Origin of the sequence: Caballeronia sp. GAWG1-1, from assembly GCF_023631465.1 — a bacterium.
Lineage (GTDB): Bacteria > Pseudomonadota > Gammaproteobacteria > Burkholderiales > Burkholderiaceae > Caballeronia.
Map to the genome: position 1 here is coordinate 1 of NZ_JALQDB010000013.1, position 93,608 is coordinate 93,608.

The window sequence follows — 93,608 nt, forward strand, 5'->3', positions numbered from 1 at the left end:
CGGTGTCTTGGGTTTGCGTGGCATAACGGCTCCATTTCCATAATGGTAGCCTCACACACAAAATTGCTGACAGTCCCGTTTGCGGTCGTTCGCTTCGTTCGCTTCGTTCGCTTCGTTCGCTTCGTTCGCTTCGTTCGCTTCGTTCGCTTCGTTCGCTTCGTTCGCGTCGCCTGCGCGAGTTCCGCCCGACCAACCGATCACGCCCCCGCTTTCCGCCTCACCCGCCCTTCATGACGACCCCCAAGCCGGTGATACACTCGCACCACACTTCCCACGTCCATTTCCATGAAATTCTGTTCCGTCTGCGGCCACGAGGTCGCCCTTTCGGTCCCGCCTGGCGACAACCGCGAGCGCTTCGTCTGCGGCAGTTGCGGCACCGTTCACTACCAGAATCCGCGCAACGTCGTCGGCACGGTGCCGGTGTGGGACGACAAGGTGCTCTTGTGCCGCCGGGCAATCGAGCCGCGCTACGGCTACTGGACCTTGCCGGCAGGCTTCATGGAAATGGACGAGACCACGAGCGAAGGCGCATCGCGCGAAACGCTCGAGGAAGCAGGCGCGCGCGTCGAGATTCAAAGTCTTTTCACGCTGCTCAACGTGCCGCACGTGCATCAGGTGCATCTGTTCTATCTCGCGCGTCTGCTCGATATCGAAATCGACGCCGGCGAGGAAAGTCTCGAAGTGCGTCTCTTCGAGGAAAGCGAGATTCCGTGGGACGAAATCGCCTTTCCGACCGTCGGCCAGACGCTGCGTTTCTTCTTCGCCGACCGCGCCGCGGGCAACTTCACGCTGCACACGGGCGACATCTTCCGCACGCTGCGCGAAGGCTGAGCGCCTCGCGCATCGACTGCTTCGACCATGGTTCCCTGGCTCGCCGACGACGATCCGTTCCCGCCCGTCGAGCGCGCGCTCGGCGCATCGAGCGGCGCGCCGGGTTTGCTCGCCGCGAGCGCGGAGCTCTTGCCCGCGCGTCTCGTCGATGCCTACCGGCGCGGCATCTTTCCGTGGTATTCGGACGGTCAGCCCGTGCTGTGGTGGAGTCCCGATCCACGCATGGTGCTGGTTCCGGACGAGTTCAAGGTCTCCGATTCGCTGCGCAAGACGCTCAAACGCGTGTCGCGCGAGCCGCTCTGGGAAGTGCGCGTGGACGACGACTTCGCCGCCGTGATGCACGCGTGCGCCGACACGCCGCGCGACGGTCAGCGCGGCACGTGGATCACTTCCGAAATCGTTGAGGCGTACTCGACGCTGCATCGCGCGGGCAAGGCGCACAGCGTCGAAACGTGGTTCGACGGGCGGCGCGTCGGCGGGCTTTATGGCGTGTCGTTCGGCAAGATGTTCTTCGGCGAATCGATGTTCGCGCACAAGACCGATGCCTCGAAAATCGCCCTCGCCGCGCTCGTCGCGCACTTGCGCCGCCATAAAATTGGGATGATAGACTGTCAGCAGAATACGGCGCATCTGGCGTCGCTGGGCGGCCGCGAGATCGGCCGCCGCGCGTTCGTCACGCATCTGCGTCACGCGGTCGAAGATGCGCCGATTCCCTGGCGTTTCGATAAATCGGTTCTCGCGGAACTGATCGAGCGCTAGACGACGACGCAAGGACACCGGAACGGAACCAGGCACCGGACAGGCATCAACCAGGCAACCAGAAACCAGCAACGACGAGACGCCCGCGAGACGAGAGCCGCCAACGTGACACATCCGAACGAGCTGCCGCTGTCACCGCTTTCCGCGCTGCAATTCTATGCAACAGCGCCCTATCCTTGCAGTTATCTGGAAGGACGCGTGGCACGCTCGCAAGTCGCGACGCCCAGCCATCTCATCAATTCCGACGTCTACACCGAACTCGTCAAAGCCGGCTTCCGGCGTTCGGGCGTGTTCACGTATCGCCCGTATTGCGACGGTTGCCGTGCCTGCGTGCCGGTGCGCGTGCCGGTGGCGCGCTTCGCCCCGAACCGCACGCAACGGCGCGTCTGGAAGCAGCACGGCAATCTCGTCGCGAGCGTCGCGCCGCTGCATTACGACGAAGAGCACTACGCGCTTTATATGCGCTATCAATCGGCGCGGCACGCGGGTGGCGGGATGGATCGCGACAGCCGCGACCAGTACGAACAGTTTTTGCTGCAAAGCAGGATCAACTCGAGGCTCGTCGAATTCCGCGAGCCGGGCCACGCGGACACGCCCGGCGCATTGCGCATGATCAGCATGATCGACATTCTCGGCGACGGGCTTTCGTCCGTGTACACGTTCTTCGAGCCGGGCCTGCCGCACACGAGCTTCGGCACGTTCAACATCCTCTGGCAGATCGAGCAGGCGAAGAGCCTCGACTTGCCGCACGTGTATCTCGGCTACTGGATTCGCGAAAGCGAAAAGATGGCATACAAGGCCAACTTTCGGCCGCTGGAAGGGCTGATCGATGGCCGCTGGTCACCGCTCGATCCCGCAACGACGCTTTCCGCCGGAACCTTGCCGATGCCGGGCCGCATCCACAACGTGAGTCAGCCGAAGTAGCAAGCGCCTCGCGCGCGGCAACCTTGCGCTTGACACTCGGAAAGCCCCATCGGCAGGAAACAACCGCTTCCCCGAATCGCCGCACCTCGCCGACAAAAACTCGCGCCGCAACCATCCACTCCGGCGCCCTCTGCAAAGCCGCTAAAATAGCGGGTCTCAAAAAACTCGCCGTCGCAGGCGTTCACTTCGTGTTCAGCTCCCTTTACCCGCTCGCGCGCTCGCATCTGTTCAAGATGGACGCGGAAGACGCTCATCATCTCACCCTGCGCATGCTGGGCGCGGCCGGCCGCACCGGACTCGCCGGCATGCTTGCCAAACGCGGCCCCGACTCGCCGCGCAACGTGATGGGCCTCGCGTTCCGCAATCCCGTCGGTCTCGCGGCGGGACTGGACAAGGACGGCGCGTGCATCGACGGACTGGCGGCGCTCGGCTTCGGCTTCATCGAAGTGGGCACGGTCACGCCGCGCGCGCAGCCGGGCAACCCGCGGCCGCGCATTTTCCGGCTGCCGGAAGCGGGCGCGCTGATCAACCGCATGGGCTTCAACAACGGCGGCGTCGAACAGTTCGTCGCCAACGTGCAGGCGGCGCGCTATCGCGGCATCCTGGGGCTCAATATCGGCAAGAACGCCGATACCCCGATCGAACGCGCCGCCGATGACTATCTGTACTGCCTCGAACGCGTCTATCCGTTCGCGAGCTACGTGACGATCAATATCTCGTCGCCGAACACGAAGAATCTGCGGCAGCTACAGGGCGCGGGCGAACTGGATTCGCTGCTCGGCGCGCTCAAGGACAAGCAGCAGCGTCTGTCCGATCTTCACGGCAAGCTCGTGCCGCTCGCGCTCAAGATCGCGCCCGATCTCGACGACGAGCAGATCAAGTCGATTGCCGGAACCGTCCTCACGCACGGTATCGACGGCGTGATCGCCACCAACACCACGCTCTCGCGCACCGCCGTCAGCGGCATGCGGCACGGCGAGGAAACCGGAGGCCTGTCGGGCCGCCCCGTCTTCGATGCGTCCAACGAGGTAATCCGCAAGCTGCGCGCCGAACTGGGCGCGGATGTGCCGATCATCGGCGTGGGCGGAATTTTCTCGGGCGAGGACGCGCGCGCAAAGCTCGCGGCGGGAGCATCGCTCGTGCAGATTTATACGGGGCTGATCTACAAGGGGCCGGCGCTCGTGCGCGAGTGCGTCGAAGCCCTTGCGTAGGAATATGGAAATAAGCAAACGATCTTACGCATCGCTTGCCTTTTATCTATGATGCCGCACCTGCAAAGCACGGCTCGCCGTCGCGATGCCATTCAAGAGGAATAAAACACGATGAAACTGTCCACGCTCAAGAAAGTGCTCGTCGCCGGTCTGATCGGCGCGTCCCTGTCGGCTGCGGCGCATGCCGAAGACCTGCTCGATTCCGTCAAGCAACGCGGCACGCTGCGCGTCGGTCTGGAGGGCACCTTCCCCCCGTTCAACTCGAAGTCGCCGCAAGGCGAGCTGGTCGGTTACGACGTGGATATCGCCAAGGCGGTTGCCGCCAAGCTCGGCGTGAAGCCCGAGTTCGTGACGACGGAGTGGAGCGGCATCATCGCGGGCCTGCAGGCTGGCAAGTTCGACGTGATCGTAAATCAAGTCGGTATCACCGATGCGCGCAAGGCCACGCTCGACTTCTCGCCCGCCTACACGTACTCGAACGCGCAGCTGATCCAGCGCGCGGATGACAAGCGCGAATTCAAGACGCTCGACGAACTGAAGGGCAAGAAGCTCGGCGTCGGTCTCGGCACGAACTACATGGACATGGCGAAGTCGGTGCCGGGTATCGATGTGAAGACGTATCCGGGCGCGCCCGAATATTTGCGCGATCTGGCAGCCGGCCGTCTGGACGCCGCGCTCAACGACCGTCTGATGCTCGCCTATCTGCTGAAGAACTCGCAACTGCCGCTGCGCACGGGCGCGAATCTCGACAAGGGCAGCCCGTCCGGCATTCCGTTCAAGAAGGGCAACCCGAAGTTCGCCAAGGCGATCGACGACGCCATGACCCAGCTCGAACAGGACGGCACGTTCACGAAGATCTCGCAGAAGTGGTTCGGGATCGACGTGACCAAGCCCGCGAAGTAAGCCTCGTTCCCGCGCGCCGAAAGGCGTTGCGGACGTTACGAGCGTAACGCGCGGCTCGAGGGCGGCATCGTCTGACGGTGTCGCCCTTGTCTTTTTCGCGCGCGGTTTATGATGTGCGCTTTGCGCGGCAACCTGCCCGCTCTCCTTCCTGCTTCCCCGTTCATGTCCACGACCTCCCTGCTCGTTCAATCGGCCCCGGTGCTGGCGCAAGGCGCGCTACTGACGATCAAGTTCGCGCTCTATTCGATGTTCTTCGGACTCATCGCGGGCGTCGTCCTGGCGTTGATGGGCATAAGCCGCAGCCGCGCGCTCGTCGCCATCGGCCGCTGCTATGTGAGCGTGATGCGCGGCACGCCGCTGCTCGTGCAGATCTTCGTGATTTACTACGGCCTCCCGAGCCTCGGCATCTCGCTCGACCCGACGCCCGCGGGCGTGATCGCGCTGTCGGCGAACGTGGCGGCGTATCTTTCGGAAAGCATGCGCGGCGCGATTCTCGGCATCCCCAACGGGCAATGGCTCGCCGCCTACAGTCTCGGTTTGTCGCGCGCCCAGACGCTGCGCTACGTGGTCGGGCCGCAAGCCTTGCGCATTGCGGTGCCGAGTCTGTCGAACAGTCTCATCAGCCTGATCAAGGATACGTCGCTCGTCTCGGTCATCACCGTGACGGAGTTGCTGCGCAGCGCGCAGGAAGTGATCGCGGCGACGTATCAGCCGTTGCCGCTTTATCTCGCGGCGGCGTTCGTCTATTGGGTGCTCTGCAGCGTGCTGGAATTCGTGCAGCGCAGGTTCGAAAGACGCCTCGCGTTGCCGGGCCGGCATTGAGCTGCACGGGCGGCGAACGCTAATCTGCCTCGAACGGGAAGCGCACGTTCAGATCGCGCCGCGCGGCATCGATGATGGCGATCATGCGCATCGACATGGCGTGCGGCATGATCGGGCTTTCGGTGGCGCCCGCGCGCAGCAACTCGCAGAAGTGCGCGGTCTCGTAGTTCAGGCCGCCGCCGCTGAAAGGCTCGTCGAGTTCGACGCGGCGTCCGTCCGTATAAACGATGCTCGCGCGCGCCGGGTTCCACCAGTTCTCGTGGATCGTCACCGTGCCTTGAGTGCCGCCGATGAGCGCATCGCCACGACCTTGCAGATCGAGCCCGCAGAATATCTGCGCGATGCCGCGCTCGTGGCGCACGTTGAGACTCGCGAAGACATCCACGCCCGTTTCGCCCACGCGGCCGATCGTCTGCACGTCGAGCGCCTCGCCGAGCCAGTCGACCGCCAGAAACGCTTCGTAGACGCCGATATCGAGCAACGCGCCGCCGCCCGCTTCGAGTGAGAACGACGGATGATCGAGCGGCACGCCGGCTATCGAACAGCCCGCGCGCACGAGTCCGATCTCGCCGATGGGATCGCGCGCAAGATGCTCGCGCAAGCGGCGATAAAGCGGATAAAACGGCGGCTTCATCGCTTCCATGAAAAGCAGCTTGGACGCACGCGCGGCGTCGATCATGGTCTGCAAGGTGCGCGCGTTCACGGCGGCCGGTTTCTCGCAGAGCACGGGCTTGCCCGCCGCGAAGGCACGCAGCGCGTATTCGGGATGACTGTCCTGCATGGTCGCGATATAGACCGCGTCGATCTCGCCGAACATGGCGTCGAGGTCGTCGAAGGCGCGCGCGCCATGCGGTTCCGCCAGCGCGCGAGCGGGTTCGGCGCGTCGTGACCAGACGCCCGCGAGTGCCGCGCCATCGACATGCCCCAGGCTTTCGGCAAAGCGCCGTGCAATGCGTCCCGCACCCACGATGCCCCAGCGGATCGCGTTCGTCTTTCCCGTGTTCGTCGTCGTGTTCGTTTCGGTATTGCTCAAAGCCGGTCTCCCGCGAGATGTTCATCGTGGGAGGCATTGTGCCTCAAGGAACCGCGCGGCCAAATGCAAAAAGCCGGGACAGGTCCCGGCTTTTCACGCGATACGGACGCCGTTACGCGCCTGCCGGAGCATTCACGCTCGGCGGCTGCGCCGGATACTGCGGGCTCGAGCGCTCGAGCGAGAACGCGCGGCCCACTTCTTCCGCCGCGAGGTCGACGAGTGCGCGCGTCGCGCGTTCGGCTGCATCGGTATCTTTCGATTCGATGGCTTCGACCACGAGCCGCTGCGCCGCAAGCGTCGCTTCACGCACCGACTCGATGCCGTCGACGATCGGATTCACCGTGACGAGCGCACCGCGCACGATCGCCGTCATCTGGCGAAAGAACTGATTGCCGCTCGCCGCCACGATACGCGTATGCAGCACTTCGTCGGCGGCCTGATATTCCGGCTCGCCAACCTGCAATTGCGAAAGCGCGTCGAAGGCATCGCGAATGCCGGCGATCTCATCGGGCGTCGCGCGGGCTGCTGCCAGCGCGGCGGCACGGGGCTCGATCAGCATGCGGAATTCGATTACATCGCGCAGAAACGTCTGATCGGGCTTCGCGCGAAAACGCCAGCTAACGACATCTTCGTCGATCAGGCGCCAGTCGCTCATCGGCCGGATGCGCGTGCCGGTTTTCGGCCGCACGTCCAGCATATGCCGCGCGAGCAGCATGGAGAGCGCTTCACGCATGACGGTCCGACTTACGTCGAACTCCTTCGAGAGGATGTCCTGCGGCGGCAATATCGCCCCATATTTCTGCTCGACGATCCCTGAGACGAGTCCGTCCATGACCTTCGCCACCAGCGATCGCTCTTTGTTTTCATCCATCTCGCTTCTCCCCTTTGTCGCCTGTCCGTAGCCATGTGTGTTCGTCGTGAACACGCTGTTTGCTCAGAGGCGCCGAGGCACGGCGACAACCGACTGGTCCGGTCGTCGTGCCTGATACGTTGCGTCTTCGTTGCACCGAAAACCAGTTGGGAATTTCCTGACAGGGTATTCCCTCTGACGGGGTGCAATCGCCACGTCGCCGCCCTTCTTGCTGCATGCCCTGAGTGCTGCACTCGCGCCGCGCGCGCGCCGGCATTCGTCAGGGAAACTGAAGAATGGCGACGTCGCAGCGCGGCGCGAGCGTTTTTTTGCGGTCCGTCCGAAATGCGAACCGGTCACGCAAGCATTTGAGCAAGCATCTCGTATGCGTTCTGTGCGACCGCGAACGCTCGCCCGATTCGATACCCCTTTTGTATGACACTCGCGCGCTTTATGCGGTACGTATGCGCGTTTTCGTCGTGCACCACTTAGTTCATTCGTCGGTCTATTCGCTCATACGGCGCCATCGGGCGCGCGCGTGCGACGCGGGCCGACCGGCATCGCGCGCGGCCGTTGCGAAGCGCGTTCCGCGAGCGTTTCCTGATAGATCGTCAGGTATTCGTTGCTTACGCGCTCGACTGAAAGCTGATGCAGATTCTGTCGCGCGCGCGCCGACAGTTGGCCGCGCGCCTGCGAGTCGAGCAGCAGCCAGCGCAGTTTCGCCGCCGCCTCGGCCGGATTGCCATCGGGCACAAGCACGCCCGCCGCGCCGCCATCGAGTAATTCGGGGATACCGCCGACACGCGTGGCAACGATCGCGCACCCTGCCTCGCGCGCCTCGGCGATCACGAGCGGACTCGGGTCCTGAAGCGACAGCAACGCGAAGACATCGGCTTCGGCGAGATACGGACGCGGGTCCGCGACGAAGCCGGTGAAATGCACCGTCGCGCCCAGATCTAGCTCGGCGGCGAGCGTTTCCATCGCGCTGCGATCGGGCCCGTCGCCTACTAGGTACAGATGCGGCTCCGGTATGAATTCCCGGTCGTGCATCGATTGCTCGCGCAACAGCGCGAATGCATGCAGCAAATCGGTAATACCCTTTCTTCGATACATCCCCGCCACGCAAACCACGTTCGGATGCTTCAAACGCAGGGGTTTCGGCGCGGGACGGCACACGAGCCGCGGCGCGCCTATCGCACCATTGCGCACGACCGAAAGCCGCTCGGCCCCGATACCGCGCGCGACGAGATCCTTCGCGACCGCATCGCTCACGGCGACCATGCGATCGCCCGAGCGCACCAGCGACGCGCTCTTCTGCAATTCATGGTGCACGGTCGTGACGAGCGCGAAGCGGCGGCGCATGCTACCAAACCGCGAGATCAATGCGCCCGTCATCATATGCGCGTGCACGATATCGGGATCGAATCGGTCGATAAGGCGATTGAAGCCCGCGATCATCGAAGGGACGCGCCAAGGCTGGCGCGACTGTTGCAACGGAATATGCGTGATGCCGTGACGTCGCAAGAGCGGCTCGAATCCGCCGCCGGATGACGCCACGATTACCTCCTGCCCCATGCGCGCCTGCATGCAGGCGAGATCCACCATCATGTTGACGGTGCCGTTGCCAATCGTCTGTGCGTGGTTGGCTAGATGGACTATTCGCATGTGGGTTCGGCACGCGCGACCTTGGTCGGCCCGCGTGTCCTGGATTGCCTTTCGTTTTTACAGCGTGGAATTCGTTGGAGCGCGCGCGCCGCCTTAAGGGCCAAGCAGCGCGCGCAAAGCTGCTTACAGCAACTCGTAGGTGTTGGCGTGCAGTTGCGCCTTGCTGGCGCTCGCCGTTTCGCGCGCCGTCTGACGGCTCTTTCGCGTCAGGCCGATGTACGGCATGCCGTGTTCGAGGAACGGACCTTCGGTCTTGCGAAAGCCGAACGCTTCGTAAAAGCCGCGCAGACTCACAGGCGCCGTGAGACGCACGCCGCGTCCGGGCCAACGTTCCGCGGTCACTTCGAGCACGCGTTCGATGAGCGCATGCGCGGTGCCATCGCCGCGACGCAGCGGGCTCGTCAAGATCTTGTCGACGACGACTTCCGGGTCTTCGGCATCGCCTTCGTGAATGCGCGCATAGGCGAGCACGGGCATCGAACGAGTCATGTCTTCGGCTGCGAAGACATGCACGCCGCTTTCATCGCGGCCATCGGGATCGAGGTGCACATGCGACTGTTCGACGACGAACACCGCACTGCGTGCGCGCAGAATCAGATAAAGCTCTCGCGCAGTGAGCTGTTCGAAATCAAGGGCTTTCCAGTTCATCGTTTTATTCTCCATGCTCGGGCCGGATAAAACCGGCGTGGCGACCATCACACGTTACGTCCCGGTGAGCCAACATTCCGTGCGGCGGCGCACCGACGATAGCCCTTGCAGCCCCGTCAAATAAGGCCAACCGCACGCAAGGCGTCTCGGGGAAAAAGACGCCTTCGAACCTAAAACCGCATACACGGGCCGCGATGCACCGTTCGCCGCCCATAAGTGCATGCAACCGTGCACCCGGCGCGATTTCGTGCATTCGCATGCACCGATAGCGCTCGCTTCATGCGGCACCTTCATGGGAAAATCGAGATGCTTACCGCCGTCGACCGCGACCCGGGCGCGCAAAAAAACGAAAGCAAAAATGACTGCATGCCCGGCCGCACGGGCGGTATCGGACGCCGTCCTTACTGCTCAGAGGTCAACGCATGAGCGCGTTCCACACCGGCGGTGTGACGGGTTCCGACGCAGGCCGTTCGCGCGTCGTGCAACTCGACCCCTTGCGCCTGCGCGCGCGGCGGCATCACGCGCATGCGTTGCATCGTGGCGAGCGCATCTGGCGCGACGGCGCGGGACCCGTCGATCTCTGGATCGAGCTTCTGCATGGCAATGGTCTCGAACCGCGCGCGGCACTCGCGTATAGCGTCGCGCAAGACTTCGAGGACGACCAGTTCACGCTCGGCCGCATTACACCGGAAGACATCGAAAAGCTTTACGGCCTGCAAGTGCAGGAGCTTTCGATCTTCCATTCGCTCGAAGAACGCGCGCTCGTGCAGACGCGCCGCGCAAACACCGTGCTGATCGAAACGGATGCGTTCTTCTTGCCCGACACGCGGTCGGCTTCCTACCATCGCGAGCATGCGAAGACGACTATCGGTATCGATGTGATCGATCCCAATGCGCGGCGTCTCGGCTACTTTCATCACACGGGCTACCATCTGCTCGATGGCGATGACTACAACGGCGTGCTGGGCTTGCCCGCCAGCGACGCAAGCACGTTGGCCGCGACACTTTTCCCGCATGTCGAGTTCGTCAAGCGTGTACGTGAACCGCTTACCGGAACGGCCCTGGCGGAAGCATCGGCCGATCTGTTGTGCGCGCATTTGCTGCGGCGTCCTTTGCACAATCCGATCACGCGCTGGCGTGCTGCCTTTCCCGAACATGTCGATGCCATGCTCGCGCGCGGTGACGCTTACACGCAGCTCTACTTCGCAAACGTAATGCGACAGCTCGGCGCGAACTTCGAACTGCTTGCGCACTACCTGCAATGGATGCGCGAGCAAGGCTTCGACATACCCGTGCAAACGCATACCAGCGCCCGCAAGATCGCAAGCGAGACCATGGTCATGCAATGCCGTCTCGCTCGCTCGCTTTCACGACAACATCGCGAGCTTTGCGAAGCCTCTTTCGATGTTCTCGAAGATGCGTATTCGCGCGTAGTGCCGCCTCTCGCCGCTATTGTCTGTTGAACATTTCATAGCATGATTCATGAGATGCGCCCTTTGCGGCGCCCTCATTTCGAGCCTTATTTCAAGGGGTTTTCTGCTTGCTCCAATCTCTCGGCGACATGGCACGCCAAGTGTGTTAGTCAAATCTCACGCTGCTTTGCGCTGTGTTCAACGCTTCACGCGACACGCAAGCGCTCGAAGTTGTCCTCGATGAAACATTTCTGAGTTCTTCCCTCCGCGTAATTCGGCGTTGTCGCAAAGCACCAAACCATCAATTGTCACGCAAACGTTTTACGCTGAATCAGCGTGATGATGTTCGTTGAAGCATGCTGTGCAAGCCTCGTATGGGCCGATGTAAGCCATCACGGCCGACATGAAGATCGTTCACCGTGATGCTTATCGCGTGAGGTTTCCACATCGCGCAAGAGCCGCAACGTTTTGCCCTTGAACGCGAATCACGACCATGCACGGCTTGCACGTCGCAAAGACATACGCAGCAAGGCTTTGCGGATAAGCAAGCGAATCATTCACGAATGCACGTTCGCTTGCCCACGAAGCCGATGGAACACGGATGAATCAATTTTCAAACTCCCTACGAAAGAAGGAAGGTTTGCAACCTGATGTCTCCCCAAGAGCCCTGTCGCGCGGTAATGCGATATGACCAATCCTTCATTCGGGGGGATCGCAACAATGCTACGTATTGGGTCGCATACGTATTCCTAAGACCAGCAATGTTCAAAACTGAAACAAAAATGCTTCGCTGCACTGCATCACAAACGGCGGATTTGCACTGAGGCCCCGCCCACATTGACGCTCGCCGCATTGGCACAGTCCTCGCTAAAAGAGTGTCGCCACCCGATCGACGCAATCAACCAAATCAACTCATGCGCGACACAGGAGCTACGGGGCTGATGTGAAGGACGGAATGTGTTGGATAACGTTCACATCAGTAAATAAAAGAGTGAAGCGCACTGCGCGAGCTACGAGAGAACAATCATGCTGACCCTCCAGTCCGACCTGCACGGCAACCATTTGCTTGGCGCGCTTCCGGCGCACGAATGGCAAGCACTGACTCCGCATCTCGAGCTCGTTCAACTGCGCACCGAACAATTGCTGTGCGATTCCGGCCAGCGCATTCATCACGTCTATTTCCCGACGACGGCCATCATCTCGTTGCTGCATACCATGGAAGATGGCGGTTCCGTCGAAATCGCGGCGGTCGGCCGCGAAGGCATGACGGGCGTGCCGGTGCTCACGGGCGGCGAAACCATGCCGACGCGCGTGCAAGTGCAGTGCCCCGGCTTCGCGTATCGCATGAGCGCGCAAGCCCTGCGCGACCAGTTCGCGCGTTCCGACTTCCTGCGCCGCCTGATGCTTCTCTATATGCAAGCGCTGCTCACGCAAGTCGCGCAGACGGCCGCATGTAACCGCCATCATTCGCTCAATAAGCAACTTTGCCGCTGGCTTCTGATCGAAATCGATCGTACGGCGTCCAACGAACTACAAGTGACGCAACAATTAATTGCCGATATGCTGGGCGTACGCCGTGAAGGCGTGACCGAAGCAGCCGGCAAGCTGCACGATGCGGGCCTCATCCATCACAGCCGCGGCTGTATCAAGGTGGTGGACCGCGAAGGGCTCGAAGCCCGCGCCTGCGAGTGCTACGGCCTCGTGAAGCGTGAATTCGACCGCCTGCTGCCGCGCATGCGCGTGCAGGAAAACGTCTCCGTTCCCAGCGCCTGATAATGCAGATGCAAACTAAAAATCGCGATATGTTCGCCCGCTCGGCACGTTGTCTCGACGTGTTCCTGATCATCGCAGGCGGGGTGATTGCGCACTTCATGCGCTTCTCCTCGCTCGATTTCAGCGATGTCGAAAAGTTGCTGATCGCGTTCAATTGCGTGCTCGCCCTCTTGCTGTTTCCGGCGTTCGGCGTGTACGAAGCCTGGCGCGGCAAGCCGTTGCCGGTGATGCTCGCACGCGTGACGCTCGCCTGGGTCGCGGTGGCGGCGGCGGCGCTTTTGCTGGCGTTCACGCTGCATCGGATGGATCTGGTCTCGCGTCTGTGGTTCGCTTATTCCACGCTGATTTCCGGCGCGCTGATCGTCGTCGCGAAGTGCGCGGTCTATCTGAGCCTTAGAGCCATGCGTGGCCGCGGCTTCAACCAGCGCACGGTGGCGATCGTCGGCGCGCAGGGTTTCGCGCGCACCCTGCTCGCGCACCTCAGCAGCACGCCCGAACAGGGTTTTACGCCGGTTTGCCTGCTCGATACGACCGGCGACGAGGAATTGCACGCGAGCGGCGTAGGCAGCACGCTGGGCGCTTCCATGCGCATGCCGGTGCTCAACGACTTCGACGAACTCGTCGAGAAAGTGCGCCGCGAAGAGATCAACGAAGTGTGGCTCGCGCTGCCGCTTTCGCAAGAGCACACCATCTACCGCTTCGTGCACGCGCTGCGCCATGACTTCGTTAATCTGCGTTTGATTCCAGACACCCGCAGCATCTCGCTCTTCAATCATTCGATGACGGATGTCGCCGGGCTCGCCACCATCAACCTGACGACCTCGCCGGTCAGCACGCTGCAAATGTGGCCGAAGATGCTGTTCGACCGCCTGTTCGCGGCCGCCGCACTCTTGGCGCTGTCGCCGCTCATGATCGGCATATCGATCGCGGTGAAGGCTACCTCGAAGGGACCGGTCTTCTTCACGCAGAACCGCAAGGGCGCTGACGGACGGCCGTTCCGCATCTACAAGTTCCGTTCGATGGCCGTGCACAAGGAAACGAGCGGCCACGTGACCCAGGCAACGCGCAACGACCCGCGTGTGACGAAGATCGGTGCATTCCTGCGCCGCACGAGTCTGGACGAGCTGCCGCAGTTCCTGAACGTACTGTTCGGACATATGTCGGTGGTGGGCCCGCGCCCGCACGCGCTCGAACACGACGACTTGTACAAGGATCTCGTCTACGGTTATATGTTCCGTTACCGCATCAAGCCGGGCATTACGGGTTGGGCGCAGGTGAACGGCTATCGTGGGGCGACCGAAAAAGTCGAGAAGATGCAGAGCCGCGTGAAGTTCGACCTGTTCTATATCCACAACTGGTCGTTCTGGTTCGACATCAAGATTGTCGCGATGACCATGTTCAAGGGCTTTATCGGACGTAACGCGTTCTGATTTTGCCTTTGGATAAAAAATGGCCCGGACATTCCGGGCCATTTTTGTTTGAGCGTGCCGCCTTCGAGCGGTTTTTTATGCCGCGTAGTCGATACGTTCGACGCCCTTCTCCGTGCCCAGCAAACACACATTCGCGCCGCGCGCCGCGAACAGTCCGACGGTCACGACGCCCGGCCACGCGTTGATCTGCGCTTCGAGCGCGCGCGGGTCGGTGATGGAAAGCCCTTTCACGTCGATGATCTCGTTGCCGTTGTCCGTGATGAAGGGTGAACCGTCCAGCGTCACGCGCACGATCGGCACGCCCCCGAGCGTCACGAGCTTGCGGCCGATAGCCGTGCGCGCCATCGGCACGACTTCGACGGGCAGCGCGAACTTGCCCATCACGTCGACGCGCTTGCTTGCATCGGCGATGCACACGAACACGTCCGACACCGACGCGACGATTTTCTCGCGCGTGAGCGCGCCGCCACCGCCCTTGATCATCGCGCCGCTGCCGTCGATTTCATCGGCGCCGTCCACGTACACGGGCAAGCTTTCGATTTCGTTGAGATCGAAGACCTTGAAGCCATGCGCTTCGAGGCGCGCCGTGGTCGCGAGCGAACTCGATACCGCGCCGCGATAACGCGCTTTTGACTTTGCGAGCGCATCGATGAAGCAATTGGCGGTCGACCCCGTGCCAACGCCGATGATGCAGCCTTCGGGCGCCTGCGCGTCGACATAATCGGCGGCGGCCTGGCCGACCAGTTGCTTGAGTTCGTCCTGAGTCATGATGGTGTTGCTGCTTTCGAGGTGAGAATTCGAGTCCAAGGGAGCATCTTGCTCCGCTAAGCGAACGCGTGCAGGAAACCGAGCGGATCGTGCGTGCGCGCCACCGAAGCGATGAACGCGAAGACGACGATGGCGAGCACGCCGAAGATTGCCCGCGAGGTTTTGGTGCGGCCGCGTTTGAGCGCGAACGTCCCGAGCACGATATAGACGACGAGGCCCGCGATCTTCGCTGCGAGCCACGCGGCATTCGCGTCGAAGCCGATGATGACGACGAGCGCGATGGCCGAGACGAGCAGCACGGTATCGACGATATGCGGGACGATTTTTACCGCGCGCTTTTGCAAGAGACGCGAATCCGCGAGCATCCAGATCCAGCGCAGCAAGAAACCGGCGATGCTCAGTCCCGCGCAGGTCATATGGAGCGCGCGAAGCGGCAGAAAGTAGTCGCTCATGTCAGGGCAGATATTTGTCGATGAGCGCGGACGCGATGGCGTCGCTTTCGGCATCCGCGTCGCCCGCGTAGTCCGACGGGCGAAAGTGCATCTGGAACGCGCCGAATACGCGGCGCGTTTTTTCGTCGAGGACACCGTCGGTGGCGACATCGTAGCCGTAACGTTTGAGCTTTTCCTGAAGCGCGCGGACATCTGTGGGCGCCTTCGGCGCACGGCCGGCGAGATGCGCGGCGACCGTGGCATCGTCGGGCCATGCGCCGATGCCCGCCTGGTAAAGCGTGTGCCACGGAAAAAGCGGACCGGGATCGATCTTGCGTTGCGGTGCGATATCGCTATGGCCGACGACGCGCGTCGGCGGAATGCGATAGCGCGTGACGATATCGCGCGACAGCTTAATGAGCGCGTCGATCTGCGCGGGCGGATAAGGTTGCCATCCGCGGCCGGACGGCGTGTCGATGGGCCCGAGATTCACGTTCTCGATCCCGATGGACGAAGCGTTGAGTTCCGTCGCGCCTTGCCAGTAACTCAGCCCGGCGTGCCACGCGCGCTGGTCTTCCGGCACGAGTTGAAAGACGACCGGCTCGCCTCGTTCGATACGCGGGGCATCGGGGACGACGTAATGCACGCTCACTTGATCGCCGGTCAGGACCGAGAGAGACTTCGCTTCGTCGATCTCGGTGTAGTGCATGACGAGAAAGCGCACGCGGGAGTCGGCGCCTTTTGCGCGGTGCTGAGTGTCGGCGAGGTAGGTGCCGCGGTCGATCATGGTGGTGGTGCAGGCGGTGAGCGCACAGGCGCAGATCAGGGCGGTCAGGCGGGACAACATTGGCACGTTACTTCTTCACACTTCTCTGCCGCACGGCCTCGAATAAACAAACCCCGCTCGCCACGGACACATTGAGACTTTCCACGGCGCCGGCCATCGGGATATTCATGATCTCGTCGCACGTCTCGCGCGTGAGACGGCGCATGCCTTCGCCTTCCGCGCCCACCACGATAGCCACCGGGCCGTCCAGCTTCGTTTCAAAGAGACTCGCTGACGCTTCGCCCGCCGTGCCGATCACCCACACGCCCGCATCCTTCAATTCGCGCAGCGCGCGCGCCAGATTCGTCACGGTGATGTAAGGCACGCTGTCCGCCGCGCCGCTCGCCACCTTCGCCGCCGTTGCGTTCAGCCCGGCGGAACGGTCGCGCGGCGCGATCACGGCATGCGCGCCCGCCGCATCGGCGACACGCAGACACGCGCCGAGATTATGCGGATCGGTGACGCCATCGAGCACCAGCAGAAGCGGCGTGCCGGTCACGCCATCGAGCAATTCGGCCAGATTCTGCGCGAGCGGCAAGTCTTGCCCGCGCGCCACCACGCCCTGATGCTGAATGGTGCCCGCGAGCCCGAACAAGCGCGATTCCTCGGCTGCGATCAGGCGAACGCCCGCTTCCTTCGCGGTCCGCAGAAAATCCTGCATGCGCCGGTCCTTGCGCGAAGGGTCGTACAAGACCTCTTCGATCGACGATGCGTCCGCACGCAAACGCGCGGTCACTGCGTGAAAACCGTATAGAACCTTGAGACGTGACATGACTGATCCAAACCTTCGTGAAATCCATAAAAGCATGACGCGGTCCGAAGCTCGTGGCGTCGGACCGCGCGATTGCCAGCTAGCGCCCTGAAGCGCGTCTTATCGTTTCTTGCGCGCCGGCCTGCCCTGCGCCGATGACTTCGACGCCACGCCACGCTTTCTGGCCGCGCCACCACGCGTGGCCGACGCCACCGCCGCGCCCTTCTTCGTGCCGCCACGCGTACGCGTGCCGGTGACGTCGTCGTCGAAAGCGCGGATGCGCGGACCGCCCGCATCGCCGCCCGATGCATGCTCGGCGCCCGCATTCGCGGACGGACGCGGCGCCGGCGGTTTCACCGGCGTGTCGCGCACGAGACGGAAGTCGATCTTGCGCGCATCGAGATCGACGCGGCCCACCTGCACGCGCACACGATCCGACATGCGATACCGGATACCCGTGCGTTCGCCGCGCAGTTCGTTCTTGATCTCGTCGTACTGGAAGTAATCCGAGCCCAGTTCGGTGATATGCACGAGCCCTTCGATAAACAGCGAATCGAGTTGCACGAAGATGCCGAACGACGTCACGCCGTTCACCATGCCGCCGTATTCCTCGCCGAGCTTGTCGCGCATGAAATAGCACTTGAGCCAGGCTTCGACATCGCGAGAGGCTTCATCGGCGCGACGTTCGTTCGACGAACAATGCAGCCCGAGTTCTTCCCAAATCGCGACGTTGTTGCGCGAACGGCCGCGCGACTGATCGTCGTTCTTCTGCATCTCGCGCGCGGCTTTCGTGAGGCCGGTGCTAAGCGATGTGTCGTGACCCACTTCGGGCAGATACTTCTTGCCCTGCAAAATGGCGTAAATGGCGCGATGCGTGAGCAAGTCGGGATAGCGGCGAATCGGGCTCGTGAAGTGCGCATACGCCTCGTAAGCCAACCCGAAGTGACCGATGTTGTCCGGGCTATACACCGCTTGCTGCATGGAGCGCAGCACCATCGACTGGAGCATCTGCGCGTCGGGCCGGTCGCGAATCTGAGCGATCAGCGCGGCGTAATCGCTCGCGTGCGGTTTCGCGCCGCCCGTCAGCGTGAGACCGACGCCACGCAGGAACGTGCGCAGGTTTTCGAGCTTCTCCTCGGTCGGTCCCGCATGCACGCGGTAGAGGCCCGGATGCTTGTTGCGCTTCAAAAAGTCCGCCGCGCAGACGTTGGCCGCCAGCATGCATTCCTCGATCAGCCGATGCGCGTCGTTACGATGACGCGGCACGATCTGCTCGATCTTGCCCTGCGAGTTGACGACGATATAAGTCTCGGTGGTGTCGAAATCGATTGCGCCGCGCTTCTGACGCGCGGCGTGCAGCGCCTTGTAGACGCCGTAGAGATCCTGCAATTGCGGCAGGATCTCGGCGCGGCGCGCGGCTTCCGGTCCCTTGGTGTTCGTGAGCACCGCGGCGACTTCGGTGTAGGTGAGACGCGCGGCCGAATGCATCACGCCAGGATAAAACTGATATGCCTTGATTTCGCCGCGCGCGGTGATGACCATGTCGCACACGAGCACGCAACGGTCGACGTCCGGGTTCAGCGAACACAAGCCGTTCGAGAGCTTCTCCGGCAGCATCGGGATTACGCGACGCGGAAAATACACCGACGTGCTGCGGTCGAGCGCGTCGACATCGAGTGCTTCGTTCGGGCGCACGTAATGCGACACGTCCGCAATCGCCACGAGCAGCCGGAAGCCCGAACCGCGGCCCACGGAGATGGGCTCGCAATACACGGCATCGTCGAAGTCGCGGGCGTCTTCGCCGTCGATCGTGACGAGCGGCACATCGCGCAAGTCCACGCGATGGCGAATGTCCACCGGTCGCACTTCGTCGGGCAGCTTCGCGGCGGCGGCAAGCGCGGCATCGCTGAATTCGTGCGGCACACCGTACTTGCGCACGGCGATCTCGATCTCCATGCCGGGATCGTCGATATCGCCGATCACCTCGGCCACGCGGCCGAGCGGCTGCGAATGACGGCTCGGGAAATCGGTGAGATCGACGGACACCACTTGCCCGACCTTCGCCTTCTTCGGGTTCTGCGTGATGAGAATGTCGTGACCGATGCGCTTGTCTTCCGGCACGAGAATCAACGCGCCATTCTCGTTGATGAGCCTACCGATGATGCGCTTGTTCGCGCGGTCCGTGACCTCGACGATATGCCCTTCCGGCCGGCCGCGCCGGTCGAAGCCGACGATGCGCGCAAGCACGCGGTCATTGTGCATGACCTTCTGCATTTCGCCGTTGGGAAGGAAGAGATCGTCCTGGCCGTCGTCGCGGATCAGGAAGCCGAAGCCATCGCGATGACCTTGCACGCGGCCTGCAACGAAGTTCGAAGGATGCGTGAGCTGGTAGTGACCGCGCTTGTCGAGGCGGATTTGCCCGTCGCGTTCCATGGCCGCCAGTCGCTTGAAAAATCCTTCGCGCTCCTGGCGCTTGATCGACAATGCCTCGGCGATGTCGTTCGCGGCATGCGGAGTCTCGCTCGTGCGCAGCACGCCGAGAATCTCTTCGCGGCTGGGAATCGGATACGGATATTTGCTCAAGGGCTTGATCGTCTTTCTTCTCGTTTAGATGGACTTTCGCGGAACTTTGCAGCCTTCAGTGGCGGGCATCGTTGCGGATCATTCTAACACCCGTATTCGGGCCCTCATGAGGCTCGCAGGCGCTTGAGCATGCCGCGGCGAGGATCACGCTCGCGCTGCGAATCGTCGAATGGAAATGCTTGACAGACGCAATCCGGTCGATATAATGGCGTTCTTTGCTGCTCATGACGCACAAAACGCAGTACACGCACCCTTGCCCAGGTGGCGGAATTGGTAGACGCACTAGGTTCAGGTCCTAGCGGTGGCAACACCGTGGAGGTTCGAGTCCTCTCTTGGGCACCAAGGTCTCTTTCAGCGTTTTGCAAACAACCCCACGAATCAACGCGTGGGGTTTTTTGTTTCCGCGCCTTTTCTTTTCAAATCCTATTCAATTTTCTTACGTCGTCTATTCGATCTTCTGTTGAATCGAATCGATTCGAATCATTCGCGCTTACGATCACGATTTAATCGCGCTTATTCGTGCCACGCACTTTCTTGACCTCCTGCAGCTAATTAAACACGGGCGTACACTCAGCGTGCCTGCGGCCCTGCCTGTCCGGCCTCGCCGCTCGCCAGGCAAGCCAATCAATTAATCGAACGGAGACCACGGCAATGAGTTGGACGCGCGAACAACGAAACGTAACGATTGCGGCTTACCTGGGCTGGACACTCGACGCATTCGACTTCTTTCTGATGGTCTTCATATTGAAGGACATCGCCGCCGAATTTAATACCGGCATTCCCAAGGTGGCCTTTGCCATTACGCTTACGCTGGCGGCGCGTCCGCTTGGCGCGTTGATCTTCGGGCGGCTTGCGGACAAATTCGGCCGCCGTCCGACATTGATGATCAACATCGCGATTTATTCGCTGCTCGAATTGCTCTCGGGTTTATCGCCGAATCTCACGACTTTGCTGATCTTGCGCTTTCTCTTCGGCGTCGCGATGGGTGGCGAATGGGGCGTCGGCTCCGCGCTGACGATGGAAACCGTGCCGCCTTCCTCGCGCGGCTTCGTCTCGGGCTTGCTGCAGGCGGGATATCCGAGCGGCTACTTGCTCGCGTCGATCGTATTCGGCGTGCTTTATCAGTTCGTCGGCTGGCGCGGGATGTTCTTTGTCGGCGTCGCGCCCGCGCTGCTCGTGCTCTATGTGCGCGCGCACGTGCCGGAATCGCCCGCGTGGCGCGCGCTCGAAAAGCGCAAGCGGCCGGGTCTGCTCGCCACGCTCAAGCAGAACTGGAAGCTCTCGCTTTACGCGATCGTCCTGATGACCGCGTTCAACTTTTTCTCGCATGGCACGCAGGATCTGTATCCGACCTTCCTGCGCGAACAGCATCATTTCGACCCGCACACGGTTTCGCTGATTACCATCGTGCTCAATATCGGCGCAATTGTCGGCGGACTCTTTTTCGGGTCGCTTTCCGAGAAGATCGGACGGCGCGTGGCGATTTTCATCGCCGCGCTGATCGCGTTGCCGGTTCTGTATTTATGGGCGTTCTCGACAGGCCCGGTGATGCTCGCCATCGGCGCGTTCCTCATGCAGATTTCCGTGCAGGGCGCGTGGGGCGTGATTCCAGTGCATCTGAACGAGATTTCGCCGGATGAGATTCGCGCGACGTTTCCGGGGCTCGTTTATCAACTCGGCAATCTGCTGGCCGCCGTCAATGCGACGATGCAGGCATCGATTGCCGAGGCCCACGGCAAGGACTACGGCACGGCAATGGCGATCGTTGCGGGAACCGTCGCTGTCGTGATCGCCGCGTTGATCTTCTTCAGCCGCGAGCGTAGGGGTATCGATATGACGCGCTCGGCGGAGGAAGTGGCGGCGCAAACTTAAGCGAGCCATCGGGCGCCACAAGCTATTTTAGAGGGCGATGCCGACGCATTCGGCACGCCCCGTGCTGCTCCTCCGAACCACCGCCGCTTCGGAGACCCGTGATGCTCGCCCTCTTCGTCATCGCTTTCCTCCTTGTCGCTGGCGCGTTGACCTTCGTGCAAGCGCCTGCCGTCGCCTGGCTCGCGGCGCTCACGATCTGGGTCGCGGCGGGCGCATTCACCGGCATCGTCGGGCCGATAGTCACCGCGCTGCTGGCCATCGTCTTCGTGCTTCCGGCGCTTCTCCTCTCCATCAAGCCGTTGCGCCGCGTGCTCATCAGCCGGCGGGTGCTGGGCGTATTTCAAAAGATCCTGCCGCAGATGTCGGCCACCGAACGCGACGCCATCGAAGCGGGCACGGTCTGGTGGGACGCCGAACTCTTTTCCGGCCGCCCGCACTGGGACTCGCTCCTCGCTCACGGCGCGCCAAGACTCACGCCGGAAGAACAAAGCTTCGTCGACAACGAATGCGCCCATCTCTGTGACATCGCCAACGACTGGGACACCACGACGATCTGGCAGGATCTGTCGCCGCAAGCCTGGGCCTTTATCAAGGAGAAGGGCTTTCTCGGCATGATCATTCCGAAGCAGTACGGCGGAAAGGCGTTCTCCGCTTACGCGCACTCGCAAGTCATCATGAAGCTGTCGACGCATTCGTCGGCGGCGGCGGTCTCGGTGATGGTGCCCAACTCGCTCGGACCCGCCGAATTGCTGCTGCATTACGGCACCGAAGAACAGAAGAACTACTACTTGCCACGCCTCGCGCGCGGCGATGAAATCCCCTGCTTCGCGCTGACGAGTCCTTATGCCGGCTCCGACGCCGCTGCGATTCCCGATGTCGGCGTCGTCTGCCGCGCGATGCACGAAGGCCGCGAGACGCTTGGCTTTCGCGTCACCTGGAACAAGCGCTACATCACGCTCGGACCAATTGCCACCGTGCTCGGACTTGCCTTTCGCGCGCTCGATCCCGACCGTCTGCTCAGCGGCAACGAAGCGCCCGGCATCACCTGCGCGCTCATTCCGACGACGCATCCCGGCGTGCATATCGGCAGACGTCACTGGCCGCTCAACGCCGTGTTCCAGAACGGCCCGAACTGGGGAACAGACGTTTTCATCCCGATGGAATGGGTTATCGGCGGACGCGAACAGGTCGGGCGCGGCTGGCGCATGCTGATGGAATGTCTCGCGGCGGGCCGCGCGATCTCGCTGCCGTCGTCGAATGTCGGCATGGCCAAACTCGCCGTGCGCGGCACCGGCGCCTATGCCGCCGCGCGCCGCCAGTTCCGGACGTCGATCGGACGCTTCGAGGGCATTCAGGAAGCGCTCGGCCGCATGGGCGGCAATCTGTACGTGATGGATGCGGCGCGCCGCCTGTCGGCACAGGCCGTCGATCTCGGCGAGAAGCCCTCGGTGATTTCGGCGATCGCGAAATATCACATCACCGAGCGCGCGCGCAAAGTGATCAACGACGGCATGGACGTGGTCGCGGGCAAGGGCATCTGCATGGGGCCGTCGAATTTTCTGGCGCGCGCATATCAGCAGATGCCGATCTCGATCACCGTCGAAGGCGCGAACATTTTGACGCGCTGCCTGATCATCTTCGGACAGGGCGCGATTCGCTGTCATCCGTATGTGCTCAAGGAGATGGCGGCCACGCGCGAGCCCGACGCAAAACGCGCACTCACCGACTTCGACGCGGCCTTCTTCGGTCATGCGAGCTTTCTCGCGTCCAACGCGATCCGCAGCCTCGTCTACGCGCTCGGCGGCGGCGTGTCGATCCGCAAACCCGCACAGGCCGATGCGCGCCTCGTCCCGTACTATCGCGCCGCGACACGACTGTCGAGCGCGTTCGCCCTCTTCGCCGATATCTCGATGCTCGCGCTCGGCGGCGAGCTCAAGCGTCGCGAGCGCCTGTCCGCGCGCCTGGGCGACATCCTCGCGCAGCTTTATCTGATCTCCGCGACGCTCAAGCGCTTCGAGGACGACGGCCGCCCGGAAAGCGACTTGCCGCTCGTGCGCTGGGGCGTGGAAGACGCGCTGTATCAGGCGCGGCTCGCCTTCGACGGCTTGCTCGCCAACTATCCGAACCGTGCCGCCGCGGCCTTCTTGCGCGTCTTCGCGTTCCCGTTCGGCCTGCCGCACACACCCAGCACGGACGCGCTCGGCAACGACGTCGCGCTCCTGATGCAGACGCCCGGCGATGCGCGCAGCCGCCTTGTCGAAGGCTCGCACGTGTCCGCGCTCGAGGACGATCCGATCGCGGTCGGCGAGAAATTGCTCGCGCTCACGCCCGCCGTCGTCGCACTCGAAGCGCGCCTGCGCGACGCCGTGAAATCCGGCAAGACCGCTCCTTTGCCGCAAAGCCCGGACGAGATCGAAGCGTGGGCGCGGCAAGCGACCGCGCTCGGATTGATCGATACGAGCGAGGCGGCTCTGCTCGAAGAATGGGCATCGCTCGCGCGCGAAGCCGTGAAAGTCGATGATTTTTCCGCAGACTTCGGTATCCTCGAAGCATTGCAAAAGCGCAGCGCCGAGATCGAGCAACAAATGCCCGAAACGGTCGCTTGATCTCGAAGCACACCACGCTGCCGACGACCGCTCGCCAATCGATGAAAGACCGCTACCTCGACTTCGTCAATTCGCCCTTCGGCACGAGCATCGCCCGCTCGCTCGGGCTGCCGCGCCCCGAAGCATTGCGCCGCCTGCGCGCAGGCGAAACCGAGTTCGGCGGTATGGCGGCCATCGGCGCGGGACCGTCCCCGGCACTGTTCGACGACCTCCTCGCGGTGTTGTCCGGCATCGGCATGACGGGCATCGCGCATGACAGCGCGTCCGGATGGCTCGCCGTGGCAAGCCGTCAAGGCGCGATGAGCGGGCGTTTCGAGGCGCGCGCCACCGATTCCAGCCCCGCCAACCGTGTCCAAGCGCTGATCTTCGATGCCACCGGCATTGTCGAAAGCAGCGAGCTGCATGCGCTCTACGCCTTCTTCCACGACGCGCTGCGCTCGCTTGCCAGAAGCGGCCGAATCGTCGTGCTCGGCCGCCCGCCCGGCGCTTTGAGCGATCCGCGTGCGGCGACCGCGCAGCGCGCGCTCGAAGGTCTCACGCGCTCGCTCGGCAAGGAAGCGCGCAACGGCAGCACGGCGAATCTGCTGCGCGTGAGTCCGCAGGCTTCCATCGAAGGCGCGCTGCGCTTCTTTTTGTCGCCGCGTTCGGCGTATGTGTCGGGGCAAGCCGTGCATCTCGAAGGCGCGGCGCCCTCGCCCGCGAAGTGGGCCGCGCAGCTCGCCGGAAAGCGCGCGCTCGTGACGGGCGCGGCGCGCGGCATCGGCGCATCGATTGCGGCGGTGCTCGCGGCGCACGGCGCCATCGTCACCGGGCTCGACGTGGCCGCCGCGCGCGACGCGCTCGATCAGACCATGCTCGGCATAGAAGACGCGTCGCCTTCTAACGGCGCGCATACCGCGCTCTATGCCGATATCGCATCGCCCGAAGCGCCCGCCGAACTCGCGGCAGCGCTTGCGGCGTCGGGCGGCATCGATATCGTCGTGCATAACGCGGGCATCACGCGCGACAAGACCATCGCGCGCATGAGCGCAGAGATGTGGGACAGCGTGATCGACATCAATCTGCTCGCGCAGGAACGCATGGACGAAGCCCTGCTCGCGCAGAACGTGATCGGCGCGGGCGGGCGCATCGTCGCGGTGTCGTCGATCAGCGGCATTGCGGGCAATCGCGGCCAGACCAATTACGCCACCTCGAAAGCCGGCGTGATCGGGCGCGTGCAGAGCATGGCGCCGATACTGCATGAACGCGGCATCACCATCAACGCGGTGGCGCCGGGCTTCATCGAAACGCAAATGACCGCGCGCATGCCATTCGGCGTGCGCGAGGCCGGACGAAGGCTCAACTCGATGGGCCAGGGCGGTTTGCCGGTCGATGTCGCCGAAACCGTGGCATGGCTCGCGAGTCCCGGCAGCGCGGGCGTGACCGGCCAGGTGGTGCGCGTCTGCGGCCAGAGCCTCGTCGGAGCCTGACGGATGCACGTCTCCACGATGCCCCGCCCGCGCACCGTCGTCGTCGATACGCTGCCGTCGCCCGCAAAGCTCTATGGCCGCTTGCTGCCGGGCCTGTTCCGGCGCGGCCACGCAACCGATCTGCCCGCGCTGCGCCTGATTCGCCCCGACGTGCGGCTCGACCCCGAACATATCGGCCGGTATGCGCGCGTATGCGGCTTCATCCCCGAGCACGGCGTGCCGCTCACGTTCCCGCATGTGCTCGCGTTTCCGCTGCATCTGATGATGCTTACCGATCCGTCGTTTCCCTGGTCGGCGCTCGGCGTCGTGCATCTGTCGAACAGCGTGCATCTGCGCCGGCCGCTGCTCGCGGGTCAGGGCTTGCGGATCGAAGTGGAATGCGGACCGCTCGTGCCGCATCCGAAAGGCCAGGCGTTCACGCTGCATACGCGCATCTACCGGCGCGGCGAGGCCGTGTGGGATGGCGACAGCGTCTATCTGAAACGCGGCGTGAAGACCGAAGCCACCGCGCCCGTCGCCAATGCCATCGAGACCAGTACGCCGCTCCTCGTACGCGAAGCGCGCTGGCAGCTTCCCGCGCAACTGGGCCGCGACTACGCGAAGGCTTCCGGCGACTTCAATCCCATTCACCTGCATGCGTTGAGCGCGAAGGCGTTCGGCTTCCAGCGCGCCATCGCGCACGGCATGTGGACGCTTGCGCGCACGCTCGCGGCGCTGCATCCGGTGAAGACGCTCGCATCCGGTCACGCGCACGGCGACTTCAAGCTGCCGCTCTTTCTTCCGGGCGACGCGACGCTGTGGAGCGCGGCGCCCTCGTCCACCGCGCGCGCCTTCGAAGTGCGCGATCTCGCCGGCGACCGGCCGCATTTACGCGGCGAGTTCGAATGGGAGCTGCCATGAGCACGTCTTCGAACCTCGGGCGCAGAGTCGCGATCATCGGCAGCAACCGGATTCCGTTCGCGCGTTCGAATACGGCTTACGCGACGGCATCGAATCAGGACATGCTGGCCTTCGCGCTGCAAGGTCTTGTCGATCGCTACGATCTGCACGGCCTGCGTCTCGGCGAGATCGCGGCGGGCGCGGTCGTCAAGCATTCGCGCGATTTCAATCTCACGCGCGAAGCCGCGCTCTCGACCACGCTGGCGAAGGAAACGCCCGCCTACGATGTTCAGCAGGCCTGCGCCACCGGCCTCGAAACGGTGATTCTGGTCGCCAACAAGATTGCGCTCGGACAGATCGACGTGGGTATTGCAGGCGGCGTGGATACGGCGTCGGACGCGCCCATCGGCGTGAACGAGCGCATGCGCAAGATTCTGCTCGAAGCCAATCGCAGCCGGACGGCGGGCCAGCGCGTGGGCGCGCTCGCGAAGCTGCGGCCCGGCATGTTCTTCAGGCCGACGCTGCCGCGTAACGCCGAGCCGCGCACCGGTCTTTCGATGGGCGAGCATTGCGAACTGATGGCCAAGCGCTGGAAGATTTCGCGCGAAGCGCAGGACGCGCTCGCGCGGGAAAGTCATCTAAAACTCGCGGCGGCGTACGAGCGCGGCTTCTTCAACGACCTGATGACGCCGTACAAAGGCCAGACGCGCGACAACACGCTGCGGCCCGAGCTTTCGCTCGATCAGCTCGCGCAACTGAAGCCTGTCTTCGATCGCGATGCGGGCACGCTCACCGCCGGCAACTCGACGCCGCTCACCGATGGCGCGTCGGCCGTGCTGCTCGCATCGGAACAATGGGCCGCCGAACGCGGCTTGCCGGTGCAGGCGTACTTGAGTTTGTCGGCATCGGCGGCAGTCGATTTCTTCGACAAGCGCGAAGGTCTCTTGATGGCGCCCGTCCACGCCGTCCCGCCGCTGCTTTTGCGCGCCGGCCTCGCCTTGCAGGACTTCGACTTTTACGAGATTCACGAAGCCTTCGCCGCGCAGGTGCTATGCACGCTCGCCGCATGGGAAGACCAAGAGTATTGCGAAACCGTGCTCGGACTCGGGCAGGCGCCAGGCGGCATCGACCGCGCGCGTCTGAACGTGAACGGCAGTTCGCTCGCGACCGGGCATCCGTTCGCGGCGACGGGCGGGCGCATCGTCGGCACGCTCGCGAAGATGTTGAGCCATGCGCCCGCTCGCGGCGATGGCCGTCCCACGCGCGGGCTGATCTCGATTTGCGCGGCGGGCGGACAAGGCATCGTCGCGATACTGGAACGCTGAAGCCGCGAGACGCTCGCGGCCCTCAACGCACGTAGCCGACGCAACGCGAGCACGAAGCACGAAGCACGAAGCACAGCAGAACACAAAGCAGCATGACAAACATAAGGCGCATACAACCCGCGCCAACGGAGACAAACCATGAGTCCGGCACCGGCATCGCCGCGCGGGGCTGTCGAGCCGCATTGCACGGATGGCATCTGGCATGCCTCGTATCCGGCGGGCGTGCCGCGCGATATCGATCCGTCGCGTTACCGTTCGCTCACGCACTTCTTCGATCAAGCCGTCGAGCGCTTTCGCGATCGCGTCGCTTATGTGAGCCTCGGCTCCGAACTCACGTTCGGCGCGCTGCGCGATAAGGCGCTGGCGTTCGCTTCGTATTTGCAAGAGCTCGGCGTCAAACCCGGCGATCGCGTCGCGCTCATGATGCCCAATTCGCTGCCCTATCCCGTGACGCTTTTCGGCGCGCTTGCGGCGGGCGCGATCGTCGTCAACGTGAATCCGCTCTATACGGCGCGCGAACTCGCGTATCAGTTGAAGGATTGCGGCGCGCAGACCATCGTCGTCGCGGAGCCTTTCGCGAAAACATTGCAGGACGCGCAGCACGGCACGCGCATCCGCCATGTGATCGTGAGCACGCTCGGCGACTTGCTCGGCGACGGCCTCAACCTCAAGGGTCAAGCAATCGATTTCTTTCTGCGTCACGTCAAGAAGAGCGTGCCCGCGTACTCGCTGCCCGAGGCGGTCGGCTTGCGGCAGGCACTTGCGCGCGGCGCCAGGCGCAAGTTCGAACCGGTGCGCATCGGGCACGGCGATATCGCCTTCATCCAATATACCGGCGGGACCACGGGCGTGGCGAAGGGCGCGATGCTCACGCACCGCAATGCCATCGCCAACGTGATGCAGGCGCTTGCGTGGGCGCGCGCGAGGCTCGTCGATGGCGCCGAAACGGTGGTCACGCCGCTGCCGCTCTATCACATCTATTCGCTGACGATGAATGCGCTCGTGTTCCTCGGCATCGGCGCGCGCAATGTGCTGATCGCCAATCCACGCGATCTCAGCACGTTCATGCGCGCGCTGCGCCGTGAGAACTTCACCGCGATCAGCGCGCTCAACACGCTCTACAACGCGCTGCTCGACAACGACGAATTCCGCGCGCGCGACTTCTCCGCGCTCAAGCTCGCGATGTCGGGCGGCATGGCCACGCAACGCGGCGTCGCCGAACGCTTCGCGAAGCTCACGGGCCTGTCGATCACCGAAGGTTACGGGCTCACCGAATGCTCGCCGCTCGTGTGCGCGAGTCCCATCGGTGTCGAAGACAACATGGCTTTCGATGGCAGCATCGGTCTGCCCGTGCCTTCCACGCTCGTGCGCATGCGCCGCGAAGATGGCGTATGGGCCGACATCGGCGAACGCGGCGAGCTTTGCGTGTGGGGCCCGCAAGTGATGAAAGGCTACTGGAATCGGCCTCTCGAGACCGCGCGGATTATCGGCGCGGACGGCTGGCTCGCCACCGGCGACATCGGCGTGATGGACGCGCGCGGGTTCGTTCGTATCGTCGATCGCAAGAAGGACATGATGATCGTGTCCGGGTTCAATGTGTATCCGAACGAGATCGAGGACGTGCTCGCGGCGCATCCGAAAGTGCACTCGGCGGCGGCTATCGGCGTGCCCGACGCGGTGACGGGCGAACGCGTGAAGGTGTTCGTCGTGCGGCGCGACGCTACGCTCACCGTGGAAGAAGTCCTCGCCTTCGCCCGTTTACATCTGACCGGCTACAAGATGCCGGCGTTCGTGGAGTTTCGGGATTCTCTGCCGCTTTCGACCATCGGCAAGGTTTTGCGACGCGAATTACGCGATGCTGAACGCGCGAAGCTTAAGGAGTAGCATCACTGGTCCAATCGGAGAACTCATGCCGCCAGTGCCGCCAGTGCCGTCAGTGCAATTGCGCCGCATCACGAACTGGCGGCTCGCCTGTGCGAGCCTGTGTTTTCTGCTGCTCGCGATGTTCGCGCTGTTCGAATCGCACGCGTACGCACAGGCTGGCGCGGACCGCGTCGCCACGCTCGATGCCGATCAGCAGGTTGCGTGGCTGACCGGCGCAGCGGCGAGCGGCGAGCTTGCGGCGCTCGACGACGAGCAACTCGTCACCCTCTTCCAGTCGCTCGATCCTCACACGCTGCCGCGTTACTTGAGCGCGGGCACGCACCGCTTCGCATCGTGCGAATTCACCATGTGGCGGCGCGAACGCGTGAAGGGAAAATGGCCGAAGCGCGCCGACCACATGCTCGTGCGCGTGACGCGCGAACCGCTGCGCATCTACGCCAAATGGTTGCCCGACGGCGCGCATGCGGGCCAGGAGATCATCTACGACGATTCGACGCGTCCTCGTGAGCTATACGGGCATCTGGGCGGGCTGTTCGGCGTGGTGCCCATGTGGACGAAGATCGACGGCGCCTTTGCGCGCGCGCAGTCGAATCATTCGATCCGCGAACTCAGCATCGACGCCATTACGCAGCGTTTCATCGACGAAGGCCGCCGCTTCATCGAAGCGGGCATCACGCGGCCGGCCAGCGTCGATGTGCGGACCATCGACGGTGTGCGCGTCGTCGCCCTCACCTACGATACGCCGAGCGGCCAGCCCGACTTCTACGCCAAGCGCGAAGTGCTCGGTCTCGATCTGACGCGTCCGCTTTTGCGCAGCATCGAATCGTTCGAAAACGACGGCGAGCAGTTCGAAAGCATCGTGCTCGAACGCATCGATCCCAAGCCCTTCGACGACCTGACGTTCGACCCGAAAAATCCCGACTATCGCTTCTGATGGCGGCGCTCTGAAGTGCTCGCTGACTTGACGACACACGCTGTAACAAGCGCGATTTCCCGGCATCGGTTGATTTTAAGTTTCGCCTAAGAATCGGCTTCTAACCTTGCCGGACTTCATCGACATCAACGTCGGCTGCCGGATGTCACCGGCGCCCAGAATCGTCATGTAATAACCAAGGAGTTCGGTCCATGAACCTCCGTTTAGCTTCCGCTTCGGCGCCCGTGCGGGCCATCAAACGGCTGCTCAGCCATCACGAAATCGCCACGCTGCTTTTGCTTTTGCACGCGCCGATCGACGCCATGGCCGCGACGCCGGATGTCGCTTCGTTGCAGGAATATGGCTACGTCGAAATCGTGTCTCCCGAAGCGGGCGCACCGAAAGTCCGGCTGACCGAAGACGGCAATGCCGTATTGCGCGGGTTGGGCGTTCGCTAAAGACGCGCGCTTGGCACGTGCTTGACACGCGCTCGGCACGCGCTCGACACTCATTCGGCGTCGCGATCTCTGTAATAATCGGTTGATCTCATTCACAACCGACCAAGGAGTGATTCGCGATGTCCGCTACTGAACCCGTCGTTCAACGTGTGCTGCTGACCAACGACGACGGTATCGACGCCCCCGGCCTTGCCGTGCTCGAAGCCGTCGCCCGCGAAATCGCGCACGAAGTCTGGGTGATCGCACCCGAGCACGATCAGAGCGGCACGTCGCACTCCATCAGTCTTCATTCGCCGTTGCGCGTGTCGCGTCAGGGCGAACGGCGCTTCGGCGTACAAGGCACACCCGGCGATTGCGTCGTGATGGCCGCGCGCCATCTCATGAAAGATGCGCCGCCCGATCTCGTGCTTTCTGGCATCAATCGCGGTGCGAATCTTGGCGTCGAGACCATGTTTTCCGGCACGGTCGGCGCAGCCATGACAGGCTTGCTGCTCGGCTTGCCGTCCATCGCGTTGAGCCAGACGTTTTCAGATCGCAACAACGTGCGCTGGGACACGGCGAGCGCGCTCGCGCCCGGCGTGATCCGTCAGTTGCTCGCCATCTCGCACGACGCGCCGACGTGTCTCAACGTCAATTTCCCCGATTGCGATGCAGAAGCCGCCGGTCCGCTTACCGTGACGCGGCAAGGCGTCGGGCTCGTGGAAGGTATCGACGTCATCGCGGAAGTCGACCCGCGCGGTCTCGATTACTACTGGCTACGCTTTCAACGCGGCGCACGTGAGAATGCGCCCGACAGCGAGACGGCGAACGTGGCGGCCCGACGCATTGCGGTGACGCCGCTCAATTTCGATCGCACCGACGCCCGCACTTTCGCCACGCTCGAAGCCGGCTTGCGCGGCGCACGGTAGCGCGTTGTTGGCTAGAACGTTTCCTCTCAGACGCAGATACGGCTTTCTCGTATGCTGACGCGACCGCCGTACCAGCGCGCGGGATGACGATTAGAAAAAGGAGACACCCTATGAAGCGTGCGATCAGCCGCGCATGCGCCGCTGCGCTCTTCGCGTTGTCGGCGGCAAGCGCGTTTGCGCAAGCGCCTACGCCCGTTGGCACATGGCAGACTATCGACGATGCCACGGGCAAGCCGAAGGCGATCATTCAGATCGTCGACGACGGCAGCGGCCAGTTGTCGGGACGCGTGGTGCGCGGCATCGGCGAATTCGATCATCCGGAGCGGCGCTGCACGGCCTGCACCGACGAGCGGCGCGATCAACTGGTGAAAGGCATGACCATCATCACCGGTCTCAGGCAGAACGGCGACACCTGGGAAGACGGGCAGATTCTCGACCCTGAAAACGGCAAGCTCTACAAGTGCAAGATGAAGCTCGAGGACGGCGGACAGAAACTCGTGGTGCGCGGGTATATCGGCGTGTCGCTCCTGGGGCGCTCGCAGACATGGTTGCGTCAGTGATCTCGCTCAAATGAAAAAACCGGCCAAGGCCGGTTTTCGTTTTGCATCCTCTTTGCAGACGCTTTGCAGACGCTTCGCACGTGGCCGATGTCACGCAGCGCGGCGTTCCGCTTCGACGCTCTCTTCCATGAGCGATGGAAGCTCCGCCGGAACGCGCATGCGAGAAGTCATCAACGCGTAAAGGGACTCGCCTGCCGGGCCGAACAACTGCGTCATCACGCGCAGCAGCACGCCCGATTCGTGCCACGCCTTGAAGCGCCGGTGACACGTCTGATACGACGGGTATTTGCGCGGCATGGTGGACCACGACGCGCCGCTATACATGACCCAGAGCACGCCATTGAGCACGGCGCGGGTGTTGGCGAGCGGCCGACCGCGCAGTTCGGAACGCGGCCTCAGCTCGGGGAGCAACGGCGCCACCATTTGCCATTCTTCGTCGGACATGTCGCGGTAGGGCTTCACGTTAATTTCTCCAATTTACTGTACCCGGCAACGATACCGAGCGCACCAAAGCGGGGAAATAAGAGTCCTCCTAATCTTGAAAAAGCCCGACAAGCCTTACGCCAATTGGCTGAACGGCTATTTTTGGTTTCTCGGTATTAGGTCAGTGAGATATCCGATAGACGGCGCGGCGACTCCAGATATTCCTTCGACTGCATTTCCACGATGCGCGATACCGTGCGCGCGAATTCATTGGCCATCGGTCCTTCCACGTACAGGTCTTCGGCGGGCACCGCCGCCGACATCAGCAGCTTGACCTTGTGGTCGTAGAACACGTCGATGAGCCACGTGAAGCGACGCGCTTCCGATGCCATGCGCGGCGACATCTGCGGCACGTCCGACAGAATCACGGCGTGAAAGCGGCTCGCGAGTTCGAGGTAATCGTTCTGCGAACGCGGTCCGCCGCACAAGGTCGCGAAATCGAACCAGACGACGCCGTCCGCGCGACGCAGGGCCTTGAGCTCGCGCTTCTCGATATGCAGCAGCGGACTTTCGTCCGGCACGGCGGCGAGCTTCGCGAAGTCGTCGCGCAAGGCTTTATCCGCGGCTGCGCCGAGCGGCGTGTGATAGGCCTGTACGGTCGAAAGCGTCAGTCTGCGATAGTCGGTGCCGGCATCGACATTCAGGACGTCGAGATGCTTCTTGATGAGCTCGATAGCCGGCAGCAGCCTGTCGCGATGCAGGCCTTCCGGGTACAACGTGTCCGGCTCGTAATTGGACGTCATCACGAACTGCACGCCGTTGGTGAAGAGGCGATCGAGCAGGCGATAAAGAATCATCGCGTCGGCGATATCGGAGACGTGGAACTCGTCGAAGCAGATCAGCCGGTAACGCTTCGCGATACGCCGCGCGAGTTCGTCGAGCGGATCGGCCTGGCCCTTGAGGTCTTCCAGTTCGCGATGCACCTCGCGCATGAACTCGTGAAAATGCAAACGCGTCTTGCGCTGCACCGGCACGACCGCATAGAAGCTGTCCATCAGAAAGCTCTTGCCGCGCCCGACGCCGCCCCAAAGGTACACGCCGCGCGGCAGCTCCGGATGCACGAGAAACTTCATGATCGCGTTCGAGCGGCGCGACTTATAGGAGATCCATTCATCGTAACAGCGCTGCAGCCGCGCGACCGCCGCGAGCTGCGCCTCGTCCGATCGATAGCCCCGCGTGCGCAGCTCGTTTTCGTAGTATTCGGTGACGTTCATGATGCGGCTTGTAGCGCTGATGCCGTTGAATGTGACGAAGGCGAACGGTTTGATCCGCTCGCCTTCGTTGCGATGCCGGCCGAGCCGGGCCGAGTCCGACCGGGTCCGACCGGGTCTTTCCAGACCCGGCGAACTTACATGTTCAGCGCGCGTTTATCGACTGCGAGCGCCGCTTCGCGCATGACTTCGGAAAGCGACGGATGCGGATGGCAAATGCGGCCGATGTCTTCGGCGGCCGCCTTGAACTCCATCGCCACCACGGCTTCCGCGATCAGGTCCGACGCGTCGGCCGCGATGATATGCACGCCGAGAATCTCGTCGGTCTTCGCGTCCGCGATCATCTTGACGAAGCCATCCGCACGGCCGATACCCAATGCGCGGCCATTGGCCATCATCGGGAACTGGCCGGACTTGAACTCGCGCCCTTCCGCCTTGAGCTGCTGCTCGGTCTTGCCGACCCACGCGATTTCCGGTTCCGTGTAGATGACCCACGGAATGCAGTTGTAGTCGATATGCGGCTTCTGACCGTCGATGATCTCGGCCACCGCCACGCCTTCGTCTTCCGCCTTGTGCGCGAGCATCGGGCCGCGCACCACGTCGCCGATTGCGTACACGTTCGGCACGGCGGTCGCGCAGTGTTCGTCCACGTCGATGAAACCGCGCTCGTTGGCTTTCAGGCCGATTGCTTCCAGACCGAGATTGTCCGTGTTCGGCACGCGGCCGATGGACACGATCAGGCGGTCCGCTTCCAGCGTCTTTGCATTACCCGTGCTGTCCGTGTACGCGATGGAAACGCCGCTCTCAGCGGTCTTCACTTCGCCGATCTTCACGCCGAGGTGAATGTCGAGGCCCTGCTTCTTGAACTGCTTCGCGGCTTCACGCGCGAGCGCTTCGTCCGCTGCGCCGAGGAACTGCGGCAGCGCTTCGAGCACGGTCACGTCCGCGCCGAGACGGCGCCACACCGAACCCAGTTCCAGACCGATCACGCCCGCGCCGATCACGGCGAGCTTCTTCGGCACGGCGTCGAAGGACAACGCGCCTTCGTTGTCGGCGACGATCTTGTTGTCGACCGGGATATTCGGCAGATGACGCGCCTTCGAACCCGTCGCGATGATCACGTTCTTCGCCGTGACCGTTTCCGTTTCGCCTTCGCCCGACACTTCGATCTGCACGCCGGCCTCGGTCTTGCCGGCGAACTTGCCGTGCCCTTTGAGCCACGTGATCTTGTTCTTGCGGAACAGGAACTCGATGCCCTTCGTCATCTTCTCGACGATGCCGTCCTTGCGCGCGAGCATCTTCGAGACATCGAGCTTCACGTCCGACACGCTGATGCCGTGATCGCCCAGATGCTTCGCCGTGTTCTCGAACTCTTCCGACGACGCGAGCAGCGCCTTCGACGGAATGCAGCCCACGTTCAGACACGTACCGCCGAGCTTGAGCGTGCCCGCCGGATTCTTCCACTTCTCGATACACGCAACCGACTTGCCGAGCTGCGCTGCGCGAATGGCCGCGATATAGCCACCGGGGCCCGCGCCGATCACGACGACATCAAATTCCTTGGACATGACTTTCCCTTGATATGACTCCGCTCATGCGGAGACGCCCTTCACGGTGCGCGCGAGCCTATCGCGCGCACCAGGGCAACATGCGTTCTACGCTTACAGGTCGAGCAGCAGACGAGCCGGATCTTCCAGCGCATCCTTCATGGCGACGAGCGACAGCACGGCCTCGCGGCCGTCGATGATGCGGTGATCGTAAGACAATGCCAGGTAGTTCATCGGGCGGATCACGATCTGGCCGTTTTCCACCACGGCGCGTTCCTTCGTGGCGTGCACGCCAAGAATCGCGGACTGCGGCGGGTTGATGATAGGCGTCGACAGCATGGAGCCGAACACGCCGCCATTCGAGATGGAGAACGTGCCGCCCGTCATCTCGTCGATGGACAGCTTGCCGTCCTTCGCCTTCTGACCGAATTCGGCGATCTTCTTTTCGATGTCGGCGAGGCTCATCTGATCTGCATTACGCAGAATGGGCACGACGAGACCACGCGGCGAACCGACCGCGATACCGATGTCGAAGTAACCGTGATAGACGATATCGTTACCGTCGATCGACGCGTTCACGAGCGGGAACTTTTTCAGCGCGTGCACGGCGGCCTTCACGAAGAACGACATGAAGCCGAGCTTCACGCCATGTTCCTTTTCGAAGCGGTCCTTGTACTTGTTGCGCAGATCCATGACCGGCGCCATGTTGACTTCGTTGAACGTCGTCAGGATGGCGTTGGTCTGCTGCGATTCGAGCAGACGCTCGGCGATACGCGCACGCAGACGCGACATCGGCACGCGTTGTTCCGGGCGATCCTTGAGCCACTGATCCGCCGATGCGGGCGCCTTCACGTCCGGCAGCGACGGCTTCGCGGCGCGTGCGGCAGCCGGAGCCGGTGCGGCGGCGGGCGCCGGAGCAGCAGCCTTGGCGGGCGCGGCAGCGGCGGATGCCGAAGCGCTGAGTGCATCGCCCTTCGTGATGCGGCCGTCGCGGCCGGAGCCTGCAACCTGGTCCGCGGATACGCCCTTCTCGGCCAGAATCTTCGTGGCCGAAGGCGATGCGGCACCGCCCGTGGCTTGCGCCGAACCTTGCGCGGCCGCCGGAGCAGCAGCCGATGCGGCGGCAGGCTCGGCTTCGGGCGCCGGTTTCACTTCCGCGTCGCCAGCGGCGGCGGCGGCCGGTGCTTCACCGGCCTTGGCTTCGGTGTCGATCTTCGCGATGATTTCATCGGCGGCGACGATATCGCCGTCATGCTTGATGACTTGCGCCAGCACGCCGGCGGACGGTGCGGGCACTTCGAGCACGACTTTGTCGGTCTCGATTTCGATGAGGATTTCGTCCTGGGCGACAGCCTCGCCCGGCTTCTTCTTCCACTGCAGCATGGTCGCTTCTGAAACCGACTCCGAAAGCTGGGGAACCTTGACTTCTACGATAGCCATTTCTGTTTTGTCCTGATACGTGTCTGTATGAATGCGAGCGACGCGATGCACGGCGACCTGACGCCGCATTCGATGCGCGTTTCGCGTACGGGACCGGCGAGCCTCGCCCGCGCGGTCCCGTCAAGCCGTGTTACTTCGCGATCACCTGCGCGCCCTTGAGGCGGCCGAACGCGCCTTCCACGAGCGCCTTCTGTTGCTCGTAGTGCTTCGCGTAGTAACCGACCGCGGGCGAAGCCGAAGCCGGACGGCCGCTATATGCGAGCTTCATGCCGTCCTTCATGCCTTCACGCAGATGGTGCTCGATGTAGAACCAGGCGCCCTGGTTCTGCGGCTCGTCCTGCACCCAGACCACTTCGGTCGCGTTCTCGTATTTCTTGAGTTCCGCGTCGAACTGCTTGTGCGCGAACGGATAGAGCTGCTCGATACGCACGATGGCGACGTCGTTGCTCTTCGCTTCGCGGCGATGCGCGACGATGTCGTAATACACGCGGCCCGAGCAGACGACCACGCGCTTGACCTTCTTCGCGTCGATGGCTTCGTCCACTTCGCCGATGACCGGCTGGAACGAACCCTTCGCCAGTTCCGACAGGTCCGACACGGCTTCCTTGTGACGCAGAAGCGACTTCGGCGTGGCGATGATCAGCGGCTTTCTGAACAAGCGGATCATCTGGCGGCGCAACAGATGGAAGATTTGCGCCGGCGTGGTGGGCTGCACCACTTGCATGTTGTGATCCGCGCACAACTGCAGGAAACGTTCGATACGCGCCGACGAGTGCTCCGGACCTTGGCCTTCGTAGCCGTGCGGCAGCAGCATGGTGAGACCCGAGACGCGGCCCCATTTCACTTCGCCCGACGAGATGAACTGGTCGATCACGACCTGCGCGCCGTTCACGAAGTCGCCGAACTGCGCTTCCCACGCGACAAACGTGTTCGGCTCGGCGGTCGAATAACCGTATTCGAAACCGAGCACGGCTTCTTCGGACAACACGGAGTCGATCACCGAGAACTTGGCCTGACCTTCGGCAATGTTCTGCAGCGGAATGTACGTGCCGTCGTTCCAGCGCTCGCGGTTCTGATCGTGCAGCACCGCGTGACGGTGCGTGAACGTGCCGCGGCCCGAGTCCTGACCCGTCAGACGCACCGCATACCCCGAAGCGACCAGCGACGCGAACGCGAGATGCTCGCCCATGCCCCAGTCGAGCTTGGCTTCGCCACGGCCCATGGCGCGGCGATCGTTGATCACGCGCTCGACGAGCGGATGCACCTTGAAGTTTTCCGGGATCGTGGTGATGCGCTCGGCCAGCCGCTTGAGTTCGGCGAGCGGCACGGCGGTGTCGGCCGCGTCGGTCCACTTGCGATTCAGGAACGGCACCCAGTCCACCGCGTACTTGCTCTTATAGTTCGAGAGCACCGGGTCGATGGTGTGGTGACCTTCGTCCATTGCCGTGCGGTACGCCTTGACGTATTCGTCCGCGACTTCGGGCGTGATGACGCCTTGCTGCACGAGCTTTTCGGCATACAGCGCGCGCGTGCCCGGATGCTTGGCAATAGTCTTGTACATCAGCGGCTGCGTGACCGCCGGCGTGTCCTGCTCGTTGTGACCGAGCTTGCGGAAGCAGACGATATCGACGACCACGTCCTTATGGAACTTCGTGCGGAAGTCGATGGCGAGCTGCGTGGCGAGCACCACGGCTTCGGGATCGTCGCCGTTCACGTGCAGCACCGGCGCTTCGATCATCTTGACGACGTCCGAGCAGTACAGCGTCGAGCGCGAGTCGCGCGGGTCCGAGGTCGTGAAACCGATCTGATTGTTGATGACGATATGCAGCGTGCCGTGCGTGCCGTAGCCGCGCGTCTGCGCGAGATTCAGCGTTTCCATCACGACGCCCTGGCCCGCGAAAGCGGCGTCGCCGTGAATCTGCACCGGCAGCACTTGCAGGCCTTCTTCGTCGCCACGGCGATCCATCCGCGCTTTGGCCGACCCTTCGACCACCGGGTTCACGATTTCCAGATGCGACGGGTTGAACGCGAGCGACAGGTGAACCGGGCCGCCATCGGTCGAGACGTCCGACGAGAAACCCTTGTGATACTTGACGTCGCCAGCCGGCAGGTCATCGACGTGCTTGCCTTCGAATTCGGCGAAGAGGTCGGCGGGCATCTTGCCGAGCGTATTGACCAGCACGTTCAGACGCCCGCGGTGCGCCATGCCGATGACGATTTCCTGCACGCCGTTCGCGCCTGCGTGACGGACGACTTCGTCCATCGACGCGATGAAGCTCTCGCCGCCTTCCAGCGAGAAGCGCTTCTGACCGACGTACTTGGTGTGCAGGAAACGCTCGAGGCCTTCGGCGGCCGTCAGGCGATTCAGGATGTGCTTCTTCTTGTCGTTCGAGAAGTTGGGCGTCGAGCGTGTCGACTCGAGCTTCTCTTTCCACCAGCGCTTTTGTTCGGGGTCGCTGATGTACATGTATTCGGCGCCGATCTTGCCGCAATACGTGTCACGCAATGCCTTGACGATCTCGCGCAGGCTCGCGCGCTCGAAACCGAAATACAGGTTCGTGGCGCTGAACGTCTGGTCCATGTCGGCTTCGGTGAAGTCGTAGAACGCAGGTTCGAGTTCAGGAATATGCGGACGCTCGCGGCGCTTGAGCGGATCGAGGTCGGCCAGTTGCGAGCCGAGGAAGCGATATGCGCCGATCAGTGACTGGACGTAGACCTGCTTGCGCGCGGTGGCGAGATCTTCGCCGCCGCCTTCACGAGGAACGAAGGCGTTGGACTTCGCGCGCTGCGCAAAGGATTCGACGATAGGGCCGTGAGCCACGTCGCTCTGAGCCGTGCCGTCGGATGCTGGCACGTTCTGAAGCGCGTCGAAATAGGTGCGCCAGGTCTCGGGGACCGACGCCGGATTGTCTAGATATTGCTCGTACAGTTCTTCAACGTACGGAGCGTTACCGCCGAACAAATAGGAGTTCGACTGGAATTGCTTCATCATTTTACGCTCACCTTTCTTCGAGTTTCTCGAGGAAGTGCGGGTTAAGAAACCTTCCGCGCCACGGCCTGACCGTTTAGCGGATTGCGCGAATCAAGTCTGCTTGGAAGGACCTAAAAAGCGACAGCTAATCCGATTAGCATAGCACAGAACCAATCGTCATATGACAGGTGGTCGCACCTTGGAGCCTCGGCTTCGCCCTTCTGCAACGCAGATGTGCGGGCATTCGCGCGATAAGCAAGCGATGTTATTGCGCGCGCGTCGGCAGCACTTTCGGAAGCTTTAGCGATGAGATAAAAAAAGCCGCCCGAAGGCGGCTTTGTCACTTGCATGCGAACGAACGCATTAGTCGGTTGCGCCTTCACGGCTCGCGCGACGACGCTCGTGTTCCTTCAGATGACGCTTGCGCAGGCGGATGGACTGCGGCGTCACCTCGACGAGTTCGTCGTCGTCGATGAACTCGACCGCGTATTCCAGCGACAGCTGAACCGGCGGCACGAGACGCACGGCTTCGTCCGTACCCGATGCGCGCACGTTGGTAAGCTGCTTACCCTTGATCGGGTTCACGACCAGGTCGTTGTCGCGGCTATGGATACCGATGATCATGCCTTCGTACAGCGCGTCGCCCGGCGTCACGAACATGCGGCCGCGATCCTGCAGCTTCCACAGTGCATAGGCGACAGCGGCGCCATCGTCTTGCGAGATCAGCACGCCGTTGCGACGTTCGCCGACCGAACCTTCCTTCACCGGCGAGTACGAGTCGAACGTATGGCTCATCAGACCCGTGCCGCGCGTAAGCGTCAGGAATTCGCTCTGGAAACCGATCAGACCGCGCGCCGAGATCTTGTATTCGAGACGCGTACGGCCACGGCCGTCGGACGTCATGTCGAGCATTTCGCCCTTGCGACGGCCGAGTTCTTCCATCACGCCGCCCTGATGCTGGTCTTCGATATCCACCGTCAAGTTTTCATACGGCTCGTGCTTCACGCCGTCGATTTCCTGCAGCACCACGCGCGGACGCGACACGGCGAGTTCGTAACCTTCACGGCGCATGTTCTCGACCAGAATGGTCAGATGCAGTTCGCCGCGACCCGACACTTCGAACGTGGTTTCGTCGCCCGTGTCTTTCACGCGCAGCGCCACGTTGTGGTTCAGTTCCTTCGTGAGACGGTCGCGAATCTGGCGGCTCGTCACGAACTTGCCTTCCTTGCCCGCGAGCGGCGACGAGTTCACGAGGAAGTTCATCGTGAGCGTGGGTTCGTCGACGGTGATCATGGGCAGCGCTTCGGGATTTTCCGGCGCGCAGATGGTCACGCCAATACCGATTTCCTCGATACCGTTGATCAGCACGATGTCGCCTGCTTGCGCTTCCTCGACCTGCACGCGCTCGAGGCCGTGGAACGACAGCACCTGATTGATCTTGCGATTGATGATCGCGCCGTCCGGACCCGAACGCACGGCCACTTGCATGCCCGGGCGAATACGGCCGCGCGCCACGCGACCCACGCCGATACGGCCGACATACGAGTTGTAGTCGAGCGAAGTGATCTGCAGTTGCAGGGGACCATCTGGGTCCGACGGGCGCACCGGCACGTGTTCCAGAATGGCTTCGAAGAGCGGACGCATGGTGCCTTCGCGCACTTCGGGGTCGAGACCGGCATAGCCGTTCAGGCCCGACGCGTAGACGATCGGGAAGTCGAGTTGCTCTTCGGTCGCGCCCAGCTTGTCGAACAGATCGAACGTCTGGTTAATGACCCAGTCGATACGCGCGCCCGGACGGTCCACCTTGTTGATGACGACGATGGGCTTGAGACCGAGCGCGAGCGCCTTCTTGGTCACGAAGCGCGTTTGCGGCATCGGGCCTTCGACGGCGTCGACGAGCAACAGCACGGAATCGACCATGGAGAGCACACGCTCCACCTCGCCGCCGAAGTCGGCGTGTCCCGGCGTGTCGACGATATTGATGTGCGTGCCTTCGTATTCGACCGCGCAATTCTTCGCCAGGATCGTGATGCCGCGTTCTTTTTCGATGTCGTTCGAGTCCATGACCCGTTCGGCGACCTGCTGGTTTTCCCGGAACGTGCCCGATTGACGGAGCAACTGGTCGACGAGCGTGGTCTTGCCGTGGTCGACGTGGGCGATGATTGCGATATTGCGTAGGGCGCGAGTCATAGAGGTATCTTGGTTATGCGCCGTCGAAGCAGGCCTGAGTCCATCCAGAACATTCTGGATAAGGAGGCGTCGTGGCTCGGCAGGCCGTCTTTGACGCAATGCTGTTCCGACTGAGCTTGTCCGACAGCGCGTGATTTGCTTGTGCGCTGCATTCCGTCCGGCTTATGTCTTTTGGACGTAGTTCTTGTACTTCGCGGGTACTTCGTCTTGTACTTCGCTTGTTACTTCGGACGGCTCGTCAGTCGGCGCAGTTGCATGTGAATCACGGTCCCGGCGCGGTGAGAACCGTAAATTATAGCACGCACGGAAGTCACTTTCTGACAATAGGCCGCGACCCGTAATTGCGATGTTGCGCCGCCGCCGCGTCATCTATGTGAAAAACGCGCTTGGCTTAGTGCGGCGGGCCGCCCCGGCCGATTATTAAGCGTTCTTGGAAAAGATTCTTGCAGCGACATGTTGCCCTACCTATAATACTGCCTAGTCAATTATTGCGACCGCACAAGAATTACAATGAGTGAGGCTCCAAAACCCGCTGGCATCGGCGATTACGTCCTGAGCGAAAGCGTGGGCTACCTCATCAGCCGGGTGCGTTCGACCATGTGGAACATGGTGACGCAGCACACCTCCTCCGAGCTCGGCATTACCGGAACGCAGGCGAGCATTATGTTCATGCTGGCGGTGGGCAAATGCGCGACGGCGGCGGATATTGCACGTGAGTACGGTATCGACGCAAGCGCGGTCACGCGTCTGATCGACCGGCTGGAGAAGCGCGGCCTGCTGTCGCGCGTGCGCAGCGAGGCGGACCGGCGCGTGGTTCGACTCGCGCTCACCGAAGACGGCCGCGTGATGGCCGAACAAGTGCCCGCCATCTTCACGAGCGTCCTGGACAATCTTCTTGCAGGCTTCACGCCCGAAGAAGTCGGCTTTCTCAAGAGCATGCTGCGACGCGTACTGGCAAACTCGTGCGACTCCGCCGCGGCCCACGCGTTGAGCGCAAACGACAAGCCCGCGACGTCATTGCGATGACAAGCAAATCCGCCGCTGCGGCGCAAAAAAATGATTGCAACGTCCATCTTTAATTCTCATCTCAAGAGACGAGCGATGAAACACCTATCCTTGCCGGCGCTCCGAGGCATCGGGCTGCCGGGAAGCGCGAAGACCGCGTTGGCGGCCGCCGCTGCCGCGCTGACCATCGCCGGATGCGCGAACTATTCGGGCATTTCGAGCGACAAGACAATCGCCACGCCCGACAGCTACAGCGCCACGCAAAGCGTGCCGGGACAAGGCGGCCAGTGGCCGTCGCTCGACTGGGCAAAGCAGTTCGGCGACCCGCAATTGCCGCAACTCATCGACGAAGCGCTCGCGGACAATCCGAGCATTGCGCAGGCGCAATCGCGAATTGCAAAGGCATCGTCGTATATCGAAACCTCGCGTTCGGCGCTGTCGCCTAAGGTCAACGGTTCGTATTCGTGGACTCGCGAGCTCTACTCCGCCAACGCGCTGTTCCCGCCGCCCTACGGTGGAACGTGGTTCAGCGAGAACAACGTGCTTGCCAGCGCGTCTTGGGATCTCGACCTCTGGGGCAAGAATCGCGCGCGTCTGAATCAAGCGGTCTCGCTGGAAAAGGCGGCCGAGGCCGACATGCAGCAGGCGCGCGTGACGCTCGCGGCGTCGGTGGCGCGCACATATAACCAGCTTGCGTTGCTTTACGCACTGCGCGATGTCACCCAGCGCGAGATTTCGAATCGCGAGAACGTCGGCCGCATCACCAACGGACGCGTAACCGCCGGTCTCGATACCAACGTGGAACGCCGCACCGCCGAAGGCAACACCGCGACGAGCCAGACCAACCTCAGCGAACTCGACGGCCAAATCGAGTCGGTGCGCTATCAGCTCGCGGCGCTGCTGGGCAAGGGTCCGGATCGCGGCCTGCAGATCGCCAATCCGGTGATCAATTCGAACGTCACCGTCGCGCTGCCCGACAACGTGCCCGCCGACCTCGTCGCGCGCCGTCCGGACATCGTCGCGGCACGCTGGCAGGTCGAGTCGGCCACGCACAACATCAAGGAAGCGAAGGCCGAGTTCTTCCCGGACATCAACCTCGCCGCGGGCTTCGGTTTCGACGCGTTCGGCTGGGGCCGCTTCCTCACTTCGAGCAGCCGTCAGGTCCAGGCCGGTCCGGCCATCCATCTGCCGATCTTCGATGCCGGCGCACTGCGCGCCCAGTTGAAGGGCCGTTATGCCGACTTCGAAGGCGACGTCGCCAACTACAATCAGACGCTCATCAACGCGATGAACGACGTGGCGACCAATATCTCGGCCATCCGCTCGCTCGACCGTCAGATGGGCGACGCCCAACGCGCGCTCGCGGCGGCGTCGAACGCCTACGAGCTCGCGGTGATCCGCTACAAGGCCGGGCTGTCGCCGCAACTGCAAGTGCTGACGGCCGACCAGAACCGCCTCGCCAACGAGCAGACCGTGACCAATCTGCGCTTGAGGCGCAGCGACCTGCAGATCGCGCTGATCAAATCGCTTGGCGGCGGATTCGACGCGACCGATTCGAATCTCGCGATCGACGGCAGCGGACAGCCCAAGGGCACGCAACAGACGGCAAGCCAACCGGCGCAGTCGAACTGAGCCGCGCCCAAGTACAAGAACACGCATCAAGATAAAACGAAACATTCGGAGCCTTCAATGAGCGACCCTCAACAAAACGCCGCCGCAGCCGCCGCCGCTCCCGCGCCCAAGCAGCGCAACGGCAAACGCCGCGTGCTCATGACGCTGATCGTGCTCGTCGTCATCATCGCCGCCGTGGCTTACGGCCTGTACTACTTCCTCGTCGCGCGCTTTCACGAGTCCACCGACGACGCCTACGTGAACGGCAACGTCGTGCAAATCACGCCGCAAGTGGTCGGCACGGTCATTTCGGTGAACGCGGACGATACCCAGACGGTGAAGGTCGGCGACCCGCTCGTCGCGCTCGATCCCGCCGACTCGAAGGTCGCGCTCGATCAGGCGGAAGCGAATCTCGCGCAGACCGTGCGTCAAGTACGCACCTTCTTCGTCAACAACAACCAGTACGAAGCACAGATCGCGCTGCGTCGCTCCGACCTCTCGCGTGCCCAGGACGATTTGCGCCGCCGCATGACGGTCGCGCAAACGGGCGCGGTATCGCTGGAAGAAATCTCGCACGCTCGCGACGCCGTGCGCGGCGCGCAGGCGGCGCTCGATTCGGCCCAGCAGGAACTCGCGTCGAACCGTTCGCTGACCTCGAACACGACGATCGCGGATCACCCGAACGTGCTTGCCGCCGCCGCCAAGGTGCGCGACGCGTACATCAACTACGCGCGCAACACGCTGCCCGCGCCGGTGACGGGTTATGTCGCGAAGCGTTCGGTGCAGGTCGGCCAGCGCGTGGCGCCGGGCAATCCGCTGATGGCCATCGTGCCGCTCAACGGCGTGTGGGTCGATGCCAACTTCAAGGAAGTGCAGCTCAAGCACATGCGCATTGGCCAGCCGGTCGATCTGACGGCCGACCTGTACGGTTCGAGCGTGGTCTATCACGGCAAGGTCGTCGGATTCTCGGCCGGCACGGGTTCGGCCTTCTCGCTTTTGCCCGCCCAGAACGCGACCGGTAACTGGATCAAGGTGGTGCAACGGCTGCCGGTGCGTATCGCGCTCGATCCGAAGGAACTGGAGCAGCATCCGTTGCGTATCGGCCTGTCGATGGATGTCGACGTGACCATCAAGGATGAACAAGGCGGCCAGCTCGGCCAGGCGCCGAACACGGTTTATCAGACCAACGTGTTCGACAAGTACGGCGATCAGGCCGATCAGGAAATCGCGCGCATCGTCCAGCAGAACGCGGGCAATGGTCCGCAGGCTTCGTCGGGCGCTTCGTCCTCGCGCGGCAACGGCGCGGCGGCGAAGTCCGCCTCGGCCGCCAAGCTGATGTAAGCGGACACGGACCTCATCGATGTCTCAAGCCAACGTCGTTCATCCGCCGCTGACGGGCGGGAAGCTCGTCATCGGGACGATCGCCGTGTCGCTCGCCGTGTTCATGAACGTGCTCGACACGTCGATCGCGAACGTCTCGATTCCGTCGATCTCGGGCGATCTCGGTGTCTCGTCCGATCAGGGCACGTGGGTCATCACGTCGTTCGCGGTCGCCAACGCCATCTCGGTGCCGCTCACCGGCTGGCTCACGCAGCGCATCGGGCAAGTGAAGCTGTTTCTCGGCTCGATCATTCTCTTCGTGATCGCTTCATGGCTGTGCGGACTCGCGCCGACGCTGCCCTTCCTGCTCGCCGCGCGCGTGCTGCAAGGCGCGGTCGCCGGCCCGATGATCCCGCTGTCGCAAACGCTCCTGCTCGCGAGCTACCCGCGCGAGAAAGCGCCCATCGCGTTATCCATGTGGTCGATGACCACGCTCATTGCGCCTGTCGCCGGGCCGATTCTCGGCGGCTGGATCTCGGACAACATCTCATGGCCGTGGATCTTCTACGTGAACATTCCGGTCGGCTTCATTGCGGCCATCGCGACGTTCATGATTTTCCGCGACCGCGATTCGGCCATCCGTAAAGCGCCCATCGATTCGGTCGGGCTCGGCTTGCTCGTAGTCTGGGTCGGCTCGCTGCAGATCATGCTCGACAAGGGCAAGGATCTCGACTGGTTCAATTCGACGACCATCGTCGTGCTCGCGCTGGTCGCGGTGATCGCGTTCGCGTTCTTCATCGTGTGGGAGCTGACGGCGGAGCATCCGGTCGTCGATCTGTCGTTGTTCGCGCTGCGCAACTTCTCGGGCGGGACCATCGCGCTCTCGGTCGGCTATGGGCTCTACTTTGGCAATCTCGTGTTGTTGCCGCTATGGCTGCAAACGGTGATCGGCTACACGGCCACCGACGCCGGGCTCGTGATGGCGCCCGTCGGATTGTTCGCGGTACTGCTCTCGCCGATCACGGGCAAATTCCTGCCGCGCACCGATCCGCGCCGGATTGCAACCGCCGCGTTCCTCGTGTTCGCGCTGTGCTTCTGGATGCGTTCGCGCTACACCACGGGCGTCGATACCTGGTCGCTCACGCTGCCCACGCTGATTCAGGGTATCGCGATGGCGGGCTTCTTCATTCCGCTGGTGTCGATCACGCTGTCGGGTTTGCCGGGGCATCGCATTCCGGCGGCGTCGGGCTTGTCGAACTTCGTGCGGATCATGTGCGGCGGTATCGGCACGTCGATTTTTTCGACGGCCTGGGAGCATCGGTCGATCGTTCATCACGTGCAACTGGTGGAGCAGGCGAATTCGTTCAATCCGAACTTCACCAATTCGATGCAGCAGATGGGCGCAATCGGCTATTCGCACGATCAGACTTACGGTCTCTTCAACAGCATGGCGACGCAGCAGGCCGCACAACTCGGCGTGAACGACATGTTCTATATCTCGGCGGGGATTTTCGTCGCGCTGATCGCATTGATCTGGATCACGAAGCCCGAACGCTCGGGCGGCGGAGATTCAGCGGCGGCGGCATCGGCGGCGCATTGATCGTTGCGGTTCGTTCAGCGTGGACGTAAAAAAGCCCAGACTTCTCGTCTGGGCTTTTTTCTTTGCGCGGGTTGCAAGTCTGGCGTCGCTGACTCGCTCAGCCCGCCGTGACGATCAACCGTTCCGGCGCAAGCACGCCCTCGCCCGCTTTCGCCACGCCAAGCAGCCGTCCGCCTTCTTGCGTGTACACGCGCACGCGGCCCGCTTCGAGCATGTCCGTCGATAGATCCGACAGCTTGAGGCGCTGGCCATGCAAAAAACGCCGGGTGGCATCGTCGTCCAGACGCACTTCCGGGAACGTCGACAGCAGCGCATCCACCGGCTGAAGCCACGCATCGCGCGCGGTTTCATCGATGTTCGCCAATGCATCGAGCGTCACCGCATGGTCGAGCGTCAACGCGCCCACGCCCGTCCGCCGCAACGCCGTCAGATGCGCGCCGCATACCAACGTCTCGCCGATATCCTCAGCCAGGGTGCGTACATACGTGCCCTTGCTGCAGGTCACGCGAAACGTGACGAGCGGCAACGCGCACGCGATCATCTCCAACGCGTGGATGGTGACGTTGCGCCCTTCGCGCTCCACGGTCTGTCCCGCGCGCGCGTATTCGTAGAGCGGCTTGCCGTCACGTTTGAGCGCGGAATACATCGGTGGAATTTGCACGATCTCGCCGAGAAAGCGCGTCATGGCATCTCGCACAGCCGCTTCGTCGCACGTCACCGCGCGCTCGTCGATGGCTTCGCCTTCCGCGTCGCCCGTCGTCGTGCGCATACCGAGGCGCATCGTCGCTTCGTAGGTCTTGTCGGCTTCGAGCAAATCCTGCGAAAACTTGGTTGCTTCACCGAAACAAAGCGGCAGCAAACCCGTCGCGAGGGGATCGAGCGTACCCGTGTGTCCCGCCTTCTTCGCGAGAAAAAGCCGCTTCGCCTTGATGAGCGCGTCGTTGCTGGACAAACCGAGCGGCTTGTCCAGCAGCAACACGCCATCTAGCGCGCGCCGGGCAATCTTCGGGCGCGGCGAGTCCTTCGTTGCACCGCTCATCGCTCAGGCGCCTTCTTCGTCGTCTTTGGCGCGCGAGGCGTTCGCTTCGTCGATCAGACGCGACATCTCCACGGCCTTCTCGATCGTCTGGTCGTAGTGAAAGTGCAGCGTCGGTACCGTATGAATGTGCAGGCGCTTGAACAATTGGTTATGAAGATGCCCGGCCGCGTGATTCAACGCTTCTTCGGTTTCCTTCGGGTCGCCGGTGAGCGTCGTGAAATAGACCTTCGCGTGCGCGTAATCGGGCGTGAGTTCGACGCTCTGCATCGTCACCATGCCGATGCGCGGATCTTTCACCTCGCGCATCAGCTCGGAGAGATCGCGCTGAATCTGATCGGCGATCTGCACGTTGCGGTTCGGGGAAGTACGTTTCTTAGCCATGATGTTTTCCGTATATTCATCGCGCGCCGCACAAAAGAAAAAGGGCGGAGCGAGCCGCGCGGCCCGCTCCGCCCTCTCGCCTCGGCGGCTCGCTGCAAGTTACCGCTTTACAGCGTACGAGCCACTTCGGTCACTTCGAAGACTTCCAGTTGATCGCCTTCGACGATGTCGTTGAAGTTCTTCATCGAGATACCGCACTCGAAGCCCTGACGCACTTCCTTGACGTCGTCCTTGAAACGCTTGAGCGAGTCGAGTTCGCCGGTGTGGATCACGACGTTGTTGCGAATCACGCGCACCGAAGAGGAACGCTTGACCACGCCGTCCGTGACCATACAACCAGCGATAAGGCCGATCTTCGGCACGCGGATGACCTGGCGCACCTCGACCATACCCGTAACCGTTTCGCGCTTCTCCGGCGAGAGCATGCCGGACATTGCCGCCTTCACTTCATCCACAGCGTCATAGATGATGTTGTAGTAGCGAATGTCGATGCCGTTGGATTCCGCCAGCTTGCGGGCTTGCGCATCCGCACGCGTGTTGAAGCCGATGATGACCGCCTTCGAAGCCGTTGCCAGATTGACGTCCGACTCGCTGATCGCGCCGACCGCGCTGTGCACGATCTGCACGCGCACTTCGTTGGTCGAAAGCTTTTGCAGCGATTGCACCAGCGCTTCCTGCGAACCCTGCACGTCGGCCTTGACGATGAGCGGCAGATTCTGCACTTCGCCTTCGCCCATTTGCTCCAGCATGTTCTCGAGCTTCGCGGCCTGTTGCTTGGCGAGCTTGACGTCGCGGAACTTGCCTTGACGGAACAGCGCAATTTCGCGCGCCTTGCGCTCGTCCGGCAGCACGATGACTTCTTCGCCCGCAGCCGGCACTTCCGACAGACCTTGGATTTCCACCGGAATCGACGGACCCGCCGTCTTGGTCGGCTTGCCGGTTTCGTCCAGCATGGCGCGAACGCGACCGTACGCGCTGCCCGCCAGAACCACGTCGCCGCGATTCAACGTGCCCGACTGCACCAGGATGGTTGCGACCGGACCCTTGCCCTTGTCGAGCTTGGCTTCGATCACGAGACCCTTGGCCGGTGCGTCGATTGGTGCCTTCAGTTCCAGCACTTCGGCCTGCAACGACACGTTTTCCAGAAGGTCGTCGATACCCTTGCCGGTTTTCGCCGACACTTCGATGAACGGGGAATCGCCGCCGTACTCTTCCGGCACCACGCCTTCCGCGACGAGTTCCTGCTTCACGCGGTCGGAATTGGCTTCCGGCTTGTCGATCTTGTTGATCGCCACGACGATAGGCACGCCACCCGCCTTCGCGTGGGCGATGGCTTCCTTCGTTTGCGGCATCACGCCGTCGTCGGCCGCGACCACCAGAATGACGATGTCCGTTGCCTTCGCACCGCGCGCACGCATGGCCGTGAAGGCCTCGTGACCCGGCGTGTCGAGGAAGGTGATGACGCCACGCGGCGTTTCGACGTGATATGCGCCGATATGCTGCGTGATGCCGCCCGCTTCGCCCGCTGCCACCTTGGCGCGACGGATGTAGTCCAGGAGCGAGGTCTTGCCGTGGTCGACGTGACCCATGACGGTGACGACCGGCGGACGCGGCAGACGCTCTGCCGTTTCTTCCGTGGTTTCGCCTTCGACCAGCAGCGCTTCCGGATCGTCCAGCTTGGCCGCGACCGCGCGATGGCCCAGTTCCTCGACGATGATCATCGCCGTTTCCTGATCCAGCACCTGATTGATCGTGACCATCTGGCCGAGCTTCATCATGATCTTGATGACTTCGGACGCCTTCACCGCCATCTTGTGCGCGAGATCGGCCACCGAGATGGTTTCCGGCACGTGCACTTCACGGATGATCGGCTCGGTCGGCGCCTGGAACGTGGTCTGTTCCTGATGCTTGCCGCGACCCTTCGGGCCACCGCGCCAGCCGCGATCGACGCCGCCGCTCGTGTCGCCGCGCGTCTTGATGCCACGGCGCTTGGACGCGTCGTCCTGCCAGCCGCCCTTGCCGCCGGCCTTCTTCTTGTCGCCCGCGGGTGCGGTCGTGGCGGGTGCCGCCGTGCCGCCCGCTGCCGGCTTCTTCGCCACGGCAGGACGTGCCGCCGTCGCGCCTTCCGGACGCGCCGGCTTGTGCAGCGTGCCCTTCGCTTCCGCAGCCTTGGCTGCTTCGGCCGGCTTGGCGACCACGGGCGCCGGCTCCGGCGCCTTGACTTGCGCCTTGCGCGGCGTGTTCATCATCTCGCGGATGGCGCGTGCCTCGGCTTCCGCTGCCGCGCGACGCTTCGCGATCTGTTCCTGTTCGACACGCGTTTTTTCAGCAGCGGCGCGCGCGGCGTCCTCCGCCTTCTTGGCGGCTTCGCGTTGCGCGGCGCGCTCGCTGGCAGCCTTCTCTTCCGCAGCCTTTTCGGCGGCTTCGCGTTGGGCGGTGTCGTCGACCTTCGGCTCGGGCTTCACTTCAGCCTTTGCATCAACCGTTGGCGGCGTGCGCGCTTCCTGACGCGCAGCCGATGCCGCGCGCGAGATTTCCGCTGCCTGCGCGGCGGCAGCCGCACGACGCGCCGCTTCGTCTTCCTGACGACGACGCTCGGCTTCAGCCGCTTCCTCACGCTGACGACGTTCGCTTTCCTCGCGTTCGAGCTGAGCCTGACGCTCCTTCAGCTCGCGCTCTTCGCGCTCGAGCTGCTCGGCGGCGCGACGCGCTTCTTCCTCGCGGCGCTGCAATTCGGCTTCGTCGACTTCTTCCTCGACCGGAGCGGGCGCCTCGGCGGCTTGTTCCACGCCGGCCTCGTCGCGCTTCATGAATACACGCTTCTTGCGCACCTCGACCTGAATGGTGCGAGCTTTACCCGTTGCGTCAGATTGCTTGATCTCCGACGTATGCCGGCGGGTCAAAGTGATCTTGCGCTTGTCGGCGTCGGCGGAACCGTGCGACTTGCGCAAATGATCGAGCAGACGCGCCTTGTCCGTCTCGGACAGGTCGTCGTTCGCGCTTGCTTTCTGGACGCCAGCCGCCTGCAACTGCTCGAGCAGGACGCCCGCAGGCATTTTGAGTTCCGCGGCAAATTGGGCTACGTTGTTACTCGCCATTCATTCCTCTTGATGCAAGGACATATCCTTGCGGTTAGATCGGGGTCACGCGGCCAAACCGGCCGCCAAATATCAGTGCGCCATGGTCATTTCTCACTGGAACCAGTGTTCACGTGCTTTCATGATCAACGCCTTAGCGGCATCCTCTTCCACACCGGTCATTTCGACCAGTTCATCCACAGCCAGCTCCGCGAGTTCGTCGCGGGTCTGGATCTGGTGTTCAGCGAGCTTCGCGAGAAGCTCGTTGTCCATTCCTTCGAGACTCTTCAGATCGAGCGCGACGCCTTCGACCTTCTCTTCGTTGGCGATCGCCATGGTCAGCAACGCGTCGCGCGAACGGTTACGCAGTTCGTGCACCGTGTCTTCGTCGAAGGCTTCGATCTCGAGCATTTCGTTGAGCGGCACGTACGCGATTTCTTCGAGGCTCGTAAAGCCTTCGTCGATCAGGATGTCGGCGACTTCCTCGTCCACATCCAGACGCGCCATGAACAGATCGCGCAACTTGCCACGTTCTTCGTTCTGCTTCAGCGCCGATTCGTCCGGCGTCATGATGTTGATCTGCCAGCCGGTGAGCTCGCTGGCGAGTCGAACGTTCTGGCCGCTTCGGCCGATGGCAACCGCGAGTTCGTTTTCGTCTACGACGACGTCCATCGAATGCTTTTCTTCATCCACGACAATCGACTGGACGGCTGCCGGCGCGAGAGCGCCGATCACGAACTGGGCGGGGTCTTCCGACCATAGCACGATGTCCACGTTCTCGCCACCAAGCTCGTTGCGTACGGCCTGCACGCGCGAACCGCGGATGCCGACGCAAGTGCCGATCGGGTCGATACGCTTGTCATAGGCGATCACCCCGATTTTCGCACGCACGCCAGGATCGCGCGCGGCCGCCTTGATCTCCAGCAGGCCTTGCTCGATTTCCGGCACTTCCAGCTCGAACAGTTTCATCAGAAACTCGGGCGCGGTGCGCGAAAGCTCGATTTGCGGGCCGCGCGCCGTGCGGTCGACCTTGGCGATATACGCGCGCACACGGTCGCCCACCCGCAAGTTTTCCTTCGGGATCAACTGGTCACGGCGCAGCAGCGCTTCCACGCGACCGGATTCGACGATGAAATTTCCCTTGTCCAAACGCTTGACCGAGCCGGTCATGATCTTTTCGCCGCGCTCGAGGAAGTCGTTCAAGATTTGCTCGCGCTCGGCGTCGCGCACTTTCTGCAGGATGACCTGCTTCGCTGCCTGCGCGCCGATACGGCCGAACTCGATGGACGGAATCGGTTCTTCGATGAAGTCGTCCACCTGCGCGTCGGGCTGTTGCTCCTTCGCTTCGAACAGCAGGATTTCCTGATCCGGCTCTTGCAGGCCGGCCTCGTCCGGCACCACGCGCCAGCGGCGGAAGGTTTCGTGCTCGCCGCTTTCACGGTCGATCGCCACGCGAATGTCGACGTCTTCCTCGAACAGCTTTTTCGTTGCCGATGCAAGCGCAGCCTCCAGGGCTGCATACACCACGTCCTTGTTGACGTTCTTTTCGCGCGCCAGCGCATCCGCCAGCATCAAAACTTCGCGACTCATTGTTTGCGGCTCCTAAAGTCAACTTTGGGGACGAGACGTGCTTTGTCGAGGTCCGCGAGCGTGAAATCGAGCATCGCGGCGCCGTCCTTCCCTTCAAATTCCAAACCGATCGTGTCGCCGTCGGGGGCATGCAAAATGCCACGGTACGACTTGCGCCCGTCCAACGGCTTTTTCAATGTGATGACGACTTCGCTCCCCGCGAAGCGTTCGAAATCCGCCAGCTTCTTGAGCGGACGGTCGAGACCCGGCGACGAGACTTCGAGCCGGTCGTAATCGATATTCTCGACTTCGAGCACATACTGGAGCTGGCGTGTGACTTTCTCGCAGTCCTCGATGGCGATACCGCCCGGATGGTCGATATATATACGCAGCATGCCGCCTCCCGAACGCTCGAGATCGACAAGCTCGTAGCCTAAGCCCGAGACCGTGGTTTCAATCAGTTCCGTCAGTTGCACAGTCACTCCAAGGTGTTCGCGCGCTCCACGCCGACAACACCTGCGGGCATGCGCCATAAGCGGGCGCGCACCCTTCTTCCCCGAGATGCCGAACCGAAAAGCCAAAAAAAAATGGGCGCAACGCCCATCTTCTTCAACCGAGATCGCACTCAGGGCAGAGAGAAAAACTACGTGCCCAGCGACTTTGTGATTTTAGCCATTTTTCGGGATAAACGCAAACGTAGACGGCCCGTTCAGGCTCGTTTCGTGCCGGAAGACAGACTTTTTGGCTTGCATTTGCAAAAAACGGTCGACGCCATGAAGAAGCCTGTCGACCGTTACTTGCGAATCCCGCAATGACGCGGATTCGATGACGGCTAGCGCCCGCGCGTCCGATTTCGCGGACCGCCGCGTGCCGGACCGCCCGGCTTGCCTTGTCCCGCGTTTTGCTGGCCGCCCGGACGATTGCCGCGCGGACCGTTGCCATTCGCGGCTCGCTTGGCCGGACCCGCCGCGCCCGGCGCACCACTTTGAGGACGCGCGCCGCGAGGGCCGCCACGGCCGCCCGGTGCGCGATTGCCATTAGCCTCGCCGCCGCCCGCGCGGTTGCCGTTCGGCTCGGCGCCGTTGCGTCGGCCTGCGCCATTGCCGCTGCGATTGCCCAGGCCGCCGCCAAAACCAGCACCCGCGCCGCCCATGCCGAAGCCACCCGACATGCCGCCCGCCGCGCCGCGCCGACCGCCGCCGTTGCGTCCCGGTGTTTGCGACTGCGCGATGCGCGCATGCGACATCAGCACCGGCTCACGCGTGATGATGCCCATCGACGTCTGCATCGGATCGGGCTGCACGCGCGGTGCGGAACTACGGCCACCCTTTTCTTCGGTCGGCAGCTTGAGACCCACCGCCGCGAGCAGGCTGCGCACCTGGTTATCTTCGAGCTCTTCCCAGCGGCCACGCTTGAGACCGCGCGGCAACGCGATCGGACCGTGACGCGTGCGGATCAGGCGGCTGACCATCAAGCCCGCGGCTTCGAACATGCGGCGCACTTCGCGATTGCGGCCTTCGGCCAGCGCGACGTGATACCAGTGATTCGTGCCTTCGCCGCCACCATCTTGAATGCGCAGGAAGTTCGCGGGACCGTCGTCGAGTTCGACGCCCTTCAAAAGCTTCTGCTTCATCCCTTCCGACAACTGGCCGACCACGCGCACCGCGTATTCGCGCTCGACGCTATAGCGCGGATGCATGAAGCGGTTCGCCAGATCGCCCGAGGTGGTAAGCAGCAGCAAGCCTTCGGTATTGAAGTCGAGGCGGCCGACCGCGAGCCACTTGGCGGTTTTCATCGACGGCAGCTTGTCGAACACGGACGCGCGGCCTTCCGGGTCGGCGTGACTGACGATTTCGCCTGTCGGCTTGTGATAGAGCAAGACGCGCGGCGGTTTGCTCGCCAGCTTGCGCTTGAGCGGCTTGCCGTTGATACGCACCTGATCGGTCGGCATGATGCGCTGGCCGATATGCGCCGGCTCGCCGTTCACCGATACACGGCCCGCGATGATCAATTCTTCCATGTCGCGCCGCGAACCCATGCCGGCATCTGCAAGAACCTTGTGCAGCTTGGGCGCGTCGTCGTCCGGTTCGAGCACGCGCTTTTGCTGGGGCGCGTTGCGGCCACGGCGGAGCATCGGCGCGCGCACGCCGCTTACGCCGTTGTCGGCATCGAAGGCGGGGGACGTGACGTAGGCGAAAACGTCGTCGACATTGGCGGCTGCGGCGCGTTCGCCCGTTGCCGGTGCGGCTTCGGCACGCTTGCCGCGCGCTTGCTGCGGATTCTTGCGCCGGCCGCCTTCGCGCGGCGCGGCTTGAGGCGCGGCATCGGCGGCGACGGGCGCCTCGATTGCATCGACCGGTTCGCTTGCACCGGCTTCCGCCAATTCACGGCGCGGATTCCTGCGGCCGCCCTTTGCCGCGTTGGCGCGCGGCGCGCGGTTGCCCGCTTCCTTGCGCGGCTTTGCGACCGGTTCCGCGACGACGCCATCCGGCGCTGCCTCGGTCGCGGTGTCGGGTGAACCCGGCGCGCCTTCGGCGCCCTTGGTCTTGGCGACAGCACGGCGCCGCGCGATCAGACTGCGTGGCCCGCGGCGCAGGCCGCGGCGCGGACGATCGTCGCCTTCGCCATTCTCGTCGCTGCGCGTGCGTTCGCCGGCGTCGGCCGGTTCATGGGCGTCCGCGGCGTGCACGGGGCGCGCGGAATCAGGCGAATCGCTGTCGTGGGAATGTGTCAAAACAACCTCAAATGTCGAATCGCGCGTCTCGTGAGGCGCGTCAAAAATTTCCGCTGATCGGTTCGGCCGGTCGTCTCGAAATGATCATTTTGGCGAGCCGAAGCGGATCAGGGGCCATGCAAAATTGCGTCAGGCGCGGCGCGCCGTAGGTTCTTCGGAGTCGTCGTCATCCGAAGCGAAGTCGTTCAATGCGCGCGTGTCCCGTTCAAGGCCGTCTTGCGCGCCGTCGGGCGGAGCGGGAACGGCTGAATCGTCGACTTCGTGCGCTTGCGTGCCGTCGGGATGCGCGTGCAGTTCAGGCGCGGCTCTCAGTGGCTGCGCGTGAATTGCGGCGCCCGGACCGGCATCGCGGGAGTCACTCGCGTCGGCGCTTTCGGGTGTTGCTTCAGGCTGTGCCGCGGTTACGTCCGCGGGCTGCACCGGCTCGGTGAGCGCGATGACGGACTCGGACACTTCATTCGGGTTGACTGGCGCACTTGCGGGATGTTCCCCGGCGGCAGTCGATTCATCCGCAATGCTGGCTGTGGGCGGTGTATCGCCGGCAACGCGATCCGGAAACTCGATCGAATGCTGCGACAACAACGACGCTTCCAGTTGCGCCGACGGATTATCCAGCGCGGGCAATTCATCGAGCGCGGTCAGCCCGAGGTCATCCAGAAACTGCTTCGTCGTGGCGTAGAGCGCCGGACGGCCGGGCACGTCGCGATGGCCGATCACTTCGATCCAGCTCCGATCCTCAAGCTGCTTTACCACTTGCGTGTTGACGGTCACGCCGCGAATCTCTTCGATATCGCCACGCGTTACTGGCTGCCGGTAAGCAATGATCGCAAGCGTTTCAAGCACGGCGCGCGAATACTTCGGCGGCTTTTCCGGATGCAAGCGGTCGAGATAAGTCCGCATCGCCGGCTTGCTTTGAAAGCGCCAGCCCGTTGCGAGCGCGACCAATTCGACGCCGCGGCCCGACCAGTCGGCCTGAAGGCCTTCGAGCAGCGTGCGAAGGGTATCCGCCGATACGTCGTCGGCGAACAGCTTGCGCAATTCACTCAGTCGCAGCGGTTCCTGCGCGCAAATCAATGCAGTCTCGAGGACGATCTTCGCCTCTTGAGTATTCATGCAGCTTGGGTCAACCCTAAATGGTCAATGAGTGGTCAATGAACGGCCAATGATTCGATTCAAACCGGACTTGCGCAGGTTCGAACGCCACCGAAACGGTGCGGACGATAAAGCTGGACGCTGAGTTTCAAGACGCGCTCGCCCGATTTTGGTCGGTCATATTGACTGGGAGCACGCACCGGGGAGAGGCGATATCGGGCGTTCGATCGGGCGAAGCGCCGGGCCATCCAGCCGGACGAGGTGGCGCTTTCCTGGATGAAAGCGCGTGACTGAGCGCCATATTACGCAAAAAGAACCGGTGCGTAAAGATGAATACGGGCGAACACGCAATCGGCGCGCTCCTTACTTCGCGCGCCGCCGATATCCTTGACCTTAGACGCGCGTCGAAAGAAAGGCGCGCAGACGCTCGACGCCCTTGTCGAGCCGCGCGGGATCGCACGCGTAGCACCAGCGCACGAAGCCTTCGCCCTCTTCACCGAACGCGCTGCCGGGCGCAAGCCCGAGACCGGCGTCGCGCACCAGCGACTTGCAAAGCTCGAGACTGCGCGACGCGCCGGGCAGCGAGAAGAACAGGTACATCGCACCGTCCGGCGCGCGCACGTCGACGCCGTCGATGGTCTGCAGCGCCTTGACCAGATGATCGCGGCTCGCGTGCAGGTCCGCGACGAGCGATTGCGTGAAACGCTCGCCCTCCTCGACTGCGACGATGCCCGCCTGCTGCACGAACGACGGCGCACACGACGTGTTGTATTCCACGAGCTTGCCGAGGTCGTCCATGAGACGCTCGGGCGCGACGATCCAGCCGAGCCGCCAGCCCGTCATGAGCCAGGCCTTCGAAAACGAATTCACGGCGATCACGCGTTCATCGCGCGATGCGAGGTCGAGGAACGACGGCGCAACCTTGCCGTTCCCGCCGTAATACAGGCGCTCGTAGACTTCATCCGCGACGATCCAGATGCCGTGGCGGCGGCAATGCTCGAGAACGGTGCGCTGCTGATCGCGCGTCATCGTCCAGCCGGTGGGGTTGTTCGGCGAGTTGATCATCAGCATGCGCGTCGACGGCGTGAGCGCGGCGAGCAGCCGGTCGAGATCGAGCGTCCAGCCGTTTTCACCGTAACCGAGCGAAACCGTTTCGACGCTCGCGCCGAGAATCTTCGGAATCTCGACGAGATTCGGCCACAACGGCGTCACCGCGACCACGCGATCGCCCGCGCCGACGACGAGTTGCGCCGCCAGCATCAGCGCGTTCACGCCAGCGCTCGTCACCGCGACGTGCGCGGCCGACGTATCGCCATGCAAGGCCGTGACGTAGCGCGCGAGCGCCTCGCGCAAAGACGCGACGCCGAGGTTATGGGTGTAGAACGTTGCGCCATCGGCGAGTGCGCGACTCGCGGCATCGCGAATGAACGGCGGCGTCACGCGATCCGATTCGCCGAACCAGAACGGCAGCACGTCCGGCACGCCGAAACCGGCATTCGCCACTTCGCGAATTTGCGACGGACGCAACGCCCGCACGGCATCGCGTGCGTTGGGCGCATGAGGCGCACCGCTTTCGCGCGCGCCCGTCAATTCGCTCAGTTCTGCGCTCACCGCGCCTTCCGATTCACTCATTGCACGCCTCGTCGAATAAAGAACGCAGTCTAACGCTCCCGGCACATTTTCGAGACAAACGGCCCGTCAGGTCAGTTGCTCGGCGCGCGGAGGCAGCGCGGCGATCAGCGACCAGACCGACTCCGCCGCCGGAGACAGCGAGCGGTCGCGCCGTCGTACGAGTTCCACGGTGCGCTCGGCGCGCGGTTCCAGCGGCAGCGCGATCAGCGAGGAATTCGCGGGCAAAGGCAGCGCGAGCCAGGGCAACACGCTCACGCCGACACCCGCCTCGACCAGTCCGAACACCGTCGCCGGATGGCCGAGCTCCTGCACCACCTGCGCCTGAACGCCGTGCCGCTGCATGACGGCATCGATGATTGGCCGGCTTCCCGAAGCCTGATCGAGCATCACGAGCCGCTCTCCCGCGAGCGCTTCCCATGGCGCCGCAGACTCGTGCGCGAGCGGGTGATCGCGGCGCGCGACGAGACAAAACGAATCGGTCATCACGGGCTGGCCGTGAAGGGCGTCGTCGGCCAAAGGCCCGATCACGACGCCGAAATCCGCTTCGCCCGACTTGACCTGGCGGAGCACGTCGGACTGTACATCGTCCCGCAGAATCAATGTGACGAGCGGAAATTCTCGCAGACACGACGCAATCACGCGCGGCATCAGCCGGCACGCGACTGTCGGGCTCGCCGCGACGATCACCCGGCCGCGCTTTTGTTGCCCCAATTCGCGCACTTCGTGGAGCGCGGAGTCGAGGTCGGCAATCAGGCGGGACACCGTGCCGACGAGATTGACGCCGACATCCGTCAACTGCACTTCGCGCGTCGTCCGGTCGATGAGCTTCAGCCCGATTTCCCCTTCCAACTCGCGCACGCATCGGCTGACCGCCGACTGCGTCAGGCCGATTTCATCGCCCGCGCGGCTGAAACTACGCAACCGCGACACCTCGATAAAGACGCGCAACTGGCGCAGCGTCACGTTCAGCGATCCGTTCATTCCCGACATTCATCAATAGACCCGTTTCATACGGATTATAGCGGCGGCAACCACGACAATTCCTCCGAACGTACGTTTCGCTGCGGTGCAGCATAATTGCGAAAACGCACGCTGGATGGGCTCTTTGCACAGGATTGGTGATTGTCCCGATTTCTTATCCGGCTCGTTTCGGGTCTGATACGGGCCATGCTGGCGTTGCGTCAGCCTACTGCCATGCGGGTTTCCCGGATTTTGCGACGCGCATGGCACGGTTCTCGCATTTCATTGCGCACAGAGGTCGGGCGACGTGGCATTCAGAAACAATCGTCTGCCGCACCGTTCCGACTCTCTCCTGGTAATTCGTTCATCGGATTCCGACCAGAGTGCGCGGCGCGGGGCAGCGCACCGGGGTTAGCTTCGCTGAGGTGAGATATGGTGCTGTTCGACGATTTGAGAGATAACGAGTGGGCGCTGGTTGAGGCTTTGTTCTGTTCCGAGCCGGCGCGTAGTGAGCGGCGCGGCCGTCCGCGCGTCGAAGCGCGTTCGGTGGTCAACGCCGTGCTGTGGGTGCTCTCGACGGGTGAAGGCTGGTCGAAGCTGCCCGGGCGTTATCCTTCGCCCCCTACTTGCCGCCGCCGTTTCGACGAATGGCAGGCGGACGGCACGCTTGCCGAAATCGTGAAGCGTTTGTCGAGCAATGGCCGCGAAGTCTCGCTGCGCGGACGCATTGGTTCGAGCGCAGCCAAGCCGCCCGCGCCGCCGAGCCGCGATCGTCTGCGCGGTGCATTCTGGACCAACCCGGAATCGTGGCGCGCCCCGGCCAAGATGGCCTGATCTATCTGTTCTGCTCGAAGCAGGCTGATTTCCACACATTCCCTGTTTCGGCTCAGTTTCGCTTCATTCCCTGCACGCGGGCGTTCGGCCCGCGAGGCATCACCTTCCGCCGATGTTCGCCGCGCACGCCCTTCTTTGCGTGCCGGCCTTTCTCGCCGGTCATAGTATGGCTCGCCAAAAAAACTGGCGAGGCTCAGCTAAAACGGCGGAGAAACAACTCTTTACCATTGCTTACAGCGTGTTGGCTGCGCAAAGCATAGTTTGGTGAGTGGACTAACAGGCCCGGTTTGGGTTTGAGGGGACTCGCCATGAAGGTATCGATACTGCTCGCTTGCGGTGCGCTCGGCGCGCTGACGAGCGCGGCGGCATCTGGGCAAGCCCGGCCGCCGCCGGGGTCGGATTTGCATCTGAACACGAGAGCGGCCATGAGCGCGCCGCAGGCTATCGCCCGGACGCGCGATGCGACGCCGCCCGCTCCGCGTGGCGATCTGCGCGGCGATATCGCGAGCAATGTGCGCGCGCGTCCCGATTCCGAAAGGGAGAGCCAGGGACGGCATCATTGACGGACGCGCGTTTGCGTAACAAAGTGCTGGGCCATTCCCGTGCGAGACGGGATTTTTGCTGGGCCATTCCCGTGCGAGACGGGATTTTTTTTGTCCGCGCCGGTGTGAAGCCACGGGAAAGACCGGACGCCCGAGAAGATGCCCGGCGGACAAGACTGACGACGACTATCCCTCGGCCCGTCAGCCGATCAGTCTCAGCTCCAAGCACGCGCCGTTTAGGCTCTCGCCTCGACTACGACTTCCTGGCCGCCGAACGAATAAGGTTCGCTGCGTCTCAAGTCCCAGTCGATCGATCGTTCGTCGCGGCAAAGCCGGTTGAATTCGTTTTTCCCGCGCTCGGTTACGACAGCGATATCCACGGGTGCATGAAAACCCGGCGCTGGCGCAACGGTGCGCTGTCTCGTGAGTTCGAGCAGCCCGAGTGCGCGCAGAAGGTCGAAACCTTTGGGACGTTTTGCCCAGGGAACCTGACGATACTGCGCTCGGCGAAGTGCTTCGAGTACGGCTTCGTTAGAATACGTGGTCATCTCGTTCTGTCTTCCTGTGCAGCCATGACGACGCTCGTGACGGTCGCAAGACGGTCCGCGACGTCGACTAAACGCGGCGCGCCGAATTTCGCGTTGCCAAGCATGATCAGCTTGCTGGCGAATGTTTGGCCGCCGCTTGCGTTAGGTGCTGCTTTCTATTACAAGCCCCCGTTGAGAGCGCGCTAATCACGCGCTTTACTGCGACACCCGCCGATGCGTTCCCGAAGTCCGCGATGACGGAACGAATTGTCCTCAAACCAATACGTTACCCCAATCAAATTGGTTCTATTTACTTTATTGCTGCTTTTTTTTGCATTATTTGCGCTTTGGCGACGCCGCCGCGTCCAGATTGCCGTTCTTACCGTCATTTTGGCGTGGGCGTGCGGTAGCGGATGGTTCGCCGGGCCTTTGCTCAATCTGGCGCAACAGGGCTTTGATCAGACGATCACGCCGGACTTCGCACCCAAGACCGACATCGTTCTGATGGGCGGAGGAACGGACAGGGAAGGCACGGGGCTCATCCCGAAAGCGGATTCGATCCCGCGTATTGCAGCGGCGGCGAAGTTGTACCGGGAGTGCCGTGCGTCCGGTGCGTCGTGTCGATTGATCCTGAGCGGCGGCGACCCGCAAAACCACGGTCAGGCCGAAGCGGACAACTACGCGCCTTACGTGCTTGCGCAGGGCGTCGCGCCGGGCGATCTCATCCGCGAAAATCAAAGCCTCAACACTTATCAGAACGCGCGTAATGTCGCCGCCATTCTGGGTGATGCACATGACAGCGATTTGATCGTCATTACGTCGGCGTATCACATGCGACGCTCGCTGGCCGCGTTCGACGCATTCGGTTATCGTCCGCAGGCCTACGTTTCAGATGTGCGACACAACTCCGTCACACTTCTGCCCCGCTTCCGCAGCTTCGAGAACAGCGAGCTTGCGGCGCACGAGCTCGTGGGCATGGCGCGCTTCGAGGTGTATCGCTGGCTGCGTCTTTATTGAAGGCGCTGGCCGAATGCGTGAATCGATTGCGCGAGGTTTAGTCAGGACTAGCTAGCAACGAGCCGCGCCTGTAAGATCGCGCACCGGCTTTTCGAGGGCCGGCCAGGAATCGTGATTCGACACGTCGTTGCCCGAATCGGGGTCTACGATGGGTACGGTCCGAAGCGCATTGCCGAAGACGTTCGGGTAGCGAAGCACCTCAGTGCGATGCGGGACTGGATTTTGCTCCGAACTATGCGGCAATACCCGGATCGGACAGGCGATTCCCGGATTCAACTGTCACCAGGAGGTTAAAATGAAGAAAGTGTCCGTGGCTGTTCTGTTGTCGTTGAGCGCGCTTGCATCGGTGGCCTATGCTCAAAGCGAGCAAGGCGTGACGATGAGCACCGATCCCGCGAAGATCGCGGACGTCGAATCGCGCGCACAAGCTCTGCAATCGTCGCAGCAAGACAGTATGCAAGGCATGCATTCGCAGCCTATGCATAAGTCGGGTAGTCATCACAAGAAGTCGCACGGCAAGTCGACGACCGGTTCGAGCCAGTAAGTTCGCTTCCGGCCGCACGGCTAGTTCTGCCGCGCTGCGCTCTGGTGCGTGAGCACTTCGGGCGCAGCGTAATCAACGAACGAGCCAATCGCCGCTTGATATCTTCGGTAGTCCTGCAACTGATTGCGCCGAGACGGGGTACATCAGGCAATCGATGCGCGTTCTCGTGCCATCCAGTTCAACTTCGACATGCATCCGGTGCGAGCGAAACAGTCCTTCCACACCGGGATACACCTCTTCAATTTCATCGAGCACGGGCACAAGCGATTCTTCGATTCGATAGATATCGCCACGAATCGGCGCACCGGTATCGCCATCGAGCACTAGTCCGGGATAAGCGCCGAAATCGAAAAGATGACCGCGCACGTGCGCCGCGCCCAGATACTCCGGTGTCGCCAGATCATGGCGCTCTGCCGCGCGATTGATATCATTGGCTTCGCCCGCGCGCAGGGTGCCGTACACAAAGACGTATTGCATCGGAGAATGCCGCTCCATTCGTGGCGTTGAACGATCCGCGCATTATGCCCCGCGAAAATGCGCTGCCGGCGGGCCGTCCAAGCTTCCGCCCGAAAGGCGATCCATGACTACGTTAGTCGACACGAATCCAGCCAGCGAGAATGTCGAACACCTCGACATTCCGGTCGAACATTCGCCGACCCGCGATCATCCGATCCGCGTGCGCTCGCGGCCCGTGCCGTATGGCGTGCGAATCGCGCTGCATACACATCCGTGGGCGCAGGTTGCGTACACGTCACGCGGCGTGCTGCGCGTGGCAACCGCCGATTCGACGTGGATGGTGCCGCCTTCCCGTGCGATCTGGGTGCCGCCGAACGTGACGCATGAAGTCGTGATCGTCGAGGACGCGTATCTACGCACCCTTTACGTCGATGCCAGCGTCGTGCCGCCCGGCCTCGGCGCGTGCCGCGTGGTGGAAGTGTCGCCGCTGCTGCGCGAGGTGATCGCCGCACTCGACGAAGACGCGATTTCCCGTCAGCGTGAGCGGCTGCTCGGCACGCTCGCGCTCGATGAAATCATCCGCTCGCAGCCACTTCCGCTTTCCGTGCCGATGCCCAATGACAAGCGCCTGCGCGCGCTCTGCGACGCCGTGCTGAGCGACCCGTCGCATTCGGATCTCGAACGATGGTCGTCGGAAGCCGGGGCGAGCACGCGCACCATCGCGCGGCTCTTCAGGCGCGAGCTCGGCGTGAGCTTTTCGCAATGGCGCCAGCAGGCCGTGCTCGCACGCGCCATTCCGCTTCTGAGCCAGGGACGACCGCTAGCGCAAGTCGCACGGGAATTGGGTTATCAAAGTCAGAGCGCTTTTTCGGCGATGTTTCGCCGCGCTTTCGGGCAAAGTCCTCGCGCGTTTTTTTCGCGTGATGCGGGAACGGGCCACGACGAACGCCCGATGGACGACGCCTAAACGCGGCGCACCATGTGCCGGATCGAACCGAGCAAGGCGAGTCGCGGTCCCGCCGGACGATAGCCCAGACGCACGTACAGGCGCGCGGCGGGGTTGTCGACGAATACGCGCAACTGGCATTCGGCGAGCCCTCGCGCACGCGCCCAGCGATGCGCCGTGTTCAGCAGGAAGGTGCCCGCGCCGCGCCCGCGAAAGCCCTGCGCGATCTGCACGTCACGAATATGCAGCGAGTCGTCTTCCTCGGTCACGCGCATGACGCCAATAGGCACGCCGTCCGCCTGCAGGATGAAGTTCTCTGACTCGCGCCAGCTCGACAGAAAGAGGTCGCCCCGCCACACGAGATTGTGACGACGATAGTAGCCGACCATGTTGTCGTGCGTGAGCGCTTCGGCGAAAGCGAAATCCGCCATCGACGCCTGGCGCAACTGGAACAGAGAGATGTCTTCGGTCGGGTCGAGCATCGCACGCGGGACGGGCACGAGGAGGTGCCCTAAACACTATGACAGTGCGCGCCTGCTGGCAATCGACAAATCGATGTTTGCGCAGGATTCGATGCGCGGGACCTGATGCAAGCGAAAAAACGAGCCCAAAAAAAATCCAGCCCGAAGGCTGGATTTTCTCAACTAGCTGGCGGAGCGGACGGGACTCGAACCCGCGACCCCCGGCGTGACAGGCCGGTATTCTAACCAACTGAACTACCGCTCCAACTCGTTCACCGATTGCAGCGCTTTTACAGCAGCCGCCGATGTTCTGGCGTCCCCTAGGGGATTCGAACCCCTGTACTCACCGTGAAAGGGTGATGTCCTAGGCCTCTAGACGAAGGGGACTTCAACCTACTAAAACTAAACTATCGACACAGCGCAGCGAAAAAAAATCCGGCTTATCAGCCGGAGTCTTCCTGCTTGGAATGCGTTGGCGGAGCGGACGGGACTCGAACCCGCGACCCCCGGCGTGACAGGCCGGTATTCTAACCAACTGAACTACCGCTCCAGCGCTTACTTCCAGGCAGCGCTTCTTACAGCAGCCGCCGATGTGCTGGCGTCCCCTAGGGGATTCGAACCCCTGTACTCACCGTGAAAGGGTGATGTCCTAGGCCTCTAGACGAAGGGGACAGAAACTTGTGTATCTGTCTTTGCTACTTAATCATTCGCTCTGGGCTTAACAACTTGCCGCAAGCAGCGAAGACCGAAATTCTATACAACCTGATGTTACTTGTGAAGTATTTTTTGCGACTTCCGAAACGCTGGAAACCATACAAACAATACCACCTGCCCTGCAAAACCATTCTTGGTGGAGGTAAGCGGGATCGAACCGCTGACCTCTTGCATGCCATGCAAGCGCTCTCCCAGCTGAGCTATACCCCCTTGCAGAACAGAAACGAGATTCTATAGGCCATTTTTGAAGTTGTAAATACCCTTTGACGCTCGTAGCGAAATTTTTTACCTCTCTTCATGCATTTGCGCGCAATGCATGCATCGCTGGCATTCATCGCGCGCGGCTTTGCGTCTTCAGTCAGCTTGCGGCCAGTTCCAGCCGACGTAAAACGGCTTCGCGGCCGAAGAGCGCGAGCACGGCGTCGAGGGACGGCGTGTGCGTCGTGCCTGCAACCAGCAAGCGAACCGGCATCGCGAGTTGCGGCATCTTGAGCTTGTGCGCGGCAAGCGTAGCCTTCACGGCCGCGGCAATCGCTTCCTTGCTCCACTCCGCTTCGGCGAGCGCCGCGCGCAGATCGGCGATGGCCGGCCGCACTGCATCGGTGACGTGCTGCTTGCGCGCTTCGGGATCGATCGTGGGCTCGCGATAGAACATCACGGCGTTATCGGCGATTTCCTTCACCGTCGATGCGCGGTCCTTCAAAAGCCCGATCGCCAGTTCCAGCGGCGCGCCGTTCTCGATCGCGCTCGCTTCGATACCCGCCTCGCGCAAGAACGGCCGCGTGAGTTCCGCAAGGCGACCGTTGTCCGCTTCCTTGATGTAATGCGCGTTGAGCCAGTTGAGCTTGTCGTGGTCGTATTGCGCCGGCGACTTGCCCAGATGCTCGAGGTCGAACCATTCGACGAACTGTTCGCGCGAGAAGATTTCCGCATCGCCATGCGACCAGCCGAGGCGTGCGAGATAGTTCACGACCGCCTCGGGCAGATACCCGTTGTCGCGATAACCGGTCACGGCCATGGCGCCGTGACGCTTGCTCATCTTCTCGCCCTGCTCGTTCAGCACCGTCGGCAAATGCGCGTAAACCGGCACTTCACCGCCGAGCGCGCGCAGGATGTTGATCTGACGCGGCGTGTTGTTCACGTGATCGTCGCCGCGAATGACGTGCGTGATCTGCATGTCGAGGTCGTCGACGACCACGCAGAAGTTGTAGGTCGGCGTACCGTCGGGACGCGCGATGACGAGATCGTCGAGTTCTTCGTTCGAGATCTCGACCGTGCCCTTCACGGCGTCGTCCCATGCGACCACGCCCGTCAGCGGATTGCGAAAGCGCACCACCGGCTCCACGCCTTCGGGAACCGGCGGCAACTCCTTGCCCGGCTCGGGACGCCACGTGCCGTCGTAACGCGGCTTTTCGCCCGCGGCGCGCTGACGCTCGCGCAGGGCATCGAGCTCCTCGGTCGACATGTAGCAGTGGTACGCAAGCCCCTTCTCCAGCATCTGCGCGACCACTTCGCGATAACGCTCCATGCGCTGCATCTGATAGAACGGACCTTCGTCGAAATCGAGGCCGAGCCAGGCCATGCCTTCGAGAATCGCGTCGACCGAGGCTTCGGTGGAGCGCTCGACATCGGTGTCCTCGATGCGCAGCACGAAGGTGCCCTTCATCTTGCGCGCGAACGCCCAGGGATAGAGCGCGGAGCGGATGTTGCCGAGATGGATGAAACCGGTCGGGCTCGGTGCGAAGCGGGTACGGACTTGGGTGGTCATTGCGGTTTTACTCGATGGATGGCGTCTGTCTCGCTCGAAGCCGATGCGCGCTCTACGCGCCTCAAAGCAGACGAGAAGTGTCCAATGACGGCTGATTCGGAAGCGTTCGTGCGGCTGGATCACGCGGCCGGCGCTTCGTCAAAGTGAACCGGAATTATACTCGCGGCCTGCTTTGTGCCGGTCCGTGCGCCTTTGTTTTATGATGTCCGCGCCTTTTTGCCGATACCGGCCAAGGCACGTTCAAAGCAGCAAGCCGCGCCCGGAGTTCAACTTGAAGCCATCGTCATCCCGTCTTTCGCTTTCGCGTCGCGCGTTTTCGCTCGCGGCGCTGTCATCCGTCGTGACCGCGTGCACGACCGCCACGGGCGGCAACGCCACGTCGACCACGACCACGAGCACGCCGCCGCCGAAAACGGATATCCAGCGGCAAGCGCCCGTTCGCATCGGGCTTGCGCTCGGTGGCGGCGCGGCGCGCGGCTTCGCGCATATCGGCGTGATCAAGGCGCTCGAAGCGCGCAACGTGCCGGTCGATCTCGTGGCGGGCACGAGCGCGGGCTCGGTCATCGCGGCACTGTATGCGTCGGGCATGAACGGCATCGCCATCAACAAGCTCGCGCTCACCATGGACGAAGCCTCGATCAGCGACTGGGCCATGCCTTTTCGCACGCGCGGCATCTTGCAAGGCGTGGCGCTGCAGAACTACCTCAACAAGACGCTCGACAATCGTCCGATCGAGAAGATGGCGAAGCCGCTTGGCATCGTCGCGACCGACCTTCGGAATGGTCAGCCGATCCTCTTTCAGCGCGGCAATACGGGCATCGCGGTGCGCGCGTCGTGCAGCGTGCCGTCGATCTTCGAGCCGGTGAAGATCGGCGACCACGAATATGTCGATGGCGGGCTGGTGAGTCCCGTACCCGCCGCATTCGCGCACAAGATGGGCGCGGACTTCGTGATCGCCGTGGATATTTCGGCGCGTCCCGAAAGCGGCCTCACGCAAAGCTCGTTCGACGTGCTCATGCAGACCTTCACGATCATGGGCCAGACCATCAAGGCTTATGAACTCGACAAGTACGCGGACGCGGTCATCCGGCCGAATCTCAATGCCATGAGCAGCAGCGACTTCAGCCAGCGCAACGCATCGATTTTGGCGGGCGAGGAAGCGGTCGCGAAGATGTGGCCGGCGTTGCAGCGGCAGCTCGTCGAACGCGGCGTGCGCGTTTGAGAAGTCTTCTGCCTGCGTAATGCAGCGCGGAGCATGAGCGCGCCGGCGCTCGGATACCACGGCGGTTCCTGTGCTCGGGTGCGCGGCGAGCGTTTGAAACCCAACGCGAAGAATCGATCGAGCGACGCACTGTCGCCCAACGATGTCACGGCGACTTGGGTGCTCGAATGCGCGGCAAACCCCAAGCAAAAGAGGCCACGCTCGCCGAGCCGTGGCCTCTTTCGTTCGCGCTGCGGAAAACCGCGACTACCTTAGCGACTTCACCTTGTCTGCCGTGATGTCGGCAGGCTGTCCGCCCCACGTTGCGCGAAGATAATTCGCCAGTTCGGCGATCTGCTCGTCGCTATACGTGCCCGCGAATCCAGGCATGTCCTGCATGGCCTCGCCGTGCGGGAACGGCTGCGCCTTTATGCCATCGAGCATCGACACGATCAGGTTGCGCGGATCGGCCAGACGCAAGGTCGAGTTGCCGTCCATCGCTACCGTGACGTGCGGCTTGCCCTCGCCCTCGTGCCCGTGACAACCCGCGCAAGAATCCAGATAGAGCGAGCGTCCCGCAGCGAGCCGCGTGGCGTCACCCGACTGAATGGCGGCGAGCGGCGCGGCTGCCTGCGGCTTGTCGCCGAGCAGATACGTGGCGAGCGCGCGCAGATCGTTGGAATCCAGATGCTGCGTGCTCAGATAGATCACGGGATGCATCTCGCCATACGCCGAGCCTTGCCGCGCGACGCCCGTCGCGAAGAAAGTCTGCAGATCGGCGGCATTCCAGCCACGCGCGGCAAGCGCTTGCGGCGTGATGTCGGGCGCGCCGACACGGCCGAGGGCTTCGCCCTGCAGCGTCTTCGCATCCTGCAACTGGCCGAAGGCACCACGCGGCGTGTGGCACTCGGCGCAATGGCCGAGCGCGTTGGCTAGATAGCGCCCGCGCGTCCAGTCCGCCGATTGTCCCTGCGACGCATCCGGCAAGGTGTCGTTCAAGAACAGCATGTCCCAGAAACGCACGGCGAAGCGCACGTTGTAGGGAAACGAGAGGATCGGCTTGAGACTCGGCACGGCTGCCGGCTTTTGCGCCATCAGATACGCGTAAAGGGCGTCACTGTCCTCGCGCGTGATCTGTCGATACGACGTATAAGGCATCGCCGGATACAGCTTGCCATTCGGTGACTTGCCTTCATGCAGCACGGCGTAGAAGTCGTCGGCGCTATAAGAGCCGATGCCGTACTTCGTATCGGGCGTGATGTTGGTGCCGTAGAACGTGCCGAACTGCGATTGCAGCTTCACGCCGCCCGCGAACGGCGCGCCGCCGTTCGCCGTGTGGCATGCGGCGCAGTCCGCCGCATGCGCGAGATAGCGTCCACGCGCGATCTGCTCGGGCGAGCTCGTGATGTGAACGGGCGCGTCCCGACGGTCGCCGCACGCGCTCAACGCGAAAGCGGCAAGCGCGAGTGGAATCAGCCGCACGACGCAGCGCGACACGAAGCGAGTCACATTCAGTCTCGTCATGCTGCGTCCTTCACCAGGCCGGGCGTCGTGAGCACCAGTTCCTTCACGGCTTCGTAGTAGCGCACGTAACCTGTGCAACGGCAGATGTGGCTGTCGAGCGCCGACATGATGGTCGCTTCGATCTGATCCTTCGCGATGGGATCGCGCTTCAGGTTGTCGAGCAGGACCATCGTCGCGTTGACGAAACCCGGCGTGCAATAGCCGCACTGGAAGCTGAAATGTTCCAGGAACTTCTGCTGCACGGGCGCCAGTTCGACGACTTCGCCCTGCTCGTTGCGCTTCGCGTGTCCCTCGACGGTCCGCACGTTCTTGCCGTCGAAGAAATGCGCGCCGTTGATGCACGAACGCACTTCCTCGCTCGTGCCATCGGCCCGGTCGACGATCACGACGCACGCGTGGCAGATGCCCTGCCCGCAGCCGAGACGCGAGCCGGTCAGGCCGAGATACTCGTGCAGGAAATCGATCATCGGCAAGCCGGATGGCACCTGCATCGGGCCGACCTTATTGCCGTTGATCGTCATGGAGAGCGAGCGCGATTCGACGCCCGCGGCGGATGGGATGGCCGTCATGCGAGCACCTCCTGAATGTTTTGCGGGCTCACCGGCAGATCGGTGAATCGATGTCCGATCGCATGCGCGATCGCGTTGACGATGGCTCCAACCACCGGAATCATCACCACTTCGGCGATGCCTTTAGGCGGATCGGTTTCGGAAAGCGGCGGCAACACTTCGCTGGTTTGCTTCCAGACTGCGACATCGCTTGCGAGCGGCAAGTGATAGCGGTTGAAGTTCCACGTGCCGTTGCCGGGACCGTCTTCGTAAAGCGGCAGATACTCATGCAGCGCGTGGCCGATGCCCATCGCGAGGCCGCCTTGCAACTGCCCGGAGACGAGTTGCGGCGCGATCTGATTGCCGCATTCCATGATCGAATGATGCGAGAGCAGTTCGACCTTGCCGCTGGCCGAGTCGATAGCAAGTTCGACGAGCGTGCCGACCGCGCTGTAATACGTGACCGCGGCGTTGTTGCGCTGCACGGGCGGGATGAACACGCGTTTGCGATCGAGCACGGTATAGCCGTTGGCCGTGGCCTTGCCGCGTTGCTTGCCGTTGGCGGCATCGGCGCTGCCGAAGCGCACCGAGAGTCCGTCGAGCGGTACCTGATCGACGGTGCCCGCGATATCGAACTGCGCCTCGCTCCACTGCCAGCGATTGAAGGTATGCACCGCAGCGCCCGTGACGAGCCCGAGTTCATGCGCCTTCTTCGCGAGCACGTCGAAGGCAAGCGGCTCCATGCCGTCGGCCGCCAGCTTGCCGTCGACCCAGCGCGCATCTTCCACACGCACGACGTACGAGGTCGCCTGACCGCCGCCGATACCCTGCCCCCAGAGCGCGAGCGCGGCGGGCCAGATGCCGTGACGGAACACGACGCGCGCCGCTTCATGCGTGGCATGCGTGAAGTAGAAGGCGGAATTCGTCGCGCTGGCCGGCGACATGTACGCGGGCGACCAGCGCGGATTCGCGCTCAAGCGATCCTGCTCGGCTTGCGACATGATGTACGGATCGCCGCTCGTCACGACCGGCAGATCCGTCCAGTCGATGATCGCCATATGCACCTCGACGGCGGGCTTGCCGAGCCACTTCGCGACCGCGAGGGCCTGCGAGGTCGACGTGCCGGTGCCGATCTCCGCGCCCGAGTGACTCAACGCGATGCGCCCGTCGGCCGTGAACTCCACCTTCGCGAAGGCGCTTTCCGCGCCCGTACCGAAGTCCTTCTGCGTACACGCGAAGCCGATGCCATAGCGCATTCCCGGATGCGCCGCCTCGAAATCGCTCTTGCGCCGCATGCGTTCGGTCCACAGCGGCAGTTCCTTCGCGCGACGCAGCACTTCCTCGGCGCGCAACGCGCCGGCGGGAATGGCGCCTTGCGTGTTCTTCATGCCGGTGCGGAACACGTTCTTGAGGCGAAAAACGATCGGGTCGATATCGAGCTTCTGCGCGATCTCGTCGATCATCATCTCGGTCGCGGCCATGCTTTGCAGCGTGCCGTAACCGCGCGCCGAACCGGCATCGACCGCGCGCGAGGCAATCGCGATCGCGGTCAGATCGCTCTGCGGAATGTAGTAGATCGACTGCGCCGCGGTGGCGCCGACCATCGCGACCGATGGCGAGAAGTTGCAGCGTCCGCCGCCGTTCGCTTCGAAGTCGCCCTTGAAGGCTTGAATGAGGCCGGTGTTCTTGTCGATCGCCATGCGATAGCGCATGTCGAACGCGTGACGCTTGAGCGAGCTCTGGAACTGTTCGAAGCGGTCGAAAGCCAGGCGCACGGGACGGCCCTCGCCATACATGGCCGCGACGAGACCGTAGAACGGCACGTTGAAGTGATCCTTCGAACCGTAGCCCACCGTGTAGCACGGATGCAAGAACAGGTTCTTCACCGGAAAATGCGACTTGGCCGCCATCTCCACGGCACTTTCCGCGACTTCGTGCGGACCTTGCGTCGGGACGACCATGTGCAGCGACTGAGTCGCCGCGTCGTACCAGCAATTCGCGTTGTCGGGCTCGAGCGCGGCCGTATCGACCGATTGCGTCTTGTATTCGCGATCCACGACGAGCCAGTCCGCCGGCGGATGATCGAGCTGGTCGGCAATACTTTGCGCGTGGAACATGCCCTGCTCGTCGAGCTTGCCGTGTTCATGAGCGTCGGCCCAGACGGGCGCGCGCTTCTTCATCATGTGCGGAAAGAGCGGCGTGTTCTTCAGGCTCGAAAACGTGTCTTCGTCGAAAGGCGTCTTGCCGCCGACGCGCACGAAGCGAAACGACGCCCACGGATCGCGTTCGAGCGGACCCGTCGTTGCGCCGTAACGGATCACGCCATCGCGGAACTGGAGCTTTTCCTTCGCGAAACGGAAGCGCGCGAAGTCGTGATAGATCAGCATCGCGACGGCCTGGCCGAGATACGCGGGCGTCTTCCCGGCGGGCAGGAACATGTCGTCGCCATAGAACGCGGGGAAGGCGAGCTTGTCGCGCGCAAGATCTTCCGCGGTGACGACGCGATCGGGCTTCAGCGCATCGCCGAGCACCGACAGATCGAAGCCTTCGTACAGACAGTCGGCCCGTGTCACACGCAGGATCAGCGCGTGCGATTGTTGCTGCGGCCAATGCGGCATGTCGGCCGCGCGGATGTCGCGCGCGAAGACCTTCGCGCCCGTTACTTTTGCCATGCCGTCGATACGAAACTTTGCGCTTCCGTTCGTGGCATCCCATTGAACGGGCGTGAGTATCTTCTCTTCGAACAACGCGGCGAACGCACGGCTGCCTAAGGGCGCGACGAATACCGAAACGCCCGCGAGCGCAGCCGCCTTCAGAAAACCACGACGCGACAGGTCGAGTTTCCCCATGTACTTCTCCTCAAGTGATCGCCACAGGCCGTCCAGCATGGGGACGGCCACACGCCGCCTTCACGCGGGCATGTAAAATTTGTTTGCAATACGAAACGTCGCTGGGCGATGAATCGAATCCGGCATTGACTGACAGAAGGCAGTGGGCGCGATTTTAAGTGCGGGAAAGACCGTCAACAACGCGCACAACGTCAAGTTCTGTCAAGATTAAAGCGGCGAGGGAATGAGGAAAATCAATATGGTGAAATGCCGCGCGCTCAAAATAAAACGGCGACCTCTTTCGAGAGTCGCCGTCTTTTAGACGATACCAACGCGATCAATAATCCGCGTCTTCGATCCACGCAGCCTGAATGGCTTCTAGAATCTTTTCATTGGAGCTCTGCGGATCGTCGTCGAAACCAACCAACTCCGTCACCCAGCGATGCAAGTCCGTGAAACGCACATACTGGGGATCGATATCCTGATGCGCATCGGTCAAGGCCATTGCGATCTCTTGAGTATCTGTCCACTTCATGAGCGAGCCTCCGTCAGTGATTTTCTTTGGCGTGGTTAATGGTGTAGCGCGGGATCTCGACCACCAGATCCTCGTCGGCCGGCACCATTGCCTGACATGATAACCGCGATGTCGGTTCGAGGCCCCACGCCTTGTCGAGGAGATCGTCCTCGTCTTCCTCCGACGGTTCGAGCGCGTTGAAGCCCTCGCGGATGATGACGTGGCAGGTCGTGCACGCGCACGACTTCTCGCAGGCGTGCTCGATCTCGATACCGTGTTCCAGCAGATTGTCGCAGATGCTCTTGCCGATATCGGCGTCGATGACCGCGCCGTCCGGGCAAAGCTCCACGTGAGGAAGCACAACGATTTGAGGCATGGACTTAAGTTTTCCGTGAATTTCCGAATGGATCAGACATCGTCGAGCTTGCGGCCGGCGAGTGCGCGGCGAATGCTCTTGTTCATGCGGCGCGCGGCGAATTCGTCGGTTGCAACGGAAAGCGCCTTGGTCGCGTCTTCGATACGTTGCGCCGAATCGCCCTTCGCGATGGTCGCGAGTTCTTCCGCCAGCGTTTCGATCTGCGCGCGTTCGCTCTCGTCGAGCAACTCGGCGTCTGCCGCGAGCGCCGCGTACGTGGCTTCGACCAGCCGTTCTGCATCGACCTGTGCCTCGCGCAGCGCGCGGGCCTGCATGTCGGTCTCGGCGGTCTTGAAACTTTCCTCGAGCATGCGCGCGACGTCGTCATCGGCGAGACCGTAGGACGGCTTCACCACCACCGACGCTTCCACGCCCGAAATCTGCTCGCGCGCGAAAACGGACAGCAAGCCGTCGGCATCGACCTGATACGTCACGCGAATGCGCGCGGCGCCCGCCGCCATCGGCGGAATGCCGCGCAATTCGAAACGCGCGAGCGAGCGGCAGTCGGACACGAGTTCGCGTTCGCCCTGGACCACGTGGATCGCCATTGCCGTCTGGCCGTCCTTGAACGTGGTGAAGTCTTGCGCGCGCGCGGTCGGGATCGTCGAGTTGCGCGGAATGATCTTTTCGGTGAGACCGCCCATGGTTTCGACGCCGAGCGACAGCGGAATCACGTCGAGCAAGAGCCAGTCGTCGCCTTCGCCGCGACGGTTGCCGGCGAGCAGATCGGCCTGAATCGCGGCGCCGAGCGCCACGACCTGATCCGGGTCGAGATTGACGAGCGGCGGCTGGCCGAAATACGTCTGCACCGCGCGGCGGATCACCGGCATGCGCGTCGCGCCGCCGACCAGCACCACGCCCTTGATCTCGGCGGGCGCGACCTTGGCATCGCGCAGCGCCTTTCTCGTGGGTCCGAGCGTGCGCGCGACGAGCGCTTCGGTGAGCGTGTCGAACTGCGCTTCGGTCACGGCGACATCGATCACGCGGCCGTCCGAAAGCGTCGCCTGGACGCGCGTTTCATCGGCCGACGAAAGCGCTTCCTTCGCGACTCGCACATGGTCCAGCAAGAGCCGCACGTCTTCGGGCGAAGTGACTTCGACGCCCGCCTGCGCAATCACATGCCGATACAGCACGTGGTCGAAATCGTCGCCGCCGAGCGCGGAATCGCCGCCGGCCGCGAGTACTTCGAAGACACCCTTGGTGAGCTTGAGAATGGACAGATCGAAGGTACCGCCGCCGAGATCGTAGACCGCGTACAGACCTTCCGATGCGTTGTCGAGACCGTAAGCGATGGCCGCCGCGGTCGGTTCGTTCAGCAGTCGCAGCACGTTGAGGCCGGCGAGCTTCGCGGCGTCCTTGGTGGCCTGGCGCTGGGCTTCATCGAAATAAGCGGGCACGGTGATGACCGCGCCGACCAGATCTTCGCCGAGCGAATCTTCCGCGCGATAACGCAGCGTGGCGAGAATCTCGGCCGACACCTCGACCGGGCTCTTCACGCCGTCGATCGTACGAATCTGCACCATGCCGGGCGCGTCGATGAAATCGTACGGCGCGTTCTCCGCGCCCTCCACCTCGCTCTTGCCTCGGCCCATGAAGCGCTTGACGGACACGATCGTATTGCGCGGATCGATGGCCGCTTCTTCCTTCGCGACGCGGCCGATGCGCCGTCCGCCCTTTTCCAGATAGCGCACCACCGACGGCAGCAGCACATGGCCGTCCTCGTCGGGAAGCGCTTCGGGCACGCTGTTGCGCACGGCCGCCACGAGCGAGTTCGTCGTGCCGAGATCGATACCGACCGCCACGCGCCGCTGATGCGGTGCGGGCGCCATGCCGGGTTCTGAGATTTGCAGTAAAGCCATCGTTGATCTTATGGGGTTGTGTGCGGCGCCTGAGGCTCTTGTACGTCAGGCGGTTTCGAGCCGCTCGATCTGCGTGCCGATTTCATGCACCACGCGCTCGATGAACATCAGCTGCCGCACCGCCTCGCTTGCCGCCTGATCCGACTTGCTGTCGATCAGCGCTTCGAGCTTGGTGAAGCGCACGCGTTCTTCATCGCGCAATTCGTCGAGCAAGGATTCGAGCGCGCCGATATTCTTCGCGCCGGCCGCATCCTCGATATTCTCGCGCCATTCCATTTGCTGCATGAGGAACGCGGGTTCCATCGCCGTATTGTTTTCCGCGCCGACGTCGATACCGCGCAGCGACAGCATGTAGCGCGCGCGCTTCAACGGATCGCGCAGCGTTTGGTAAGCCTCGTTGGCGCGCGTCGCCCATTGCATCGCGATTCGGCGTTGCGCGTCGCCCGCCGAGGCGAAGCGGTCCGGATGCACTTGCGCCTGCACGGTACGATATGCGTCGTCGAGCGCTTGCTGATCGACCGCGAAGACCGGCGGCAAGTCGAAGAGATCGAAGTGACTGTCGTTGAGCGATGCCATTGAAGATTACCGGTTACTCGGAAGATGTCTCGAAGGATGCAGCAAAGTCGAAGCGCGAATGAAAAAGGCGGCACGCGCCGCCTCTTTTGCCGATACCGCCGGCGTCATGCCCGGTTATACGCGGAACGACTCGCCGCAGCCGCACTCGTCCTTCGCGTTCGGGTTGTTGAAGCGAAAGCCTTCGTTCAGCCCTTCGCGCGCGAAATCCAGTTCGGTGCCGTCGAGATAGGCGAGGCTTTTCGGATCGATCACGACCTTCACGCCCGCCGACTCGAACACCATGTCTTCCGGTGCGAGTTCATCGACATATTCGAGCTTGTACGCGAGACCCGAACAGCCCGTCGTACGCACGCCCAGGCGCAGCCCGACGCCCTTGCCGCGTCGCGCCAGATACTTATGCACGTGCTGTGCTGCCTTCTCCGTCAACGTGATTGCCATAGTCTTTGCGTCGCGCTCTTTACTTGCTGCGTTACTTCGAAATCCGAGGCGCCGATCTTGCCGGCGCCATTCCAGGGTCGTTGCCTACGCCACCTTCATGCCGCATTCAGGCCGCGTGTTGCTTGGCTTCCGTCTGCTCGGCCTGGGGAGCCGCCACGCCGTGACGTTCCTTGTAGTCGGCGACCGCTGCCTTGATTGCGTCTTCGGCGAGAATCGAGCAGTGAATCTTCACGGGCGGCAGTGCGAGTTCCTCGGCGATCTGCGTGTTCTTGATCGTCAGCGCCTGATCCAGCGTCTTGCCCTTCACCCATTCGGTCACGAGCGAGCTCGACGCGATGGCCGAGCCGCAGCCGTACGTCTTGAACTTCGCGTCTTCGATCACGCCGTCCGCGCCCACGCGGATCTGCAGTTTCATCACGTCGCCGCAAGCCGGTGCGCCGACCATGCCGGTGCCGACCGTGTCGTCGTCCTTCGAGAAGGAGCCGACGTTGCGCGGGTTTTCGTAGTGGTCCAGAACCTTGTCGCTATAAGCCATGATTCGAATTCTCCGGTGATCTATCTCCGCGAGAGGCGGAGCAACATTCTTTCGACCGGCACGCGGCCAGTCGCCAAACCATTCGTGATGCGCTCAGTGCGCCGCCCACTGGATGCTCGAGATATCGATGCCATCCTTGTGCATTTCCCACAGCGGCGACAGATCGCGCAGCTTTGCAATCTTGTTCTTCAGCAGGTTGATGACGTAATCGACATCCTGCTCGGTCGTGAAGCGGCCGACCGTGAAGCGGATCGAGCTATGCGCCAGCTCGTCGTTGCGGCCGAGCGCACGCAGCACATACGACGGTTCCAGCGACGCCGACGTGCACGCCGAACCCGACGACACCGCGACATCCTTGACCGCCATGATGAGCGATTCGCCTTCGACGAAATTGAAGCTGATGTTGAGATTGTGCGGCACGCGGCGTTCCATGTCGCCGTTCACGTACACCTCTTCCATGTCTTGCAGGCCCTTGAGTAGACGGTCGCGCAGGATGCGGATACGCTCGTTCTCGGTGGCCATTTCCTCACGCGCGATACGGAAAGCCTCGCCCATGCCGACGATCTGATGCGTTGCGAGCGTGCCCGAACGCATGCCGCGCTCGTGACCGCCGCCGTGCATCTGCGCCTCGATACGCAGGCGCGGCTTGCGACGCACGTACAGCGCGCCGATGCCCTTCGGCCCATACGTCTTGTGCGCCGAGAACGACATCAGATCGACCTTCAGCTTCTGCAGATCGATCGCGATCTTGCCGGTGGCTTGCGCTGCATCGACGTGAAAAATGATGCCCTTTTCACGCGTGATCTCGCCGATCGCCTCGATGTCCTGAATCACGCCGATCTCGTTGTTCACGCTCATCACCGATACGAGGATCGTGTCGGGACGAATGGCGGCCTTGAACTTGTCCAGGTCGATGAGACCGTCGTCCTTGACATCCAGATACGTGACTTCGAAGCCTTCGCGTTCGAGATCGCGCGTGGTGTCGAGCACGGCCTTGTGCTCGGTTTTCACCGTGATGATGTGCTTGCCCTTGCTCTTGTAGAAGTGCGCGGCGCCCTTGATCGCGAGGTTGTCCGACTCCGTCGCGCCCGACGTCCAGATGATTTCGCGCGGATCGGCATTGACGAGCGCCGCGACGTTTTCGCGCGCTTCCTCGACTGCCCGCTCCGCGTCCCAGCCGTACTGATGGCTGCGCGAAGCCGGATTGCCGAATTGCTCGCGAAGATACGGAATCATCTTGTCCACCACGCGCGGATCGACGGGGGTCGTCGCGCTGTAATCCATATAAATGGGCAGGTGGGGAATGTCGTTATTCATCTGTCGCTCCGGGAAAATCGTTCAATACACGTGGCCAGGATGCTCGCACTCGCGCTTCATGAGACGCGCCGCGCGGCTTCAACCAGCCAGGTTGAAAATGGAATTCGGCCCCTTGGGCACCACACGCGCGGCTTCGACGCCCGCCGGTTCGGCGCGGCGGTCGCGCAACACCGACGACGAACCTTCGCGAGCGCGCTGCTGATCAACCAGATCTTTCAGCGAGACGGAATCGAGATACTCGACCATCTTCTGATTGAGCGTCGCCCACAGTTCGTGCGTCATGCAGTGGCCGTCGTGCTGCTTGGTGCCTTCGCATGTGCCCTTGCCGCCGCATTGCGTGGCGTCGATCGGTTCATCGACCGCGATGATGATGTCGGCCACCGTGACGTTCTCGGCGCGGCGCGCGAGGTTGTACCCGCCGCCCGGCCCGCGTACGGACTCGACGATCTCGTGGCGACGCAGCTTGCCGAACAACTGTTCGAGATAGGAAAGCGAGATGCGCTGGCGCTGGCTGATGCCTGCCAACGTCACCGGGCCCTGCTCCTGGCGCAATGCCAGGTCGATCATCGCCGTGACGGCGAAACGGCCTTTCGTGGTGAGTCTCATAATTTGGGGGCTACCGCTAATACTCGATGATTTCTGTCAAGTATAAATATCCCACAGTTTTAGTCAAGTATCCGGGACCAGATAAGTAGCTGTTTAATTCTATTTCTTGCCGCGCGCAAGGCCGCCGCGTCGTGCCCAATTCAACTGACGAGTTGTGTCCGCAAGGCCGCCAGTAGCCCCTCACAAGCGTCTTCGCATTGATCGAGCACGCGCTCGAAACCGTCGTCACCGCCAAAATAGGGGTCGATGACCACGCGGCTGTCGTCACGCGTCGCGAACTCCATCAACAGGCGAATCTTGTCGCGATGCTCCGGCGGACAGACCGCCGTAAGCGCCGCGACGTTCTTGTCGTCCATTACGATCAACAGGTCGAAGCGAGCGAAGTCTTCGGCCGTGATCTGCCTGCCGCGCAACGGTGAGAGGTCGTAGCCGCGCTTCTTTGCGGCACGTTGAGCGCGCTCGTCGGGCGGATGTCCGATATGCCAGTCGCCCGTTCCCGCCGAGTCGATGATGATCCTGTCCGAAAGCTTCGCCTCCTCGACGAGATCGCGCATCACCGCTTCGGCGCTGGGCGACCGGCAGATGTTGCCGAGACAGACGAAGCAGACGGCGATGGAATTCATCTCAAGCTTGGAGGGACGGTTATCGGCTGCCACCATCGGCAACGCGTGTTCGATAGGCCCGAATTATACAAAGGGTCACAAAAACGCGCGCGCACGAGTCACTCAAGCAAATCCGCCGAGCACGATCAGCTCCCGTCGCGATGAATGTCATGCGTGATGAAGCCGGAGTCGCCGTTCGGCATTTTCAGCCAGTCGCGATGCGCGAGCGTGCGGCGAATGTCGTCGAGCCCGCTACTCCAATGCTCGCGCATGGTCGAAAGGCCGAATTGATAGTCTTTGTAATGCCCTTCGTATTCCTTGTGGCGGTAAATCAGGTGGATCACGTTGTAGCGCTTCGAGCACGCGAGTTCGGCCGCGCGCCGGCACCATTCGTCGTTGTTGCGCAGTTCCTCGGGCACGAGATCCAGCACGTGCTGCAATACGTTGCGATACCGCTGTGAGCGCTGCATCTGATCCGTCACGAGACGCGTGCGGCTGGAATATTGAACGTCCTTCACGCGACCCATGACGTCGACGATGCTGTCCGGCACCGGCCCGCGCGCGCTCCAGAGATCGACCTGAAATGCGAGTGTGTCGCGACGCGGCGTGGCCTGCGCAATCTCGTAGAGCGGCGTGTTGGACATGAGGCCGCCGTCCCAGTAGAACTGGCCGTCGACCTCGACTGCCGCAAAGCCCGGCGGCAGCGCGCCCGACGCGATGAAATGCTCGGCGCGCAGCTTGATCTTGGTATTGTCGAAGTAAGCGAAGTTACCGGTTGCCACGTTGACCGCACCGACCGACACGCGCTTTTCGCCCGAGTTGATGCGATCGAAGTCGCACAGGCCTTCCAGCGTGGCCCGAAGCGGCGTCGTGTCGTAATAACTTGCGGTCTGCGGCGAGCCGGCCGCGAGCGGCGAAGGGGGCGGAAAGCGCGGCACGAAAAAGCCCTTTTGCCCTTCCACGATCGCGCCGAACGCCTGCCACGCGGTGAACGCCTTGCGAATCTCGTCGGGCGATTCGAACAGCGCATGCTCGATGAACGCCGGCAATGGAAACCCAAATGCCGGCTGACAAATGGTTTCCCAGAACTGGAGCAGACGCGGCACGCGATCCTTAGGCGCATTGCCCGCGATGATCGCCGTATTCAGCGCGCCGATGGAGATGCCGGCGATCCAGTTCGGCTCGATGCCCGCTTCGTAGAGCCCTTGATAGACGCCCGCCTGATACGCGCCGAGCGCACCGCCGCCCTGCAGCATGAGCGCGATGGTCTCGTAAGGCGGCAAGTCGATGCGCTTGTCGCCTTCGTTCTGCGTCTCCGCTCGCAGCGCTTCGCTGTCGTCGATTTCCGCCATGCCGATGCCTCCGCTTTCTCGCGTGCGTGTCTTTCGCTTATTGCATGAACCAGCCGTGGCTCACCACGAACGATTGCCCCGTGAGCGCCGCTGTCTCGAACTCGGACAGGAACCGCACCATCTGCGCGACGTCTTCCACCGTGGTGAACACGCCGTCGACCGTGCCGCCCAGCATCACGCGCTTCACGACTTCTTCCTCGCTAATGCCGAGTTCCTTCGCTTGTTCGGGAATCTGCTTGTCGACGAGCGGCGTGCGCACGAAGCCCGGACACACCACGTGCGAGCGCACGTTATGTTTTGCGCCTTCCTTTGCCAGGACGCGCGCAAGCCCGAGCAAACCGTGCTTGGCGGTCACATAAGCGGACTTGAGCGGCGACGCTTCATGCGAATGCACCGAGCCCATGTAGATGACGACGCCGCCGCGATCGTCCTTGTACATGTGCTTCAACGCGGCTTTGGTCGTGAGGAAGGCGCCATCGACGTGAATGGCCATCATCTTCTTCCAGTCCGAGTAGGCATAATTTTCGATGGGATTGACGATCTGAATGCCCGCGTTCGACACGAGGATATCAACCGATCCCAATTCCGCCGCGACCCGGTCGATACCCTGATTGACCGCGTTCTCGTCCGTCACGTCCATCGCGATGCCGATAGCCTTGCCACCCTTTTCGCGAATCTCGGCGGCGACGGTATCCGCGCCTGACTGATTCAAGTCCGCGATAGCGACTGCCGCGCCCGCTTGTGCAAGCGTGATTGCGATTGCGCGGCCAATGCCGCTCGCCGCGCCCGTGACGACCGCGGTTTTACCATCGAGCTTGCCGTTCTGTGACATGCGAACCTCCTCTCTGACAGTTGAATGACAACATGCGACGCCATTGGCCGCAATCTGGCCGTTCGGCATAGGACGAGTCACGCCGCGCATGAGAACACCTAGACCGTTCGGCCGACTAGTCATGGACGACCGGAAGCGGCTATTGTGCATGAACGGCGTGTCGCACTGCAGCGAATACGAAGCGACGCTCGGCTACAATGAGTGCCCTTCGCGCATGCCGGACGTGCCGCGCCGTTTGCCCTGAACTCGTTTCCTGTTGCCCTCCGCGGGCCTTTCGCCATGCTCAGTTACCGCCACGCCTTCCATGCGGGAAATCACGCCGACGTGCTGAAGCACGCGCTCGTCGTCCGGATGCTTCGCCATCTCGCCCAGAAAGACAAATCGTATTGGTATATCGACACGCATGCGGGCGCCGGCGTCTACTCGCTGACCGAGGGCTTCGCCGCGAAGAATGCCGAGTATGAAAACGGCATCGCGCGGCTGTGGGAGCGCACGGATTTACCGCCGCTCATCGCCGATTATGTCGATGAAGTCACGGCCCTGAACGCCGATGGTGAATTGCGCTTCTATCCTGGCTCGCCGTATCTAGCGTGGCGGCTCATGCGCGAACAGGACCGCATGCGTTTGTACGAGTTGCACAGCACGGAAATCGACGTGCTGCGTCATAACTTCCGCGATGCAGGCCGCCGCGCAATGATCTACGAAGGCGATGGCTTCGACGGCATCAAGGCCATTCTGCCGCCGCCGCCGCGCCGCGCGCTCGTGCTGATCGACCCGTCATACGAAGACAAGCGCGACTACGCGCGCACGCTTGCTTGTCTTGAGGAATCGCTCAAGCGGTTCGCGACGGGCACTTACGCGGTGTGGTATCCGATCGTCGCGCGACCGGAGTCGCAACGCTTCGCGGAGCAATTGAAGGCCATTCAACCCAATGGCTGGCTGCATGCGGCATTGACCGTGAGGCAGCCGCCCGAAGACGGCTTCGGGCTCTACGGCAGCGGCATGTTTATTTTGAATCCGCCCTATACGCTCGCCGCCGAACTCAAGCAGGCGCTGCCATATCTCGTCGATACGCTCGGCGAAGACAAGAACGCATCGTTCAAGCTGGAGCACCGCGCGGCCTGAACCTGCTCGACTCAGGGATAAGGCGTGCGGGAATTGCCGTGCCGCCTGCCGTTGGATTGCGCAGGCGCAGTTGCTTGCCCCGACGAATAGTCGATGTACGGAGAAACGACGATAGGCGGCTGTTCCTGCTGCGGCGGTCCGGGCAGCGTGGCCATGGGCACCATGCCGGGCCCGCCGAGCGGCCCCGTCTGAAGCACGGTCCCCGGCACGCCGCTGTGGATGCCCGTTTGCGTGTCCAGCACCAGCGGCTCGCCGCCCGGCGTGCCGAACGCCAGTGGCGCAATGACGCAAAGGCATGCGCCGAGTGCCGCGCGAGCGCGTCGTGCCGTATTGCTTCGCGTGCTTCGGAAAGCCTTCGTCGCGTCGTGGATATGGCTGCGCATCGCTCGCTCTTTTATGTAGACGAAACCGCTTTACCTTACGCCGGTGGCAAGCTTTAGGCTAGGTGTTTTGCCTCACAACCGGCCCTTCTCAGGAGATACGATGCAATCGACCAGAACACTGCTTGCCCTTCTCATCTCGCTTTGCAGCGCCACCGCCATGGCCCAGACGGCCGCGCCCGCTCACGACTCCATGCACGGCATGCATATGTCCGAAGCCACGCCGAACGCGGCGGGATCGTCATCGACAGCGGACTTTCAGGCCGCCGACAAGTCGATGATGTCGGGCATGTCCGACATACAGTACAGCGGCGACGCCGACCGCGATTTCGTCGCGCACATGATCCCGCATCACGAAGGCGCGGTGGAAATGGCGAAAGTCGAGCTGAAGTACGGCAAGGACGCGAAGCTGCGCAAGCTGGCGAAGGACATCGTTGCGGCACAGGAAAAGGAAATCCGCTTCATGAAGCAGTGGCTCGCGGCGCATCCGCAAACGAAGTAAGCGGAACAAGCAGCGCGCCAAAAACGACAAAGCCCCGCGTTGCGGGGCTTTTTGCATGGCCGTGGCGCCTTGTGCGGCGCTACTGCGCCTTAAGCGTTGTAGCCGTTCGATTCGAGCGAGCGGATGCGCATTTCGAGCTGAACGATATCCGCGGATTGCGCCAGATACTCTTCGCGGCGACGTTGTTCGGCGGTTTCAAACCAGATGCCGAGTTTTTCGAGCAAGACTGCAAACATGATGTTTCTCCAAGGATTTCAACGATCCCTAGCATTTCGGGTCAGGGATTACCCGTATAAGGGATAACCCGGATTATAGCGCTTGAATTTCAAAAAGTGTAGTTATATGCATGAACACTGTGCATTTCGTCACGCAGTGGTGCGTCTTTTTTGTCTTACTCAACCTACTGATTTCAAGCAGCTTTTTCTACATCGTCCGTGAGTGAAAGCGCACTGTTGGTGCATGACTCCGCAAGCTGATCCAAAATGGGGCAATCAGGACGCTCGTCGCCATGACAGTGGTTCGCAAGATGAACGAGCGTATCGCGCATGCTCGTCAGTTCATCGATCCGGCGGTCCAGTTCGGCGACGTGCTCCGTTGCAATCGCCTTCACTTCGGCGCTTGCACGCGAGCGGTCTTGCCATAGCGCCAGTAATTTGCGTATGTCTTCCACCAGGAAGCCAAGCCGGCGCGCTTGCCGGACAAACCGCAATGCATGAACCTCCTGCGCTCCATACACGCGATAACCCGACGACGTTCGTCCCACCGGATTGAGCAAGCCGACGCTCTCGTAGTAGCGGATCATCTTCGCCGTCACGCCCGAGGCCTTAGCCGCTTCACCTATGTTCATTTCTCGCTCCGCATAAAATCTTGAAATCGACTCTACACCTTCCCATCATGGCAAGGTATACGATGTTGTCATCGATCCAATTTTCAAGCGAGGAAACCGGGATGACCGAGTTCGAAGTTCAGGGCATGAGTTGCCAGCATTGCGTCGCCGCCGTGACGCGCTCGATTCATGAAATCGATCCGCAAGCGCAAGTGCGCGTCGATCTCGAACGTGGCCGCGTGACAGTCGAGTCATCGCAGACGAATGAGGCGTTGATCGACGCAATCGACGACGCCGGCTACACCGTCAAAGGCGCCGCGTCCGCATGAGCGCCAGCGAACGCTTTACCGTTGCGCTCATCGGCGCGTCGGGTTTGCTGGGGCGCGCGGTCGGCGCCGAGCTGAAAAACGCGGTCGAGGCGCATGACTGGCGCGTCGTGCGCACGACGCATCGGCATGGCGATGCGGGCAGCGTGTCGCTCGATATTCGCGATCACGACGCCGTGCGCGCCTTTCTGCGGCGCGAGAAGCCGAATGCCGTCGTGGTCGCCGCGGCCGAGCGCCGTCCGGATGTGTGCGAGAACGATCCCGCTCTCGCCCGCGCGCTTAACGTCGATGCCTTGCAGACAATCGCGACCGAAGCCCGCGCGCTCGGCGCCTGGGTATTGTCGATCTCGACCGACTACGTGTTCGACGGCACCTCGCCGCCCTACTTTCCCGACGGCGCGCCCGCGCCGCTCAACGCCTACGGCCATAGCAAGCTGGATGGCGAGCGCGCGCTACTCGCGTGCGATCCGGCTTCATGCGTGCTGCGGCTGCCGTTGCTCTACGGTCCGGTTGTCGACTGGAGTGAATCGGCGGTGACGAGCCTCACGCCCGCCATCGTCCGATCGGCCGATGCCGCGAATGCGCCCGCGCCAATGGACGCCTGGGCGACCCGCTATCCGACCTACACGCCCGATGTCGCCGTGGTAATCCGCGGCATGCTCGAACAGCACGCGCATGGCGAGACGATTTCGGGCATCGCGCAATGGTCCGGCGACGAGCCGATGACCAAGTTCGATATCGCCGAGCGCATCGCGCGAGTACTGAAACTCGACGCGAAGCTCGTCGCTCAAACCACGCCCACGGACGCGACACCGCGCCCGCGCGACTGTCATCTCGATTCGGGGCGGCTCGAAGCGCTCGGGATTGGACGGCGCACGCCTTTCGATACCGCGATCGCGCATCTGCTCGCTCGATATCCCGAGCAAGCTCAGTGAAAGTCGCGGCTCGGCGCGGCGAGCCGGCCAAGCAGCGCGCTATGGTCTTCGAGCCGCTGCGCCACCAGATGCCGCACATCGCCTTCTTTTTGCCAGACGCCTTGCACGCCGAGCAGCGACGCGCCCAGCAACACCTTGCGCTGTTTCTCGACGAGTCCCGGCCAGACGATCACGTTGATCGAGCCGGTTTCGTCCTCGAGCGACAGGAAGATCGTGCCGTTCGCCGTGCCCGGCCGCTGCCGCACCGTGACGATGCCGCACGCCCGCACGAAGCGGCCGTTGCGAGTCTCGCCGAGTTCAGCGGCGCTTTTGAAACGCTGGCGCGCGAGCCGCTCGCGCAGCAAGGCGAGCGGATGACGATTGAGCGTGAGCCCGAGACTCGCGTAGTCGTCGACGATCTCGCGGCCTTCCGATGCTTCCGGCAACGCGAGCGGCGCTTCGGTCATCGGCGCATCGCGCAGCAATTCCGGCGCGCGCTGCTGCGCGGTCACCGCCCACCAAGCCTGACGCCGATGTCCCGCGATGCTTTGCAGCGCATTGCCCGCTGCAAGCGCTTCGAGTTCGCGACGCGACAGGGCCGCGCGACGCGTGAGATCGTCGACATCGACGAATGGTGCTTGAGCGCGCGCCGCCATGATCCGCTCGGCCGCCGCTTGTGAAAAACCCTTGATCAGTTGCAGCCCGATGCGCACGCCCGGACCGCCCGCGCCGTACGCCTGGGCACCGAGCCTGACGCGCTTTTTGAGCTTGCGCGCGCCGCGTCGCATGGTCTTGCGAAATACCTGATCCGGGCAAGGTGTGCCGTAGAACTGCTGACGCCGCCGCTGCTTTTCGGCATCCTGCAAGACGCGCACGCCATCGCCAGGCGGCATTTCCAGCACCGATTCCCAGTCGCTCAGCGACACATCCGGCGCGAACACCTGCACGCCATGACGCCGCGCGTCCTGCACGAGTTGCGATGGCGAATAAAAGCCGAGCGGCTGGCTATTCAGCAAGCCGGCCAGAAACGCCGCCGGTTCGTAGCGCTTGATCCACGCGCTGACATAGACGAGCAGCGCGAAACTCGCCGAATGACTCTCGGGAAAACCGTATTCGCCGAAACCCTCGATCTGCTTGCACACGCGCGCCGCGAACTCTTCCTCGTAGCCGCGCGCGAGCATCTTCGTCATCAGATCGGCCTGATACTTTTCCAGATGACCGCCGCGTCGCCATGCGGCCATCGCGCGGCGTAGCTGATCGGCCTGTTCCGCGCTATAGCCCGCGGCGACCATCGCGAGCTTCATCACCTGTTCCTGGAAAATCGGCACGCCGAGTGTACGTTCGAGCACCGGCCGCAGTTCTTCCTTCGGATACTCCGCTTCCTCGAGCCCTTGCTTGCGGCGCAGATACGGATGCACCATGCCGCCCTGAATTGGACCGGGCCGCACGATCGCCACTTCGATCACGAGGTCGTAGTACTTGTTGGGCCGTAGACGCGGCAGCATGCTCTGCTGCGCGCGCGATTCGATCTGGAACACGCCGACCGTGTCCGCGCGGCAGCACATCTCGTAGACGGCCTTGTCCTCGCGACGCACATGCGTCATGCCGAAATCCGGCACGCCACGCCGCAGCGCGATGAATTCGAGCGCGCGCCGGATCGCGGAGAGCATGCCGAGCGCGAGCACATCGACCTTCAACAGCTTGAGCTGATCGATGTCGTCCTTGTCCCACTGAATCACGCAGCGATCCTTCATTGCGGCGTTTTCAATCGGCACGAGGCGCGACAAGCGTTCGCGCGCGATCACGAAACCGCCGACGTGCTGCGACAAGTGACGCGGAAAGCCGCGCAACTCGCGCGTAAGCCGGATCAGATGCTTCGTCACGTGCGAGTCTTCGTTGAAACCCGCTTCCTTCAGATAACCGGCCACCGCGGACGGACCATCCCACCACTGCTGCGACTTGCCGATCCGTTCGATGAGCGACGCATCCAATCCCAGCGCCTTGCCGACATCCTTGAGCGCACTCCTCGTGTGATACGTGGTGAGCGACGCCGCGAGCGACGCGCGATGCCGCCCGTACTTCTGATAGATGTACTGGATGACTTCCTCGCGACGCTGATGTTCGAAATCGACATCGATATCCGGCGGTTCGTTACGCGCGCGCGAAATGAAGCGCTCGACCAGCATGCTCATCTCGACCGGATTGATCTCCGTGATGTAGAGGCAATAACAGATGATCGAATTGGCCGCCGAGCCGCGCCCCTGACACAGGATCTTCCGGCTGCGCGCGAACGCGACGATGTCGTAGACCGTCAGAAAATACTTCTCGTACTTCAGGTCCGCGACGAGTTCCAACTCCTTTTCGATCTGCCCGATGGTCTCCACGCTCAATCCGTTCGGCCAGCGTTTGAGCGCGCCCGCGATCACGTTTTTGCGCAGATAACTGCCTGGCGTTTCGCCGGGCGGCACGAGTTCCTCGGGATATTCGTAGCGCAATTCATCGAGCTCGAAGGTGCAGCGCTTCGCGACCTTCAAGGTCTCGGCAATCGCTTCTTTCGGATACAACGCGCCGATGCGCAAGCGTGTACGCAGATGCCGCTCCGCGTTCGCTTCGAGCGCGTAACCGCATTCGGCCAGCGGACGATTGAGGCGGATTGCCGTCAACGTGTCCTGCAAGGGCTTGCGCGAACGCGCGTGCATCAGCGCGCCGCTTGCCGCAACGAGAGGCAAACCGCTCGCCTTCGAAATCACGCGGCACGAAGCGAGACGTTCATCGTCGCTGCCGTCCTGCCACAACTCCAGCGCAAGCCACGCGCGGCCAGCGGCGAAACTTCCAAGCCAATGAGCGCGATCGAGCGTATCGGCAAGCGTGGCCGAGCGTTGCGGAACCAGAATCAAGAGACAGTGCGGCAGATGCTTCAGATGCGCGATATCGCCGCGTAAATCGGTGGCATCGAACGAGTCGGGCGGAGTGGCGGCGGGATTCGTGAAATCTTCCGGACCAATCCGATACGTTCCCTTCGGCGAACGCGAGCGCGCAAGCGAAATCAGCTCCGACAAATTGCCGTATCCCTCGCGATTGGTCGCCAGCGCAATGAGCGTGCAAAACGGCTCGCCGTTGGCATCGGTGAGATGCAATTCACTGCCGATTATCAGCTTCAACGTTGCCTGCTTGGGCGATGGCTCGCCGGCCTTTCGCGCCGCGTCGGCTGCGGCTTGCGCCCGCGTCTCGATCTCCTTGATCGCGCCGTACGCGCGCACGACGCCTGCAAGCGAACATTCGTCCGTGATTGCTAGCGCGGTATAGCCGTGTTCGAGCGCGGCGGCCGCCAGTTCCTGCGGATGCGAAGCGCCGCGCAGGAACGAGAAGTTGCTCAGGCAATGCAGTTCCGCGTAACCGGGCAAGAACGCCGACGCGGACATCGCGCCGGAGAACTTGCCTTTGCCGTCGCCACCGCCCAGGCCGATGAGGTCGCTCAAATCTTCCATGGCGGCGTCATCCGAAAAAACCGTGGAGAAACCAGTCGCCCGTCAGACGCTCGCGATACACCCAGAACATGCGGCCGCGATCGTCGGAGGCGACGTAGTAATCGCGTTGAACGCCGTTGCCGTCCCACCAGCCCGCTTCGATACGCTCGGTCCGGCTGATGAGCTTCAACGCGCGACGATAGAACGGCCGCTCGTTGCGCAACATCAGCTTTTGCGGCGTTTCGAGAATCCACGATGGCCGCGGCTGCGAAGGCACGGCTTGGTCGGGAAGCTCGAACGATTCCGCGCTTTCTTCTTCCGTGTCGTCTGGCGTCGGCGCTTCGACGCCCTCTTTCGCGCGCGACTTTTTTCCGCGCTTGGGCTTGGCCTTACGTTCAGGCTGATACGTTTCGACCGTCACCGCCGCTTCCGGCCGATGATCCTCCCGCTCGCTCAATTGCACGACATTTTCCGCGCCGAGTCGCGCGCTCAGACGCTCCAGCAACTGCGCCATCGAGTCGGCATCGGAACCCGGCATGGGGAAAAGCGTATCGGCGGGCGGCTCGTGCTCGCTGACCTTGTCGGCCAAAAGCTTCATCTCGATCACCGGCGCGATCAAGGTTGCCTGATTCAGCTTTTCGCGCAGCAGCCAGAGAATGTGCTCGGCATCGCGCGTCGGCACAGCCCATGCAATCTTGAGCGTCGATGTCTTGGGTGCGTTGCGCGCCGCCAATTCATGTTCGAGCAAAAGCGAAAACTCGCTGACCGCCGAGTGATGCGCGTTCAGCCAACCGGCGAGTTGCAACACGAGCCGGCGTGCCGCAAACAACAGCGCATCGGCGTTTTCGACGCGCGCCTGCAACTCGAGTTTCGCCTCGAACGATGCCGGCGCGCAAAAAGCTTCGCGCGGATCGGGCGCCTGCCCGTAAGCTTGCGCGAGCCATTGCAGAATGCCCTGCCCGAAACGCCGCGCCACGCCTTTGCGCGGCAAGCGACGCAAGTCGGCGAGCGTCACGCAACCAATCTGCTCGAACGCATTGCCATGCGATGCCGCCGACGGCACGAGAGACACCGGCAAGGCATCGAGCGCGCGCACGAGTGTTGCCTCTTTCACAATACGAACGCGTTTCGCCACTCGTCGCGTGCGCGCGTGCGCAAGGAGCCACGCGCCCCACGCGGTCGGCGCACAGCCCATCCGGGACGTGAAGCCACAATCTTTCACCGTGGAGCGCACCTTTGCAAAGAGGCTGCGCAAGCCGCCGAAAAGCCGCATGCTCGCGCCGACTTCCAGCAACACGGTATTCGCATGTGCGAGCACGACCTTCGGCGTGAACGCGAGCAAGGACAACGCCACTGCTTCGAGCGCGCGCTGCTCTTCGCTGATATCGACGGCAAGCAAAGTGAGCCGCGGCGCGAGCGCGAACGCATGCGAGCGCGTGCTGCCCGGGCGCACGCCGAGGCGGAACGCGACGAGATCGGGCAGCAGAATGCGCGCGTGATCCGCGAGCGCAAAACATGGCTGACCGGAATCGTCCGCGTTCGCAACCGAATTGCCGACGAGCGCTTCACCGGGCATCGAGCCCGTTCCAGGCGAGGTCGAATTCGTCGAGATCGACGGCATCGATGGCGGCCTGACTGCTTCGAGCGATAAAAGCGGCAATGTCACCGCTATCCACAACATGATTGACCTCTCGTGCTCTCCTGGCTTGATCCGCGCGACGAATGTGCTCGGGCAAGGCCGGCATTTGCAGCGGCAAACGCAACTGCAGCGGTTTCTCCAGCAACGGACCACGCCGCTTGATGATGTCGATTTCGAGCATGACCACCTGCATCCATTCGCGACGATTCATTGTCTGCGCGTGCGCAGGCAGCACCGGTTTGCAGACGATGCGCAATGGTGCCGCGGAGGATTGCTTCGCGGCATCGAGCGGGCGGAACAGAAACACCAGCGACTGCGATTCCTGAGCGGCCACTTGCAAACGACGCAGCGCATCGGGCCGCGCCTTGGGCAGCCAGATCAGGACCGCGCCGCTGCCATCCTGTTTGAGCGATTGCTCGGCCGCCCATAGCACCTGATCCTCGGGCGCTTTGACCCAGACCAGCTTGCCCGGCGCGATGTTCATCGACCGGAACGCTGCTGGATTGGGCATCCAGGGAGGCGCTACGAAGATGACGGTGCGGCCTCTTTTCGTCACCAACTCACGAAGCGAACGCGCGAGCAGCCTGACCTCGCCGACCCCGCATTCTTCGATAAGCAATTCAGTGACGGCGCCGGCCATCCAGCCGGTATTTGGCAAGACCAGATCGAGCGCCCGATAGCCACTCGAAACGACACCCGCGTCCGACACGCCGACCTGCTCGCCTTGCCAAAGCTGCTGCTGCAGGCGCGATGTCAGCCCGATATCGAGCAGTGAAAGTGCTGCACCCATGAGTCTTCCCCGTCCACCCGAATGCAAGAGCCTGCTCATGCCCAGAGCATTCGGCAACCCTTTTGTACTGTATATTTATACAGTATTTTGAGGCGACGAGGTAAACGGTCGATGTGAGTTTAGACGGGCTTGAGACGGACGACTGGAGGGGATTTGAATGTTTCTGGATGGGGATTTGGTGCTTGCGTCGTGATGTAAGCAAGACTTTTTTGCGCGCCCAACGCCGCAGAAATGCAAAAACCCCACCTGGTTGGGGGTGGGGTTTTTGTTGCTGCATGAGGAGCCTGACGATTACCTACTTTCACACGGGAGATCCGCACTATCATC

The 93,608-nt window shown here is 62.6% G+C and carries 82 protein-coding genes and 6 tRNA genes; 35 read left to right on the forward strand and 53 right to left on the reverse strand.

All coding sequences use genetic code 11. The features are described 5' to 3' along the window. The first annotated feature begins 285 nt into the window (after window positions 1-285). The 6 genes from NCT03_RS08220 (at window position 286) to NCT03_RS08245 (ending at window position 5,450) form a co-directional block, all read left to right on the forward strand. The gene (locus NCT03_RS08220; protein WP_244825366.1) at window positions 286-831 is read left to right on the forward strand and encodes an NUDIX hydrolase; all 546 of its coding nucleotides are present in this window, start codon (window positions 286-288) and stop codon (window positions 829-831) included. A 27-nt stretch (window positions 832-858) separates the two neighbouring features. Beyond that, a complete protein-coding gene (gene aat, locus NCT03_RS08225) occupies window positions 859-1,590 on the forward strand; it encodes a leucyl/phenylalanyl-tRNA--protein transferase (RefSeq protein WP_250492467.1) in 732 nt (243 codons plus the stop codon). A gap of 105 nt (window positions 1,591-1,695) precedes the next feature. Further along, window positions 1,696-2,514: an arginyltransferase gene (locus tag NCT03_RS08230; protein ID WP_250492468.1), complete on the forward strand. Its 819-nt coding sequence runs from the start codon at window positions 1,696-1,698 to the stop codon at window positions 2,512-2,514. Window positions 2,515-2,702: 188 nt separating this feature from the next. Continuing rightward, window positions 2,703-3,725, forward strand: coding sequence for a quinone-dependent dihydroorotate dehydrogenase (locus tag NCT03_RS08235; protein WP_250465000.1), 1,023 nt, complete (start codon window positions 2,703-2,705; stop codon window positions 3,723-3,725). Window positions 3,726-3,836: 111 nt separating this feature from the next. Continuing rightward, window positions 3,837-4,628 (forward strand): transporter substrate-binding domain-containing protein, encoded by a 792-nt coding sequence (locus NCT03_RS08240; protein ID WP_244825370.1) that lies wholly within the window; start codon window positions 3,837-3,839, stop codon window positions 4,626-4,628. 162 nt (window positions 4,629-4,790) lie between these two features. Continuing rightward, complete coding sequence (locus NCT03_RS08245) at window positions 4,791-5,450, forward strand: amino acid ABC transporter permease (RefSeq protein ID WP_244825371.1); 660 nt, start codon at window positions 4,791-4,793, stop codon at window positions 5,448-5,450. A 19-nt stretch (window positions 5,451-5,469) separates the two neighbouring features. Here NCT03_RS08245 and NCT03_RS08250 read toward each other — a convergent pair whose 3' ends face one another. The 4 genes from NCT03_RS08250 to NCT03_RS08265 form a co-directional block, all read right to left on the reverse strand. After that, window positions 5,470-6,483, reverse strand: a complete 1,014-nt coding sequence (locus NCT03_RS08250; protein WP_250492469.1) for a Gfo/Idh/MocA family protein — start codon at window positions 6,481-6,483, stop codon at window positions 5,470-5,472. A 112-nt stretch (window positions 6,484-6,595) separates the two neighbouring features. Next, the gene (locus tag NCT03_RS08255; protein WP_244825373.1) at window positions 6,596-7,354 is read right to left on the reverse strand and encodes a FadR/GntR family transcriptional regulator; all 759 of its coding nucleotides are present in this window, start codon (window positions 7,352-7,354) and stop codon (window positions 6,596-6,598) included. A 492-nt stretch (window positions 7,355-7,846) separates the two neighbouring features. Next, window positions 7,847-8,998 (reverse strand): glycosyltransferase family 4 protein, encoded by a 1,152-nt coding sequence (locus tag NCT03_RS08260; protein ID WP_250492470.1) that lies wholly within the window; start codon window positions 8,996-8,998, stop codon window positions 7,847-7,849. Between the two features lie 123 nt (window positions 8,999-9,121). Next, window positions 9,122-9,646, reverse strand: coding sequence for a GNAT family N-acetyltransferase (locus NCT03_RS08265; RefSeq protein ID WP_244825375.1), 525 nt, complete (start codon window positions 9,644-9,646; stop codon window positions 9,122-9,124). 422 nt (window positions 9,647-10,068) lie between these two features. Between NCT03_RS08265 and NCT03_RS08270 the strand changes: the two genes are divergently transcribed. From NCT03_RS08270 to NCT03_RS08280, 3 genes are all read left to right on the forward strand, one after another. After that, window positions 10,069-11,109 carry a DUF1839 family protein gene (locus tag NCT03_RS08270; RefSeq protein ID WP_250492471.1) on the forward strand — a complete coding sequence of 347 codons (1,041 nt, stop codon included), beginning with the start codon at window positions 10,069-10,071 and terminating at the stop codon, window positions 11,107-11,109. 975 nt (window positions 11,110-12,084) lie between these two features. Continuing rightward, on the forward strand, window positions 12,085-12,831 hold the full coding sequence (locus NCT03_RS08275) for a Crp/Fnr family transcriptional regulator (protein ID WP_244825377.1): 747 nt from the start codon (window positions 12,085-12,087) through the stop codon (window positions 12,829-12,831). A 29-nt stretch (window positions 12,832-12,860) separates the two neighbouring features. Beyond that, complete coding sequence (locus NCT03_RS08280; RefSeq protein WP_244828053.1) at window positions 12,861-14,261, forward strand: undecaprenyl-phosphate glucose phosphotransferase; 1,401 nt, start codon at window positions 12,861-12,863, stop codon at window positions 14,259-14,261. 75 nt (window positions 14,262-14,336) lie between these two features. Here the strand turns inward: NCT03_RS08280 and rpiA are convergent, their stop codons facing one another. The 5 genes from rpiA to rnr form a co-directional block, all read right to left on the reverse strand. Next, a complete protein-coding gene (gene rpiA / locus NCT03_RS08285; RefSeq protein ID WP_250492472.1) occupies window positions 14,337-15,029 on the reverse strand; it encodes a ribose-5-phosphate isomerase RpiA in 693 nt (230 codons plus the stop codon). Between the two features lie 56 nt (window positions 15,030-15,085). Next, entirely contained in the window at window positions 15,086-15,481 is a 396-nt protein-coding gene (locus NCT03_RS08290; RefSeq protein ID WP_244825379.1) for a SirB2 family protein, read from the reverse strand. A gap of 1 nt (window position 15,482) precedes the next feature. Beyond that, on the reverse strand, window positions 15,483-16,307 hold the full coding sequence (locus NCT03_RS08295; protein WP_250492512.1) for an N-acetylmuramoyl-L-alanine amidase: 825 nt from the start codon (window positions 16,305-16,307) through the stop codon (window positions 15,483-15,485). A 7-nt stretch (window positions 16,308-16,314) separates the two neighbouring features. Beyond that, window positions 16,315-17,058 carry a 23S rRNA (guanosine(2251)-2'-O)-methyltransferase RlmB gene (gene rlmB, locus NCT03_RS08300; RefSeq protein ID WP_244825380.1) on the reverse strand — a complete coding sequence of 248 codons (744 nt, stop codon included), beginning with the start codon at window positions 17,056-17,058 and terminating at the stop codon, window positions 16,315-16,317. Window positions 17,059-17,157: 99 nt separating this feature from the next. Further along, window positions 17,158-19,620, reverse strand: a complete 2,463-nt coding sequence (gene rnr, locus NCT03_RS08305; RefSeq protein WP_244825381.1) for a ribonuclease R — start codon at window positions 19,618-19,620, stop codon at window positions 17,158-17,160. Window positions 19,621-19,875: 255 nt separating this feature from the next. Here rnr and NCT03_RS08310 point away from each other — a divergent pair. From NCT03_RS08310 to NCT03_RS08360, 11 genes are all read left to right on the forward strand, one after another. Next, window positions 19,876-19,962, forward strand: a tRNA-Leu gene (locus tag NCT03_RS08310). A 309-nt stretch (window positions 19,963-20,271) separates the two neighbouring features. After that, window positions 20,272-21,492 carry an MFS transporter gene (locus tag NCT03_RS08315; RefSeq protein WP_244825382.1) on the forward strand — a complete coding sequence of 407 codons (1,221 nt, stop codon included), beginning with the start codon at window positions 20,272-20,274 and terminating at the stop codon, window positions 21,490-21,492. A 101-nt stretch (window positions 21,493-21,593) separates the two neighbouring features. Then, complete coding sequence (locus tag NCT03_RS08320; protein ID WP_250492473.1) at window positions 21,594-24,098, forward strand: acyl-CoA dehydrogenase; 2,505 nt, start codon at window positions 21,594-21,596, stop codon at window positions 24,096-24,098. A gap of 41 nt (window positions 24,099-24,139) precedes the next feature. After that, the gene (locus NCT03_RS08325) at window positions 24,140-25,567 is read left to right on the forward strand and encodes a 3-oxoacyl-ACP reductase (protein WP_250492474.1); all 1,428 of its coding nucleotides are present in this window, start codon (window positions 24,140-24,142) and stop codon (window positions 25,565-25,567) included. Window positions 25,568-25,570: 3 nt separating this feature from the next. Continuing rightward, the gene (locus NCT03_RS08330; RefSeq protein WP_250492475.1) at window positions 25,571-26,467 is read left to right on the forward strand and encodes a MaoC family dehydratase; all 897 of its coding nucleotides are present in this window, start codon (window positions 25,571-25,573) and stop codon (window positions 26,465-26,467) included. Continuing rightward, window positions 26,464-27,771: an acetyl-CoA C-acetyltransferase gene (locus NCT03_RS08335; protein ID WP_250492476.1), complete on the forward strand. Its 1,308-nt coding sequence runs from the start codon at window positions 26,464-26,466 to the stop codon at window positions 27,769-27,771. Before NCT03_RS08330 ends, NCT03_RS08335 begins: the two co-directional genes overlap by 4 nt. 138 nt (window positions 27,772-27,909) lie before the next feature. Next, a complete protein-coding gene (locus tag NCT03_RS08340) occupies window positions 27,910-29,655 on the forward strand; it encodes an AMP-binding protein (RefSeq protein ID WP_250492477.1) in 1,746 nt (581 codons plus the stop codon). Between the two features lie 25 nt (window positions 29,656-29,680). Continuing rightward, a complete protein-coding gene (locus tag NCT03_RS08345; protein WP_250492478.1) occupies window positions 29,681-30,589 on the forward strand; it encodes a DUF1571 domain-containing protein in 909 nt (302 codons plus the stop codon). Window positions 30,590-30,780: 191 nt separating this feature from the next. Continuing rightward, the gene (locus NCT03_RS08350; protein ID WP_244825389.1) at window positions 30,781-31,026 is read left to right on the forward strand and encodes a hypothetical protein; all 246 of its coding nucleotides are present in this window, start codon (window positions 30,781-30,783) and stop codon (window positions 31,024-31,026) included. A 119-nt stretch (window positions 31,027-31,145) separates the two neighbouring features. Next, a complete protein-coding gene (gene surE, locus NCT03_RS08355; RefSeq protein WP_250492479.1) occupies window positions 31,146-31,934 on the forward strand; it encodes a 5'/3'-nucleotidase SurE in 789 nt (262 codons plus the stop codon). Window positions 31,935-32,044: 110 nt separating this feature from the next. Next, on the forward strand, window positions 32,045-32,494 hold the full coding sequence (locus NCT03_RS08360; RefSeq protein WP_244825391.1) for a DUF2147 domain-containing protein: 450 nt from the start codon (window positions 32,045-32,047) through the stop codon (window positions 32,492-32,494). Between the two features lie 90 nt (window positions 32,495-32,584). Here the strand turns inward: NCT03_RS08360 and NCT03_RS08365 are convergent, their stop codons facing one another. The 6 genes from NCT03_RS08365 to typA form a co-directional block, all read right to left on the reverse strand. Beyond that, window positions 32,585-32,956 (reverse strand): transposase, encoded by a 372-nt coding sequence (locus NCT03_RS08365; protein WP_244825392.1) that lies wholly within the window; start codon window positions 32,954-32,956, stop codon window positions 32,585-32,587. Window positions 32,957-33,093: 137 nt separating this feature from the next. After that, window positions 33,094-34,191 (reverse strand): cell division protein ZapE, encoded by a 1,098-nt coding sequence (gene zapE, locus NCT03_RS08370; RefSeq protein ID WP_244825393.1) that lies wholly within the window; start codon window positions 34,189-34,191, stop codon window positions 33,094-33,096. Window positions 34,192-34,325: 134 nt separating this feature from the next. Next, a complete protein-coding gene (lpdA, locus tag NCT03_RS08375; RefSeq protein WP_250492480.1) occupies window positions 34,326-35,756 on the reverse strand; it encodes a dihydrolipoyl dehydrogenase in 1,431 nt (476 codons plus the stop codon). Between the two features lie 93 nt (window positions 35,757-35,849). Continuing rightward, window positions 35,850-37,175 carry a 2-oxoglutarate dehydrogenase complex dihydrolipoyllysine-residue succinyltransferase gene (gene odhB, locus NCT03_RS08380; RefSeq protein ID WP_250492481.1) on the reverse strand — a complete coding sequence of 442 codons (1,326 nt, stop codon included), beginning with the start codon at window positions 37,173-37,175 and terminating at the stop codon, window positions 35,850-35,852. A gap of 130 nt (window positions 37,176-37,305) precedes the next feature. Continuing rightward, a complete protein-coding gene (locus NCT03_RS08385) occupies window positions 37,306-40,167 on the reverse strand; it encodes a 2-oxoglutarate dehydrogenase E1 component (RefSeq protein ID WP_244825396.1) in 2,862 nt (953 codons plus the stop codon). 342 nt (window positions 40,168-40,509) lie between these two features. Beyond that, entirely contained in the window at window positions 40,510-42,336 is a 1,827-nt protein-coding gene (typA, locus tag NCT03_RS08390; protein WP_244825397.1) for a translational GTPase TypA, read from the reverse strand. Between the two features lie 510 nt (window positions 42,337-42,846). Here typA and NCT03_RS08395 point away from each other — a divergent pair. From NCT03_RS08395 to NCT03_RS08410, 4 genes are all read left to right on the forward strand, one after another. Further along, the gene (locus NCT03_RS08395) at window positions 42,847-43,362 is read left to right on the forward strand and encodes a MarR family winged helix-turn-helix transcriptional regulator (protein WP_250492482.1); all 516 of its coding nucleotides are present in this window, start codon (window positions 42,847-42,849) and stop codon (window positions 43,360-43,362) included. A gap of 75 nt (window positions 43,363-43,437) precedes the next feature. Continuing rightward, on the forward strand, window positions 43,438-44,973 hold the full coding sequence (locus tag NCT03_RS08400) for an efflux transporter outer membrane subunit (protein ID WP_250492483.1): 1,536 nt from the start codon (window positions 43,438-43,440) through the stop codon (window positions 44,971-44,973). 57 nt (window positions 44,974-45,030) lie between these two features. Continuing rightward, window positions 45,031-46,293, forward strand: a complete 1,263-nt coding sequence (locus tag NCT03_RS08405; RefSeq protein ID WP_250492484.1) for an HlyD family secretion protein — start codon at window positions 45,031-45,033, stop codon at window positions 46,291-46,293. Between the two features lie 19 nt (window positions 46,294-46,312). Beyond that, window positions 46,313-47,872 (forward strand): DHA2 family efflux MFS transporter permease subunit, encoded by a 1,560-nt coding sequence (locus tag NCT03_RS08410; RefSeq protein ID WP_244825401.1) that lies wholly within the window; start codon window positions 46,313-46,315, stop codon window positions 47,870-47,872. Between the two features lie 97 nt (window positions 47,873-47,969). On the opposite strand, the gene truB is transcribed toward NCT03_RS08410, so the two are convergent. From truB to rimP, 5 genes are all read right to left on the reverse strand, one after another. Next, window positions 47,970-48,911 (reverse strand): tRNA pseudouridine(55) synthase TruB, encoded by a 942-nt coding sequence (truB, locus tag NCT03_RS08415; protein ID WP_250492485.1) that lies wholly within the window; start codon window positions 48,909-48,911, stop codon window positions 47,970-47,972. Window positions 48,912-48,914: 3 nt separating this feature from the next. Continuing rightward, window positions 48,915-49,292, reverse strand: coding sequence for a 30S ribosome-binding factor RbfA (rbfA, locus tag NCT03_RS08420; protein WP_244825403.1), 378 nt, complete (start codon window positions 49,290-49,292; stop codon window positions 48,915-48,917). Window positions 49,293-49,399: 107 nt separating this feature from the next. Then, entirely contained in the window at window positions 49,400-52,390 is a 2,991-nt protein-coding gene (gene infB, locus NCT03_RS08425; RefSeq protein ID WP_244825404.1) for a translation initiation factor IF-2, read from the reverse strand. Between the two features lie 93 nt (window positions 52,391-52,483). Next, window positions 52,484-53,959 carry a transcription termination factor NusA gene (gene nusA / locus NCT03_RS08430; protein ID WP_244825405.1) on the reverse strand — a complete coding sequence of 492 codons (1,476 nt, stop codon included), beginning with the start codon at window positions 53,957-53,959 and terminating at the stop codon, window positions 52,484-52,486. Then, window positions 53,956-54,414 (reverse strand): ribosome maturation factor RimP, encoded by a 459-nt coding sequence (gene rimP / locus NCT03_RS08435; protein WP_250465040.1) that lies wholly within the window; start codon window positions 54,412-54,414, stop codon window positions 53,956-53,958. The genes nusA and rimP overlap by 4 nt, the downstream gene beginning before the upstream one ends. A 111-nt stretch (window positions 54,415-54,525) precedes the next feature. On the opposite strand from rimP, the gene NCT03_RS08440 reads away from it, so the two are divergent. Further along, window positions 54,526-54,753, forward strand: coding sequence for a hypothetical protein (locus tag NCT03_RS08440; RefSeq protein ID WP_250492486.1), 228 nt, complete (start codon window positions 54,526-54,528; stop codon window positions 54,751-54,753). A 17-nt stretch (window positions 54,754-54,770) separates the two neighbouring features. Here the strand turns inward: NCT03_RS08440 and rluB are convergent, their stop codons facing one another. The 4 genes from rluB to NCT03_RS08460 all read right to left on the reverse strand — a co-directional run bounded on the left by rluB (window position 54,771) and on the right by NCT03_RS08460 (window position 60,365). Continuing rightward, window positions 54,771-56,672 carry a 23S rRNA pseudouridine(2605) synthase RluB gene (gene rluB / locus NCT03_RS08445; protein ID WP_250492487.1) on the reverse strand — a complete coding sequence of 634 codons (1,902 nt, stop codon included), beginning with the start codon at window positions 56,670-56,672 and terminating at the stop codon, window positions 54,771-54,773. Window positions 56,673-56,801: 129 nt separating this feature from the next. Further along, on the reverse strand, window positions 56,802-57,785 hold the full coding sequence (gene scpB / locus NCT03_RS08450) for an SMC-Scp complex subunit ScpB (protein WP_250492488.1): 984 nt from the start codon (window positions 57,783-57,785) through the stop codon (window positions 56,802-56,804). Between the two features lie 372 nt (window positions 57,786-58,157). Then, window positions 58,158-59,396 (reverse strand): pyridoxal phosphate-dependent aminotransferase, encoded by a 1,239-nt coding sequence (locus tag NCT03_RS08455; RefSeq protein WP_250492489.1) that lies wholly within the window; start codon window positions 59,394-59,396, stop codon window positions 58,158-58,160. Window positions 59,397-59,462: 66 nt separating this feature from the next. Beyond that, window positions 59,463-60,365: a LysR family transcriptional regulator gene (locus NCT03_RS08460; protein ID WP_250465070.1), complete on the reverse strand. Its 903-nt coding sequence runs from the start codon at window positions 60,363-60,365 to the stop codon at window positions 59,463-59,465. 423 nt (window positions 60,366-60,788) lie between these two features. Here NCT03_RS08460 and NCT03_RS08465 point away from each other — a divergent pair, with 423 nt between their 5' ends. Further along, complete coding sequence (locus NCT03_RS08465) at window positions 60,789-61,190, forward strand: transposase (RefSeq protein ID WP_050454634.1); 402 nt, start codon at window positions 60,789-60,791, stop codon at window positions 61,188-61,190. A 308-nt stretch (window positions 61,191-61,498) separates the two neighbouring features. Next, window positions 61,499-61,753, forward strand: a complete 255-nt coding sequence (locus tag NCT03_RS08470; RefSeq protein ID WP_250492490.1) for a hypothetical protein — start codon at window positions 61,499-61,501, stop codon at window positions 61,751-61,753. Between the two features lie 215 nt (window positions 61,754-61,968). Here NCT03_RS08470 and NCT03_RS08475 read toward each other — a convergent pair whose 3' ends face one another. Further along, window positions 61,969-62,280 carry a hypothetical protein gene (locus NCT03_RS08475; protein WP_244825411.1) on the reverse strand — a complete coding sequence of 104 codons (312 nt, stop codon included), beginning with the start codon at window positions 62,278-62,280 and terminating at the stop codon, window positions 61,969-61,971. A 408-nt stretch (window positions 62,281-62,688) separates the two neighbouring features. Here NCT03_RS08475 and NCT03_RS08480 point away from each other — a divergent pair, with 408 nt between their 5' ends. Together NCT03_RS08480 and NCT03_RS08485 are read left to right on the forward strand one after the other, a co-directional pair. Continuing rightward, window positions 62,689-63,276, forward strand: a complete 588-nt coding sequence (locus NCT03_RS08480; protein ID WP_250492491.1) for a YdcF family protein — start codon at window positions 62,689-62,691, stop codon at window positions 63,274-63,276. A gap of 295 nt (window positions 63,277-63,571) precedes the next feature. Then, window positions 63,572-63,820 (forward strand): hypothetical protein, encoded by a 249-nt coding sequence (locus NCT03_RS08485; protein WP_250492492.1) that lies wholly within the window; start codon window positions 63,572-63,574, stop codon window positions 63,818-63,820. A gap of 72 nt (window positions 63,821-63,892) precedes the next feature. Here the strand turns inward: NCT03_RS08485 and NCT03_RS08490 are convergent, their stop codons facing one another. Next, window positions 63,893-64,297 (reverse strand): gamma-glutamylcyclotransferase family protein, encoded by a 405-nt coding sequence (locus tag NCT03_RS08490; protein ID WP_244825414.1) that lies wholly within the window; start codon window positions 64,295-64,297, stop codon window positions 63,893-63,895. 103 nt (window positions 64,298-64,400) lie between these two features. On the opposite strand from NCT03_RS08490, the gene NCT03_RS08495 reads away from it, so the two are divergent. Next, on the forward strand, window positions 64,401-65,243 hold the full coding sequence (locus NCT03_RS08495; protein ID WP_250492493.1) for an AraC family transcriptional regulator: 843 nt from the start codon (window positions 64,401-64,403) through the stop codon (window positions 65,241-65,243). On the opposite strand, the gene NCT03_RS08500 is transcribed toward NCT03_RS08495, so the two are convergent. The 7 genes from NCT03_RS08500 to gltX all read right to left on the reverse strand — a co-directional run bounded on the left by NCT03_RS08500 (window position 65,240) and on the right by gltX (window position 68,165). After that, window positions 65,240-65,722: a GNAT family N-acetyltransferase gene (locus NCT03_RS08500; RefSeq protein ID WP_250492494.1), complete on the reverse strand. Its 483-nt coding sequence runs from the start codon at window positions 65,720-65,722 to the stop codon at window positions 65,240-65,242. The two genes, NCT03_RS08495 and NCT03_RS08500, sit on opposite strands and share 4 nt — an antisense overlap. A 149-nt stretch (window positions 65,723-65,871) precedes the next feature. Further along, a tRNA-Asp gene (locus NCT03_RS08505) sits at window positions 65,872-65,948 on the reverse strand. 46 nt (window positions 65,949-65,994) lie between these two features. After that, window positions 65,995-66,070: transfer RNA gene (locus NCT03_RS08510), tRNA-Glu, on the reverse strand. An 86-nt stretch (window positions 66,071-66,156) separates the two neighbouring features. After that, a tRNA-Asp gene (locus NCT03_RS08515) sits at window positions 66,157-66,233 on the reverse strand. 46 nt (window positions 66,234-66,279) lie between these two features. Beyond that, window positions 66,280-66,355: transfer RNA gene (locus NCT03_RS08520), tRNA-Glu, on the reverse strand. A gap of 176 nt (window positions 66,356-66,531) precedes the next feature. After that, window positions 66,532-66,607, reverse strand: a tRNA-Ala gene (locus NCT03_RS08525). A gap of 148 nt (window positions 66,608-66,755) precedes the next feature. After that, window positions 66,756-68,165 carry a glutamate--tRNA ligase gene (gene gltX / locus NCT03_RS08530; protein ID WP_250492495.1) on the reverse strand — a complete coding sequence of 470 codons (1,410 nt, stop codon included), beginning with the start codon at window positions 68,163-68,165 and terminating at the stop codon, window positions 66,756-66,758. A 271-nt stretch (window positions 68,166-68,436) separates the two neighbouring features. On the opposite strand from gltX, the gene NCT03_RS08535 reads away from it, so the two are divergent. Then, window positions 68,437-69,387: a patatin-like phospholipase family protein gene (locus NCT03_RS08535; protein ID WP_250492496.1), complete on the forward strand. Its 951-nt coding sequence runs from the start codon at window positions 68,437-68,439 to the stop codon at window positions 69,385-69,387. 246 nt (window positions 69,388-69,633) lie between these two features. On the opposite strand, the gene NCT03_RS08540 is transcribed toward NCT03_RS08535, so the two are convergent. From NCT03_RS08540 to NCT03_RS08605, 14 genes are all read right to left on the reverse strand, one after another. Beyond that, complete coding sequence (locus tag NCT03_RS08540) at window positions 69,634-70,890, reverse strand: c-type cytochrome (protein WP_250492497.1); 1,257 nt, start codon at window positions 70,888-70,890, stop codon at window positions 69,634-69,636. After that, window positions 70,887-71,507, reverse strand: a complete 621-nt coding sequence (locus tag NCT03_RS08545) for a (2Fe-2S)-binding protein (protein ID WP_502800362.1) — start codon at window positions 71,505-71,507, stop codon at window positions 70,887-70,889. Before NCT03_RS08545 ends, NCT03_RS08540 begins: the two co-directional genes overlap by 4 nt. Then, a complete protein-coding gene (locus NCT03_RS08550) occupies window positions 71,456-74,287 on the reverse strand; it encodes a xanthine dehydrogenase family protein molybdopterin-binding subunit (RefSeq protein ID WP_250492498.1) in 2,832 nt (943 codons plus the stop codon). The genes NCT03_RS08545 and NCT03_RS08550 overlap by 52 nt, the downstream gene beginning before the upstream one ends. A 316-nt stretch (window positions 74,288-74,603) precedes the next feature. After that, complete coding sequence (iscX, locus tag NCT03_RS08555) at window positions 74,604-74,801, reverse strand: Fe-S cluster assembly protein IscX (RefSeq protein ID WP_244825420.1); 198 nt, start codon at window positions 74,799-74,801, stop codon at window positions 74,604-74,606. Window positions 74,802-74,814: 13 nt separating this feature from the next. Beyond that, window positions 74,815-75,156, reverse strand: a complete 342-nt coding sequence (gene fdx, locus NCT03_RS08560; RefSeq protein ID WP_244825421.1) for an ISC system 2Fe-2S type ferredoxin — start codon at window positions 75,154-75,156, stop codon at window positions 74,815-74,817. A 32-nt stretch (window positions 75,157-75,188) separates the two neighbouring features. After that, on the reverse strand, window positions 75,189-77,054 hold the full coding sequence (gene hscA / locus NCT03_RS08565; protein WP_244825422.1) for a Fe-S protein assembly chaperone HscA: 1,866 nt from the start codon (window positions 77,052-77,054) through the stop codon (window positions 75,189-75,191). Between the two features lie 45 nt (window positions 77,055-77,099). Beyond that, a complete protein-coding gene (hscB, locus tag NCT03_RS08570; RefSeq protein WP_250492499.1) occupies window positions 77,100-77,630 on the reverse strand; it encodes a Fe-S protein assembly co-chaperone HscB in 531 nt (176 codons plus the stop codon). Between the two features lie 114 nt (window positions 77,631-77,744). After that, complete coding sequence (gene iscA, locus NCT03_RS08575; protein WP_244825424.1) at window positions 77,745-78,068, reverse strand: iron-sulfur cluster assembly protein IscA; 324 nt, start codon at window positions 78,066-78,068, stop codon at window positions 77,745-77,747. A gap of 106 nt (window positions 78,069-78,174) precedes the next feature. Beyond that, window positions 78,175-78,603, reverse strand: coding sequence for a Fe-S cluster assembly scaffold IscU (gene iscU / locus NCT03_RS08580; protein ID WP_244825425.1), 429 nt, complete (start codon window positions 78,601-78,603; stop codon window positions 78,175-78,177). 93 nt (window positions 78,604-78,696) lie between these two features. Continuing rightward, window positions 78,697-79,920, reverse strand: coding sequence for an IscS subfamily cysteine desulfurase (locus NCT03_RS08585; RefSeq protein WP_250492500.1), 1,224 nt, complete (start codon window positions 79,918-79,920; stop codon window positions 78,697-78,699). 78 nt (window positions 79,921-79,998) lie between these two features. After that, window positions 79,999-80,526 (reverse strand): Fe-S cluster assembly transcriptional regulator IscR, encoded by a 528-nt coding sequence (gene iscR, locus NCT03_RS08590; RefSeq protein WP_244825427.1) that lies wholly within the window; start codon window positions 80,524-80,526, stop codon window positions 79,999-80,001. 140 nt (window positions 80,527-80,666) lie between these two features. Then, window positions 80,667-81,149 (reverse strand): low molecular weight protein-tyrosine-phosphatase, encoded by a 483-nt coding sequence (locus NCT03_RS08595; RefSeq protein ID WP_250492501.1) that lies wholly within the window; start codon window positions 81,147-81,149, stop codon window positions 80,667-80,669. A gap of 125 nt (window positions 81,150-81,274) precedes the next feature. Beyond that, on the reverse strand, window positions 81,275-82,480 hold the full coding sequence (locus NCT03_RS08600) for a DUF3734 domain-containing protein (protein ID WP_250492502.1): 1,206 nt from the start codon (window positions 82,478-82,480) through the stop codon (window positions 81,275-81,277). Window positions 82,481-82,517: 37 nt separating this feature from the next. Beyond that, a complete protein-coding gene (locus NCT03_RS08605) occupies window positions 82,518-83,312 on the reverse strand; it encodes a 3-hydroxybutyrate dehydrogenase (protein WP_250465089.1) in 795 nt (264 codons plus the stop codon). A 279-nt stretch (window positions 83,313-83,591) separates the two neighbouring features. On the opposite strand from NCT03_RS08605, the gene NCT03_RS08610 reads away from it, so the two are divergent. Then, window positions 83,592-84,437: a 23S rRNA (adenine(2030)-N(6))-methyltransferase RlmJ gene (locus tag NCT03_RS08610; RefSeq protein ID WP_250492503.1), complete on the forward strand. Its 846-nt coding sequence runs from the start codon at window positions 83,592-83,594 to the stop codon at window positions 84,435-84,437. Window positions 84,438-84,448: 11 nt separating this feature from the next. Here NCT03_RS08610 and NCT03_RS08615 read toward each other — a convergent pair whose 3' ends face one another. After that, the gene (locus NCT03_RS08615; protein WP_250492504.1) at window positions 84,449-84,820 is read right to left on the reverse strand and encodes a hypothetical protein; all 372 of its coding nucleotides are present in this window, start codon (window positions 84,818-84,820) and stop codon (window positions 84,449-84,451) included. Window positions 84,821-84,920: 100 nt separating this feature from the next. Here NCT03_RS08615 and copM point away from each other — a divergent pair, with 100 nt between their 5' ends. Next, window positions 84,921-85,319, forward strand: a complete 399-nt coding sequence (copM, locus tag NCT03_RS08620; RefSeq protein ID WP_250465093.1) for a CopM family metallochaperone — start codon at window positions 84,921-84,923, stop codon at window positions 85,317-85,319. A gap of 89 nt (window positions 85,320-85,408) precedes the next feature. Here copM and NCT03_RS08625 read toward each other — a convergent pair whose 3' ends face one another. Beyond that, entirely contained in the window at window positions 85,409-85,555 is a 147-nt protein-coding gene (locus tag NCT03_RS08625; protein WP_250492505.1) for a DUF3563 family protein, read from the reverse strand. Window positions 85,556-85,728: 173 nt separating this feature from the next. After that, window positions 85,729-86,166 (reverse strand): Cu(I)-responsive transcriptional regulator, encoded by a 438-nt coding sequence (cueR, locus tag NCT03_RS08630; protein WP_250492506.1) that lies wholly within the window; start codon window positions 86,164-86,166, stop codon window positions 85,729-85,731. Between the two features lie 101 nt (window positions 86,167-86,267). Here cueR and NCT03_RS08635 point away from each other — a divergent pair, with 101 nt between their 5' ends. Together NCT03_RS08635 and NCT03_RS08640 are read left to right on the forward strand one after the other, a co-directional pair. Further along, window positions 86,268-86,474, forward strand: coding sequence for a heavy-metal-associated domain-containing protein (locus NCT03_RS08635; RefSeq protein WP_250492507.1), 207 nt, complete (start codon window positions 86,268-86,270; stop codon window positions 86,472-86,474). After that, complete coding sequence (locus tag NCT03_RS08640) at window positions 86,471-87,406, forward strand: dTDP-4-dehydrorhamnose reductase family protein (protein WP_250492508.1); 936 nt, start codon at window positions 86,471-86,473, stop codon at window positions 87,404-87,406. The genes NCT03_RS08635 and NCT03_RS08640 overlap by 4 nt, the downstream gene beginning before the upstream one ends. On the opposite strand, the gene NCT03_RS08645 is transcribed toward NCT03_RS08640, so the two are convergent. The 3 genes from NCT03_RS08645 to imuA are packed head-to-tail and all read right to left on the reverse strand — an operon-like array spanning window position 87,400 to window position 93,281. Continuing rightward, window positions 87,400-90,873 carry an error-prone DNA polymerase gene (locus NCT03_RS08645; protein ID WP_250492509.1) on the reverse strand — a complete coding sequence of 1,158 codons (3,474 nt, stop codon included), beginning with the start codon at window positions 90,871-90,873 and terminating at the stop codon, window positions 87,400-87,402. The genes NCT03_RS08640 and NCT03_RS08645 overlap by 7 nt on opposite strands. A 7-nt stretch (window positions 90,874-90,880) precedes the next feature. Beyond that, complete coding sequence (locus tag NCT03_RS08650) at window positions 90,881-92,533, reverse strand: Y-family DNA polymerase (protein WP_250492510.1); 1,653 nt, start codon at window positions 92,531-92,533, stop codon at window positions 90,881-90,883. Next, complete coding sequence (imuA, locus tag NCT03_RS08655) at window positions 92,418-93,281, reverse strand: translesion DNA synthesis-associated protein ImuA (protein ID WP_244825443.1); 864 nt, start codon at window positions 93,279-93,281, stop codon at window positions 92,418-92,420. Before imuA ends, NCT03_RS08650 begins: the two co-directional genes overlap by 116 nt. Window positions 93,282-93,608: the final 327 nt, after the last annotated feature.

Excerpts from the sequence above, each read along its gene's own strand:
- NCT03_RS08220 (WP_244825366.1), top strand. The coding sequence starts at position 286 with ATGAAATTCTGTTCCGTCTGCGGCCACGAGGTCGCCCTTTCGGTCCCG.
- aat (WP_250492467.1), top strand. The coding sequence starts at position 859 with ATGGTTCCCTGGCTCGCCGACGACGATCCGTTCCCGCCCGTCGAGCGC.
- NCT03_RS08240 (WP_244825370.1), top strand. The coding sequence starts at position 3,837 with ATGAAACTGTCCACGCTCAAGAAAGTGCTCGTCGCCGGTCTGATCGGC.
- NCT03_RS08245 (WP_244825371.1), top strand. The coding sequence starts at position 4,791 with ATGTCCACGACCTCCCTGCTCGTTCAATCGGCCCCGGTGCTGGCGCAA.
- NCT03_RS08255 (WP_244825373.1), bottom strand. The coding sequence starts at position 7,354 with ATGGATGAAAACAAAGAGCGATCGCTGGTGGCGAAGGTCATGGACGGA.
- NCT03_RS08260 (WP_250492470.1), bottom strand. The coding sequence starts at position 8,998 with ATGCGAATAGTCCATCTAGCCAACCACGCACAGACGATTGGCAACGGC.
- NCT03_RS08265 (WP_244825375.1), bottom strand. The coding sequence starts at position 9,646 with ATGAACTGGAAAGCCCTTGATTTCGAACAGCTCACTGCGCGAGAGCTT.
- NCT03_RS08270 (WP_250492471.1), top strand. The coding sequence starts at position 10,069 with ATGAGCGCGTTCCACACCGGCGGTGTGACGGGTTCCGACGCAGGCCGT.
- NCT03_RS08275 (WP_244825377.1), top strand. The coding sequence starts at position 12,085 with ATGCTGACCCTCCAGTCCGACCTGCACGGCAACCATTTGCTTGGCGCG.
- NCT03_RS08280 (WP_244828053.1), top strand. The coding sequence starts at position 12,861 with ATGTTCGCCCGCTCGGCACGTTGTCTCGACGTGTTCCTGATCATCGCA.
- rpiA (WP_250492472.1), bottom strand. The coding sequence starts at position 15,029 with ATGACTCAGGACGAACTCAAGCAACTGGTCGGCCAGGCCGCCGCCGAT.
- NCT03_RS08290 (WP_244825379.1), bottom strand. The coding sequence starts at position 15,481 with ATGAGCGACTACTTTCTGCCGCTTCGCGCGCTCCATATGACCTGCGCG.
- NCT03_RS08295 (WP_250492512.1), bottom strand. The coding sequence starts at position 16,307 with ATGTTGTCCCGCCTGACCGCCCTGATCTGCGCCTGTGCGCTCACCGCC.
- rlmB (WP_244825380.1), bottom strand. The coding sequence starts at position 17,058 with ATGTCACGTCTCAAGGTTCTATACGGTTTTCACGCAGTGACCGCGCGT.
- NCT03_RS08315 (WP_244825382.1), top strand. The coding sequence starts at position 20,272 with ATGAGTTGGACGCGCGAACAACGAAACGTAACGATTGCGGCTTACCTG.
- NCT03_RS08320 (WP_250492473.1), top strand. The coding sequence starts at position 21,594 with ATGCTCGCCCTCTTCGTCATCGCTTTCCTCCTTGTCGCTGGCGCGTTG.
- NCT03_RS08325 (WP_250492474.1), top strand. The coding sequence starts at position 24,140 with ATGAAAGACCGCTACCTCGACTTCGTCAATTCGCCCTTCGGCACGAGC.
- NCT03_RS08330 (WP_250492475.1), top strand. The coding sequence starts at position 25,571 with ATGCACGTCTCCACGATGCCCCGCCCGCGCACCGTCGTCGTCGATACG.
- NCT03_RS08335 (WP_250492476.1), top strand. The coding sequence starts at position 26,464 with ATGAGCACGTCTTCGAACCTCGGGCGCAGAGTCGCGATCATCGGCAGC.
- NCT03_RS08340 (WP_250492477.1), top strand. The coding sequence starts at position 27,910 with ATGAGTCCGGCACCGGCATCGCCGCGCGGGGCTGTCGAGCCGCATTGC.
- NCT03_RS08345 (WP_250492478.1), top strand. The coding sequence starts at position 29,681 with ATGCCGCCAGTGCCGCCAGTGCCGTCAGTGCAATTGCGCCGCATCACG.
- NCT03_RS08350 (WP_244825389.1), top strand. The coding sequence starts at position 30,781 with ATGAACCTCCGTTTAGCTTCCGCTTCGGCGCCCGTGCGGGCCATCAAA.
- surE (WP_250492479.1), top strand. The coding sequence starts at position 31,146 with ATGTCCGCTACTGAACCCGTCGTTCAACGTGTGCTGCTGACCAACGAC.
- NCT03_RS08360 (WP_244825391.1), top strand. The coding sequence starts at position 32,045 with ATGAAGCGTGCGATCAGCCGCGCATGCGCCGCTGCGCTCTTCGCGTTG.
- zapE (WP_244825393.1), bottom strand. The coding sequence starts at position 34,191 with ATGAACGTCACCGAATACTACGAAAACGAGCTGCGCACGCGGGGCTAT.
- lpdA (WP_250492480.1), bottom strand. The coding sequence starts at position 35,756 with ATGTCCAAGGAATTTGATGTCGTCGTGATCGGCGCGGGCCCCGGTGGC.
- odhB (WP_250492481.1), bottom strand. The coding sequence starts at position 37,175 with ATGGCTATCGTAGAAGTCAAGGTTCCCCAGCTTTCGGAGTCGGTTTCA.
- NCT03_RS08385 (WP_244825396.1), bottom strand. The coding sequence starts at position 40,167 with ATGATGAAGCAATTCCAGTCGAACTCCTATTTGTTCGGCGGTAACGCT.
- typA (WP_244825397.1), bottom strand. The coding sequence starts at position 42,336 with ATGACTCGCGCCCTACGCAATATCGCAATCATCGCCCACGTCGACCAC.
- NCT03_RS08395 (WP_250492482.1), top strand. The coding sequence starts at position 42,847 with ATGAGTGAGGCTCCAAAACCCGCTGGCATCGGCGATTACGTCCTGAGC.
- NCT03_RS08400 (WP_250492483.1), top strand. The coding sequence starts at position 43,438 with ATGAAACACCTATCCTTGCCGGCGCTCCGAGGCATCGGGCTGCCGGGA.
- NCT03_RS08405 (WP_250492484.1), top strand. The coding sequence starts at position 45,031 with ATGAGCGACCCTCAACAAAACGCCGCCGCAGCCGCCGCCGCTCCCGCG.
- NCT03_RS08410 (WP_244825401.1), top strand. The coding sequence starts at position 46,313 with ATGTCTCAAGCCAACGTCGTTCATCCGCCGCTGACGGGCGGGAAGCTC.
- truB (WP_250492485.1), bottom strand. The coding sequence starts at position 48,911 with ATGAGCGGTGCAACGAAGGACTCGCCGCGCCCGAAGATTGCCCGGCGC.
- rbfA (WP_244825403.1), bottom strand. The coding sequence starts at position 49,292 with ATGGCTAAGAAACGTACTTCCCCGAACCGCAACGTGCAGATCGCCGAT.
- infB (WP_244825404.1), bottom strand. The coding sequence starts at position 52,390 with ATGGCGAGTAACAACGTAGCCCAATTTGCCGCGGAACTCAAAATGCCT.
- nusA (WP_244825405.1), bottom strand. The coding sequence starts at position 53,959 with ATGAGTCGCGAAGTTTTGATGCTGGCGGATGCGCTGGCGCGCGAAAAG.
- NCT03_RS08440 (WP_250492486.1), top strand. The coding sequence starts at position 54,526 with ATGGGCGCAACGCCCATCTTCTTCAACCGAGATCGCACTCAGGGCAGA.
- scpB (WP_250492488.1), bottom strand. The coding sequence starts at position 57,785 with ATGAATACTCAAGAGGCGAAGATCGTCCTCGAGACTGCATTGATTTGC.
- NCT03_RS08455 (WP_250492489.1), bottom strand. The coding sequence starts at position 59,396 with ATGAGTGAATCGGAAGGCGCGGTGAGCGCAGAACTGAGCGAATTGACG.
- NCT03_RS08465 (WP_050454634.1), top strand. The coding sequence starts at position 60,789 with ATGGTGCTGTTCGACGATTTGAGAGATAACGAGTGGGCGCTGGTTGAG.
- NCT03_RS08470 (WP_250492490.1), top strand. The coding sequence starts at position 61,499 with ATGAAGGTATCGATACTGCTCGCTTGCGGTGCGCTCGGCGCGCTGACG.
- NCT03_RS08475 (WP_244825411.1), bottom strand. The coding sequence starts at position 62,280 with ATGACCACGTATTCTAACGAAGCCGTACTCGAAGCACTTCGCCGAGCG.
- NCT03_RS08485 (WP_250492492.1), top strand. The coding sequence starts at position 63,572 with ATGAAGAAAGTGTCCGTGGCTGTTCTGTTGTCGTTGAGCGCGCTTGCA.
- NCT03_RS08490 (WP_244825414.1), bottom strand. The coding sequence starts at position 64,297 with ATGCAATACGTCTTTGTGTACGGCACCCTGCGCGCGGGCGAAGCCAAT.
- NCT03_RS08495 (WP_250492493.1), top strand. The coding sequence starts at position 64,401 with ATGACTACGTTAGTCGACACGAATCCAGCCAGCGAGAATGTCGAACAC.
- gltX (WP_250492495.1), bottom strand. The coding sequence starts at position 68,165 with ATGACCACCCAAGTCCGTACCCGCTTCGCACCGAGCCCGACCGGTTTC.
- NCT03_RS08540 (WP_250492497.1), bottom strand. The coding sequence starts at position 70,890 with ATGACGAGACTGAATGTGACTCGCTTCGTGTCGCGCTGCGTCGTGCGG.
- NCT03_RS08550 (WP_250492498.1), bottom strand. The coding sequence starts at position 74,287 with ATGGGGAAACTCGACCTGTCGCGTCGTGGTTTTCTGAAGGCGGCTGCG.
- iscX (WP_244825420.1), bottom strand. The coding sequence starts at position 74,801 with ATGAAGTGGACAGATACTCAAGAGATCGCAATGGCCTTGACCGATGCG.
- fdx (WP_244825421.1), bottom strand. The coding sequence starts at position 75,156 with ATGCCTCAAATCGTTGTGCTTCCTCACGTGGAGCTTTGCCCGGACGGC.
- hscA (WP_244825422.1), bottom strand. The coding sequence starts at position 77,054 with ATGGCTTTACTGCAAATCTCAGAACCCGGCATGGCGCCCGCACCGCAT.
- hscB (WP_250492499.1), bottom strand. The coding sequence starts at position 77,630 with ATGGCATCGCTCAACGACAGTCACTTCGATCTCTTCGACTTGCCGCCG.
- iscA (WP_244825424.1), bottom strand. The coding sequence starts at position 78,068 with ATGGCAATCACGTTGACGGAGAAGGCAGCACAGCACGTGCATAAGTAT.
- iscU (WP_244825425.1), bottom strand. The coding sequence starts at position 78,603 with ATGGCTTATAGCGACAAGGTTCTGGACCACTACGAAAACCCGCGCAAC.
- NCT03_RS08585 (WP_250492500.1), bottom strand. The coding sequence starts at position 79,920 with ATGAATAACGACATTCCCCACCTGCCCATTTATATGGATTACAGCGCG.
- iscR (WP_244825427.1), bottom strand. The coding sequence starts at position 80,526 with ATGAGACTCACCACGAAAGGCCGTTTCGCCGTCACGGCGATGATCGAC.
- NCT03_RS08595 (WP_250492501.1), bottom strand. The coding sequence starts at position 81,149 with ATGAATTCCATCGCCGTCTGCTTCGTCTGTCTCGGCAACATCTGCCGG.
- NCT03_RS08600 (WP_250492502.1), bottom strand. The coding sequence starts at position 82,480 with ATGGCGGAAATCGACGACAGCGAAGCGCTGCGAGCGGAGACGCAGAAC.
- NCT03_RS08605 (WP_250465089.1), bottom strand. The coding sequence starts at position 83,312 with ATGTCACAGAACGGCAAGCTCGATGGTAAAACCGCGGTCGTCACGGGC.
- NCT03_RS08610 (WP_250492503.1), top strand. The coding sequence starts at position 83,592 with ATGCTCAGTTACCGCCACGCCTTCCATGCGGGAAATCACGCCGACGTG.
- NCT03_RS08615 (WP_250492504.1), bottom strand. The coding sequence starts at position 84,820 with ATGCGCAGCCATATCCACGACGCGACGAAGGCTTTCCGAAGCACGCGA.
- copM (WP_250465093.1), top strand. The coding sequence starts at position 84,921 with ATGCAATCGACCAGAACACTGCTTGCCCTTCTCATCTCGCTTTGCAGC.
- NCT03_RS08625 (WP_250492505.1), bottom strand. The coding sequence starts at position 85,555 with ATGTTTGCAGTCTTGCTCGAAAAACTCGGCATCTGGTTTGAAACCGCC.
- cueR (WP_250492506.1), bottom strand. The coding sequence starts at position 86,166 with ATGAACATAGGTGAAGCGGCTAAGGCCTCGGGCGTGACGGCGAAGATG.
- NCT03_RS08635 (WP_250492507.1), top strand. The coding sequence starts at position 86,268 with ATGACCGAGTTCGAAGTTCAGGGCATGAGTTGCCAGCATTGCGTCGCC.
- NCT03_RS08640 (WP_250492508.1), top strand. The coding sequence starts at position 86,471 with ATGAGCGCCAGCGAACGCTTTACCGTTGCGCTCATCGGCGCGTCGGGT.
- NCT03_RS08645 (WP_250492509.1), bottom strand. The coding sequence starts at position 90,873 with ATGGAAGATTTGAGCGACCTCATCGGCCTGGGCGGTGGCGACGGCAAA.
- NCT03_RS08650 (WP_250492510.1), bottom strand. The coding sequence starts at position 92,533 with ATGTTGTGGATAGCGGTGACATTGCCGCTTTTATCGCTCGAAGCAGTC.
- imuA (WP_244825443.1), bottom strand. The coding sequence starts at position 93,281 with ATGGGTGCAGCACTTTCACTGCTCGATATCGGGCTGACATCGCGCCTG.